Origin of the sequence: Maribacter algae (assembly GCF_047345745.1) — a bacterium.
Classification (GTDB): Bacteria; Bacteroidota; Bacteroidia; order Flavobacteriales; family Flavobacteriaceae; genus Maribacter.
Map to the genome: position 1 here is coordinate 288,357 of NZ_JBLFES010000002.1, position 115,343 is coordinate 403,699.

Below are 115,343 nucleotides of genomic sequence, written 5' to 3' on the forward strand. Positions count from 1 at the left end.
ATTATTAAATTATGACTACCAAATAAATATAATTTAAAGTTCATTGAACTCAAAAACCTTTTTTCGTGAAGTTATAAAAATGACTCGATAAATATGTAGCCAAGCGTTTATTTAAATTTGATTAAAATTCTTCAGTTTGGCGACTATAGTGGCAGCAGAAATTACTGTTTTCATTACTCCAAACATATTATCATTCATTTGCTTGTTGTACTTTACAGAATATTTAGATAACGTGTCTTACCTTTTATACACCCTTACCCAATCTATCTGCATAGTGGCCATATCAGTATAGTTAGCGGAATTTTTGTCAATAAAAAAATCACCTCCAACAGCAAGATTAAATACAATTTGTTGTTTTTTTTCAAATAACTCTGCTATAAAATTTTTGCTGTTGGCGATATAGGTGTGTATCACTTCCCCGTCAAAAACAATTTCAAGACTATCGGATTTCCAGATTAATTCATATTCATGAAAATCTGTAGTCAAGTCAATTTCCAGCTCGTGTTCCTTTTCGGTATCCGCATTATCGTTGAGCGGTTGCCCGGCTTGTGTTCCATAAAAAATATTGGATTGAAAGCGCATCGGGTCGTTGCCGCGAGCTTCTAAAATATCTATCTCTCCTTGAGTAGGCCATGGATCTGCATATGACCAAAAGGCGGGCCACATACCATCTCCTTTGGGCAATTTGATACGAGCTGCAAAACGATATTCTCTTTCCCCATCCAAATCTGATGGTCCATATTGCACTTTTCCTTCTATGCGGCTAGAAATATATTCAAAGTCTTTTGGCGTTGTATCAAAAGGATTGTTAGGACCCTGAGCGGTCTCCCTTTTTGCGGTAATGGTTAAAATACCATTTTCCAGAACAGCTTGACTCGTGTTGTATAATTGAATTTCATTGTTAAATGCACCGCCTTCCCATATGTTCCAAGCAGCTAAATCGGTATCGAATTCATCTTCAAAAACCAAGTTCCATTCTGCAGGTTCGGGTTCGGATTCGGATTCCGGTTCTTGTGGGATTTCCGCTTCCGGTTCTGGAGAGGGTGAACTGTCCTCGGAGCCTGAACATGCAACAAAAATGATAATGGTAAAAATGCACAGGAAAATAAATCTAGAATTTTTCATTGTATTTCTTAGTTTAAGAATGCAAAACAAAAAAAACCGAACGCTTAGTTATATTTCCGGTTGTTTCTACTGCGCATTGAATTTGCTTGGGCATCTCCTTTAAAATGCTCCTCAATAGGATCCCACTCCAATGTACGACCTAATTGATAAGCAATGTTAGCGATGTTTCCGATAGTTGCCGATCGGTGACCGGTCTCAACGTCACATATAGGTTGTGTTTTGTTTCTTATTGCATCAAGCCAATCTTTGTAGTGATTTTCGTTGGAATTATACAATCGAATATCCGAATCTTTTAATTTGGCCGATAAAATATTTTCTGGATTGGTTTCAAAATACTTTCTGCTTATATCCATGGTTCCTTCACTGCCAATGAAACGAACGCCCCAACCTCTTTCAAAATCCTCATGTACCATTTCTATACCATTTTCGTAAAACATACGCATTCCTCTTACGGCAGTTCTATCGGTCGGTGGAATATACCGGACAGGTCCCGTGTGATCCATTCCCAATGCCCATTGTGCTATATCGAACATATGCGCTCCCCAATCGGTAAGAAGGCCACCTCCCGTTTCTTTGAACAACCGCCAATCCGGAAAAATGGCATTACTATCCCTGGGTGAAAGTCTTTCATTGTAAGGTATAAGTGGGGCAGGGCCGCACCATGTATTCCAATCTAAATCCTCGGGAACTTCTTGGGATGCCATGTTAAAAGGTATTGCCGGATCGCCCACATTTACCAAAACTTTTGAAATCTCGCCTAGATATCCATTGCGTACCAATTCACAGGCCCGTCTAAATTTTTCCCAAGAGCGTTGCATGCTTCCTACCTGTACAATACGACCGGTCTCTTTCATGGTTTTGACCATGTCTATCCCGCCTTGGATATGCTGAGTCATCGGTTTTTCACAATATATATGTTTTCCGGCTTTCATTGCATCTACCGCCTGTATGGAGTGCCAATGATCCGGTGTGGCGATAACTACGGCATCGACATCTTTTCTGGCCAACAGTTCTTTATAATCACCGGTCGTTTCAACATCATTATAACCGGTTTGATTTCTTTGTTCGGCATAATTAACGGCCACGTGTTTTTTGAACCAATCATTCTTCGGTTTCCAAACGTCACAACCAGCTACAATTTGCGCATCGGTATTTTGGGTAAAAAATTTGGTCAGGTATACCGTTTGTTTTCCCAATCCTATAAAACCGAGATTTATCCTGTCACTTGGTGCAGTAAACCCTCTACCGAGCACATGTCTTGGAATTATGGCTATGGCACCTGTTGCCAATGTAGTTCTAGAGATAAATTTTCTTCGCGAAATTTGATTGTCGGAAATTTTGGAAGTATTGGATTTCTTCATTTAATGTGTTGTTTAATTTACTGGGAAATTTAGAAAATCATTACGTTTCTTCTTGTAACCCATGTTGTAATTGATACCACAAATGATTCAAAGGAGATAGTTTACAGTGCAAAACTCACAATATATCCATATAATAATTAAGCTCTCGAGAATATCCTGCTTTTTCAATATGTTAAGATAATTAGAATCTTTACATCGAAGATTTATAATAAATCTGTAAATTATATAGATTTACAATACTCATGGATAAAAGTGTTTTTAACACTAATGGCTATTCATTACGACAATGGTTTTCTTTCTTAATATATAGACAAAGTAAGATGTAGCTTTTTCAGTTTAATTGCAAGTATATTAGGATTGGATTTACAACGGTACAACCTATAACCATCGTTACTCATAATATGTAAAAACACGCGAAGTGTTCAGTAAAATCGTATTGCTTCCAGATTTAGTTCTTTCGGCCCAATTGTTTCTATCATTGTAGGTATATGTGTATTTTTCAAAACCCGAAAGCATTCCTGTAAACACGACACTTAGTAGGTTGTCGCGAGTGTCGTAGCTTATTTTTGCAGATGACATTGAGGTGTCACCATCATAAGCATAATTAGTAGTTTCAAAAGATGTTATTTTATTATGCGTATTGTAAACATTCCTTGTTTCGGAAATCAATGCATCCAAGGCATTGTATTTTAGTATATTGGTTTTGTTCCCTAGACTGTCATAACGATATTCCTCACGCCACTGCTGCTTGTTCTCTTTTTTGCCGTTAAAAACCCAATCCCTAGTTTGAGTTCGTTCTATTTCAAAGCCCTTATTATTATATTTTCGTTTTTCATACATCATGAACCAACCTGTTTCATCAATTGAACCCTTATCAATTTTTGTTACTCTTCTATGGTTGTCATAAGTATAAGTCTCTTGCTTTTTTAAACTATCTACTTCAAAATAAGAAAAGGTTTTCAAGAGCATGTCCTGATAGTCGAAGGTATAATGCCTTTTAATGCTTTCTGCGGAATCCAAATAAAACTTTCCGATAAAATTTCCTTTATCATTAAAAGTTTCATACCATTTTTTTCGAATATGGCCCAAACTGTCCGTTGTGGTATAATCGATCCGTTTTACTTTTCCGATGATGTTCAATCGAGCAAGGTCGTTATATTGATTTTGGAAGGTTTTTTCTTCGGATAGTGCTTCAATGCCCTTATTGTTTTTTTGATGCGTGGAATTTTTACAGCGTGTTGTATTTAGCGCGAAAAATACTAGCAGAACATATTGACCATAATAACACTTCTTCATCTATAATTGAATTATTTGAAGTTAAAAGTACCCATATTGGGACAGTTTTAGGTCTCAACCAAGTGGTTGAGACTTTGGGGACTTAGATGAAATTTAAATTCACAAAAGATAAAATTGAAAATAACTTTATAATCGTAAACTTTGACAAATGAGAACAGTAAAAAGAGTAGCAGTAGCCATAATATGTATTATCACATTACAATCGTGTGGTCAAAAAGTGGAGTATCCCACAGAGACCTTGAAAGGTTTTATGTTGGGTGGCCCGTATATAGCGAACAGTTTCAATGGCCTGTCTCAAATGTATAGTCAAATGGGGCTTACAGGCGACCCGAGTGAAGATGATATTTTGATGGCTTACAAGAAAAATTGGCCTTTTTATTTTAACACCTATAACAAATCAGGGTGTGCGGGGGCATTGAACAACTTTTGGGAAATTTCCAACAAAGACACTACTCTTGAAATGCTTGATATTTTAAAAAAAGAACCTGCTCAGTATAAGGCTTGGGATTATGCAAGGTCTGTGGATGTTGCTGCGATGGGATATTGTGCAGGCTACCTATCAAAAGAGGAGGTCAATGTTTACCTTGACGAAGTCTTGGCCAAAGTGCAGGAAGAATATCCTACATGGAAAGTTTACTTTAATGAATATAATGAAGGTCGTTTAGAATGGAACCCCGACTCGCCCGATGTTAAGGAATTTAGTAATATGGTCAAAGGGTTACAAAATGATGCAACCTCAATTTATAAGCTGATTCCATTGAACGATTAACAGAAAAGTTATTTAAATATAAGTTCGAGAACAGGAACAATTTCCTAAAACTCAAAAAAAATACCTTAATTCATTTAAAATTTGTTTTATGAACAATACTAGAAACCTATTTTTTATCACATTGATCATAGTATTTACAGCCTGTAAAAACGAAAACGGCTATCCTAAAGCCGTAGTAGATAATATCGTGAACGGTTGCAAGCGGCAAGCAAGAGGTAATGATGGAGGACTCTGCGATTGTATGGCGGAAAAAGTTCAAGAAAAATATACCTACGAGGAGTTTAAGGAAGTGGAAAATAAAATGGCTTCCGGCAAACAAGATAAGGCATTCATGGAATTTGCGGAATGGGCCAAAAACGAATGTGGTGCAGAAATAACAGGGGATTAGTTAAGTATAAAAGTTTTAGAAAAGCTATAAAAAACTGATTACCTGACCATCTGAAGCATTTATCTCTATAAAGAGTGGAAATGAAACTTTGGTATGCTGCGGATGTTTGGTTTTCCAGGCATCCGTATCATTTATCTCTATATTGTAAGTGTCAAAATGCCTTTCTATCTTATAATCCAGCAATTCGGGTGATGCTAACCGGTCGTCAAGAAACTTTATGGCAATATTTTTCAGTTCTTCATCCGTGTGAGTGATACACGAGGAAAATACGATCAACAATAGAAATAACGGTATTTTTTTCAATTTCATTCTTTTAGTGGTGTGTTTAGGGTTTTTTAATTCTGTCCTGTATTGATGTAATAAATATATTGCTTGCCTTCATCTATCCAAACTGCCTCGGAGCATAGTCCAAAATGTTCTTCTTGGCCTTTTCCATAGTAAAGAACAAGTTCTTTATCCGGTATCGCATACCATTCGGGACCATCGGGATTGTCAAAAAAGATAGCTTTATCGGCATACCAGATTTTTTCTGTGGTAATTCCGTAACCAGCTGTGGTACGGAAGGTTTTATGCTTTAAAATATCGGTAAAGGTATTTTCGGTATACGTAGCGCGTAGCCAGAAAATATAGGAATCACGTACAAATTTAGATCTGGCCTTGATGTCGTCAACTTCATTTGAGGGGTTAAAACCAAAGGAGTTTATAAATGCTTTTTCTAAATTCTCACGCCCATTTATTTCATCTACCGAAGAAAATATACAACCGGTCTGGGTGAGTATCAAGACAAGTACAAATAAAGAGTTCTTTTTCATTAGTATTTCATATTAAATCAATCCAAAAACCAGTTTAAGATTTCAGAAGAAAAAATCGTCCAAGCTAAAACATGTGCTACAAACGATATGAACAACGGTTTTATTTGAACACCATCCTTCAACCTGTACATATAAACACTTGAAACTAGTAACCAGACAAAAAAGGATAACAACCAAAGCACCAAAGTGAAATAGACCAGTGGCATATAAAAAGAATGGATGGCAACGTCCTTTGGGTCGGGATTCCCATAAATAGGTAAATATCCGACAATAACAGCGGTGTGTATATAAAACATCAGAATTGAAACCACGAATAACAAAGCGATTGTGCCAAGAATACCAATAACGGTTTTCAATTTTCGCATCACTGCTATTATTATCCTGATATCTTAATTTGAAAGTGGTCTATCATTTTGATTTTCTATTGATACATTGCATTGCAAAGTAGAAGGTCTTCTTCCTTTTCAAAAGGTCTCGTTCGCATACATCTGTTGGTGGTATAGACTGTTTTTGCGATATCCGAATGTTCCGTCAATGGTCCTCTTGATAGATACACAATAAATTCCTTACCCAATTCAAAATTGCTATAACTACACATACCATGAAAACTGCTTGTATAGACTTTGATTTTGTTGGAACTAATAGTTCCTTTATAGGTACAGGAGATTTCCAATTCTATTTGTATGAACACCTTTTCATTTAATACTCTTAAATTCATACCCTCTGCTTTGAAATATTGGGTCAGTTTATCAAATTCTTGGGCGGTCAGTAATTCATCATAGGTTTTGTAACCAATATTGGTGACAATACCTTTAGTAATTATTTCGGTCTGTTCATATGCTGTTTTGAAGTCGGTCGTAAGACATTTGCAAGCTGCTACGGGCTGTACGGCCATAATCAAAAAAAGTAATAAAGTTACCAGTATCTTCATTGTTTCATGTTTTCCTAGACCTAAGATACTAGTCAAAATGTTAGCTTAAGCCTCAACCGCTTGGTTGAGACTTAAAAGCAAGATGTTTATTTGGAAAATAGAAGTTTTAAGAGAATAGTATTACACGATTATTTAAAGCGGGTGCATTCGCCATAGTGAATTAATACCTATTTTAGAAGCTAAAATCAGACCGACTGCAATGATTAAAGTTCGCTGTTATTTGTTCTTGACTTTTTGTGTTCTATTTTGTGAATTAAAGGTTCATGCGCAACAAATTCGTACCTACGAACAATTACAACAAGATTTAAAAAGCCAAGATACCCTGGTAATTATTGACGCACTACAGGGATTAGCGGATTATTATGTAGGCGAGAATGTTGATTCTACGGAGTTCTACGCCAAAAAAGCTGCTCTTTTGATAAAGCCCGGATATGGCAGACAGGCATCTGCAAACCATAAATTATGGGGAGAAATTTACTTGCATACCAACAAATTGGACAGTGCCCAATACCATTTTGAAGGGAGTTTTGAACTGGATAGTTTAAGAAACGATTCTTCTGGCATGGCTTCCAGTCTTAATAGTCTTTCGGTGGTTTCCATATACAGGTCAGACTATCCTGTAGCCATCGAGAACTTGATAAGGGCCATTACTATATTAAAAACAATAAATAAAGAGCGCGAAGTAGGGTTTTGTCAGTACAATGTGGGTATGCTCTACGTGCGTATGAAAAATTACGAAAGGTCTGAATATTATTTAAACCAGTCATTACAAAATGCACTCAAATTTAGGGATACGGCAAAGGCCGCCACCATCTCTTCCGGATTGGTCAATGTAAATTTGAGACAAAAGGAAATCGATTCGGCGGAATTTTATCTTTCCAAAGTACATGACTTCAAAAAAGACAGTCAAAAAAATCAAGATAATTATGTGTATTTTAAAGGAGAAATCGCTTTGGAAAAAGAAGCCTTTCAGGAAGCATTATCCTATTTCGAAAAGAGTTTGAAATTAGCGATGGTATCAAAAAACAGAAGGGGTTTCGCACTGGCAATCAATAAATTGGCCTATGCCAGTCTTCGGCTTGAACGCCCCGAAAGAGCATTGCAATATTTAAACAGAACCGATTCCTTATTTAAGCCGTATTCCGATATGGAGCGTGATTCATTGTATTATGCAACTTATACCCAACTTGGCGATTCTGAAAAAGCACTACTTTACTTCAAGGAATTTCAACGCATAAAAGACAGTACCCTTGCCCTGAAGAAAGTGTACGCGGTAAATGCTATCGAGAACGCCAACAGGAATAGGGAAAGCCTTCTTGTTATTGAGCGCCAACAGGGCTTGCTCAAAGGTTATTTAGAGAGAAACAAGTTCCTATCTATTTTAATAGGTATCGGAATTTTAGTTTTCGGTTTCTTTTTGGCGCTACTTTATATTCGCAAACGCAGCGTAGATAGGGAAAAGGATTTTATTGAAAACCAATATCGCCAAGTAAGTGAGACCAATCTAGATCTAAAGAACAAATTGGAGCGTGTTTCTAAAAAGATACAGGAAAAACGTAAAGAAAGACCAAAAGGAAAATATCAAAGATCTTCCTTGTCCGATGATGAGCGCAAATCTATAATGAATACACTTCTTAGCTACATGGAGCAGGAAAAACCCTATTTGGATACCGAGTTTTCGCAGAAAGCACTTTCTGATCAATTGGATATTTCGTCGCATCATCTTTCCGAAGTACTAAACATTAATTTGGGAAAAAATTTCTATAGTTTCATTAATCTTTACCGTGTTGAGGAAGCTAAGAACATCATAGAGAACGATAGTGAAAACCTGACCATGATAGCCATTGCCTACGATTCGGGATTTAATAGCAAGGCCTCTTTTAATAGGGTATTCAAAGAGGTAACAGGTAGCACTCCTTCGGTCTACAAAGAATCAGTTGGATAATAGATTTTAAAAATTCTTCCGTAAAATTTATAATAAATGCCTAACGAACAAAAAAAACTTAGTGTGAGGACATTAAAAGCAGCTTATCACCAACAGATAGCCTTTCACAATTTTTAGGTCGATATTACACTACAACACATTATCGATACTATACTTTCAAAACTTAGATTAAATTCAAATTACGTGAAACTTATTACTGCCCCTTATAAGTTTAAAATCGATTTTGTTTTAAAGACGAAAGAATATAAAGTGGAATATCCTTTTGAAGAAATAAGGAAAATAAGTGTAAGGGTCTATATATTGCATTTTGATGAGATTATGTATTACATCAATTTGGGAAAAGAGAAAATAAGTGAAAATTCTTTACGACGGAATTCCAATACACTTGATAGATATAAAAATGGATAGTATATTCAGCGAACGATTAAAGAAAGATTTTCAAGACAATGCAGAACGTACACTAAAAAAGTTTGCCCTGGTGGTTGCGCAATTGAGGTATGAAAAACTCTGGTGTTGGCCGTGAAGGTGGTTACGAAGCTTTAAGGTTTTTTGCGGAAGCAAAGAATGTATGCATGGCATATTCAAGATAAAAGTTTAATTTTTATAAAAACATTCAGCATGTCCAAAACATTCAGCCCGATTAATTTTAAAAAATGGATTGATGATAATCGCGAGTTTTTAAAACCTCCCGTGGGCAACAAAGTGATTTACGATGCGGATTATATCGTCATGGTCGTAGGTGGGCCAAATTCCAGAAAGGATTATCATTTAAATGAAACACCGGAATTTTTCTATCAAATAGAAGGTGATATCGTTTTAAAACTAATGATTGATGGAAGTCCTGAGGATATTCATATTAAAGAAGGTGAAATTTATTATTTGCCCCCCAATATTCCACATTCGCCACAACGTGGAGCAAACACGGTAGGTTTGGTCATTGAGCAAAAGCGCAGCGAAGCCATGGAAGACGGCTTGGCTTGGTTTTGTGAGAATTGCAATAATGAATTATATAGGGAGTCTTTTAAACTAGAGGATATTGAAACGGATATGCCCGTAATTTTTGATAAATTTTATTCCAACAAGGAACTCTTGACCTGTGATAATTGCGGTACGGTCATGGAATCTCCCAAATAAATGGTATTATGAGAATTAACGGACATTCACATTTGTTGCCCTATCCAGAACAGATACCTTCTTATCTTAAGGAAAAAGAAATCTTTTGGATTGATGAGGATCGGCAACATATGCTCCAAAAAGGGTGGAGGCGTCCGGTCACCGATTCCAGTTTTTTCTTGGAGGAGAAGCTTCAATGGATGGAGCGCAACAAGATTGATCATGCCGTGGTCCTCAACCTTTCACAACTATATGGAAACGGTCTGCGTATCCGTGATATGAAATATGCCCTGCGCTTCCAAAATGATTTCAATTGTCAAGTGCAGCAAAACCATCCCACTAAATTTACTTGCGGTTTTGTGGTACATGCCGGTTTTATTGATGGTGCCTGTTGGGAAATTGAGCGTTGTGTGGAAGAACTGGGGATGCAAGTTTTGTGCTTACCTACGCATTATATGGATTCTGTTGGAACATGGCGGGGTATTTTTGATAAGGAGACCGCACCTATTTTTGAATTGGCCAACAAATACCAATTGGCTATTGAAATACATCCGTATGATGGGGAGAAATTTATTCAATTGGAGAACCAGTCCTGGCGTTTTCATTTGATATGGATGTTGGCACAATGCGCGGACGCATATCACTTTTATACCTTGGATGGGTTATATGAAAAATATCCGGATATCCGGGTCTGTTTTGCACATGGCGGACAATTGAACCATTTGAATATAGGCCGAAGAACTCAAGGTTTTGATGGCAGGCCGGACCTTTTTGAAGGTCAGACCAGGCCTAGAAAAGCTTTAGGGCACCCCAATATCTATTTTGATACACTTGTACATGATACTATTTCTTTTGAATTGATGGTGCGCCGCCAAAAAGGAACGGATCAACTCATTCTTGGTTTGGATGACCCTTATCCACTGGGAGAAATGGAAAGCGTTGCGCAATCTTCCTATCCCGGAAAATTATTGGATTTGGCCGTTGCCGAAGATATCATCACTAAGCAGCAGCATGAAGAAATCTGGGATAAAAATGTTGCTAGGTGGTTATGTGGAAATGAAACAGATAAGTTTTACAAAAGAGTGAAGCGCGTAGAATGAAATACACATTGGCATACGCACAGAAATTGGATGCTCAAGACGAGCTGAAATCCTATCGGGATAAATTTTATATGCCCCGGAAAGAAAATGGGGAAGAGCATATTTATTTATGCGGAAATTCGCTTGGGCTTCAACCTAAAACGACCAAAGAATATATAGATCAAGAGCTGGCTGATTGGGCCAAATATGGTGTTGAAGGTCACTTTCATGCCAAAAATCCTTGGCTACCATATCATGAATTCTTGACGGATAAAATGGCGAAGATAGTTGGGGCCAAACCCATTGAGGTCGTGATGATGAATACTTTGAGCGTAAACCTCCATCTATTGATGGCCACTTTTTATAGGCCTATAAAAAACCGCTATAAAATATTGATAGAGTCGGATGCATTTCCTTCTGACCGTTATGCGGTGGAATCGCAAATTCGTTTTCATGGGTATACAAACGGATTGGTGGAATTAAGACCGAGAGAAGGCGAGGAGCTCCTGAGGCATGAGGATATTGAAGCTACAATCGAAAAAGAAGGGGATGAGATTGCACTTATCCTGATCGGTTGTCCAAATTACTACACCGGGCAAGTGTTCGATATTAAAAGAATAGCGGCATTAGGTCATGCAAAAGGGTGCAGTATTGGGGTGGATCTAGCACACGGAGCGGGAAATCTAAAGCTGGAACTTCATGATTCAAATGTAGATTTCGCTGCTTGGTGTACCTATAAATATTTGAATAGCGGTCCCGGCAGTGTGGGCGGTTGTTTTATCCATGAACGGCATGCCCATGCTTTTGACTTACCAAGATTTGCAGGTTGGTGGGGGCACGACAAGGAAACCCGCTTTGGTATGCGAGACGGTTTTAACCCTATTCCCGGGGCAGAGGGTTGGCAATTGAGCAATCCTCCAATTTTATCATTGGCCGCTATCAGGGCTTCCTTGGACATCTTTGATGAAGTAGGGATGGCAGCGTTATATAAAAAATCCGTTCAACTTACTGGATATTTGGAAGATTTGCTGAATGAATTTTTAGAAAATGAGGTCACGATAATTACACCTAAAGATTCAACGGAACGGGGTTGCCAACTTTCGTTACAGCTTACCAATGGCAACGGTAAATCTATTTTTGAAGCGGTAACAAAAAGAGGCGTAATAGCAGATTGGAGGGAGCCTAATGTAATTCGTATCGCACCAACACCTTTATACAATTCCTATACGGATGTCCATACGTTTGTCATGATTTTAAAAGAAGAGCTAGAAAAATAAAATGTCCAAAAAGAAAAAGATAATTATTGTGGGAGCTGGACTTTGTGGTTCTTTATTGGCCATACGTATGGCACAAAGAGGGCATCGAGTATTGGTATACGAACGTTTGGCGGACATGCGAAAAACACCCTTGGCCGGGGGTCGTTCCATAAACCTTGCTTTATCGGACCGTGGTCTAAAGGCAATAAAAAGTGCAGGTCTTAAAGAAGAAATATTGGAAGATTGCATTGGTATGGATGGACGCATGATTCATCCTGTTGAAGGAGGGGAACGTTTTTCTAGGTACAGTGGTCGTGAAGGCGAACGTATCAATTCGGTTTCTAGAACAGGTTTGAACATAACCTTACTGGATAAGGCCGATGAGTTTGATAACGTAACCATTCATTTCGGTTTTAAATGCGAGCATGTCAATCTGGATAAGGCTATCGCCCATTTCAAGGATATAGATGGAAACACTGCTGAAGTTCACGCAGATTATATATTGGGAACGGATGGTGCCGGTTCTGCGGTTCGTAAGAGTATGATGGCAAGGACACCGGAGCTGTTATTTAATTTTTCCCAGAATTTTCTCCGTTCAGGGTACAAAGAACTAGAAATTCCACCCGCTGAGGATGGCAGTTACCGCTTGGACAAAAATGCACTTCATATTTGGCCTCGAGGAAAGTTCATGATGATTGCGTTGCCCAATCTGGACGGCAGTTTTACAGTGACCCTATTTCACCCGTACGAAGGGGAAAGTGGTTTTAATACCCTCAACACCCCAAAAAAGGTAGTGGATTTTTTCAAAAAATATTATCCGGACAGCTTACGACATTTCCCAAACTTAACAGAGGAGTATTTTAACAATCCTGTCGGCCTTTTGGGAACTATTAAATGTTATCCATGGCAGGCCTTTGGCAAAGCTTTGGTGATGGGTGATGCTGCACATGCCATAGTACCTTTTTATGGACAGGGGATGAATGCTTCCTTTGAGGATGTCCGTGTTTTTGATGAAACTTTGGAAGCGTGCAATGAGGATTTTGAAAAAGCTTTTATGATATTTCAGGAGAAACGGGTGAAAAATACCAATGCTATTGCAGATTTGGCCGTGGATAATTTTTATGAAATGAAAGATAAGGTTGCGGATGAGGTTTTTATTCGAAAACGTACCATTGAGATGAAGTTGGAACAGACTTATGCCGATTATTATTCCAAGTATTCCCTAGTGACATTTCAGGAAAATCTTCCCTATGAGGAAGCAATGATAAGAGGTAGAAAACAGGATGAACTTTTGTTGGATATTTGTTCAAGACCTAATTGGGAAGATATCGCGTTGGAAGATATTTATCAACAAGTAAAGGCAATAACCATTTAGCATATGGATAGTAAAACGATAAAAGGTAAGGCGTTGCCCTTGGGAAAGTATCCACATATTAAAAGGGTAGGGGATTACAATTTTGTGTCTGGAACCATTCTGGGCCAACACGAACTACCGTGGCTGTGAACCAACTACCTCACCCTAATTTACTTATTGAAACAAAGGCATTGGTTTATAAGCCTTTACAGTAATCGATTTTATCATTACTAAAAATTGGAAATATTGGTAATGCTTTTAAAACTTCTTCCAAATTGATATTATTTAAATTCACTGCTCTGTAAAACAAATGTGCTTGGTATATTTACCGCCTAAATTTCAATGATGTCCAAACTTCAATCAATCTTTCTAGGTTTAATTTTCATTAGCAATTTCGCGTTTGCGCAAATAGTCATTTCCGGTGATATTATTGATTCAGAAGGAACTCCACTATCGGGGGCACAAATTACTATGGAACCTTCAAATAAATTTGCGGTGTCCAGTATACAGGGCACTTTTAAAATAATGGACGTAAACCCAGGTACATATATTATTAAAGTAAATTATATTGGCTCTAAAACCCACACGGAAACAATTCAGGTTTCCGATACGGATCTATCTTTTTCTTTCGTTTTGGAAGATGACCCTTTGAATTTGGACAACGTAGTGGTGACGGGAAACTTTGAACCCCGCTTACAGTTAGAATCAAGTACGGCCATTACAACCTTAACATCAAAAGATATTCAGCAAGTATTCCCTAGGGGAACTGCAGATTTGCTACAGGCAGTGCCGGGAACTTTTGTTGACCCATCTGCGGGAGAAGTATTCACCAGAGTATATACGAGAGGTATATCGGCCTCCGCAGAGGATGATATGGGCTGGTATTACATATCGTTACAAGAAGATGGTCTTCCAGTAAGTTTAGTACAGCATTCTTATTACGGTCCGGATATTTTTCACCGAGTTGATATCACTACAAAGAAAATAGAGGCAATCCGTGGCGGGAGTGCTGCTATTACGGCTCTCAATGGGCCAGGAGGCATTTACAATTTCATATCCCAAGGACCCAGGGACACTTTTGGAGGCGAAGTGCAATTACAAGGAGGTGTACAGGGAGAGGGAAATCCCATGATTAGGATCGATGGTAATTTTGGTGGAACATTTGGAAAAAACTGGTTCTTTAATATTGGAGGACATTATCGTAAAGATGACGGTGCTAGAAATACCGATTTTACGTTCAGTAAAGGAGGTCAATTAAAATTTAACATTATCAAGACACATGAAAATGGCTTTCTCAAGTTTTATGGAAAGGTTTTGGATGATTTTACCAATCGTTATACCGGTGTGGCTGCTACCGATTGGGAGAATCCAGAGGCCGCTTTTGGTCAAGATTTTAATAGCACGGCTTTGATGATGCCCGCTTTTTCCTCAAATATTCCCGATGGTAGAAGAATTGCGGAAGGAGCTACAAATTCTTTTGACCCCTCCCAAGGAGTTCATGCGCAAGACCGTGCCTTTGGACTTGAAGTCCTACAGGATTTAGGGAACGATTGGTCGTTTAATTTTAATCTAAAACATTCAAGAAAAAATGCGAACTGGCAAACGTCCATTAGTAACGCTTTTGTCTCATTAAATAATCCTCTGGCCTATTTCATATCAGGAGCACAGTTTCCAATTGGTCAAGTTGTTTTCAATGATGCGCGTACAGGAACAGAGGTTGCAAGATTGAATAACAGCGGTATTTTAATGGGAGAATCGTTCGAATATATTGGAGATGGTAGCTTACCGAACGATGCCATTATGGGAACCGCTACTTGGCTAAAACAAAATAGGGCAGATGAATGGATGAACCAGATGACGATTCGTAAAAAAACGGATAATCACGATATTACTTTTGGTTTTGCGGGTGGGCTTTCAAAAACGTCCTCTTACACACAGAGTAATTTTGCTTATGTTACCTATGATCCAAATCCAAGATTGCTAAGGGTCACTTTGGAAAATCCGGGACAACCTGTGCTTCAACTATCAGATGAGAATGGAGTAAGCAATTATGGTGGATTATTTTTTGAGAATACAAGAGCAGACGTTGGTCAGACCGCTTTTTTTGCCAACGATCGTTGGGAGGTTCTTGAAAATTTACATCTTGATTTTGGATTTCGTTATGAAAATATTTCTCATGATGGGAGTAAAGATAGGTCAGCACCTTTACAGCAAGACGGAGGCGTAGATAGAAATCCCTTGACCGAATATGATAATGGACTTTTGGTCCCCACCGGAGTCCGTGACGAATTCGATTTCACCTATGATTATCTTTCTTATTCGGCCGCACTTAATTACAAGCTTTCAAATCAAGTTGCTGTTTTCACACGTTTTTCTTCAGGGAATAAAGCACCGGAATTAAATTACTATTTCAATAATTTTACAAATGTTCCCGTTAATGAACAAGGACAAATACAACGAATAAAACAGTTGGAGCTGGGACTAAAGTTTAGTGCGAATGAGTTTTCAGCAACGGCTACCGCTTTTTGGAGCGAGCTGAATAATATAGGTATTTTTGATTTCGCTTTTGACCAGGAAACAAACAATATATTTTATGCTCCTGTCCAATTTAATAGGTCCAGAACTATTGGTCTTGAATGGGAAAGCGCTTATGCAGCCTTACCCTGGTTAACATTCAAGTTCAACGGGGTGTTGCAAAACCCCATTGCTGAGGACTGGACAGTTTATGATACTGCAGGTTCAACAGATACTGGTGATGATAGTATTTTGGATTTCTCTGGAAACATCTTGCCCTTTAATCCTAAAATAATGTTCAATCTTGGAGCGGAATACGAGCAAAAAAGATTTAACGGATTCCTTAGATGGCAATTCATGGGAGAGCGGGAAGGAAATGTTGCCAATGCTTTTCAACTTGCGCCATATAGCGTTTTTAATGCTGGTATGGGATATCAAATAGACAAGAACTGGTCTTTGGACGTTTTGGTGACCAACCTTTTTAATTCCGATGGTTTGGCCAATTTCTTCGGGGCCAATAGTTTTGGTGCTAGTGCCAATGGTGTTACTGGCGATTTTGTACAAGAAAATCCAGACGCTAGCTTTGTGGTCGTTCCTACATTGCCAAGAGGTTCTATGCTTCGAATGAGTTATGCATTTTAAAAGTGTTTTCACAAAATATGAAGTCCTCTTTCTTTTGATATTCTAGATTTGAAATAAGTAAGAACGATTTGTCGTCCATTTTAGGACATTGAGAACCTCATTTCATTTTCAACACCCTCTAAAATATCGTATTTTTCTATGGTTATTATCAATAACGACCAACACTTTTGACCAGCACTTTAAAGAATATTGAAAAATGAATCATTTCGCACAAAGAAGAACCAATTTGATGATTACTTTTTTATTAGGGTTATGTGGATTTTTGGTACAATCCCAAAGAACAACTATAGAAGGAGAATTAAAACAATGGCATAAAGTAACCCTTAGTTTTGAAGGAGCCGAACTTTCTGAAAACGATGTGAACAACCCATTTTTAAATTATCGCTTAAATGTAACCTTCACCAATGGGAAAAAGACGTATGTGGTTCCCGGTTATTTTGCGGCAGATGGGAATGCAGCCGAGACCAGTGCCAATTCTGGCAGAATTTGGAAAGTACATTTTTCTCCCGATACTATTGGGGAATGGAAGTATTCCGTTTCTTTCAGAACAGGGAAAAATATCGCGGTCAGCGATGACCCAGATGCCGGCGTTCCGGGAAGTTTTGATGGGGCAGAAGGAAGTTTTACGGTGACCCCGTCCAATAAATTGGGAAAAGACTTTAGGGCCAAGGGCCGTTTGAGCTATGTTGGAAAGCGTTACCTCCAATTCGCTGGCTCAAAGGAATACTGGGTAAAGGGTGGCGCCGGAAGTCCTGAAAGCTTATTGGCATATTATGAATTTGACCAAACACCACCTTCCCATGAATATGCCCCGCACGCTACGGATTGGAAAGAGGGCGACCCTACATGGCAGAACGGAAAAGGAAAAAATATTATCGGTGCTTTAAATTACCTGGCCTCAAAAGGGATGGGTTCCGTTTATTTTTTAACTATGAGCGTGCAAGGAGATAGTAATGACGTTTGGCCTTGGAACAATATCAACGAGCGTTACCGTTTTGATTGTAGCAAACTGGACCAGTGGGAAATTGTTTTTGAACATATGGACAAGTTAGGATTGATGCTACATATCATGACACAAGAGACGGAAAACGAACTTTTGCTCGATATTGGTGAAACAAAAACCCAACGGAAATTATATTATAGGGAACTCATTGCCCGTTTTGCACATCATTTAGGAATCACATGGAATTTAGGTGAAGAAAATGGTTATGCAAACTGGTCCCCAAAGGCACAAAATGATGAAGACAGAAAAGCTATGGCCAAATATATAAGAACAAATGATCCTTATAAAAACCATATTGCCTTGCATACTCATTCCCAGGTAAGGCAACAGGAACCTATTTTGAATCCGCTTTTGGGATATGAATATTTAGGAGGCCCTTCCATACAATTACATCATTCCCATGGGGTGAACCATGTTACTCAAAAATGGATAAACGCATCTCAAAAAACAGGTCATCAATGGGTAGTGCCTTTGGATGAGATAGGTCCGGCAAACGTTGGGGCAAAACCAGATGCGGATGACCCTGAACACAACGAAATGCGAACAGATGTGCTTTGGGGAAACCTTATGGCAGGGGGCTTTGGTGTAGAATGGTACTTTGGGTACAAATATGCCCATATGGATTTGAATTGTGAGGATTGGCGCTCTCGAGACCTGCTTTGGGACCAGACACGATATGCTTTGGAGTTTTTCCAAAAACATTTACCTTTTGAAAAGATGAAGGCGGCCAATGGACTAACTCCTAATCCCAATGATTTTGTATTTGCCCAAAATGGAAGTATATATGCCGTTTTTTTGCCACAGGTTGAGCATACTAAATTAGATTTGACCGGGGCCAATACTACATTTTCCATAAAATGGTACAATCCTAGAACTGGTGGCATTTTGCAAAGGGGAAGTATTCGCTCCGTTATAGGTGGTAGTATGGTAGACATAGGATACCCGCCAAGCAGGGACAAAGATTGGGTAGCTTTATTGACTACTAGGCGAACGGTATCCAATTTAAAGGGACTTTCTAAAAAGAAAGGTTTGGTTTTAAATGCACTTGGGGATTTTAAAATCAACCCTTCGGGTGCACCCTCAACTTATTATAAGGATGAAAGGAATAACGCTTTGGCCATTAACGCAGCGAATAAGTCTTTGAGGGATAAATTTGCAATAGCAAAGACCATATTCTCTGGGGAGAGCGGAACATACCGATTGTCTTTAGCTACTATGACCGAGAACGATGGAGAATCTTCTTATGTTGTAAAACTGAATGGAACGGTATTGGATACTTTGGTTAATCCAGCAACTAATGACACGTTCGATGAGGTAAATCATAATTTGGGAGAATACTTTGTAGCTACCAATGACATTGTTCAAGTAGAATCGAAGGCGGTCACTAATGGCAAGATTCCTGAAAATGATGAAACTGCATGGTCTCGTGGAAGGTGGAACAAATTGATTTTTGCCCCTTCCACTCTATCCATGGAGGAAGAGATGGAAGAAGCAATTCCGTTTGAGGGAAAAGACGGAGTGATAACTGTGGAAGCAGAAAATTATCAGTACCGTTCCAGCAACGGAACGCCCAGAGATTGGTACATACGCCCTGCGAGTGTTAAAAATATGAGCGGTTTGGAAAATCATGCGGAGAATGCAAGTGGTGGAAAGTATATTGAAGCGTTGCCGGATACTAGAGTAACACATGACGATGATTTAATGGATGGGGTGAATTTTTTTCCGAAACAAGGAACAGGAGGTATTGTAGCATACAAAGTAAATATTCCTAAACCCGGCAAGTATTATGTTTGGGTACGTGCCTTTTCATCGGGGGGAGAGGATAATGGATTACATGTCGGTTTGAATGGGGATTGGCCGGAAAGTGGCGCTAGAATACAGTTATGCGAAGGTAAAAATAAATGGACATGGACTTCTGCACAGCGCGTTCCAGAAAATCATTGTGGTGTGCCACATACTATTCATCTGAATATTAAAGAAGCAGGGGAACACATTATTTCGTTTTCAATGTGTGAGGATGGTTTTGAATTGGATAAATGGGCAATGGCTCTGGATAAAAGTTATATTCCTGAATAATCTTAGACAATTTAAATTTTCAAAGGAAGTTCTTTTTTTGGCAGTCTCATATATTTTATCCTGCACAATAAGGTTCTCCAAATAGGAAGTGACATCCGTTTCAAAGTCGTTTCGTTTTTAAAGCATTCAATGAAGTGTTTTTGGGTATTAAAACACAATCTCCGGCAAAATTAATGGCTTTGTATGGGTAGTTGTGTTGTTTCTCGTCTTCACCTTAGCACGTAGAATGAATATTACCTCTTATCACTTCCACGTTCAATAGTTATTAATACATAATATTTCCTTAAAGTTTAAGATCACTTGTAAGAATTGTAAGATAATAGTGACCTTTTTAAAAATTTGGTGTCTCACTTAGTGAAAGACAAATTTAAAAGGAAGAAAATGGATTTATTATTCGTGGATATTTTACTCGGTATTTTTTTAGGATTGGCAATTACCTCTTTTTTAGTGATGGCGTATTTGATTACGCCAGTCATTTTCAATAAGAAAAAAAGATTTAAACCAGTAAAGAAAAATCAATTGATATTGCCCTGCATTAGAAGAAAATCCTCATCATAACTACTAGGTTTTCGACAAAAAACACTACTAAATCTGCCAAAACTACTTTTTATAGTAAGAATTAAAAAGCGGAATAGCTAATTCTTGAAACCCCCACGTTAAGGGCTTTTTTTGAAACATTTACCAGTTTCAATTAAAGCTCTTTTTTTATTGAAAAAATCAAAAAAATCAAAAACCTATGAATTTTTAATAAGTATTGGCTCGGAAAGTTTTTGGAACTTTGACTTGTTAAACCCCCAAAATCTTTTAACATGAGAAATACATTAAACTATCGAGCAACTCTAAGTCTTTTAATAGGCTTGTGTTACTTCTCGTTATCCGCACAGTTAGCTTCAAACTATGAAAACAAAAATCAGTTTTTAGAGGACAATTACAAGAAGCTGGAGAATTTTCAGGAATTAAAATCTTTAGGATACACCGAAAAGGAAATCTATGAAGATTTAGGCAATGCCAATTTCCTTTCCAAAAAGTATGAAATAGCCTTGTTTTGGTACGGAAAACTGGAAGCACTGTCCGAGGATGGTACTTTAAGTACCAACTACCAAAAAAGATATGATTATGCTTTGTCCAAACTAGGTGTTCAAAAATCGACCAATAAAAATGATGACGAAAATTGGACCGAACTTATCATGGAAGATTATCACATGACGAAAGCCACTCCGGTACCGCAGAAAAGAATCTCTTATAGGGATACTTTTAAACCTTTACATTTTGAAAACTCAGCTGATGGTCTCACATTGGGAAACTTGGAAGCCCTTGATGCGGGGCTTCCTAAAGGCATCACCAAAAAAAATATGAGCTACGACGCTCCGGTGGTAGTGACCAAAGACGGCCAAACGGCTTATTTTAGCAAGGCCACTTATGTAAAACCTACTACAGGGATTTTTTCAAAGAAAGAGCTGGTACATAAGATTTATAAGGCCAATAAAGTAGATGGTGAATGGAAGACCATTCAAGAATTGGCATTATGTCCAAATGACTTCTCCGCGTTGCATCCGGCTATTTCTGCAGATGGTAAGCGATTGTTCTTTGCCTCTAACATGCCCGGTACTTTTGGTGAGTATGATATTTACGTATCCAATATTAATAGAAACGGCTCTGTAGGAATCGCTAAAAACCTGGGTCAAAAAGTAAATACGACAAAGAACGATATGTATCCTAAAATTATGCAGGGCAATACCTTGGTATTTGCTTCTGAAGGACATGAAGGATATGGTGGACTAGACGTATTTATGGTAGAAGTAGCACAACGTAAAGTTGGTTTGGCCATGAATCTAGGTGGAGCGGTGAACAGTAAAAAAGATGATTTCTCCATTGAGCTGAAAGGTGAAAATGGTATAGGATATGTAGTTTCCAATAGGGGAAATAAAGGTGCCCAAACAGAAAGAGTCGCTTTTGCCTTAGGACGGAGAGATGGTTCCAAAGACAGGGATTATCGTTTATTGGAAGCTGTTAATAACGGCAGGATCAATTATTCTTCCAATATGTTCGAAGAAGATGAATAGAATTTCACATTAGATATCCCCGGATTTAATTTGAAATAGAAAAAGGCCACCCAGTTTTGGTAAACGATGAGCTAGGAATAGAAAGTCCGTTACCGATCAAAAAGCCTTTACGACAAAATTTACCCGAATCTTAAAATTTACCCAGATGAACCGCACATACACAAATATCATAAAGTTAGGTCTTAGCGTAGTTCTGTTTACAGTTCTTGGAAACGTATCCTTAAAAGCTCAAGAGACCGTCAATACGAACTTGAACTCTAGTAGCACGTACCATAATCAATTATTTTTTAATCGATATTTAATAAATCCCACATTTTCATTGGTGCGTGAGAACAAATCATATTTAAATATCCTTCACAGGAATCAATATGCCACCTTTGATGATAATAGCCAAAATTATTTCCTAGGTTTCAGTAATAAATTAAATGATAGAACGGCCGTGGGTATTGGTGTGTATAGCCAATGGTCCGGTGTGGTACAGGAATTTGGTTTCAATGCCAACTATGCTACCGCCGTAAAATTGGGAGAAAAGAGTGCCTTGACTTTTGGGACCAATGTAACTTATTTTAATCAAGGCTTGGATAAAAACCGTGTGGTTACCTCGGAAAATGATGAAGTAATCGCAGAAGCAAGAAAAGAAAGTAAAATTGCGGTACAACCTGCAGTGAATTTAACGGTAGGAAGTTTTGATTTTGGATTGTATGCACAGGATTTACTTCGCTATAACCAGACTACCAATGAGTTTTTGACCAATTTAAATATGAACAGTGTAAAGGCATCCGTGCAATACACGCATAATTTTGAGAATAGTAGAGGACTATTTGAAAATGCAAGGTTAATGCCTTTGGCACAAGTAGGTCAAAATATAGATGGCAGTATCTCTTACTTAGGCTCTCTGTTATTGGACCTGCCAAGATATGGTTGGTTGCAGACTACAGTAGATGATGAGTATGGCGTTTCTGCCGGGGTAGGCTTCAATTTAAGTGAAAGAATGTCTATCGGGTATTTAATGGAGAAAGATATTGCCAAGGAAAATGCCAATTTAGGGTGGAACCACGAGATTTCGTTGGCCTACAAATTTAAGGAAGACGATATCTCCGGTACTATTATGGCAGATGCTTCCCATGATAGCAAGGTAGACCGTATTGTACGCAACTACGAGGAGCAAATTGCCAATCTTATTGCAGAAAGGGATGGTGCCAGAAAGAAATCCAAAAGAAAGAACATAAACGTATCTGTTGAGGAGGAAAGCTCTTTGGCATACCAGAATAGAATGATTTTGGATGAATTGATCTTGCGTCAGGATTCTATAGAAGAAGCACGTACAGCAGCATTCGAACAGCGTTTTGAAACGGTAGTGAGATTGTTGAGGAATGACATTAAGAACAGTATCAAAACAAACTTGAACGATTTCAGCCAAGAAGAAAATACGGCTATGGCTGCAAATGATATGCAAAAAGACATAGATGAGGCATATGAGAACGATAGACGTATGAATTTTAAGGATTTGCCGATAAAAGTATTGGGAGAATCGGATTTGGTCGGTGTAAAGTCAGGATACTACGTAATTGCCAATGTGTATTCCAACAAGAAGTATTTGAAAGCTTTTATGGAAGACCTTAAAAAGAAAGGTGTTGATGCCAAGGAATTTTACAACAAGGAAAATGGATTGCACTATGTGTATTTGGCAGATTATGATTATAAGAACGATGCACAAACAGCATTCGTTTCGGATTTGAACGGAAAATATAGGGACGAAAAGTGGATAATGCAGGTAGATAATTCTATGGCCACGGTTTCAAACACTTTTGAAGAGGACGAATATTAAGAATAAAAAGTAATAAGTATACCGTTTATCGAGTTATAAGGGTAATGATAATTTATATGTGCGACATCGGGTTTTAGTATTTCTAATGTTTGAGTAAATTGTCGACAAGAGGAGGGGTAGTATCCGGGGGGATAACTGGGTCCCCTCCTTTTTTTGTTCATGAATGTTTTTCAACGGATATTTTGGTAAAATTCAATTTTTTTAGAATCGATGAAATGCAAAAAATCGATGAACTACAATAAAATTATGTAGTTGAACGAAAAAACCTACGTATTTATCCGATATATTTTAAAATTACTTAGTTTTGATAATGAACTATTAGAAATACCGATTGTTAACCCAAATCCCCCAAAGACATGGAACATTTCTACCTACACAATGCAACGGACAATTTAGTCGCGAACAATTTTCTAAAATCGCTCTACAATTTTAGAATACATTTTCATCAAAATATCCTCTTAACCAAAGGATAGCTTTTCAATTTTCAGAACAAGGAATTTACGATTGCTAATTTCATAACTTTTCAAATATTTTGAAAGTTTATTTGGCGGTGTATAGCAAAACCTTTGCCCAATTTTGAGATTTTGGCATCGTTTTAATCTTGCTTTTGTCTAATTGTTTTTTACTAGAATACCCAAATCTTAATATAAATTAATACTAACCCTTGTATAATAATCCCCCCCCCGGATACTACAAGAAAACCCTACTTATTATGCTTACAAATACCATGAAAATTATGGTCATTGAAAATGACCGATTGTTAGAAAGTGCCTATGAATCTTATTTTGAAAGCTTCGAGAAATATGATTTAGTCGGTTTTTATGATAAAGTTACTCCTGCACTTAAGGATGTTAAAAGATTACGCCCGGACATTGTTATTTCTGAAATTGATTTATCGGAAATGAAAGGAATTGATGCCATTAAGCCCTTAAGAAGAAAAGATTGGGGCCTAAAAATCATAATGGTCAGTGAAAACAACCGGTTTGATGTTGTCAAGAAAGCTTTCAAAAAAGGCGCAAACGGTTATTTGACAAAACCATTGAATGCGGAAAAATTACATCATGCACTTACCTGCGTAAAAGAAGAAGGAGCTACCATAAGCAACGATATCGTAAAACAGATAGTCTCTAATTTTCAACGTAAATCCTTTAAGTTTTTCTCAGAGCGGGAAAATCAGATTGCGGACTATTTATGTAAAGGTGCTACTTATAAAATGATAGCGGAAAAACTTTTTGTTACCACAAGTACAGTGAATTTCCACATTCAGAACATTTATTTAAAATTGGATGTTAATTCCAAATCGGAAGCGCTCACCAAGTTACAATCCATGTAAAATAAAACCTACTGCTATTTGGTTCAAAATGTTTAAAATTCCCCAAATCCCCCCAAGAACTTAGTAGCAGTGGTTTTTTACGAAAAGCCTTTCGAAAATTTTCGTTAATCACGAAAATATTATAAGTGATTGATTTTCAATATTTTATTTTAATATCATTTGATATTTTTTGTATCGATATCGTTTTAGGAAACCTTATTGAGCCAGAAAGTGAAGTTAAGTGAACCATTTGCTTTATTTTTAAGGGAAAGTAAATTACACCCCTAATTATAAAGTAAAACCAATGTACCATTTAGGTCTTGATATAGGAAGCTCTTCTATTAAAATTGCAATAGTAGCTATTGAAACCGGCAAAAGTATTGGCGTAATACAAGAGCCGGAAAAAGAGATGTCCATGCTCGCCGTAAATAACGGTTGGGCAGAACAGCACCCGGATGATTGGTGGAAACATATCTGCAAGGGCATTCAAAAAATACAGAAGAAATATAACATTTCTGCCGATGCCATCAAGGGCATTGGAATATCATATCAAATGCATGGATTGGTTTTGGTTGATGAAGATGGAAATGCATTGCGTGATTCCATTATTTGGTGCGATAGTCGTGCCGTTCAGATAGGAGCGGATGCTTTTGAAGCTATCGGCACCGAGAAATGCTCGGAAAACTTATTGAATTCCCCGGCAAATTTTACGGCTTCCAAATTAAAATGGGTCAAGGACAACGAACCGGAAGTCTTCAAAAAGATTCACAAATTCATGCTTCCAGGGGATTATATTGCCTATAAGTTTTCTGGTGAAATGAATACTACCGTATCAGGGCTTTCAGAAGGTATTTTTTGGGATTTCAAATCAGATGATGTTGCACAGTTTTTATTGGAACATTATGGTTTTGAAAAGTCTTTGGTACCTGAAATAGTTGATACTTTCTCCAAACAATGTTCCGTAAACAAAAAAGGGGCTTCCGAAAGTGGCTTGGCCTCGGGAACGCCTATTCTCTACCGCGCGGGAGACCAGCCGAATAATGCTTTGTCCCTGAATGTTTTCAATCCTGGTGAGATAGCGGCCACTGGTGGTACTTCTGGAGTGGTTTATGCCGTTACGGATAGTCTTTCCGTAAAAGAAAGTGCCCGTGTTAACAATTTTGCCCATGTGAATTATAGTAAAGGGGCCGCTCCTAAAATCGGGAAATTGTTGTGTATCAATGGTGCTGGAATACAATATAGATGGCTGTTGAACAATTTGGATGTTACTTCCTATAAGGAGATGAACACATTGGCTTCTAAAGTTTCCGTTGGATCGGATGGGGTAGTGGTGCTTCCTTTTGGTAATGGAGCGGAGCGGATGCTTGATAATCAAGAAATTGGAACACGTGTAGTGAATATAAACTTAAATAATCATGACAAAGCAAATTTATGCCGTGCAGCATTGGAAGGGATTGCTTTTTCCTTCGTGTATGGCATGGACATTATGAAAACGGACGGTATAAAAATCAATGTGATACGAGCGGGAGACGATAATCTGTTCCGTTCGGAAATTTTCTCGGAAACCATTGCTACGCTCATTGGGCATGATATCGAAATTTATCATACCACAGGAGCTATCGGGGCAGCTAGAGCAGCATCACTCTATAAGGGAGATTTTGAATCCTTCGGAAAAAATATTATGGAAAATGATTATGTGATGACATACAAGCCTTTAAAGGACAAAAAAGGTTATGAGAAGGCATATCAAATTTGGAAAAAAGAACTCGAACTAATTTTAAATAATAAATAATTGACAAAATGGCTTTACTAGGAGACAAGGAATATTTTAAAGGTATTGGCAAAATTAAATTTGAAGGAAAGGAATCCGATAACCCTTTGGCTTTCAAATACTATAATCCTGAGCAAATTGTTGCTGGGAAAACCATGAAAGAACATTTTAAATTTGCCATAGCGTATTGGCATACCTTCTGTGGTCAGGGAGCTGATCCATTTGGTCCGGGAACCCAAAATTTTGAATGGGACCAATCAAATGACCCAATACAAGCTGCTAAGAATAAGGCAGATGCGGCTTTTGAGTTCATTGGTAAAATGGGATTTGATTATTTCTGTTTTCATGATTTTGATTTAATTCAAGAAGGTGCTACTTTTTCGGAATCGGAAGCGAGATTGGCTACGATTACGGATTACATCAAAGAAAAAAAGAAAGAATCCGGAATCAAACTGCTTTGGGGAACGGCCAATTGTTTTTCAAATCCAAGATATATGAACGGCGCAGCCACCAATCCGGATTTTGATGTCGTGGCCAGAGCTGGCGGTCAGATTAAATTGGCTTTGGACGCTACTATGGCCTTGGATGGTGAAAACTATGTGTTTTGGGGCGGTCGCGAAGGGTATATGTCGCTCTTGAACACGGATATGGGAAGGGAATTGGACCATATGGGTCGGTTTTTGGCCATGGCGAGGGATTATGCACGCGGGCAAGGTTTTAAAGGAAATTTCTTTATTGAGCCAAAACCTATGGAACCCAGTAAGCATCAATATGATTTTGATACTGCTACGGCAATCGGATTTTTAAAGGAATACGGGTTGGAGAAAGATTTTAAGATCAATATCGAAGTAAATCATGCTACCTTGGCACAGCATACTTTTCAGCATGAAATGGCGGTTGCGGCCAAAGCGGGAATGCTGGGAAGTCTGGATGCCAACCGTGGCGATTACCAAAACGGATGGGATACAGACCAATTCCCCAATAATATTCAAGAAACGACCGAAGCCATGTTGGTCTTCTTGGAAGCAGGTGGTCTCCAAGGTGGTGGAATTAATTTTGATGCAAAAATCAGAAGGAATTCAACCGATTTGGATGATGTCTTCCATGCGCACATAGGTGGTGCAGATACTTTTGCAAGAGCCTTGTTGACCGCTGATAAAATTATAACATCTTCTGCTTACAATAGTCTTAGGGAAAAACGCTACAGTTCTTTTGATGCTGGTAAAGGAAAGGATTTTGAGGACGGTAAGTTGGCATTGACCGATTTGTACAAGATTGCAAAGGAAAATGGAGAGCTTGAACTACAGAGCGGCAAGCAGGAATTGTTTGAGAATATCATCAATCAATATATTTAAAATCATTAGGCTGTCTAAAAAACCACGTTTTACCGTTCTATTATATCGATAGAAGATGAGAGGTATTGCATTTTAGTTTGTTGACATTCGCTCTCTAAACTTTTAGGGGCGTTATTGATAATAAAATATGTTTTTTAGACAGCCTTATTATACCCAAAAATGAAGAAGATAACGCTTAAAGATATCGCTATCCATTTTGGGGTTTCTATTTCTACGGTTTCAAAGGCTGTTCATGACAGTCATGAAATTAGTAAACCGTTAAAACTAAAGATACGGCAATACGCCAAGGAGCATCGTTACAAGCCCAACAAAATGGCCGTGAACCTACTTAAAAAGAGTTCCAAAGCTCTTGGTGTGGTCGTTCCGGATATTTTAAATTATTTTTTTGTCCAAGTGCTCTATGGGATAGAGAAAGTGGCAGATGAACACGGTTATACAATTGTAACGTGCATCAGTAATGAATCCTATAAAAAGGAAACAAAAACCTTAGATCTTTTGGATGCCGGTACGGTTGATGGTTTGATAGTTTCCCTATCGGAGGAAACGCAGCGCAAGCATAAGGTTCAAGAACTACAGAGTATTATTGACAACGGTATTCCTTTGGTACTTTTTGATAGGGTCTCGGAACTAATTGATTGTGATAAGGTCGTGGTCGATGATTTTGAGGCGGGTTATAAAACGGTAAAACATTTTGTGAATATTGGTTGTAAAAACATTGCATTTGTTTCGCCCATAGGAAAATCAAGTGTTGGTAAATTACGATTGGAAGGGTATAAAAAAGGTCTTGAGGAAAGTAATTTGGAATTTGATCCCAAATTGATAATCGACTTTACCGAAAAGGATGACCTGGAACTGTTATTGTCCTTCCTTTTGAATTACAAAACGATTGATGGTATTATGGGCTTGGACGAATTGACTACCGTCAAAATACTAAATATAGTAAAAAAAAGAGGATATAATGTTCCACAAGATATTTCCATTATTGGCTTTACCAACGGGCAATTGTCCAAATATGTGTCACCGTCATTGAGCATGGTAAGTCAGCACGGTAAGTACATAGGGGAAACTGCAGCCAAAATGCTCATTGAACGTATAGAAAATCCTGGGCTAAAAACACCTTTTGAGACCAAGGTGGTAAAAACAAGTCTTCTAATAAGGGATTCCACTAAAAAAGCAATGTAATCACAATTGGATTTTAAAGTTGAATAATTCGCAACATCAATAGGATATACTTTGTCCAGTAATTATTTAGTTTGTTTTAATTTGTTGTTTAGCTATTCCATTATGTCGTTTGGTCTTTTTATGATTTAGGTATTTTATAATTGATGTATCTTGTATAGGAGAATAAAACCAATCAATTCAATTCAAATTTTCTATGCAGATAAAAGAATCTTCAGAAGTTTATGATGTAATTATTGTTGGATCCGGTGCCGGTGGTGGTATGGCCACCAAACAATTGGCAGATGCAGGTCTTAATGTGGCCGTGGTTGAGGCTGGCCCCTTTTTTGACCCTGCAGATCCCAAAACGATGACCCAGTTAAAATGGCCTTACGAATCCCCGAGAAGAGGTGCGGGCACGGACCGTGCCTTTGGAGCATGGGACATGTCCTATGGCGATTGGGAAGTAGAAGGTGAGCCTTACACACATGAAGAAGGTACCGAATTTAAATGGTGGCGTTCCAGAATGCTTGGTGGGCGCACCAATCACTGGGGGAGAATCTCATTGCGATTTGGACCGAAAGATTTTAAGGGAAAAACAAGGGATGGCCATGGTGATGATTGGCCTATTGGGTATGATGATGTAAAACCGTATTATGATAAGGTAGATAAACTAATTGGGGTTTTTGGAACCAACGAAGGTTTGGAGAATGATCCCGATGGTTTTTTTCTGCCACCTCCAAAACCAAGACTACATGAATTGTTCTATATAAATGGAGCGAAGAAATCCGGTATTCCAGTAATTCCGGGTAGGTTGTCCATGCTCACAAAACGGATCAATAATGAACGTGGAGTTTGTTTTTATTGCGGACAATGTAACAGGTCCTGCCAAGTATATGCGGATTTCTCTTCGGGGAGCTGTTTAATATTTCCGGCTCAAAAGAGTGGTGGTCAAGTACGCATCTATACCAATAGTATGGTCAGGGAAGTCACGACAGACGAAGAAGGTAAAGCTACCGGTGTTTCCTACATTAACAAATTGGATAGAAAGGAGTATAAATTAAAAGGAAAAATTGTGGTACTGGCAGCCTCGGCCTGTAGCTCCGCAAGAATTCTATTAAATTCAAAAAGCAAACAACATCCCAATGGTTTGGGCAATAGTAGTAATTTGATTGGTAAATATCTTCATGATTCCACGGGAGCCAGTGCCGCGGGATTTGTTCCCGGGCTAATGAACAGGAATGTTTCCTATAACGAGGATGGCGTAGGAGGAATGCACGTGTACTCGCCTTGGTGGGGAGATAACTCCAAGTTGGACTTTCCAAGAGGGTATCATATTGAAGTCTGGGGAGGCATGGGACAACCCAACTACGGCTTTGGATTTGACACGAATGCCTTTAATGAGTTTTTTGGACTCAAAGTAGGTGGGTATGGCGATAGTTTACGGGACGATGTTAAAAAGTACTATGGTTCCGTTGTAGGTTTTGGCGGAAGAGGCGAGGGCATTGCCCGTAAGGAAAATTATTGCGAGATTGATCCCACTACTGTTGATGATTATGGGATTCCTGTATTGAAGTTCAAGTATAAGTGGTCCGATTTGGAAGTAAAGCAGGCTAAACACATGCAGGACACTTTTGAGGAGATAATTCATAACATGGGAGGACATTATCTTGGCGAAAAGCCGGGAGCGGATAAAGATTATGGTTTGCACAAACCGGGAGAAATTATCCATGAGGTCGGAACAACAAGAATGGGGAACGACCCAAAAACGTCCGTGACCAATAAGTTTAATCAGCTACATGATGTGGACAATGTTTTTATTGTGGATGCAGGACCTTTTGTTTCACAGGCCGATAAAAATTGTACTTGGACCATTATGGCACTTTCTTGGAGAGCTTCGGACTACATTATTGAACAATTGAAACAACAAAATATCTAGAATGATGGACAGAAGAAAAAGTATACAAACCATGATTTTGGGAGCCAGCGCATCGGCTTTGGCCTTTCACGGATGTAAAACTGAAAAGAGTTCCAAAGATACAGCGTTGGAGGTAAAAACAGATGAGAAATATTTTGGCAGAACACCGGAAGAGCTGGAGCGTATTGAAAAATTGAATGCGGAGCAGCTGTTCAACGATCATGAAATGGATACCATTGCGGTTTTGAGTACGGTGATATTGCCGCCAAAAGAGCCTCATGGTGGCCCTCTTGAAGCAGAAGTTCCTGAATTTATTGAATTTATGGGCAAGGATATTCCGGAAATGCAAAATATACTTTTAGGCGGTCTAATGTGGTTGGACCATAAAAGTAATACCGAATTTGAAACTGAATTTAAATCGGCCACTTTAGAACAACAGCAGCAAATTTGTGATGAAATTTGTTGGCATGATCCTGAAATTCCCTTAGAGGAACAACCCTTGGAAATCCAATTTTTTGCTTTGATGCGGAACCTTACGGTAACGGGTTATTATACTTCCAAAGTAGGTATTGCCGATTTGGGTTATAAGGGAAACCAACCCAATGTTTGGGACGGTGTGCCCCAAGACGTTTTGGACCAACATGGAGTAGCGTACGACCCGGAATGGATTGCAAAGTGCGTAGATCAAAGCAAACGGAACGTGATTGCCGAATGGGATGAAAATGGTAATTTACTGACCTAAGCAAAAAATATCAGGGTATCATGAGGTATGAAAAAAGGAAAAGCTTTTTTTTCTATTTTTTGGTACACAGTTTTATATTTCGACTTACTGAACAGGATTATAATTTTATGTTCCTTTCACCAATTTTGCCCCCCCTTATACTTAAAATTTAATAGATTGTTGGAAAGTCTTAAAAATTAGAAGTTTCGCTTTTCTAGGTTGTTGTCTTATCTTTAGATAATACTAATAAATTAAACTAAAGCATGAGGTTCCCATCGCTATTGTTTTTTTTTGCAATAATCTTTTCAAGCTGTAAGGACAATAAAACCCAACAAATCAAGGAAAGTGAAAACAAAACGGCGATAGACGTTCCCAAAGACACTTTAGTTTCTGATACAATACCACAACAGTCTGCTAAAATAAAACTCAAGACCTTTGAAAATTTAGCAGATACTACATTTGTTCGCTTAGCGGATTATGACGATAGTTTTGCATATGATTTAAGGTATGCCACCGAGAACAACTTTCTTAAAGAAAAAGTTTATGACTGTGCTGAATGTTACACTCGGATAAAGACTGCAAAGGCTCTTATCAAAGCAAATACGGATTTTAAGAAAAAAGGGGTGCGTATAAAGTTTTTTGATTGCTACCGGCCTAATTCCGTACAATATAAGATGTGGGAGATAGTTCCTAATCCACAATATGTAGCAAACCCAAAAAAAGGATCAATTCATAATAAAGGCGGTGCCGTAGACATCACCTTGGAAACATTGGAAGGAAAAGAGCTTGATATGGGAACCGATTTTGATTTTTTCGGAAAACGTGCCTATCATGATAATTTTAATTTACCCGAACAGGTGCTAGCGAATAGAAAACTTTTGAAAGAGACCATGGAGGCCCACGGTTTTTGGTCCATCCGTACGGAATGGTGGCATTATAACCTGTCTTCCGCATCAAATGAAAAAGTAGCCAACTTTAAATGGAAATGTGATGAGGTTGATTAATATTGTAAAGATTTGCCTCGTTTTTACATCGCTAGGTTTTATGGGTTGCGCTCCAAGAACATTGATTATTTCTTTGTGGCCAGAAGGGCAAGTACCCAATCAAATTGGAACCCATACTAAAGAATATCGGGAACGGACAGATATACTGCGAATCAAAAACGTACAAGAGCCTACCATAGAGGTGTTTTTACCTGAAAAATCGATAGCCACCGGTAAAGCGGTGTTGATTTTTCCAGGAGGAGGGTACGGCATATTGGCTTACGATTGGGAAGGCACTGATATTGCAAATTTTTTAAAAACACATGGTATTGCAGGAATAGTGGTGAAATATAGACTTCCTTCGGATGAATCACATATTGAAAAATATAATGTACCACTTATAGATGCACAGCGGGCAATGAGGTTGGTACGTAGCAATGCGGATGGGTGGAATATAGATTCAGACCAAATCGGTATCATCGGATTTTCCGCAGGAGGACATTTGGCCTCGACTTTAGGAACCAAATACAATGTTAAGGTATATGATTCTATTGATGTTATAGATAATTTGAGTGCGCGTCCCGATTTTATGGCGTTAATCTATCCTGTAATCACAATGGGAGAGAAAACGCATCAGGGTTCTAAAGAAAACCTTTTGGGGAAGAATGCACCAACAACTTTAGTACATAAATTTTCAAGCCAACTTCATGTTATGGATGATACTCCTTCCGCTTTTATCGTCCATGCTATGGATGATGAAGTTGTGCCTGTAGCGAACAGTGAATTTTTTCATGGGATTCTTTCGACCCAAAGAGGAGGAAGTAAATCATCTTTGCTGCTTTACGAAAAAGGGGGACATGGTTTTAGTTTGGCAAAGGGAACGCCATATTTGGAAGAGTGGCCTCAAAAGTTTATCACTTGGATGAGTAATTTGGAAAAGGATTAAATTTTTCAAGAATTCTTACTGAATTACGAACCACTTTTCTATTTTTGCCATCCGATTATGGAATGTAGCCTTCGACTACGCTCAGGATAAACTGTACTACGGTTAATTTTGGGTAGTAAGTAAAACTATAGATAAATTGAATTGTTGATTTCCGACAATTTTCGGGGTGTAGCCCTTCGACAAGCTCAGGATAAACTGCACTACAGGGCATTCTGGGGTTTTTGAAAAACTACAAGAGATTCGTTAGGTCAACGTTTCTTTGATTATTTCGGGATGTAGCGCAGTCCGGTAGCGCACTCGGCTGGGGGTCGAGTGGTCGCAGGTTCAAATCCTGTCATCCCGACAGAAAAGGTATTTTTTAATACCATTTTGTAACTAAACAAATGAAAACCAAGGATTTATATTTTCCTTGGTTTCATTTGAATAGTTTTAATACCATATTTAGCGAGACCTATTCGGTTACCTATTACACCCTTCACTTTGTCAAAACCCCGTCTTTATTGATATACCTGTTCAAGGTTGTCGGGGAAACTGGACGAGAACCTAAAAAAAAGAATCCGCAACAGTTTGACCTGAGGCGGATTCTAGCTGACTAACTCAAAAAATTACCTTAAAGGCTTATTTCAGCTCAAGAAGTTAATGGTATTACAATCGTAGTATTTTTAAATTCATAGTATGTATATGCTGCGCGTTATTAGTTGTCCAGTTGTTTAAAATAGGTTCGTAGCCGCTTATATGCTTGGGATTTTAACGTTTTTACAGTTTGCAATCGTATGCCCATTCGTTCTGATATTGCATCGTTTTTCAACCCTTTCATGGTTCTTAAAATAACTTCCCTTTGTCTGTCGGGCAATTGACCTATGGCTTCATGTAACAATCGTGCTGTTTCTATTTCTACTTCCTTTTGTTCAACGATATGGGCATCCTCCAAGTGGATTATCATTTCCTTCTCATAAGTGTGCTTTACCCTTTCGTGCTTCAGATAATTCAAGCATTTGTTTTTGACCGTTTTATAGAGATAGGAACGCAAGACCTTTTCGTTTAAAAATTCTGCCTGCGATTGCCAGACGGACATAAAAACATCCTGTACCATATCTTCGCATGTCCCCATTACTGGGACAAATTTATTTGCAAAAACCGTTAGAGGTTTGTAATACCTTTCGAAAACCGATTTTAACGCTTGCTTCTTATTGATTATTATACTCTGTTCCGAGTTAAAGTCTTTGCCCGTAATTTTATTCAACATTGTCTTTAACTACTTGAAAACAGGCCTCTTGTTAAAACTAATAAAAGGCCGTTTTTATTTATTGCTGGGGTTTCACGGAATACGTCCCGGAAAAAGATTCCTCACCCTCTGAATAGACGGTATAGTCCAATATAATGGTCGCCGTTGTCTCGTCGTAGGTGCCCGAAGCCTCGAATTCGTCGTTCGTGTCCGTCAAACAGTCGTAACTGCTTCTTTCCGCAACTACGGTGCCGTCGGTAGCGCCCTCTGAGCTGGCGGTGAGGACTAGGATTACGCTTGGTGCACTGCTGCTTTCGCATCCAAAGGAAAGGAAATCGCCGACCAAGGTCAGGGTTCCGCATCCGGCTACGCCATTGGCCTCGGTGAGTATCAGGTCGCCTTCGAAGTCCTCTTCAAGATCTAAGCGGCCGTTCCAAACGCTCGTATCGATTTCGGAAGTACAGCCTTCGCCATCAATCACATACGGATCGGTGCCATCGGTCACTTCTACGCCATTATTGATGCCGTCGCCGTCGCAGTCCGAAGCGGACCAAAGCGTATTTTCAACGTCATATCCCGTATAGCCTTCGCTCTGAACGGGTAGACATGGGTCTGTCGCATTTTCATCAGTATTGTCGGCAACCCCGTCCCCGTCGGTATCGGAATTGTAGGGGTCCGTACCATCGAGGCTTTCATCCAAATTGGTGAGTCCATCGCCGTCGCAATCCCCAGCGCCCCATATATCGTTTACGTTATCGAATAGGGCATAGCCGGCTTGTTGCGCGGGAAGGCACGGATCCATGGGCGCCTCATCTTCGGAATCCTTGACCCCGTCGCCATCGGTATCGGTATTGTCTACCGTCCCCATGGTGATCGACACTGTGCCTGATATCGACTCTTCTCCTTCCCCAGGGACCGTAGCGTAATCTATGGTCAATACGCCGTCAGTAATGTTATAGGTGCCATTTGCTTCAACGGTTAGCGGAGTACCCTCAAGACAATTATAGTCCTGCGGATCTGCGATCAAAGTGCCTTGATTGGCATCGTCAGCGGAGGGCGTCAAAGTAAGTACGACCTCGGTTTCATCGGTACAACCTATGGTAAAGGGGTCTATTCCCTGTAAGGTGAGCACCCCGCAATCGGCGGCAACACCGGTAACCTGAATGGACTCAAAATCTTCCTGTGCCACGATGAGGTCTCCCGTAAATGCGGTAAGATCGAGTTGGTTACAGACGGCCATGACCGTGATGGTAACCGCTGCGGTCTTTTTGGTCTCGTCTTTGCTGACTTCCACTTCCGCCGTGATTTCTGGGTTCACCGAAGGGTCGAACAGACTGGCATCGGCGACCGCGATCTCGCCAGAGGTCGCATTGATGGCCAAGGCCCCGTCGGGAGATTGAGAGGTAATCGCAAAGGAGACCGCTCCTTTATTGGAACTTCCCGTAACCGTACCTACCACATCGCCGGCCTGCACGTCTGCCATTACAGTCGCGGACAGGTCGGCCGTGGTTACGGTGGTCGTTTCTTCTTCTTTGGGTGGCGGGTCATTGTTATCGTTTTTTGAGCAGGCAACCGCGACTAGCAAAAAGAGTATGCCAAAGTATTTTTCGATATTTTTCATTTTTAGTGGATTTTTCATTGTTCCGGTTTTAGTGTTATCCTAGGTTTCTATTATCGTACTTATTATTCCTTAATTTTCAATATTTTACGTTTCAGAATTCTTGCTACAAGCCCTCTACTTATCATTTTTCTCATCACTTCTCAACTTTAATTTTTCGTAATCGTCAAAATTCCACCATAAAGTTCATTGCCCTCTTGGTACAGCACGTAGTCCAGCGTAATGATTCCGCTATCGATATCATAGCTGCCAGTGGCATCAAATTCCAAAGGGGTATCGACCAAACAGTCGTAGCGTTGATTTTCGGCGGTTACCGTTCCGTTGTTTTCTCCTTCGGAGGAAGGTTGCAGCTGAAGGGTCATCATGGTCTCTTGATCGCATCCTACATCAACGGCGAAGGGGTCTAAAACGCTGACCACTAGGATGCCACATTCGTCTCCCGAACCTACGCCTTCCAACACATCAAAGCCTTCTTCAACAACGCTAAGATTACCCATCCACGGGGATAAATCTACTTGCGGACAGGCAGCACCTTCCACCACGCTAATGGTCACGTTGGATGTTTTTGAAACGTCTTCCTTCCTTACCTCTACCATCAAATTCATCTCAGGATTCGCCACCGGATCAAAAGCGGATGCATCGGCAACGATAAGTTCTCCGTAGCTTTCCCCGATAGTAAACGCACCTTGCGGGGTTTGAGATAGAATGGTGTAAGCCACCGTGCCCTTGTTCGAGGTGCCGGGAACGACGCCCACCGTATCACCCACCATTACCGTAGAAAAGGTTTCAGCGGAATAGTCTTCCGTAGAAACCACCGTGGGCTTGATCTCCTCCTCGGAGCAGGAAATTAGCGTCGCAATTAGGATACATGTTATTAAAAATGAGAGGTACTTCATCATAAGCTGTTTTTCAATCACGTGGATTCTGTTCTATTTCAGGGTTTTGTTGGATGTATTTCGAGCCGATCGGAATGGCCCAATTCTTACTATTGGCCTCCAAGGTCGCACTTACACTGCCCAAAATGTGTGTCAGTGAAATACCGTCTTCGTCAAACAGATTGTAGCGTTTGATGTCGAACATGCGGTCTGGGCCGCCCACAGTTTCCCGCCTGCGTTCTTCTTTAACAAAGTCTAACAGCTCGGCATTATCCGTAATATTGAGGGGTGTATGCGTCCCGGTTTCAAACCGATTTTCACGCAAGGCATTCAGGGCGGCGTTCGCGGCAGCGGTATTTCCTAATCGGGCATTGCATTCGGCACGAATCAGATACAAGTCAGGGGTGGTGATACCATCGGAATAAAAGAAGTTATCATTGCCCGCACCAAAATAGAATCCGTCCACATCATCGCCAAAAAACGCCCTGACTTCTATAAACCATTGCTTTCGAATGTCGTTATCTTCATAAATTTCTAAAAATTCCTCCTGCACAAAAGTGTTCTGGAAAATGTCTTTGTACCAGATAATCTGGTCATCGTTCAGTTGCAAGGGCAGCGATTTTAATTCGGGATTGAAGGAATTAAAAGGGTCATCATTGATATCCCTCAAAACACCGTATAAATCTAAAGCGAGGTCGACGTTTTCCAAAGCCTCCGCATAATTCCCTTGAAAAAGTAAAACTTTGGACAAGAGTCCGTAAGCCGCTGCCTTCGAAGGTCTGTAACTTCGGTTCAGGGGTTGAATATCTTCTAAATTCGGGATGCCTTCTGTAATGTCATCCAAAATCAGGTCATAGACTTCCTGCACCGATGCGCGGGTCAGGTCAACGTCTTCCAAAGCGATGCCTTCCCGAATAGGTACGCCTAAATCGCTACCCGCCGAGGCGGGATTGTAATGCAAACCGTAAAGGTTCACCAAATTGAAGTAGGCATAAGCCCTATGTAATTTAGCCTCTGCCACTAGTTCGGCAATCTGAGCGGTAGTTGCGTTGGTCACATCCTGTAAGCCATCCAAAATAATATTGGCGGTGTAAATCTGCTTGTAGTAGTTGTTCCAATCACCATCATCTTCCAAGGCGGAGTAAAAGGAATCTTCGAATAGATAGGCCCTTTGGGCGGAACGCGGCAGCCCGAAAGAGCCGACCAGTCCGCTAGAGATAAAATTATCATCGTTCAGATAATAGCTAATGGCGTGTTTTTCGTTAAAGCCTTGGGAGAGCGGTTGGGTAAATTCCAGTTCTGGGGGATTTACCTGATCTAATAGCGATCGGTAATCTTCCAAGGTGGTCGGAATGACCGCACCTTTGGGCTGGATATCTAAATAATTTTCCCGCGAGCAAGCCGATAAGAGTATCAGCGTTACTGCCATCAAATTCGTATATCGTATGATTTTTATACTTATTCTCATCAAAAGGATGCGTTAAGGTTCAACGTAAACGTCGGCTGTTGGCCGATAAAGAAATTTTCAGGATCTACGTTCCAACGGTTAAAATCCCAAACGGCGACATTATCTGCTTGAAGCCCTATCTGTAGGCTCTTCATAGCGAGTTTTTTGGTCAAAAATTGTGAAAAGGTGTACCGAAGGTTGATCTGGCTCAGCCGGATATGGGCGGCGGAATCATAAAATTTATCGGATTTTTTCAGGTTTTCGTAACCCACCGCGAAGGAATCGGAAAAGTTCGGAAATGCGGGAATGTCAGTGGTGTTCTCATCACCGCGTTGCTGCCAGCGGGCATTGAAATCTTCCGGTACGTTGGCGGACTGAAATCCCGATGGTACATAGGACGGAAAATAACCTCCAAAATCATCCCCGTACCAAAATACATGACCTGCTTTAAAGGTGGTCAGTACCCGCAGCGCAAAATTTCCGTAGCGAATGTCGTTTATCCACGAGCCGTAATACCTAGGCACCAAGGTTCCTTCGTTAATCAGGGCATCTACGTTGGTGATATCCGTCCTGAAATCGACGATCTCGTTGTTTTCATTTAAAAATTGGGGTGCGCCGTTACGGTCGAGTCCCGCGAAATTAAAACTGTACACGCTCTGTAGCGGATTGCCCACCACATTCGACTGTCCGTTAACAAAATCAAAAACACTGTTGTTCACCACATCTACCTGCGTCAAGGTATTGGTGTTCAGACCAAAATTGGCCGAGGTCGTAAAATTAAAGACGTCGGCGTCAACCAATTTCAAGGCGATATTCGCATCAACGCCCTCGTTGGTCAGTTTTCCGATATTCGACAAGGCACCGACAATGCCCAAAGTGGGGTTAAAACTACGGTTCGCCAACAGGTCTTCGCTATTCTTTTTGTAGTATTCAACACTTCCAGAAATACGTTCGTTAAAGAATCCGAAATCGATGCCAAGATTCAGGGTACGGGTTTTTTCCAAACGCAGTTCGGGGTTGGGTACGGTTCGTATAAAAGACGCAATATTGTTAAACGGTAAATCGCCCCTAAGAATGGCCGCCTGTAGAAAGGGACTCGTATTGCGATCGACGTTTCCATTGATGCCGTAGGTGGCACGCAACTGCAATGAGCTGATGGTCTCCGGATCAAAAAAGCCTTCGTTGCCGAGGTTCCATTTGAGTCCCACGGAGTACAGCGGAATGTTTCTGAATTTGTCGGATGCCCCAAAAAGATTAGTATCGTCGAGCCGGGTACTGGCTGAAAGGGTGTACCGCCCATCAAAAGTATAAGCGGCGTTGGCGTAATAGGATAGAAACCTGTTTTCGATAAATCCTATGGTAGAATTATCGGGAATCAGTGATTGCCTGTCCACTTCTTGAGATAAGGGTAGGGGAAACGGTGTCGTAAAATCGGGGCGGATAGATACCAAAGATTGATCATCGTAGCCATATTTCCTATCTGTATTGCTTTCAAGCACCGTTTTTCGCACCTCATAACCCGCAATGGCCGTCAGCTGATGCAGACCCTCGTTGTAAAGTGCATCGTAATTGAGCTGCGCCCGAAAAGTTTCTGCACGGCTGGTTGTGGCACCAAGATCGAGAATGCTGCCTCGGGGTATGGGGTTGGCGGTGGCGTTTAACGATTCGTCCAAAGTTGTAAAGAGATTGACTCGGTTTCTGGTGGCAAAGGTATTTTCGTTATACAGATTGCGGGCATTGTCTTGGCTCCATTCGTACTGATAGCTAAGACTTGCCGTCAGGGCTGGGATGATCTCATAGTCTAATCCCGCCTGTAGGCGGAGTTCGGTACTTTGTACATTGTTGTTAGCGTTATCGAATTCCTGTTTCGTATTGTAAGTCCACGGATAGGCGAATCCGCGATTAAGCGCCAATTGGGAAGTTTGCGCACTTGACCCCAGTACCGAGGGCACATAGTTGCCGTTGTCATCAACAAGGCGACTGTTTATCGGGATATTCGATAGAAAACCGACCACTCCCGTTCTATCGCTAAGGGGGGCGATATTATCGGAGGTTTCGTCAGGGCCGAAGTCAATGTCGGATTCCGAAAAATTGATGGAGGCTCTGGCTTTCAGTTTGTCCGTAATATCAAGCCTGTTGGTAAAGTTGATGATAAACTGATCGTCTTGATCTGCGACCGTACCCCCTTCATTCCTATTATGAGTGGCCGATGCCCTAAAATCGTGATTTTCGCTACCTCCAGAAAAAGCGAGGTTAGACTGTTGCCAGCGCGTTGGTCGAAGAATGAATTTGGCGTATTCCCTTCGTGCATCGAGATTTTCCAAGGCCGCTAATCGGGTCTGCGACTCCTCGGCCGAGATATCTCCGCGTTCTTGTAATAACAAGGTTTCGATAATGGGATTTAAAGGTGAAAAGCTGTTCAGGTCAAGTTCACCAGAAAATAGATTGCCTGTATTGAAAGCCCCACCATTCTCATAAACGGCACTTTGGTAAGCTAGCTGTGTCGCGGGAGAACCAAGGCTGCTACTAAAAATATCTAGCTTTGGGGTTACCGCAGTATTCTGGGAAACCTCGATCTGTAGTTTGTTGTTTCGGTTACCATTTTTGGTAACTATGGAAATCACACCGTTCGCCGCTCGGATACCCCAAATCGAGGCGGCAGCAGCATCCTTCAGCACAGAAATACTCTTTACCTCATTCGGATTGATGGAACTGATACTCGTTTCCACAGGAAAACCATCGATTACGATCAAGGGGGCAGTATTCTCGGGATTGATGGAACTCAGTCCGCGAATAATCAAACTTCCGTTCGCATCGGTTACCAAGCCAGGAACCTCGCTGATGATTTTAGATAGAATATTCTGTTCGATCTTGGCATCCAGTATTTCCTCATCGACCTGTGCGAAAGAACCCGTAGCCCGCTCTTTGCTGATTTTCTGATAACCTGTGGAGAGTAGCTCGACTCCCTCTAACTGCAAGGCGGAGGAAATCATCTCGATTTCGTAGAAATCTGCATCGTCTACAAGCACTTCAAAATCTAGAAAACCGAGGTAGCTGAACAATAGCGTTTCGCCCTCACGAGCGGCAATGGCAAACTCCCCATCAAAATTTGTCGCCACCCCGCGTTGCGTATCCTTAATTAATACGCTGACGCCCGCCAACGGAATACCATCTTCGTCGAAGACAATACCGTTGACTTCCCTTTGGGGTTTAGATTGGGTAAGTGTAGTTCCGTCATCTTCCTTCTGGGACTTTAGTTTTAATACCACTTGTTTATCCACAATAATAAAATCAACATCGGTACCCTTAAAGACCTTCCGCAGAACGCTTTTTAGCTGCTGCTCGTCTGCACTGATTGACACTTTTCGCGAAAGGTTTACATAATCGTTATTGTAGAGAAACCGAAAATCGGTAAGCTCCTCGATCTGGTCAAAAACGGTCTCCAAAGCCACGTTCTCCAGTTCCAGACTGATTTTTTTGCCCTGTGAATACGCGCTAGCATGCACTTGCAGCAACGACGCCAGAAACAGAAAATAGGTGATCCTCATTTTTAGGCTCGGATTAAATAGTACGTACAGGCACGCGATAGTGCCCTCCGTCAGTTTTTTCATATTTTTGAATGCTTATTAGTGGTTACCCGTAATCGCTTTTAAAAAACCGGGGGATGTTACAGCATCTTCCGGTTTGCTTTTATATTCATTTCATTCGATGGTAATCGTTTTACCTTCTATGGTATATTCAAATCCATAACTTTTACTGAAATACGACATCACCTGATCGATATTCTCATCGACGAACCGCGCCGTAAATTTTTCCTTATCCAGCGCTTTATTTTTATTGATAATGCTCACGTCGAAATGGCGTTCCAGTTTTTTTATGATTTCGGAAAAAGGCATGCTACGGAACACCAGTTCGCCCTGCATCCATTTGGTAAACTGAGATACTTTAACGGATTTTTTCTTAAAATCGCCCAGATTTTTATCGTAGGATGACTGTTCGTTGGGAAGAAGATAGAGTTCCCCATCCTCGCTGAACACTCTTACCGAACCTTCCCGCAGCGTGGTTTTGATGGAAGTGTCTTCCGAATAGGCCGATACGTTAAACTCCGTTCCCAGCACCTCGATATTCAGGTCATTCGTATTGACGATGAACTTGTGCGCGCTATCTTTTGCCACTTTAAAAAATGCCTCGCCTTCGAGAACGACCTTCCGATTGCCCTCGCTGGGAAAGCTTACCGGATAGCGCAATTGGCTGCCCGCGTTTAGGTGCACGAGCGTGCCGTCGGACAGTTCCAGTTGAAAGCGTTTTCCGAAGGGTACTTTGATGGTATTATGGATTTTAGAGCTTGTTTCTCGCCGCGTATAGCTTAGTTTTCCTTTGTTCAAAAAGCCCAAAACGGTGTTGTTTTTACCCCGAATGCTATCAACATCTTGATGGGTCAGAACTTGCTGGCTACCGTCGTCCCACTCTAATTGTATCTGCTTATCGGTCGTTTTGTTCGACGAAGCGCTGGTGGCATCAGTTTGTAAAACGGACTTGAAAAACAGTCCCAAACCAAAAAGCAAAACCGCTGCTGCGGCATATTTGAACAAGGGCTGTAATGCAAAGGTTTTTATTTGGGATGTCGCCTTGATTTTCGCCTGTATCTTCTGAAATGCCTCCTCGCTGTTGAACTCCCTATTTTGATTCTTTAGCGCGTAGTCGTTCTTGATTCTTTCCTTAAAAATGGCGGCATTTATTTCATCTTTCAACATTTCTTCCAGCCGGTTTGACTCTTCGGCCGAAAGCGTGTTTTCCAGGTACTTTTCAATTAGGATTTCGATATCGTTTCCTTGCATTTTTCGATGGAATTATCAACCCTAAGACGGTTAAAGTTTAAAAAACCCTTATCCCTTTGTTAATTTTTTTCTTTATTTGTGGATGCACCAATGCCAATTCAATTAGTACAATGGTAATTTTAAAGGGAGACGAAAAAAGGTTGATCGCCGGTTTACGGGCCGGGGATACCGATGCCTTTTCCCAAGTGTACACGTTATATTATTCGAAATTGTGCAAATACATCTACAGCCTTTCCGACAACAGCGGGCATTCTGAGGATGTGGTGCAAGATGCTTTGATGAAACTCTGGTCAAAACGCGAAAGTTTGGTCATAACCACTTCGCTGAACGCCTATCTGTACAGGGCAGTTCACAATACGTTCATGGACCGTTGTCGTAAAGAGGGGCGTAAAAATACAATGATGGACGAGCTGCGGATGCAGGCCATTCTAGAAATGGAATCATTCGAAAATTCGCTTACCGGCCATCGCTTGGAGTTGCTCAAAAGGGCTATTGACAGTCTTCCGCCCAAACGCAAGGATATTTTCATACTCCACAAACTTAAAAATTACAAATACAAAGAAATCGCCGCAATGCGGAACATCTCCGAACGCACGGTAGAAGGGCAGATTCGAAAGGCAATGATTACGCTTCGCGACCAAATGGTCAAATTGCGACTTGAAAATATTTTGCCATTGTTGTTATTGCTGTCCAGCTAATATTGAACTCGTTTAGACTTTTTTCAAAAAAATCCTCTACCACATACTACCTTTTTGCTTTTGAGTTGTTTTACTAAAAAACAACAGCGTGAAGCAGTTTTCAAAAACGGCGATATTATTACTCAAAAAGTGGTTCAGGGTACTTCCCAAAGAGGAAGATACCACGGATTTGAATCGCCTTTTTGAAACCATCGACCGAAAATCGGTAACCAATGCGATTTTCAAATTTGAGGAATTGGATTCGGATAGCGCTTGGGCATCCATAGAAAAAAAGATGGCCCACGAGAACAGTATCGATTCCAAACCTCTGCTACATCGTATCAGACCATTGCTGAAATATGCCGCTATACTTGTGGGCATCGGTTTAGGGGTCTTCTATTTTTTGGATCGAAACTCTACGCAGAATTTTAAAAGCACGGTTGACGGCACAGCACAATTAGGGGATATCATACTGAAGAGCAATGGTAGCGTTATCGCCAATCTTTCCGAAAACGATGAAAAATCCATTCAAAATAAAAATGGGAAGATTGTGGGTTTCAAACAAGGTAAACAATTCGCCTATGTGAAGGACACTACAACGGCCGATGCGCCTATCGTCGACCACGAATTGCAAGTGCCCTACGGTGAAACTTTTCGGGTGGTGCTCTCCGATGGCACTAAAGTGTACTGTGATGCCGGTACCACGCTAAAATATCCGTCGAGATTCGAAAAAGGAAAAACGCGAAAGGTGCGTTTGGTGGGTCAAGCTTATTTTGATGTAGCCAAAAGCGACACTGACCACTTTGTAGTCAGTACTGACGATACCGAAATAAAAGTATTGGGTACACAGTTCAACGTAGCGGCCTATCCGGAATATAAAAGTACACAGACTGTTTTAGTAGAAGGTTCCGTAGTGGTTAAGGCCAAGAGTACTAAAGAGGTTCTAAGAATGGTGCCTGGGCAACGAGCAAGCTTTCATGAACAATCCCATAAAATGATTTTGCAAAAAGTGAACACCTACGACCATACGGCGTGGATGTCGCAAAAACTCATTTTTAAGCGTGTGCCTTTCCAAAATATACTTAAAAGTTTGGAGCGCAGGTTTGGCGTAACCATAAATAACCCCGATGCCGAACTCGACAAGCAGTTTTTTACCGCAAAATTTCATACTGAAAGCCTTCCCGAAATATTGAACGCCTTTGCTGCAGACGCATCTTTTACCTATGAAATAAAAGCTAATACGGTACAATTGATTCCCGAAAAATAAATGAAACTCAGAAAGCTAACATATCCGATTCTTGTTGCCCTGCTTTTGCAGATGGTTTCTGGTTGTAACGACCATAAAGTGGAACCGGATCATTTCCGGATAGCGGGAAAGCTAGAGGGTATGAATAGTGGAGTCATTAGTTTGGTGGAATATTCTGGAGAAGGGGAGGAACTTATTTTAGACGCCACAACGGTAAAGCAGAACGAGTTCGTACTACACGGAAGCCTCAAAAGCCCTAAACCGGCATACCTTGTTTATGATGACACCTATGAACTGCCCCTGTTTTTGGAAGAGGGCGAAACGGTCGTAACCTTACATACCGGCGAGACCCAAGAACAGTTTCTAGAGGACAAGTACTTGCCGTTAGTACCCGAATTTCAAAACTCTGAAATCAATACCGTTTACCAAGCGTACCGAAAGCAAATGGATTCGGTCGAAAATCTAAAACGATTTGAACCGCTCAATAAGCTTTTGAATGGCTTAATGGAGTCTTTGGAGGAAAACGACACCCTGTTTGTGGCGGAATTGGAAGAAGATGTGATAACCATATCGGATGAAAAGGATGAAATAACCAGTTTGATAAGAAAGCAGTTCGCGATGCGGCATAATAGCTCGCCGATTGCACCGTATATCATGCTGTACGAAGGGAATGGCCTCAGTGAAATCGACTATACTCTTGAAGAATTGGAGCAGCTGCTCGCCAACTTTGATAAAAGCCTCTCGAACAATCCGTATTACAAGGAGTTTGAAACGCGAATCAATACCCTAAAACGATTGGGCAACGGAAAACCCGCCCCTGAATTTACTTTGCGTACTCCCGAAGGCATGTCGGTGTCTTTGGTCGATTTCAAAGGAAAATACTTGTTACTCGATTTTTGGGCGGCATGGTGCGGGCCCTGTACCGACAATTTTCCAAAAATACGCTCCCTCGAAAAACACTATGAAGCACAGGGTTTTGAAGTGCTCGGTATCTCGGACGACCCCGATGTTGATATTTGGAAAAACGCCATCGAAAAATACGACCTAACATGGTCACAAGTTATCGTAAATACGGATGCCGAACCGGGAACGTCGGTGTCCGAACTGTATAATATCGAATATCTGCCCATGTATTTTTTGTTGGACATAGACGGGAAGATTATCATGAAGGACTACGACATCACGGTGCTGGAAGAAGTACTGGAAGATTTGTTCAACGAACCGGACCCAAAAGAATAATATGCGGATTTTAAAAACATACCTGTCATTGTTCTTACTGCTTTTGGTAACCAAAATCGGTGTGGGGCAAATCGTAAAACCCGTTTCTTGGAAAACGAACGTGGAACAAATTTCCGCCACCGAGTTCGACTTGGTTGCCTCGGCGAAAATCAAACCAAAATGGCATTTGTACGCCCAACAGGTACCGGAAGACGGTCCCTTGCCTACGGCTTTCACATTTGTCGAAAGTGGCGACTACGAATTGGTCGGTACGGTCGTAGAAGGCGAAGGCAAGACGGTCTTTGATAAGGTTTTTGATATGCAGATAAAATTCTTTGAGGGCAACGCCGTCTTCAAGCAGCGAATCAAAACCAAAAGCAAAACAGCGTTCGAAGTTGCGGGCGAGGTAGAATTTATGGCCTGTGACGATAGTCGCTGTTTACCACCAAAGTATGTGGACTTGATCTTTAAAATATTTCCGAAGGAGGTTTCATCCGAAGAAAAAGCAGATGTAGCACCAAAAGAGCAGGCATCCGCTAAATCGGAACAACCCACAACAACCGAAAGGGTTCCGAAAAAGGAAGTCGTAAAGGGTGTAACAGCGGAGGACATAACATCCAAAGAAAATACAACGAAAGAAAGCATATCCGAAGAACAAAACGAATTTCAGGTAGCAAATGCGTCGGACAGCTTGGTCGAAACCGATAGTACCGAGACAGTTACGGAAACTAGTGCGGATACCCTATTTACTGAAGATAGTTCGGCAGTGCAAGAAAATATTCCACTTTCGGAAACACCGAACAAGGGACTTTGGAGCATCTTTTTTATCGCCTTCCTATCCGGTTTTGCGGCCCTGTTGACGCCCTGTGTTTTTCCCATGATTCCGTTGACTGTCAGTTTTTTTACCAAACAAAGCAAGACCAAAGCGAAAGGAATCAAAAATGCCGTGCTATACGGACTTTCCATTGTAGTCATTTACGTTCTGCTCGGCACTGCAGTTACCGCCATCTTTGGTGCCGATTCGCTAAACGCGCTGGCCACCAATGTCTGGTTCAATCTCTTGTTCTTTCTGATTTTGGTCGTTTTTGCCATCTCGTTTTTAGGGGCTTTCGAGATTACCTTGCCCAGTGCTTGGGCTAACAAAATCGATTCAAAAGCAAATAGAGGGGGACTCATGGGCATCTTTTTTATGGCACTGGCCTTGGCCATCGTTTCTTTTTCCTGTACGGGCCCCATTGTGGGAACCTTGTTGGTAGAGGCAGCCTCAAAAGGAGGTATCGCGCCTATCGTGGGCATGCTGGGTTTTTCATTGGCCATTGCGCTGCCTTTCGCCCTGTTCGCGGCCTTTCCCGGCTGGTTGAATTCCTTGCCGAAATCTGGCGGGTGGCTCAATACCGTAAAGGTCGTACTCGGATTTTTAGAACTTGCCCTGGCCTTTAAATTTTTATCGCAGGCCGATTTGGTAATGCAATGGCACCTTTTGGAACGCGAAGTGTTCTTGGCAATATGGATAGCCATCTTTGCAGTTTTGACCCTATATCTCTTTGGAAAAATACGCCTTGCGCACGACGCGGCGGCTACCCATATTTCTGTAGGACGATTGCTCCTCGGGCTATTGACCCTCACTTTTACGATTTATATGATTCCCGGACTTTGGGGCGCCCCCCTTAATCTGATCAGCGCCTTCCCGCCACCGCTGGAGTATAGCGAATCGCCTTATGGAGTGGGCAATGCAAAGTCTGGTGCAGTAGGTTCGGTAACCGCTGAAGTCCTCCCCGAAGGGGCACACCTGTTGCCCCCGCACGACATCTTGGCCTTCAACGATTACGAAAAGGGCATGGCCTACGCCCAGAAAACGAACAAGCCCGTCATGCTCGATTTCACGGGATGGGCCTGCGTCAACTGCCGTAAGATGGAGCAGCAAGTATGGCCGAAAGAGATCATCCTTTCCAAACTAAAAAACGAGGTCGTATTGATATCCCTCTATGTCGATGATAAAAGACCCTTGCCACCCGGCGGGGAAATCGAATCAAAACTACGTCCCGGAAAAAAATTGCGGTATATCGGTCAAAAATGGAGCGAGTTCCAGACCCTTAAGTACAAAACCAACACCCAGCCCTTTTACGTATTGGAAGACCATAACGGAAAGCCGCTGAACGCCCCTGTGGCCTACACACCCAATAGCGAAACCTACGATGAGTGGCTATCGGAAGGCATACAACGATTTAAGAACAGTAAAAACAAGAAATGACCATAAAAAAAATAGCCTTCCTGGCAAGCTGCCTTTTGTTTAGTTTGTTGCTCAAAGCACAGATTACGACTACCATTCCGTTACCAGAAAAGGTTCGCCACGGAAAACTCGAAAACGGCATGACCTATTTTATCATGCACAATGAAGAGCCCAAAAACCGAGTGAGTTTTTATTTTGCGCAGCGCGTAGGTGCTATATTGGAGGAGGATGATGAAGACGGACTGGCCCATTTCTTGGAGCACATGGCCTTTAACGGGTCTGAAAACTTCCCTGGCAGAAGTGTGGATCAGTATTTGGAATCAAAAGGATTAATCTTCGGGCGCGATTTCAACGCATACACCGATGTTGACGAAACCCTTTACAATATTGACAACGTGCCCGTAAAGGATGCCGAGCTCATCGATAAAAGTCTGTTGATTCTGCACGATTGGTCAGGTTCTTTAAGCCTTATCGGAAAGGATATAGACGAAGAACGCGGGGTCATCGAAGAAGAATGGCGCAGTTCAAGAAATGCGCAAATGCGGATGTACGAAAAAACCATGCCCGTAATGTTCGCCGGTTCAAAATATGCGGAACGCGATATCATCGGCGATCAAAAATTCATACAGACTTTTGATCACGAATCGCTACGTAACTATTATAAAAAATGGTACAGACCCGATTTACAGGCGGTTATTGTCGTTGGCGATATCGATGTCGACCAGATGGAAGAGAAAATCAAAAAGCAGTTCTCGAAAATTCTTTTGGTTGAAAATGCTATAGAAAGACCCTATTACGACATCCCGGATAATAAAGAAATCGGATATGTACTCGCTACGGATAAAGATGCGGCTACGATACAAGTAAATTGGTTATTTAAAAGGGATAGCGAAAAAGTTAAGAACGAGGCCTATTTACGCACTTCACTCGTTGAGCGCCTTTTTGGTACGATGATGGCCAATCGGTACACCGAAATTATCCAAGATCCAGAATCTTCGGCCATTGCCATTGCTGCGGATGTTACCGACCTGGCACTTTCCACCAAAATTCAGTACATCGGCATCAGCCCAAAACCAGATAAAGTTAACGAGGCGATAAAAACGGCCTACACGGAAATAGAAAGAGTGCGCCAACACGGCTTTTTACCCAGTGAATTCGAAAGGGCGAAGTCCGAATTACTTGCAGAAAAGGAACTGGCCGTAGAAGAGGAAAAAAGAAAGGAAAACGGCGATTGGAGCTACGATATCGCCCGTTATTATTTTGATGCTTCGCCCTTGATTCCTGCTTCTGAGGATTTGAAACTGCATCAAAAACTGGTCAGCGAAATCGATTTAAAAGAGGTAGAGGACTTAACGGAGCGTTACAATGAAATTTCGAATAGCATCGTTACGATAAACGGGCCCCAAGATGACGATATCAAATATCCGACAAAGGAGGAGTTTACCACCTTGATCGATGAGGTCAAAAAGCGAAAAATAGCCGCTTATGAGGATGTTATCAGCGATCGCCCCCTTATCAGCGAAGAACTGACGGAAAAACCCATCAAAAAAACCTTTACGCTCGACAAGATCGAAGATGCCAAAGGTTTCGAACTTGCCAACGGGGCCAAAGTCATTATGATGCCCTCAAAGAAAAAAAGCAATAATGTCGTTTTACAGGCGATGAGCTTTGGCGGACTTTCAAAACTACGTACCAAGAACCTAAAATCCGCCTACTTTATCGACCAGTTGATGGCAATATCGGGTCTCGGCGATTTTAACAGGGTCGCGCTAGAAAAGAAAACCGCGGGAAAGACTGCGGAAGTCTATATGAGCCTGAACGATTATACCGAGATGGTCGAAGGCAAATCGTCGTTCAAAGATCTTGAGTTGATGTTACAATTGGTCTATTTACATTTTGAGCGGCCTAATTTCGACAAAGCCCTTTTCAACGCCCAGAAACCAGTGCTGCGGGATTATGTGGAGCGATTGCGGAAAAATGAGGATATGATTTTCTACGATTCGATAAACAAGAAAACCTTCGACAACCACCCAAGAGTACAGCCTTTGGTCGCTGAGGATGTAGACCTTTTGGATACCAAGGTTTTGGAGCAGATCTACAAACAGCGCTTTTCAGATGCCGACGATTTCGTTTTCGTAATAACAGGAAATTTCGACCACAACAAAGTACTACCCCTTTTACAGAAATATATTGGCAATATCAAGTCCCTTCCGACTACCGAACTATGGGCGGATAACAATATGCGTCCGAAGCAGGGAGAAAGTGCTGCAAAATTCTCGAAGGCTATGGAAAATCCGCAGTCGAGCATATTTTACAGTAAGACTTTCACGGCACCTTATTCCCTTGAAAACAGGTTGATGGCAAAGATTTTGCAAGCCGTTCTCGACACCCGATATGTCGATACGGTTCGGGAAGAGCAGGGCGGCAGTTACGGCGTTTCGGTCACTGCCGATATGGAAAGAATACCCGAAGAGCGTTTGAGTATCGACATACAGTTTAATTGTAATCCGGCAAAAAGCGACGAACTGCTACAGGTCGTAAAAAATGAATTGGAAAATTTGGTGTCAAAAGGTCCGAAACCCGAATACGTGGAAAAGGCCAAAAAGAACCTAATTAACGACAGGGAAGTGCAAGTAAATGACGATGACTTTTGGCGGCAGCAGATTTTTGATGTCCTTCTATATGAAGACCGCTATGTATCTTTAGAAGAATTTAAAAAAGCGGTAAATAATATTTCGGCAAAAAAATTGCATCGCTTTGTAAAAGAGGCTTTTCCGGAAGCAAGTAGCATTGAAGTAGTAATGAATCCTAAAATTAAATAAATATCAATAAACATGAATAATATGAAAAAAGTAGCTTTTATACTGTTGGCCCTGTTGCTAAATCTGAACACGATTTATGCCCAAGAAGAACTGGTCATCGACCAAAACACGGAGTTTCGCGATGAGGCCGGTAATAAAGTTTCGTTTTCCGATGCAATGGAAAAATATGATTCCGGCGATTGGATGTTAGACCCCATAGACGACGATAACGGAAAATTTTTATATGTCGAGCTAAGAAAAGCGACCGAAGAGGAAAAAGCAATGCTCGCCGAAGGAGGATTTGATGATGACTCAGGCAACGAATTCATTGGTAAGGCCAGTCCGAAATTCAGTTTTACTGATTCCAATGGAAAAGCGATCAGTTCTGAAAACACGATAGGCAAAGTAGTGGTGCTCAACTTTTGGTTCGCCACCTGCAAGCCCTGTATCGATGAAGTTCCGGAGCTTAACGAGGTATATTCAAAATATAAAGACAACCCCGAAGTGGTCTTTGCCGCCATTACCTTTGAGAAAAAGGATAAGATCGATCCCTTCATCAAAAAGTACGGATTTCAATATCCCACCGTGGCCGAGGCCGAAAAGGTATGCAATGATTTTGGGGTGGAAGGCTATCCGACCAATATCGTCATCGACAAATCGGGAACCGTTTTCGACTACACCAGTGGCGGGTTCGCAGCGATTGGCAAGCAAATAGAAAGCTCCATAAAAAAGGCTTTGACCGGCCAAAAGGCCAACAGCGGTTTTGATCTTGAAGGGCAACTGCTGACCAATGGCTACGCAAAAATCCCCTTAAAAAAGTTGATTTCCGGTCACTTGAGTTTCGAGGGTAAAATCAACGGAATCGATGGTCGTTTTATCTTGGATACCGGAGCAGGGGCCACGGTCATCGAAGCGAAAAATCAGAAAAAGTTTAATATGAAATCCGAAGGCGCAGGCGAATCGGCCAGCGGCGCCGGTGGTGGTGATCTGGAACTGCGCACCTCGTCAAGCAATTCCTTTGAAATCGCAGATACTGCCTTGGAAGATCAAACCCTGTATTTGATGGATTTAGATCACGTGAATGTAGCCTTCGCCGATTATGGTATCGAAGCCGTAGACGGGGTATTGGGCGCCGATATTCTCGAAGGTAAAAGTGCCGTCATCGATTATGAGAGTATGGCATTATACCTTAAAAAATAGATTCCAACATTTAGAATCATCAATATTGTCATGATGTTGTACAGTATGGGCAAAAAAAGATAGTTTTTTTGATTCAAAAAAAACAGCAGTATATTTTAACTTAAAAATCATGAAAAGATAATACAAGGAAATAATGCATTTAGCTTTAAAGCAGAACGCCAAGATTGCATCCTCGATACTTGCTTTTAACAATATGTATTTTAGATATGAAAAATTGAGTTAGATTGAACAGATTATCGAATCTTAAATTGCTGCTTTTTGAGAACTTATGTAATAAGATATCATTTATACTGTTTTGGTATACTTTTTAGTTTTAAAGGTACGAAAGTGTTGAAACGCCTTGCAATTAGGCATACACTACCAATTATAATCTTTCTCCAATTTAAATAGTATTGGATTTCGTGCAAATGTTCTTAAAGTATAACTTCTATAAAGAGGCATAACACCTTAAACCTGACCAATATCATAGTTTAACGGGACTTTGCTGACTAATTTGTGTACTCTAAATATCTAGATTATGCAACCAAAAAAGAATCCCAAAGCCGATTTAAATAGAGATAGCGGTCTTTTCTTTGTAATCGGACTAACGATAGTCCTCTTCGTAACTTGGAGGGCATTAGAATACAAGAGTTATGATACAACCCTCGAAGAAACGGTAATTGCTCATATTGAAGTGCCGGATTTAGAGGAAGCACCTATAACTGAACGACTAACTGCCCCTCCGCCACCGCCACCAGCAGCAGCTACCGTGATCGAGGTCGTAGAGGATACCGATGAGATTGAGGAAACTGTCATACTGAGTACGGAAACAGACCAAGAGGCTGAAATAGAAGCACCTGTAATTGAAGTTTCCGATATTATTGTAGAGGAGTACGAAGAAGAGGTCACGGTGCCTTTTGCAGTGATTGAAGATATTCCAGTTTTTCCAGGTTGCGAAAAGGGTTCCAATGAAGAAAAACGCGCTTGTTTTCAAGCTAAGATTCAAGAGCACATCAAAAAAAACTTTAACTATCCACCAATCGCTTTGGAAATGGGGATTCAGGGGAAAGTGTATGTCCAGTTCATGATAGATACCAAAGGTAGGATTGCTAATATCAGAACAAGAGGACCTGATAAACTTCTTGAAAAAGAAGCGCAACGCATTATAGCTTTGTTACCGCAGATGACTCCGGGAAGACAGCGAGGTAGGGCTGTTAAGGTTCCATATAGTATTCCTGTCAATTTTAAATTGATGATGTAACCAAAGTCCAAAACTCCTAATGTGTGGGTAGCAATCCTTATTATCCTTTATATTCTTCTGTCCTTATCCATTGTATTGAGCATTTTGCTGCATGGTGCCAGGCCAACTAAAAATTTGGCTTGGCTCTTGGCCATATTTACGATACCTGTAGGTGGAATGTTGTTGTATCTTTTATTGGGTAGAAATAGAAGAAAAAATAAATTAATAGCACTTAAGAAGTGGATTTTTCCTTCCAATGATTCGGCAAATATTCAAACGGAATGTGTGGTTACGGAGTATCCAAGATTGACTCACCTTATTTATAAAAACTCTGGGTTTCCCCCTACATCCTTCAATAATCTGGTCTTTTTAAAGGGGGGCAAAGATACTTTTGAATCTATATTCGAAGCACTGAATAAGGCCCAATATCAAATACATATCCAGTACTATATTTTTGAAGAGGGTGTCTTGGCTGAGCAATTATTGTTGTTGTTTCAGAGAAAAATAGCTCAAGGAGTCCAGATAAGAATGATTTATGATGGGGTCGGTAGTTTTTCTTTGAGTAAATCATATCTTAAAAGATTATTGGCCATTGGTGTAGTGGTGTATCCGTTTCTACCTTTTAAACTAGGCCGTTTTTTTCGTTCCCTAAACTATAGAAATCATCGTAAAATTATAGTAATTGATAGTATGGTCGCATTTACTGGGGGAATTAATGTTTCGGATAAATATCTAAAGGGAGACCCTGATTTGGGAAATTGGCATGACGCGCACTTGAAAATTGAAGGAACTGCAGCAAGACATTTAGATTATGTTTTTGCTACGGATTGGTGTCTAGTAAGCAAAAAAACAATAAAACCGCTTGCTTTGCCCAAAACATTAAGCTCTTACGGTTACAATACGCGCGTACAGATTGCCCATGGTGGGCCGGACGATGATTTTCCAGTCTTGGAACAAGTATATTTTACCATTATAAATGAGGCCAAAAATTACCTATATATTACTAATCCGTACATCATTCCAGGTCCGACTATCCTTCAGGCGTTACAGACCGCAGCCATTAGTGGGGTAGATGTAAGGTTGATGATTTCCGAAAAAACGGACAGCAGAATTGTGGGATGGTGTGTGCAATCCTATTTTGAATCACTTCTTAAATCTGGCGTTAGGATATATTTATTTCCTGATGGTTTTTTGCATAGCAAGATTATGGTCAGTGATGATGCTATTGCCACTATTGGAACCGCCAATCTGGATAACAGGAGTTTTGAACAGAATTATGAGGTCAATGCCCTTATTTACGATGCCCCTTTTGCAGAGTTTCTCAGGGATGATTTTTTAAAGGATTGCAATATTAGTAGGCTATTGTCCTATCAAGAACATTTGGATAGGCCATGGGGACATAAATTAAAGGAGGGTTTTGGTAAAGTCTTCAGTCCTGTCTTATAGAATTAATGTTTCATAGCCCAACTCATTTTTGCATGTTTTGCCCTCTTCAAATTCATTTAAATTTTGAATGGTTATTTGAGCAATGTTTTCCAGAGCCTCTTCTGTTACAAATGCTTGGTGCGGTGTTAGCAAAACGTTGGGAAAGGACAACAACTTTTTAAGCTGCCCGTCTTTTATTCCTATACCTGAATTGTCTTTAAAGAAAATCCCTTTTTCTTTTTCGTACACATCTGCACCATAGGCCCCGATCCGTTTTTCTTCCAGCGCTTGCAATAATGCCTTATGCTCAACGATAGCTCCCCTAGAAGTATTGATAAGAATGGTATTTTTCTTCATCCATCCCAGCCGTTTTTTGTTGATAAGTTGGTGGTTCTCATAAGATAAGGGAATGTGCAACGTGATAATATCCGATTTCCTGCAGACCGCTTCCAAACTGGCATATGTTACATTGGAGAGCTCTACCAAATTTATATTTGGTTCAAGGTCGCATGCAAGGATTTTACAACCAAAACCGTTCATTATTTTAACCATCACAGCACCAATATTACCAGTTCCTATAATTCCGACCGTTTTCCCATAGAGGTTTTGCCCCATTAAGTCATCCAAAAGAAAATTGTATTGGTGTACCTGCCTGTCCGCCAAAATCAATTTCCTGTTTAAAGCCAAAAGAAGCCCTACCGCATGTTCTGCTATGGCATGGGATGAATAATTGGGCGCATTGGCCACCTTTAGCCCCAATGCATAAGCGGGCTTGATATGAATATTGTTGAATCCTGTTGACCGGATTACGATGAACCTTACCCCAAAATCCCATAATTTTTCCAAAACGATGCCACTGGCATCATCCCCGGAAAAAATAGAGATTGCCTTATATCCTAAAGCCTGAAAGGCCGTTTCGCTATCCAAGGCATCTTTAGTATAGGTGATGGAATGTCTATCATCATTGGCTTTCCGAATAAACGGGATTTCGAACTTTTTGGCACTATAAACCAGTAATTTCATTCTTCTCGGTATTGTGAAAAATCAAGTCTTGCTCTTCCATGGCCAGTACGATAAGTTTTATATAATCGTTGACCGTTTTTTCGAAATTTTTCGGATCCATGATATCAATTCCGGCCCTCCAAATGGTTTGGCGTTCCTTCCCGACACAAATGCAATACAATGCCGTTTCTGCGTGAAACACGGTGAAGGTTTCATAATAGTCGTCTTCATAATAAATGCCCTGATGCTGTATGTAATCATCTCTGAACATCCCATAATTCTTTTCAAGCTCGGATATTCTTCTACGGAGGGTTTTTCTATCTTCCGAACCAATAATTTTTGTAAACAGAATAGCATCAAAATCCTTGTCCAATAATTGTTGCTCTACTTCTGAAAGCTCTTTTTCCGATTGTTTGGATGAGGTAAATTGAACATCAAAAAGATCAAGACTTCTAACAGCTTCAACGTTACGTTTTTCAAACTCCCTTTTAAGTTTGCTCTCAAAAGCGTCCCTAACTTCCTCATTTTCGGTCATCCCGACCACAAGTACTTTATACGCGTGGAACAAAACGGTGTCGGGATCTTTCCAATTGCTGACCAATTGGATGGATGAGCATCCTGAAAAAAAGAACAACACCAATAGGAAGAGAATATGTTTATGCATCATCTAAAGTTTAGCAGTAAGTTTATATTCAGGATTACCAATTGCCATCCTTTTACTGTCTTTTAATAAGTCCGTTAAAGTCAAGAAGCCTTCTTGCTTTATTCTTTTAAAGTCCAATACGTGGTTCTCAACATTGTTGAATAACTCTTTGTGTTTCTTTCTATATGCTTTTTCCATATCTAGTTGGTCTACCTTATCCGTTAGAAGCTCTAACCGGTTCATATGACTTTGTATCTTTTTTAAAAGCGACATCACAATTTGTTGGTTTTTTTGAATAGCGATTCTAAAGTCATCCAGTTTCTTAAATTTTTTCCTGTCCAATGATTTTGTGGCAAAAGAGGTAATAAGTTTGTCCAAGAACTTTTGCTCATCCCTAATAAAGGACAGTTCTGAAAACCATTCTTTGGAATGTTCGTGCATTTCTCCGGCGTCAAACCATTCCTTGTATCTATATAGGTTCATTCTTTCAGGATTATAATGTTGTTTTTAAATCGGCGAACGATCTAATTGGATCGTCCGCCGATTTCACGATCTTAAACCACTTCAATCTTTCTCTTTGATTTTTCTAGGGCATCCTCTTTTTTAAGAAGATGAAGTTTTAATATCCCATTTTTGTAGGTTGCTTTTACATCCTTGCTATCATCGACCGTTTTAGGAAGCTGCAATGACCTTCTGAAAGAACGATAATTAAATTCTTTCCGAGTATAATCATCGTCTTTTTCTTCTTCTTCCTCGCTTTTCTGGGCAGATACTTCAAGTACATCGTCCTTCATGGTAATTTCAAAGTCCTTTTTGTTGAATCCCGGTGATGCCAGTTCAATTTCAAAATCGTCTTCATGTTCCTTTACGTTCATGGCCGGCATTGATTTTTCAAGATTAAAAAAGTCATCATCAAAAAAAGAATCACGGTCAAAAAAATCACTCAAACTGTTATTGAATGGAAATCTATTCTTGTTAAATTTAATTAGTGACATAATGTAAAATTTTAGGGTTAATACTTTTTATACATCCTAAAAGTAAGTTGAAGCATAAGGATTTAAAATGACCAAAATCAGTTTCCAGCTGTTTTTTTAGGAATTTTATACGGGCCTTCGTTTTTTTAAAATAACACCTGCGTAATTGAATATTTCGGATTTAAGATTTCTAAATCCAGAAATATAATCTACCGTTTTAGCTTTAAGGACATCATGTTTCGTGTAATACTGTAAATCACAACTCTTATCGGTACACTCCATCATACCTCCTAAATTATTTTCATGTTTAGAAATAGCTTTCTGTAATTCTGTTTTTTGTTTTTTCATCTTTTTCAACCGATGTTGATAATCCTGTAAACGCTCAAAAAGGTTTGGTGTATTGGGCTGAAAAACATAGGAATTTAAAAGATGGTCAATAAACTTAATTTCGTCCTTTATAAAAGATAGGTTAGATTTCCAACTTTGTAGTTCAAAATGTAATTCTTCTATTTTTTTACTCTGAACCTCTGGTGAGTAAGCTTCTTTCATGATTTATTGGATTAGGGTTACGTGTCTATTTTTGAATAGATAATAGACCAAACGAAATATAGCTCCTAAGCGGAAAAATTAAAATGATATTTATCAGGTTTATGACCGATAAAAATCATGGGCAAGAATTTTTAATCTTATTGATGGAATCATCATTTACCCGATCATGATTCAAAAAAATGTAATTTTTCGATGGATAACTTTTACTGGCTCTCCAGTGGGCTTTAGAATTACGGTTGTATCCTTTTTTATGGAGATTGCTTTTTAAGTCTTACTTCAACTTCAGGAATTTTTAACAATTGTAGGGTGGTAGAAGCTAATTTTACGGCATTCATGGTCTGCGCCACGGCCAATTCAATACTTTCATAAAGTTGATGTTTAGTGGCACGTCTCTTTTTGTAATCCGTAATATATCTTAAGTTTAACCCTATCCAATTGTCCGTTAGTTCAACTGCTATCGTGGGTTCTATGGTAGCATTTTCAACATAATAGCGTTGTACCATTTCTTCCCATTTTGCAAGTGAGTTCTTGGCGTATTCGGATAGTTGTTCATTGGCGGTCTTTAGGACTATATCTTTTGCCAGCTCTACGTTAGAATCATAAGTAATGAATATGTTGAGTTCGTCCCAAACAAAAGGGAAGTCCATGGAATAGTTTTTAATGGGGCCTTTAAAAACAAAAGCATTGCTTATTTTGACTATTCTGCCCGAATAATTGTCGCTGCTTACCCATTCGCCCATCTCCATAATGGTCGTGTAAATACTGTCAATATCGATAACATCTCCCTTTATACCATTAATTTCGATACGGTCGCCTGGCTTGTAGACCCTAACAAAAAAGATATAGAACGATCCGGCAACACTTAATATCAATTCTTGCAAGGTAAATGTAAGTCCGGCAGTAAAGAGGCCTATAATTATGGTATAGTCTTTTATATCATCTAAGGTAAATGAGACTACAATCAATAGGATAATTAAAATATATCCTATAATTTCTATGCCTTTCTGGGCTTTATAACGTATAGTAGCATTGTCTATGCGTTGTTTTAAAAGCTTTCTTAAAAAACCTATGATCAATAGAATAATTACCAACCAAATTAGGACAGAAAAAATTTTGAAGATTATAGGTCTGTTGAAAAAATCAAAGAGCTCCTGCATTCAATTTTTGTTTTTGAAAGCATCACGGACCATCGCTTTGACTTGATTATTGGTCATACTATCCGCTTTCACCACTTTTTTTATTTTGGCCGCTAATTGTGGATATGATCGTTCCAATTCTTTTCTTAATTTTTCATTTGTTTGAGCTGGTCCGAAGAGTACCAATGCCTCTGCATCCATTACCTTTTCGGCAATGGTGTAAAAAAACTTTTTAAGCTGAAGTTTTTCGCGCTCCAAATATTTACTATCCTGAACTACATCTTGGGGACCTCCTTTAAATTTTGTGCCCGAGCCTCCCTTAGGATTAAAAAATTCCAGATTTGACGGAACAGTTTCAAAATATTCCTTGTCTTCTTTCAAAGTTATAATATGGGCTTTTTCCTTATCGAGCCATATGCCTATTTTTTTCTTCATCTTGTAATTTTTGAACGTAAAAATGACTGTTTAGGAGTTGTCTTTTAACACTAAAATTGGAATTTCACTATCATAACCAATTTCTTTTAACAGCGGATTGGACAGGATACTGCTGAAAAAACGGTGTTTTCTATTGAGAAAAGCGATCATATCACTACCACGGCTTTGAATGAACGTTTCTATTCCCTGCGCCACTTTTACTTTTGTAAGCGTGTGAAAACTATGCGCTATTCCTTCCATCATTTCTTCAAGCAATGCCTTGTTATTTTCCTGTCCCGTGCTTAGTTCGGTCTGCTCAATGTGGAGTACCCTAATATTGGAGCCGTGTAATCGGGCAATTTCAAACATATAGTTTAATTCCTTTCTTCGGAACACGGTTTTGTAATCCGTTGGGAATACGATTTCCTTTGGAGCGGAAAAACTAAAACCGGCAGGTACCGCAATAACGGGAGACTGGGTAACCTTTTCCATGATACCAACGGTATTCGTTCCCAGAATGGCATTAGAGGAATCCGTTATGCCTTTAGTTCCCATTATGATGATATCAATATCCTTCGCCTTCAAAACTTCCTCTACGGCAACCAGGAGTGAGTTGAAAGTACAAACGGTATGAAAGGTGTGTTTTTCGTTTTCGGGGTGTAAACGCAATACTTCCATTAAGCGTTCCATTCCTTTTTGAGATTCTCTTTTTGCGGTTTCGTAGAACTTTTCTCCCGGTTCCGCTACCATTAAACTGTCCAAGGAATAGCCCGAGGCTTGGAAGGCATTCAGAAAATAAAAATCGCAGGTTACATTTTTGTAAAGGCTTAGCGCATATCTAATGGCATTGAGTGCGTTTTTTGAATAATCCGTAGGTAATAATACTCTTTTGTTCATGATTTTATTTTAGGTGATGTCCTAAAAGTATTATCCCTCGTCATGTTATGAAATGATAATTGTCATTCTTGGGCAGGTAGTATCAATAAAGGTATCTCCGTATAGAAACTAAGGTCGAGTACAACGGGTTCCCTAAAGAGGAGATCTAGGAAATAATGTGGATAATAGTACATGACAAGAAGATTTATACCAATATCCTTGGCGAATTTGGCAACCGTTTTTGCTTTTGATTTTTTGAATGGAACAGTATGAAACTTTAAGCAGATATCCTCAAAAAATTTTTCCAGGGCTAATTTGTTTTTTTCTTGGGACGTATTAATACCATCATCCTTGGAAACGTGAAGAATATGCAGTGCGGAATCATGGCGTTTCGCAATAGATTTTACTATTTTCAAGGTTTCATTGTGCAAAGTGTGTTTAAAGCTGGTAATGTAGCCCATCTGTGAAATTGCACTGTAATTCATTTGCTTGGGAATGCATAATAACGGGCATCTAGGATTATTTTTGACCATTTGAATGGTATTGCCGCCAAAGAAAATATCCATTGCTCCCGTTCTTCCTTTTGTGCCCATTACAATAAGGTCTATCGTCTTTTTGCCTAAATACTCTTTTACAGCATTCTCTAACGTATCATTTTTGGGAACTGTTACAAATTCATGAAGTGGATTCTTGTCCGTATCCGCCATAATCTTATGGTAAGTTTCCCTAAGACACTCTGCGGTCCGATTACTTAGAAATTCTTGAAGCCCCTTTGTTGTTGCGCTGGTCCTGTATTCCTCCTTAAAATGTGATTGCCGGTCGTAAGCATGCAAAATATGAAATGTACATTTTTGATCTTGGTACAGTTGCGTTGCATAAAATAGTGCGTTGTACGCATCGTATGAAAAATCGGTCGGGACTAAAACATTCATTATGATCATTATTTAAAGTGTGGAATTACCATGAATGGGATTTTAATATGAAAACCTATTTTTTTGATGATAGGTTCAATGAACAAACGTTCAACAAATGTGTGCTTGTTCTGTACCATGACCAGTAAGTTCATTTTGTGTTTTAATTGAAAATTATTAATGGCCTGTATCACTTCTTGATTGGGCAAATTATGGAACAAATGGGCCGTATCCTTTAAGACTTCATCCAACTTTGCCTTATTTTCCAGCTGTTTTTCAGATAGGTCGTATCCATAGGAAACATGTAAGACCTCGATGCTGGAAATATGTTTTTTTGCAATTTTCAGTAGTAGTTCCAAAGGTTCCTTTTTAAATGCTACCTCATAATCCGTAGGGAAAAGAATCTCTTTGGGTACTTCATACTTAAAATTGGGAGGTATTGCAATGACAGGACATTTTGCCTTTTTAATGACATGTACCGTATTGGTTCCAAATAAAATTTCTTGAGCGCCCGTAGCTCCTTTGGTACCCATGACAATAACATCTATATTTTCTTTTTCTACTTTTTCTGTAACCTCGCCTACCAGTGTATTTAAGCAGGCAAAAGCCGTAAAAGTATGTTTGCTGTTTTTGTACTGCGTCTCCAAACGGGTTTGCAGTTTTTCTAAGTCTTTGACTGCATTTTCCCGATTCACATCGCCTAGACCAATTTGACCTGGACTACCTATCAAGTATTCGGAGTGGTAGATCGGGGGCATATAGGTATGCAATAAGTAAAACGTACAATCAAAGTCCTTAAAAGTGAGCAAAGCATATGTAATGGCCTCAAACGAATGTTCGGAAAAGTCAGTTGGAAGTAGTATACGTAACATGGCTTTTATTTTAAGTGAATACCCAAAACTACTTTTAAGGGGAATGACAAACCATGATATTGGTCAGTTTTAGGGAGTATTAAAGCTTGTATATATTGTAAAATCGATGTAGATACAGATTGAATTTACGGTAAACAAATACAACATGCTTTCGAAAATCATGTATTGACAAACAGAACTGCTCGAACAATAAAACTTGGGTATTCAAGGGTTATCCTTAGTTAAGATGTTTTCCCAGGCCAATGCAGCCGGTCCCAAAACTGCTTCAGTGCGGGTTGATTTTGATAGTAAAACTTTTACTTTCCCCTTGTATGCATTGAAAAGTGCACTTTCCATGTAATTTTTCAGGGGTTTCAGAAAAAGATCGCCAGCTTGGCTTAAACCGCCCGTTAAGATAAAAGCTTCAGGTTCTAAATGTGCCACCGTATCCGCCATTTTGCCTCCCAGAATTTTAGCCGTTCTTTTGAAAGCCTCCAGGGCTATTCCGTCTTTTTGATGAGCTGCTTCCGATATGTCTTTTCCAGTGAGGTCTTTAAAGCTATATGAACGTAAAATGGATGCCGAATTGCTATTGGACAGTAATTCAAAAACAGTACGTTTCATTCCGGTAACGGACACATAGGTCTCCAGGCAGCCTTTGAGTCCACAGTTACATTGCCTACCCTCGGGAAATACATTTACATGCCCCAATTCACCTGCCATACCATATTGACCATAAATTAATTTTCCCTCGTTGATAATGCCACTACCTAGACCAGTACCCAAAGTAAGTACCACAATATTTTGCATTCCTTTGCCCACACCAAATCGTAACGCTCCCAAAGCGGCCGCGTTGGCATCATTGGTCATATAAACGGGGTAGTTCAACATCTCTTGAACTACTTTTTTAAGGGGAATGGTTTGTCCCCAGTTAAAATTTGGGGGATTTTCCATTGTCCCTGTTTTATAATTTGCATTTGGCGCTCCTATACCAATAGCACTTACGATATTTTCGCTATTGATATTTGAAATAAGGCGAAATATCTCTGTATGAAATAGTTCTTTGAATATTTCGAAGGGTTCATTGGCACCGGTCTTGAATATACGGCTAGCTATGATTTGACCTTTGGGGTCAACAAGTCCCAACTTTGTAAATGTTCCGCCAATATCTATGGCAAGTACAATTTTGTTCAAATTAACACCCATACGGATTTCCTTTATGGTCAAAACAAAATTGGGGAAGTTTTTTAGTTGTAGAACTGACCAATATCATTTCATGGGGGAAATAGAACTATTATTTTTAAAAAAAGCAACGACAATGAAAACCTTGGCGACCTTAAAAAATTTTACTTCTATAGAGGGCAAGGACAGGATTGTCAGGAACCTGAACCGTATTTTGGATATTGTTGTTTTAGATGTCAATGCAAAGAACGGCACAATTACTTTTTTGTATTCCAGTAAGTTAGCTTTGGAAAAGGCTAAAAAAGAATTGAGCTGTATCGGTTTTCCCATACAGCATATGAAATTTCAATCTACAAAAAAAGACCAGGCTAAAATAAAGAGTGCATTATAGTAAAGTTTTGGTATTTCACTATTCCGGTAGATGCATTACCAATAAAGGAACTTTTGTTTTAAAGGCCATGTTTTTTACAACTGGTTCATGCGTTAACTTTTCAATGAAGCTGTGCCAGTAATCAATGATGGCTACCATTCCAATATTTTCATTTTGCACGATTATCCTTTCAATTTCCTTAGAGACCTTATCCCTTTTTTCAATTTCCATGATTTCAAACGGTACTTGACGTAATCTTTTTGCGATTACCTTCTTGGCTGTTTCTTTAGGATTTTTTTGATTATCCGTATCCAAGAGATGTAGCACCAGAATTTTGGAGTCCCAAAGTTTTGATAGCACCAGCATGGGATGCAGTTCATATTTATCATAGACATGTTCAAAGCCAGTGGCAAAAAGAATTTCATTCGGAACATTTATATTGTAATCTGCGGGCACGGCAACAATAGGGCAGAAATCTATTTTTCGAATGACCCTAACCGTATTACTGCCCATGAATACACTTTTGAGCCCACTTGCGCCCTGTGTTCCCATAAAAATATAATAGATATTATAATCCAGAACTGACTTACCTATTGCGTTCAGCAAAGAATCTGCAACGGAGATGGTCTTAAAAATATGTTTCGGATTATCGTTTTCCTTCCTCAAGGCCGTAAGCACTTCTGCCAAACCTTTTTCCGATGCTGCTCTGGTAATTTTGAACAATCTCGTCTCGCGAACCTTGTTCCGTTTGCTTTCCAGGTTGGAAGCTCCAGTTTGAAAAGCGTTTATAATATAGAACGTACATTCTTCTTTTTCAAATAGGTAGATAGCATATCGCAAAGCATTATAAGCATTTTCCGAAAAATCCGTAGGTACTAATATTTTTAACATAGTCGTATTTTTTTATTCTGGTAATAGGAAAAGTGGAACCTCTGTATGAAATCCTATTTTTTTTACAACAGGTTCTTCTATCAATCTTTCCAAAAAAGTGTGTTGGTAGTGCACCATGCATATCATATCCGCTAATTTTTCCTCTGTGAATTTGGTTATCGCATTGGCCACAGTAGTATGGATAGGTACCTTGTAAAACGAATGTCTAATAGACCCTAATCGCTGTTTTATGATTTTTTTGTTCGATAATTGTTTTTCCGAAAGCTTGAATTCTTGGGCTACATGAAAAATTAGTACTTGTGACCGCCAAGCTTCTGCAAGGGAAACCAAAGGATTTAACTGTCCTTTTGAATAAAAATTAACATATTCCGTTGGGAACACGATTTTTCGTAACGCTTGAAAATTGAATTTTCGTGGAACAATTAAAATAGGACAACTCCAAATCTTTTTAAGCACTTTTACGGTATTACTTCCTAAAAACACCTGCCTGTTTCCGGTAGCACCTTTGGTTCCCATAACAATCAAATCCAAATCGTATTTTGGAACTAACTCGCTCACTGTAGAGGCCAAATCCCCGCGTTTGGCAAGGGTAGAGAATTTATGTGGGGAATTGTCACAAACCTTAGCGATCATTTGTAAGGTTTCTTCCAATTTATTTGTTACGTCCTTACGCATGGCATCATATACCATTCCCGTTCTAACCGTATTTTGGCGATTGGAAATGTTACGGTTGTCAGGCTCGTAGGCATGTAACAGTATAAAATGGCATGACCTGTTTTGCTCTAATTTTAATGCCGTAAAAATAGCATTTAGTGCATAGTCCGAGAAGTCAGTGGGTATCAGTATTTGTTTCATCAGTGTGTCGTTATGTATTTCTAAGTATTGACAATTTTTTATTATCTAGGTAAGTTTTGCATCACTAGAAATGGAATTTCAGTGGTCAATCCAATTTCATCAATGGTGGAACGGTATAACAAATCTTCCAAAAAGGAGTGTCTGGAGTTGACCATTACCAGAAAATCAATATTTTTCAACCTTATATATTCTTCTATGGCCTCTTTCTTGTTTTTTGTGGTCACGCGGTCAAAAGTGAGATAAGCGTTTGGCAAATGATCCTTTAAAAAACGTTGATTGTCCAATTGCCTATGCCTTAAATCCTCAAAATCCGAAATGTACAAGCAGTAAATTTCAGATTTATATTCACCGCATATACCATTCAATAATTTTAGTTCCCGACGTTTGTACGGAAGCATATAATCTGTTGGGAACAGTATTTTTTTAGGCTGATGAAACCCGGCCTCATGCGGAATTGCCAACACGGGGCATTGTACATACTTGAATACTTGCACGGTATGGCTACCAAAAGTTATTTTTTTATCATTGGTTTTTCCTTTGGTACCCATAATGACCAGATCAATATTGATTTCGTTCACAAAATCGTTTACGGAATCCACCAAAGAATCAAAGGAGTCTACACATTCATAAGTATGTTTTGGATTTGGAGGTACACCGGTTATCTGTTCTAACAACTTGTCCAACTTTATTTTGGTCTCTTTTTTTATCCTTTTCTTTTCTGCATCAATGTCAATTTTCGTATTCGACTTAAAAGGGCCGTAAACTTCGTCCGCGTAGGCATGGAGAAAATAAAATTGGGCCCGTTCACATTTAAAGAGGTTTATTGCATAGCGTATGGCATGCATGGCATTGTCCGAGAAGTCAGTAGGTATTAATATCGTTCGCATGGGTTCTATTTTGTTCAAAAATAGAATCGATACATATGGTAAACTATGATATTGGTCAGTTGCAACACTGTAATTCCCCTCTCTTTTTACTCATGAATGACAAAAAACGGGACCGTGGTGTGAAAGCTAACTTTCTCTACGAGCGAGTCAAAAAGGATTTGTTGTAAAAAGTTTAAATTTTTGGCGACCATGATAATAAGATCAATATCCCTGCTCTCCACAAAACATTGTATAGCGGCGTTAACGCTTTTATTTGTGATGGTATGAAAGCTGTTATTCTTTGGGAAGGTTTCGCTGAGGTAATCAAAAAGATATTCTTGATTCTTTTCTTGCACCTCGGTCAAATGTTTGTCCTTTTTAGAAACGTTCATCACGCGAATATTACCACCTCCAAGATTTAATATTTCGCTCATGGCCACCAAGATTTTATGGGAATAAAAAATATTGTAATCTGTTGGGAACGCCACCTCTTTGGCATCTGAAAATCGTACGCCCTTGGGAATGATCAACGTGTTACATTTCACCTTGGTCAATACATCGCCCGTATTGCTCCCTATGATTCTTTTTCGGAGGCCCGTAGCACCTTTTGTACCCATGACAATGAGTTCTATTTTCTTCTCCGTTATATTCTTTTTAATGGTTTCCAGAAAAAAGCCATGCTGATGAATACCAAAATAGTGGTGCTTTGTATTTGAAAACTTTGATTCTATTTTCTGTAAAAGTTCATTTAATTGTTTTTTGGAGGGAATAATAAGCTTTTCTGTTTCTACCTCTTCATCGCCCTCAATAAATACCGGGCTTACCGGATAATTTATGAAATCGCTTACATGTAGGAGGTAAAAATTGCATTTGGTTTGTTTGAAGAGTTGTTGGGCGTATTTTAGAGCGTTCCAAGCGTTCTTCGAAAAGTCGGTCGGGATTAGTATATTCTTCGTCATAATAAAACACTATCGGTACAAATGTAAAAGCCCGGATAGGTTTAAAATATGATATTTATCATTCAGAGAGTTGGTTTGCAGGGGTTATGATAGGTTAATTAACGTGTTGTAGGGCGTCTAATTTTAAAATTCTGATGTTTCTACCTTCAATTGCTATCAACCCCTCTTTTTTAAAACTGGAGAGCGTTCTAATAAAGCTTTCCGTAGCTATACCGGCTACACTGGCCAGATCACTTCTGGAAATACGAATGGGCTCTTCCCTTTTTTTGTTCAATATTTCCGAGAACTGGAGAAGGGTCTGCGCCGTCTTTTTTCTAACTGAGCTGTATGCCATCTGCAAGAGTTGCTCTTTAATATCCGTTATGTTCTTGGTCAATAGCTCCATCAATTCCAAAGAAATATTTTGATTCTCGTTTAGAATGTTTTTCAGCTCTGATTTGGATATCCCCGCTACTTCAGTAGCTTCGACCGCGGTAGCTGTTTCTTGATGAGGAATATTTTCCATGAAAGAAGTAAAGCCCAAAAAGTCATCGGCACGATAAAGTCCCGTAATCAGTTCTTTGCCATCTTCGTCCATTTTGTAACATTTGACCACTCCCTTGAGCAATAAATAAATGGAATTTGAGCGTACGCCTTCGTGAAAAATCTGCTCGTCTTTTTCAAAATATTCAATTTTACCGTTGTCATCAAAAAAATTCTTCAGCTCATGGAGCGTGCGCATTTGTTTTTCCGAAGTTTCAAAATGTACAGGTTGGCCAGAATTTGATTTGGAAAGTAGCTGGGCCTTGGCCAATCTACTTTCCAATGCGCTTAGCAGTTCTTGTTCTTCAAAAGGTTTGGTCAGATAATCATCTGCCCCCAAATCCATTCCTTTTCTGATTTCCGAACGTTCTGTTTTGGCCGATAGAAAAATGAAAGGAATATGCCTTGTATTCTCCGTCATGGACAGTTCTTGTAGCACACCGTAACCATCTAATTCCGGCATCATGATATCACATACAATGATGTCCGGTATACATTCAATTGCACGTTCAACACCCATTTTCCCATGGGCCGCCTTGACTACACGATACCCGGAAAGCTCCAATATTTCAGCGGTATTTTCCCGTAAGGAAAAATCATCTTCTATAAGGAGTACCTTTTTCATTGTTTTGCCTTTCATGAGTTAAGGGGGACTTTTATCCTAAATTCCGTACCCATATTTTCTTTACTGGTGAATGTGATGTCTCCACCTAAATTTTCCAAATGACGTTTCGCTATGTTCAAGCCAATACCGGTACCCTGGCTCAACAGTGCATTACCGGCCCTGTAATACCGTTCGAATATGAATTTTTGTTCCTCCGCCGGAATTCCAATACCTTCATCAATAATACTCAAAGTAAGACATTCCTTGTTTTTACTTACTTGAATATCAATTTTGGTGTTTTCGGGAGAATATTTAATGGCATTGTGTACAAGATTGGAGAGGGCCAACTCCAGTATTTTTTCATCAAAATATAGTGTGATTTCATCAATATCCTGAGGATAGGATATTTGCTGTCCCTCTTTTAAAAGCATATTGGAATCATAGACCACTTCATTAATTACTTTACTTAACGGGAAGGTAGTATGCTTATAATTTATTTTGCCGGACTCCAACCTTTCTACGGAGAGAAAATCATTGAGTATATTATCCAAATACTTTACCTTATTCTTAATAGTATTCAAATGCTTGTCCCTATTTTCTTGCTGTTCCGTTCGGGTATATTTGGATAAAAGGGTAGTGGAGGTCAAAATGCTGCTCAATGGTGTTTTAAACTCATGTGAAACCAAGGAGAGAAATTTTGTTTTCAGTTCTCCAAGTTCTTTTTCCGCAGCGAGGGCCTCTTCTAATTGTTCCGTACGTTCGGCTACGGTTTTTTCTAGATTTTCGGTATAGGCCTTACGTTCCGTAATGTCCAGGATTATGGCTACAAAAACTTTTCTATTGCCAATGTTCGAGAGTTGTAAGTGCACTTCTACGGGGTAGAAAGAACCATTTTTTCGCTGGTGCATGGTTTCAAAATCTAGTTTTGGTTTCTTTCCTTGGGCAAGCGGAGCTACTAATTTTCTAAGTGTAGTTTCCTTAAAATCAGGTTTGATGTCCATAGGGGTCATCTCCCGTAATTCTTCCAGGTTGTACCCAATATTAAGTTGGGCACCGTGGTTTACGTTGATGAACTTGAACGTGGTAGCATCGAACACATAGATTTCGTTTAAGGATTCGTTAAAGATTTGGAACCAATGGCTTACTTCTTCTTCTGCCTTTTTTCGCTCGGTAATATCGGTCATCAAGGCCATGATATACCTATTACCGTATAGCTGAAATGGATTTAAGCCAACTTCTACCGGAAATTGACCGCCGTTCTTTTTTGCTCCGCTAAGGTTACGGCCACGGCCCATTTGCCGTTTTTGACTACCTACTAAAAAGCTTTCAAAATGCCCTGTATGTGATGTGTGGTGCTGTTTTGGAATAAGACTGTGCAAAGGTAAGCCCACCATTTCCTCATCTTGATACCCGAACATTTTATTGGCAGATCCATTGGCTGCTACGATTATTTGTTTCGCATTAACAACAATAATGCCCTCAGAAACCGCTTCTGAAAGTAGTTTAAAGATATTGCTGTTTTTTTCGAAAACTTTCATATGATTAAAGATAAGCTATTAACTGATTTTCGTCATTGTTAGAATCAGATCCTCCACATAATTTGGCTGTATAAAAATTAGAAATAATGAAAGCATCTTACTCAAATGCCATAAGGAACGTATTTTATCAAAAGATAGGCTATCTGTTTTTTGCCGTTGCCGCGGCGGACGGTTCCGTTCATACCAAAGAAGTTGATAAGCTAAAAACGATTGTTCGCGAAAAGTGGTTGCCATTGGATGGGATTGAGGACGAATACGGTACGGATGCTGCTTTTCAGATTGAAACTGTTTTTGACTGGCTTTTGGAAAATGAAAAAACCGGCTCCGAGTCGTTTATGATATTTGCTAATTTTTATGAGGAACATAAGGCCATTTTTACGGATAAAATCAAAAAACTGATTATGGAAACCTCGGGGAGCATTGCTAGTTCTTTTTCTGGAAAAAATAAATCCGAACTGATGATGCTCGGGAAACTACAATTGCTTTTTTATCCAAAATAAGGCACATAGTTAATTCAAAATCAATGACTTGTTAGCTTCTGCTTTCTTTTGTTCAATTGGTGTTCCAATTCTTTGATCGTAGCAACTACCGCTTTTTCAAAATTAGAGGACTTTGCAGTAGCGAATAATCTTGGTCCGGGAAGACTGAGTTGAATTTCGCAGATTTGGTTTTCTTCTAAGGAAGTGTTTTCCAATTTCAGAAATACTTCTGCCCTTAGGATCCAATTGAATTTTTTCTCAAGTTTTTCTAATTTTTTAGCGATGATTTTGCTCAAGGAACCACTTATTGGCATGTGCAGGTATTGTATGTTTATTGTCATATTATAAAGAATTGATTACTTTTTCCAGTTTATGGCCCACATCCTCGGCTACATGTAATATTTTCATGTTAATGACGGATTGCATAGAGGCCATTGGATTGATTGCGGCAACTTCTACCGTGTTCGCTTCTTTTTCTTGAACGATAACATTGCAGGGCAATAACGTTCCTATTTTGTCTTCTGCCTGTAGGGCTTTATAGGCAAATTCTGGACTACAGGCACCGAGAATCTTATAGTTGTGAAAATCTACATCCAATTTCTTCTTCATCGTAGATTTTATATCAATTTCAGTGATGATACCAAAGCCTTGTTCATGCAAAGCGGCAATTGTTTTTTCAATGGCCTCTTCAAAACCAATATCCTTTATTTTTTTCTCAAAATAATACTTCATTCCATTTTGTTTACTCGTTATAATAAAGAAACAGGTACACCTGTACTTAGGATACCTGTTTCCACTAAAGAGACCAAGTTTGTAGTACACCTAAAGAATCATCCCCACGATCCGTTAAAGGATAGTCGTACATGAGCTTGGCTCTTTTGATATATGGTGCTTTTGTAACGCAAGGCTTGTCAAAATTTGAGAGGGACTAAAATGTTCGGACATCCTAGTCCTTTGTGGTATAACCCGATTTAAATAGCCCCACTTGTAATCAGCTTATTTAACTGCCTCCGAAAAGGTCGGCAAATATTTCAATCAGGATTTTCCAGCGAATACCAGACCAACTATACGTTCAAATTTTGATAGCCTAATAGTTTTCAAAGAACACTATATATAATCATGGCTAAAATATAAGTTGTCCAATACATAGAAAATGATATTTATCATCAATTGCGTGGTTATCGGCTATAATCAGTAATTAAAATGCAATCCCGGTGTTCTATGATCACAAGTAATCGATATCAAGGTTATATTAAACGTAAACCTGATTAAAACTAAGTAAAGGAATATTAATGTTCGATTCTATTTTTTTAGTAAGGTCTTTATGAAAAAGCTTGTTCAAAAATCCTTTTTCTTCGCGTTCCAAGAGGACTAATAAATCAGCTTTTTTTGAACTGATATAGCTTCTTATACCATCATAAACAGTGTCATCGGATGTAATATCGAAAATAATGTGGTCATAGGTTACTTTTTGTCGCAGCATTTCTTTAAACCATTCCATTTGGTCATTTGCGTCACGTTCGCCTTCAGTAGCTATGTGTACAATGTTTAAGCTGGCATTGGAAGGTTCTGCAATTTTGACGAGACTACGAATCGCATAAATATCATCTTCCTCGAAGTCCGTCGCATATACAATGGTTTCCAGACGCTTAAAACGATGTGAATTTGGCACTGTCAAAAGAGGACATCTGACCTTTTCAAACAATGCTTTGGCAATACTCCCGGAAAATATACCGCGTGCCGTGTGCTCGTCTTTCATGCCTATAAGTAAAAGTTCCGGGGATAGTTCCCGCGTTTTGGATAAAATCCCATCGCTAACAGAGCTGTTCTCGACCACCTCGAATATAACTTTTGTGTTCAGCTTGCTATCTTTTAGATGTTTTGAAGCATATTCTTCCAAAAGAGTTAGCTGCTCATCATGGGCATGTGCGCTTAGATGTTTACGTGGTCTGATGGTAGAAACCTGGATAGGGGGTATTTGATATATATGTAATAAGGTGAGATTCAATTTTAAATGCCCACATAATTCATGGGCATAATGTAAGGTGTCCGTATCGTGTGTTGAGCAGTCCGTGGCATATAGGATTGTTTTCATGGAATTTCTTTTGATAAGAGTTCCATTAAAAATAGTGTCATCTTAAGCGCCTAGAAATGATAATTGTCATATCATAGCGGAATTATGAAATGTATTTTTATTCTTTAAATGAATAGCAACAATAATACACTATGCCAAGACCAAAGACTAAAAAAGAATTGTTGGCACTGAGCAATGAAAATTATAAAAAGCTCATAGCTTTTATAAACGGACTTCCTAAAGAAAAAAGAAACACGGAATTTCCGTCCCAATTTCTAAATAGGAATATTAGGGATGTTCTGGCCCATTTGCATCATTGGCACATTTTGGTATTATCATGGTACAACCAAGGAAAGGAAGGCAAAAAACCGGAAATGCCCGCACCGGGATATACATGGCGTACCGTTCCCGAATTGAATATTGAAATCAACCGTAACTACAAGAATATTCCTATTGAAGAAGTCTTTACGCGGTTGGAAGCATCTTTTAAAGAAATCCGACAACTTATAGCAAACCATACGGAAAAGGAGCTTTTTGAGAAACAAAGATATTCTTGGACGGGAACCACTTCTCTTGCATCTTATCTTATATCCGCAACGTCCAGCCATTACGAGTGGGCCTTAAAACTGATTAAAAAAGGTATAAAATGAAAACAATTTTAAAAATACAGAACCTCAAGTGTGAAGGTTGCGGGAACACTATCCGTAAGAAATTGAACAAGCTTCCTTATGTAGAGGACCTTAATGTTATGATAGAAGATGGTATTGTCAGCTTTAATACGGTTTCACACAACGAAACGGAGCGTATAGCGTTAGAACTTTCGGAAATGGGGTACCCCGTAAGCGATGAAAAAAACAGCTTAGGTAAAAAGGCCAAATCGTTCGTAAGTTGTGCCATTGGTAGAATCAGCAGCTAAAGCAATGTATTATTCTTTAAACCGATCAAGTTTTCTTTTGAGAATGGCAACTTCTTCTTGCAGACCGGTTACTTTTTCCAAAAGATGATGAATTGCATGTAACCCTTGCGGATTGATATCCAATTCACGGTGCAATCGTATCATTTTTTCGATTTTTGGCAACTCCTCAATTGGAACCATTGGGTCATTGTCCGTTGATTCTATCTGAACGATTTCAAACTCCTGTAATTGTCGTATAAAGGATAGCTCAATATTGTACTGGTCACAACACTTCTGTATTCGTATGTAAGTAGTCTTTTCCATAAGTGTGTTATTTTAAATTGGTTTCTTCCAATTTCTGAAATAGCCTGCGTTGCTCTTCCGTAAGTTTTGTTGGTATTTTAATTTGATAGGTTACGAACAGGTCCCCTGAAACACCTTCTTTCTTATATTTTGGAAAACCTTTGCCCTTTAACCTAACTTGAGTGCCATTTTGCGTCTCCGGTTTTATATTCAGCTTTACTTTTCCGTCCAAGGTAGCTATCGTTATGGAACCACCCAGAATTGCTTTGGTCAACGGGACTTCAACTGTTTTGTACAGATTGGCCCCCTCTCTTTTAAAATCGGTATTGTTCATTAGCGAAAAGGTAATGAACAAATCCCCTTTGGGGCCTCCGTTAACCCCTTCACCGCCGTAGCCTTTTATCTTAATGGTCTGGCCATCTTCTATACCGGCGGGAATGGTTATGCGAATATTCTTTCCGTTGATCGTGAGCGTTCTTTTATGTGTTACGGCTACATCGGTTAGATTTAAGCGTAGTTCAGCGTTAAAATCCTGACCTCTGAATTTTACCTGCCGTTCTTGCCTTCCAAAACCGGCCCCACCGAACATTGATTCAAAGAAATCTGAAAAATCGCTCTCCTGCCCCCCGGTATAAGTGTATTGCCTGGAGCCTCCCCCGGACCGTCTTTCCGCTTTGGCTTTCTCAAACTCTTCCGCATGCTGCCAGTCCTTGCCGTACTGGTCATATTTTTTACGTTTTTCTGGGTCGCTCAGTACCTCGTTCGCCTCATTTATCTGTTTAAATTTCTTTTCGGCTTCCTTATCATTGGGGTTTAGGTCCGGATGATATTTGCGCGCTAGTTTGCGATAGGCCGATTTTACCTCTTTCTCCGAAGCCTTTTTAGTAAGTCCCAGCACTTTATAATAATCGATGAATTCCATAAAAAAATCAATCTATTTTATAATCCGTAATCGTACAGTTAAAATACTCAAAATCCCCCTCTTTCAAGTTCCAAATCGCTTTCATTTTTGACGGTATAAGCATTCCCGCCATCCATCTATATTCTTCAGCCATCCCTGTAAAGCTTTCCAGGCTTTCCCCCATATACCGTTTTGTCCTGAACCGGTTTGGCAATCCTTCGTCATTAAAATAAAAAATTCCCTCTACTTTTGTTTTGTTCACATGAGTAACGGCTTTTAAAGAGCCATCGGGCAGGACTTCCCAAGAAATATTATTACTCAATAATCCCACAGGATAAACTAACAGTTCTCCCAAACAGCGGGACAAAGCACTCTCGTCCGTCTTTTTTCCAATGCTTCGGGCAATGGTCATCAGGCCGAACAAGCTAACTTTTACTTCCCCCTCTCCATTACTACTTTTGTCCCGTATGAAAAAAGGAAATGCCTTGGCACTCCAAATAAAATTTGGGGAATTTGCGGTCATATATTGTGTTGCGGTAAAGTTGATCCATTTTTTTCCTTGGCCCGTTCTTATACGCCCGCTTTGCTTAAAAGCTACATGACAATCCTTGCAGGCACCCAATATCCCTATTTTAAGCAAGTAGGTCCTTAAGGCTTTCGGCAAGCCATGAAGGTCTTTTTTAGTTATAGGGAATTCTTTTTTTCCAGAAGCATTGAATATTTGATGTACTTCTTTTTCCACTGTGCGATAAAATTGATAGTGCCCATAGTAAAGGACCAATGGCAGAACAACTAAAATAAATATTCCTGTAATCAGTAACATAAGTTATTTTTAATTTAGGTTTTCTTCATTAAAAATTGTTTTCGCACTGACTTTTTTGGGCCAGTCTCTTTTTGGTCTGGACGTATCCAATTTTAAATAGTTCATCGGCATATTTGGAATTAAAAAGAGGATATGCACATAAATCCTTTGGATAAATGACCAAATCACAACCTGAAAACTTTTCCATGGATTTAGCATTCATTCGCAAGTGTAAAGCCCTATTGATCACATCATAGGAATGTTTGAAATCGGTAATCTTCATTGTAGTTACAGGGCTTACATAAACACCGTATAATTGGGAACAACTCTTAATCGGCCCTACCGGAAAATTATCCAGAATACCGCCATCTGCATAAAAACCATCACCAATGGCAACCGGAGAAAAAACCCCGGGAAAAGATGCTGAAGCTAGAAGAGCATCCACGATAGTCCCAGAATCAAAAACCTTTATTTTTCCTGAAAGTAAATCTGTAGTGGTTATAAACAACTTTCTATGAAGTTCCTCAAAACTATTTTTAGGAAAATAGGAAAGCAAAAAACTACGGAACGTGTCCGTATCTACCCATCCCGGTTTTTTTCTTGCGTATCTGCCAAGTTCAAAAATTTTCACTTTTTTAAAAAATGTAAGCATATCCTCTGGAGTATAATTAGCAGCGTACAAAGCACCTGCCAATGCACCAGCGCTACTACCGGATATGTGGTTTGGAAAAATATCAGCTTCTTCAAAAGCCTTTATGGCCCCTGCATGGGCTATTCCCCTATAACCACCACCAGATAATATTAGACCAATAGATGTTGCTCCCATAATTATTATATGTTAAATAGTATTGTTAGCACTCCGATCCCCACCAATAAGAACAGGACAAAACGTTTGAACTGTTCTTGCGTAATCCTGTCCAACATCTTTTTGCCCAAATAGGTTCCTAGAATACTCACGCCGATTAAAATTGGAATCAGATAGAGGTCATTTTTGTGTACATAACCGTTATAGGTGTAAATGACGCTTCGGCTAAAATCAATACCCAAATCTATGATTGCAGAGGTGGCTATAAATTTTTCTTTTTTAAGGTTGAATGCCGTCATGGTAGCACCTCTTATAGCGCCCCCAGTGCCTAACAACCCTGCAAAAAGTCCGGACAATGCCCCGCCGATAAAGGCATTTTTTTTGGTCGCATTAACCTTCAAAGTTTTGTTGATGATAAAAAGTAGGCCGAACACCACAAGGAATATCCCTAATATTAAGGTCAAGTACTTTGGATCGGCATATTTGCTCAAAAAAGCTCCAAGTGACACAAATAGTACGGCCGGAATACCTAGATAGAACATTAAATATTTATCGAACCCTTTTCTAAAAAAGCCTATTTTGGTAATGTTACTGGATAAATGGAATAAGGCAGTAATGCCCAATACCGTTTGGAACTCCATAAAATAGCTTGCCATAGGAACAAAAAAGACCGAAGAGCCAAAACCACCGACCGTTCCCAAAATTTCCGCTATAATGGACAGGATGATGAACAGGGGTAAGTAGCGACTCAGCATAGGGTATTTTATTCCAAAGCTAATCGCAAGTAGTTGGTTGAAAAATGATAAATGTCAACCTTGAATCTTTAGAACATCTTATATAGCCAAAAAACTTTTTCCTTGTTCAATATCGCTCACTAAATCTTTGACTTTGGTTTCTTCTAGCTTCTTGGAAAACTCTTTTTTAGTATTTCCCATTAAATTATGTAAAGGGCAAGGATGTTCTTCATTGCATTTATGAGGGCTTAAAATACAGGTGTTTAGGCGATGTTCACCATCTATCACATTAATAATATCAATCAGACGAACTTCACGGTTTTCTTCTGTAAGATAAAATCCTCCTTTTGGTCCCCGGGTAGAGGATATTAATTTATGACGTACCAATTCCTGCAGTAATTTGGACAGATATGCTTGTGGAACTCCAGTATTCTTGCTCAAATCTTTTGCCAAAATCTTTTTCTCCTCCGTAGAGTTAACGGCTAAATAGAGTACTCCGATCAAAGCATATTTAGAAGAATTAGAAATCATAAAATGACTTTTTGTCAAAAATAAACATCGCACCACTTATCACCAATTAAAGATTTAAAGACTTTTTTATCCTGAATATGATATTTGTCATATTTAATACAGTAATCGGCATTTACATTTGACATGTTAATTCGCAAACAACAATAAAAAATGAAAATAGTTACTAGAAGTCTTACAATTATTTTTTCCATGCTATTGATGAGCTGTGGTGGAAAAGAAAAAAAGAAAAAGGAGGAATTCAACGTAGATCGAACAAAAGCAACTGAAAAACCAGTGGAAACAACATCAGCAACTGATACAACTCCCGCATCGACTCGTGTGGACTTATCCAACAAAGGTGTTGGACCTATTACCTCTATAACCCTTGATCCTGAAATTGATGAGGCACTGGCCAAAAAAGGAGAGGAAGTCTATAATCAAATGTGTCTTGCCTGTCATCGAGTTGGCAAGAAATTTATCGGCCCAGCTCCTGATGGTATTCTAGCAAGAAGAAGTCCTGAATGGGTGATGAACATGATTCTAAATCCTGAAGGAATGGTTAAAAACGATCCCCTTGCCAAAGATTTATTACAAGAGTTCAACGGGGCGCCGATGGCCAATCAAGGATTAACCGAAGAACAAGCCCGAAGTGTATTGGAATTTTTTAGAACCTTAAAATAATTATTATGAAAACAACCAATTTGAACCTAGTGTTTGGTTCATTTTTAATGCTATTCTTAGTCATTAACTGTAAAAATGAATCCAAAACCGAGAACGATACTGCACCTGTTACGACTTCAACGGCAGCAGATACTGAAAAAAAAGGCCAAGCTTTTATTGAAGATGATGGTTCAACCCCTAATGTTTTACAAATAGCCATTGGTTCACCGGACCATACCACTCTAGTTGTGGCAGTACAAGCGGCAAACTTGGAAAATGCTTTGGTAAATGCCGGGCCTTTAATGGTTTTTGCTCCTACGAACGCTGCTTTTGACGCTTTGCCAGAAGGTACGGTTGAAGATTTGTTAAAGCCTGAGAATAAGAACGCTTTGGCCAATATTCTCAAACACCACGTTACCGCAGGAAATTATTCCAAGGATTTTTTGAAAAAGTTTAAAAAATTAGGACAAGCTAATGATCAAAATACAACAGTCGAGGTAAAAGGCGACGATGTGTATATAGGCGGGGCTAAAATATTGGGAAGTGTAAAAGCAGGGAATGGGATTGTGCACGTGGTAGATAAAGTTATTCTACCGCCTTCAGAATAAATAAAACAATCTAAATAATCACTTAATATAGAAAAAATGAAAAAGTATAGTCTTTACGCTTTAATGCTGTTGGGTTTTAGTGCCCTTCTAAGTAGTTGCGGTAACCAAGGTGATGGTTCTTCCAATGGCGCCCTTTCTTCCAGTGCCGCAGAAAAAGCTTACGTAGCACCGGGAGAACACGATGAATATTATGCATTTATGTCTGGCGGATATAGTGGTAACATAACCGTTTATGGTTTACCGTCCGGTAGAATGTTCAAGGAAATTCCCGTTTTTTCCCAATTTCCGACTTCGGGATATGGATATTCAGAAGAAACTAAACCCATGTTAAACACTTCTTTCGGATTCGTTCCTTGGGACGATGCCCATCACCCTGATATTTCGCAGACCAATGGAGAATTGGATGGCAGATGGATTTTCATAAATGGAAACAATACACCCAGGATTGCCCGTGTGAGCTTGGAAACTTTTGAAACAGAAGAAATTATCGAATTGCCCAATAGCGCGGGAAACCACAGTTCTTCATTCATTACCGAAAATACGGAATATGTAGTTGCCGGAACACGTTTTTCTGTCCCTGTTCCGCAGAAAGATATGCCCATTAATGAGTACAAAGGGAATTTTAAAGGGGCATTATCGTTCATAAGTATCGCTCCGGAAAATGGTAGATTAAATTTGGATTTTCAGCTCATTATGCCAGGGTTTAATTATGATCTTTCGCACCCCGGTCGTGGTAAATCTCACGGATGGTTTTTCTTTACCACTTACAATACCGAAGAAGCCAATACGCTCCAAGAGGTCAATTCTTCACAAAATGATAAGGATTTCATCGCTGCCGTCAACTGGAAAAAGGTTGAGGAATATGTAAAAAATGGTGGAGGCATGAAAATGCCTGTGGAATATGCACATAATGTTTATGATGAACATACGCATATGGCAACGTCTACCATGAAAAAAGAAGTGCTTACGGTAAATCCGTTAGATGTTCCCGGTGCGGTTTACTTTTTGCCCACTCCAAAATCACCACACGGTTGTGACGTAGATCCAACAGGACAATATATTATTGGAAACGGAAAGCTTTCTGCCGATTTGACCATACATTCCTTTGACAATATGATTACCGCTATTGAAAACGAAAAGTTTGATGGGGAAGCATACGGAATTCCGATCTTAAAATTTGAGGATGTACTGGCAGGAACGGTAAAAAGTGGCGGATTAGGTCCCCTTCATACTGAGTTTGACGGAAAAGGAAATGCTTACACGACTTTCTTTATCTCATCTGAAGTAGTAAAATGGAAATTGGGTACTTGGGAAGTATTGGATAGGCAACCCACTTTTTACTCTGTAGGTCACCTTATGATTCCAGGCGGAAATTCTGCAAAACCTTTTGGGAAATATGTAGTGGCCATGAACAAGATTACCAAGGACAGGTATCTACCAACAGGACCGGAGATGGAACACTCGGCCCAGATTTATGATATCTCAGGTGATAAAATGGAGTTGATCCATGATTTTCCAACACATGGAGAACCGCATTACGCAGCGGGTTGTCCTGCTGATTTATTGGCTCCAAAATCCAAAAAAATCTACAGGTTGGATGAGAACGAGCATCCTTACGCGGTAAAAACTCCAGATCAAGCTAGGGTAGAACGCAATGGAAACGATGTGCACATATATATGTCTACCATCAGAAGCCACTTTACACCTGATAATATAGAAGGGATCAAGGTTGGTGATAGGGTCTATTTCCATATCACGAACCACGAACAGGACTTTGATGTACCACATGGCTTTGCCATGATAGGTCAAAATACTTCAGAACTGTTGATTATGCCCGGGCAAACAAAAACATCCCTTTGGGAGCCTAAAAAAGTTGGCGTGTGGCCATTTTATTGTACGGATTTTTGCTCTGCGTTACATCAAGAGATGCAAGGTTATGTTAGGGTTTCACCGGCAAGTTCCAATCTGCCCATCAGTTATACACTGGGCGAATAAGAATTCCAAGACTCATTTTTTTAAACAAAGGCGGGTAGCGTTGTAAGTTACCTACCCGCTTTTTTAAAACAATTTGTCTTAAAAAATAGATTCCTGCCAGAGTTTATCCTGAACGAAGCTGAAGGGCAGGAATGACAAAAACTAAATATTTATGAAGAAAGCAGGTCTTATAATGATCATAGGCCCATTGTTCCTACTAGGATTGTACTTCTTTCCACTATGGAACATTATGTTGGGAGCACCTCAATATCCGGAACCTCTAGGTATGAATATTCATATTGATGGTATTCGTGATGTCAGCGAATTTGATTTGCAAAATATAGATGGGCTCAATCATTATATTGGTATGCGAAAGCTACCCAAACCCGAAGAAATGTGGGAGTTCGGCACTTTTCCATTAGTGATTGGCGGCATGGTAACATTGGGAGTATTTATTGGATTACTCGGATTTTTAAATAAAGTAAGCTACAAATGGTTTATAGGTTGGTTTGTATCCATGAGTATCTTAGGTGTTTTGGGCATGTACGACTTTAACGCATGGATGGTAGATTATGGTACCAATCTTGACCCTAATGCAATTATGAAACTAGAAAATCCCGATGGTACTCCTATGAGCTACAAACCACCACTTTTTGGGCACGCTAAAATGTTGAATTTTGATGTTACTTCATTACCGGCAATGGGAGCTTGGTTCATGTTTATAGGGATGATGTTGACAATTGTTGCTTCTTTCATTGGATGGAAGAATAGGACTTCAACAGAAATGAAAAAATCTACTAAAATAGCAGCCTCATGAAAAAAAATCTAGGGTTTTTAATGGTTTTGTTGCTATCAACGGCATGTACCAACACTCCTAAATCTATTGTGTACGGTTCCGATGGATGCCATTTTTGTAGCATGACCATTGTGGACAAGCAGCACGCCGCACAGTTCATGACCAAAAAGGGAAGGACTTATTCTTTTGATGCATCGGAATGTATGCTGAATCATCTAAAGGAAATTGACGCGTCAACTATAGCACAGCTTTTAGTGAATGATTATAACGCTCCAGGAGAAACTATTGATGCAACCAAAGCGACCTATTTGATCAGTAAAAATATCCCAAGTCCCATGGGTGAATTTTTAACTGCTTTCGCAACAGCTGAAGAAGCAAAATATGCACAAGAAGGAAGTCAAGGAGAGCTTTTAACATGGAATGAGTTAGTACAAAGATTTAATAGATAAAAAATGTACGAGGAAAGTAACCAAATTAGGAATCAAAAATATGATAAACTGCAAGTTGAAATTGTAGTTGAAACCGACACTTTTGATATATTGACAATTAGTCTTGAAAAGAATGCTATTTTTCCGGAACACAGTTCTCCTTCAGATGCACAGCTAATTGTTCTTGAGGGAGATATTATATTTCACATTGATAATGAGCCCCACCATTTAACGGCATATCAGCATTTCAACTTTCCAAAACACACCGAACATTGGGTAAAAGCCAATGAAAACTCCAAATTTTTAATCATTCGTTAATGAGGTACTTTTCTTGCTCCCTTATGGTTCTATTGTTCTTCAAGGTAACCTCTATTCAGGCCGAAACCATTACCATATGCTTGGATTGCGAGTTGAAGTTGATTTCCGAAGGCATAAAAATGGCTAATGAGTATGATACGCTGCTCATAAAAAAAGGGACGTATAAGGAGTTTAATATTTTAGTGGATAAGCCCATGACCTTACTTGGGGAGAATTATCCCGTTATCGATGGGGAAGACCAGGGTGAAATCATCCGTATTGTTTCCGATAATGTAACAATCGATGGGTTGTTTATAATCAATGTAGGTACAAGTTATACTTCGGATTATGCTGCAATTCGAGTTGTGAAAAGTGAAAACTATTTAATTCAAAATGTCGTTCTTGAAAAACTGTTTTTCGGAATTTATTTAGAAAAATCGAACAACGGCAAAGTATATCACAACAAAATCATCGGTGATGCAAAAGACGAGTACAATTCCGGAAACGGTATACAATTGTGGTACTCCCATAATGTTGAGATAGACCGAAATATAGTTCAAGGTGTGCGTGATGGCATATATCTGGAGTTTTCCGATAATGTGACCATCAACAACAATAATAGTACCGATAATTTAAGATATGGTCTGCATTTCATGTTTTCAAACGATGATGTCTACACGAACAATGTTTTTGAAAATAACGGAGCAGGGGTAGCCGTCATGTTTTCCAAACGAATAAAAATGATTGGGAATACCTTTCGTAAAAACTGGGGAACCGCCGCTTTCGGAATGCTCCTTAAAGAAATCAATGATGCTGAAATTAGTAACAATACATTTGAGGAAAACACCATAGGAATAAACATTGAAGGCTCTAATCGAATCAATTATTCGAACAACAATTTTATCAAAAACGGATGGGCGGTAAAAGTCCTAGGTGCTTGTTATACCAATACATTTACCGAGAATAACTTCCTATACAATTCCTTTGATATTTCATACAATAGTAAGCTCAATGATAATGTGTTCAATCAAAATTATTGGAGCGATTACACCGGCTATGATTTGGACAAAAATGGAGTAGGGGATGTACCCTATCGACCAGTGAAATTGTTTTCCTATATCGTAAATAAGACCCCGGAAACCATTGTATTACTTCGTAGTCTGTTTATGGATATCATTGATTTTTCCGAAAAAGTATCTCCGGTCTTTACTCCTGATAATCTCTTGGATGCAAACCCTTTAATGAAAAAAGTGGGCAGTGAGCAGTTATAGTAGACAGTAAAAGAATTAATAGTAATAGAAGTAAAGTAAAAGAACATGTTTAAAAATATTACAGAAAGTAAAAGCTCCTCCCCTTATTTTCAAGGGGAGGTGGTTTTCCACTTTACTGTGGAAAAGCGGAGGGGTAAACCTAGGAACACGAATATTGAAATTGAAAAGTAGTGAAGATGATACAAGTACAGAACCTTTATAAAAAATTCGGCAAGAATGAAGTGCTTAAAGGAGTCGACCTAAACATAAAGGAAGGCGGAATTTTCGCTGTGTTGGGTCCCAATGGCTCTGGAAAGACAACTCTGATTAAGAGCATTTTAGGCATGGTAATACCCAACAAAGGTTCAATCGCTGTTTCAGACATATCTATCAATAAGAATTGGAGATATCGTAAAGATATCAACTACCTACCGCAGATAGCCAACTTCCCAGGGAACTTAAAAGTTCGGGAATTAATTCGCATGATAAAAGACCTGCGCCAAATGCCTAGTCAAGAAGAAAAATTGATTGAATTATTTAAACTAGAGCCGTTTTTAGATAAAAAACTTTCCACACTTTCCGGAGGTACAAAACAGAAAGTTAACCTTGTTCTCGCATTCATGTTCGATTGCCCCTTACTGGTTTTAGATGAGCCCACAACAGGATTAGACCCTGCATCTTTAATTCGTCTTAAAGAATTGATACAAAAGGAAAAGGAAAACGGAAAGACAATACTGATTACCTCGCATATCATGCAGTTTGTAGCTGAGGTGGCAGAAGAAATCATTTACCTACTAGAGGGCAAGATTTATTTTAAGGGTAGTATTGAACAATTGAAAACAAAAACCAATCAAACCGATTTGGAACATGCCATAGCGGCCATATCGACCATACCAACCGATGCTTAAAATACTAAAATATAGTTTTTACGACCTGATTCGTAGCCGATGGAGCTATGTATATTTTTTGTTCTATCTCATTCTGGGGTTTGTGCTGCTATTCTTGAATAATGATATATCAAAAGCAGTAATCACTTTAATGAACATTATCATTGTTTTAGTGCCATTGATAGGGACCATTTTCGGAGTCATGTACTATTACAGCTCCAAAGAGTTTACCGAGCTTTTATTGGCACAACCTATGAAGCGTTCTTCTATATTTTTAGGTCAATATTTGGGTGTGGCAAGCTCTTTGGCCATGAGTCTGATTTTAGGATTGGGAATTCCTTTTGTCCTCTACGGACTGTTTAAGAGCGACGCCATTTTTGATTTTACCCTGCTTTTGGTGACGGGCGCTTTCTTGACCATGATTTTTACCGCATTGTCTTATAACATTGCCCTCAGCAATGAAAATAAAATCAAAGGGTTCGGTTATGCAGTCTTACTTTGGCTATTTCTAGCAGTCATTTACGATGGACTGTTTTTGATGTCCCTTATCATTTTTAAAGAATATCCGTTGGATAGTTTTTCGCTGGCTGCGACCATGTTCAACCCCATAGATTTGTCGCGTACACTCATCCTTTTAAAACTGGATATTTCTGCGCTTCTAGGATATACCGGAGCCGTATTCAAACAGTTTTTTGGAACGAATCAAGGGTTAATCATATCAATGCTAATGTTGATATTATGGACCGTACTTCCGATATGGAGATTAGTCTTTAAGTCAATGAAAAAGGATTTTTGATTTGTTATCCAAGATAATGGCTTATTGTTTTTACACTTGAAATTATCAATTTAAACCTGATATAAACATTTTTATCATTTTTCAACTAATAGAATTCTCCGACGCTCTACGTTGGTTGTAGCGTGAAGAATTTAGACCTTAAAAATACGATTGCCGATTCTTCAATATTGATCAACGAAAAGAGTACTCGTGATATAGTTAAGCTATGTTGTATCGTAATTAAAGATATTACCGATAAGTATTATTTAAAAAAAATAGGTATAGCCCTTTTTGAAATCTTTTTGACCTAGGCTTGTTAAATAGGGGTATAACATAGATAAAAGTTGAAATGAGGCATGTTTGATGGTTTCATCACTATTTTTAACGTTCTTATAAAGGGCCGAGGCATATATCCAAGTGTTGCTATAATTGATCATTCTTTCGATAAGGAGTAAATATTCATCGGCAAATGATGGTTCCTTTAATATTGCTTGATCTATTAAACAATCAAACACAAAGTGATACCCATTGATTCTTTCCGTCTTTACCGCTTCAAAATGCTTTTCTATTTTTTTGTTTGATTTAAGAAGATGATAAAGATCTGTCCAAAAAAAACGATAATCGATCATCTCTTGCATACTCGTTTCTATATTTAATCGGATATACTGTAAAGAGATTTTTTGATGGTCCAACTCTTCGATTCTATTGTCAAAAACTTCGACCATCTGAAAATAAAGCGCCTCTAGTATATCTACCCTTTTCTTAAAATGATAATTTAGATTCCCCGAGCTCATATTTAATTCTGAAGCAATCATCCTGATTGTCACCTGACCATACCCATAATCATTGAACATATTTTTGGACGTATCGAGAATTTTTTGTCTGGTACTCTTCATTAGTAAACTTGTCCTAATCGAAATATTATTAGTAAATTTGTCCTAAATTACTAAAAATGAACTCACTTTTTAAATCTGAATTGGGTAAAGAAGAAATTCTAGACCTGTACGACGAAAAACTAAAGGAATTGGACATAGAATATAAATCATTTTATGTGAAAACTTCATTTGGGAAAACACATATCATTACTACTGGTGATGTATCAAATCCGCCGCTCGTTTTGGTTCATGGTTCCAATGCATGTGCGCCAATAGCTTTGGAATGTTATCCAAATCTCAGTTCTACGTATCAAGTATTTTGTATTGATGTTCTCGCACAGCCTAACAAAAGTGAAGGTACTAGGCTTAATATGAAAGATGACTCTTATAGTAAATGGATGAATGAGGTAATCTCAGGACTAAGGATAAACAATGTAGTTATTGCCGGCTTCTCCTTCGGAGGTCTTATTATATTGAAAACACTGGCACATAATCCAGAGCGAATTAAAGAAGCATTTTTAGCTTCTCCGGCCTATATTGTGAATGGGAATCCACTTAAAGCATTGTTCAAAGTATTCATCCCAATAAAACTATATATGAATACTCGTAAAATCAAATATGTCGAAAAATTTTTAGCAACAATTTTTACAGAAAAAGACGAGTTTGCCGTAAAATTTCTCTCTAAAGCATTTCTATATTTCAATATGGACTTTACGTCTGTTCCTGTTATAAGCGAAAAAGAAGCGAAAAAAATTAAAACCCCAATTACACTTATCGGCGCTAAAAATGATGTATTGTTCCCTGGAACTAGAATGATTAAGAGAGCCAAGAAATTACTGCCGTTTTTAAAGCAAGTACATTTACTCGAAGAATCCAAACATGTGCAAAACGAAGAAGGGAATTTGATTGTAGAGAAATTGATTTTAAAATCAAAAATATCATAAAACCCTTTACATATAATTACTAATCGTTTAAAGATAAACATGAAATAATAGGTTGATGAAGAAAATCATTATTTCAATCTTGTATACTAATGCTCTCTCATACATAAAAATATTGGAATTTTTGTCAAAAATCGGAATGGACAATTATCAAATCATCAAGAACACGAATGATACAACAACTATATTGATAAACGGTTTATATAAGATTCTTAATGCTTAAAATCAAATCATATCATTCTGAAATATAGTCTTGTGTGACCATTATTAATCTACGGAAACTACCTTGTATATTTAATATAGTCCAAATGTATTTTATCCTAAATTTCTAAGAGTATCAATCTCTTTGAATTACCCATTAAAACACATGTTACATTAAATTAACCTGATAAGAACAAATAGGTAACATCATTATGGTTTTGGACATTTGTTCTATTGATTAGAACATTTGTTTGACTAATTGAACTGACTTATCCCAATATTTGTTAAACTAAACTTAAAATAGAGAACAATTATGAATTTAAATTTTCTAACCAAACTAAAATCGTCTATTGTATTGCTGTTTTTGGTATTCGGTTTTAATGGTGCCTTGGCGCAACAACAGAAAGTAAATGGTACTGTTTCTGATGAAGATGCGCCACTTCCTGGTGTAAGTGTTGTGGTCAAGGGAACTTCCAATGGTACGGTCACAGATTTTGATGGCAATTATACCGTTGAAGCCCAAAAAAGTGATGTTTTGGTTTTTAGTTACATCGGTTTTGTAACAAAAGAAATTACGGTAGGGGATAAGCTTACATTAAATATTACATTACAAGAAGATGTTTCTGCTCTTGATGAAGTAGTAGTTATTGGTTATGGAACAGCGCAACGTAAAGATATTACCGGTTCTATAGTTTCGGTAAAAGGTGAAGCGTTAAATCAAATTAAACCCGTTACGTTTGAAGGAGGTTTGGCCGCTAGAGCCTCAGGGGTACAAGTAGTTCAGTCGGAAGGTGGTCCGGGTGCAGGTTTTAAAATCAGGGTACGTGGTGGCACTTCTATAAATGCTAGTAATGATCCGCTTTATGTTATCGATGGTTTTGCCATTAATGGAGACCCTCAAGGCACCGCAACGGGAATTGGAAACTCTTCTACCAGTCCACTGGCATCTATTGATCCAAATACAATCGAATCAATAGAAGTTTTAAAAGATGCCTCGGCAACCGCTATTTATGGTTCTAGAGGTGCAAATGGTGTTATTTTGATCACAACAAAAAAAGGTAGAAAGGGCAGGGCGTCCCTAACTTTTGATAATTTTACGGGTTTGGCTATGTTGGTACGCCCTTTGGATTTATTAACCGGCCAAGAATATGTGGATTACTGGAACGAATATTTTCCGTGGACCCCTACAGATCCCACAAATCAGTTTTCTAGGTCTTTCAGGGATGGTTTCGGTAATGACCTTGACCTCAATGATCCTAGGGTAGTATTAACAAATTGGCAAGACGATGTTTCTAGAGCAGCCTTGACCAATAGTTATAGTCTATCTGCTTCTGGTGGTACAGAAAAAACATCTTACTCTGGTTCGTTTTCTTATTTAGATCAAGAAGGTACCATTAAATCTACCAAGTTCGAACGCTATAACGGTAATCTAAGAATAGATCAAAATGTGAATGATTGGTTAAGAGCTGGGGTTAATGTAAATATTGGTTTTACAAAGACTGGCGGCGTAGTAACCGCAGCTACGGAAAACGCGAACGGCCGTTCTGGCCTTCTTACCAATGCTACATTATTTAGTCCTGTTCAAGGTATAACGAGATTTGCCGATGCTACCTATGATGAAAATGGAAGATTGCTTACGTTGAGAGATGGTGATGTGGTAAACCCAATTTCTCAGATACAGGGCAATATCAACAAACGTAGCCAGTTTCAATCTTTTGGAGGGGCTTATGTGGAATTTAATATAACTGATAATTTAAAGTTCAGAAGTGCTATAAATGCAAGGGTATCGGCAGCTAAAGGACAGGCTTATTTCTCGGAAAGATTCGGTTGGGGTCAAACGGCTAACGGTAGAGCTTTTGTATCCAACAACTTTGGGACTGGTTTAATTACCAATCAGACTTTAAGCTATAACAAAACTTTCGATGATCATAGATTAAATGTGATTGCCGTTTATGAAGAACAGCAAAATACGTTTGAATTCAACAATTCGGCAGCAACCGGATTTGATCTGCCAGGAGTCAACCTGGATAATCTTGGATCGGCAACGACTACACTTCCAAATCAATCAGGCTTCGATAAGAATACTTTAAAATCGTATTTGGGTCGCGTACAATATGATTATAAAGGACGGTATACCTTAAATGCAAGTGCACGGTATGACGGTTCTTCAAGATTTGCAGAAGGTAGAAAATATGGCTTTTTCCCAGCAATCGGTGTAGCATGGAATATTGCTAATGAGAACTTTTTGAAAGGAAATAAAATAGTCAACAATCTGAGGTTTAAGGCGAGCTATGGTGAAACAGGAAACACGCAGATAGGATCGTACCGATCATTTGCTCAAGCTGGAGTGGCCAGTACTATTTTGAACGGAAATCAGATTGTAACAGGTGCAGCAATCACACAACTGGCCAACGAAAATCTTACCTGGGAAACTACAGAGGCCATAGATATCGGCGCAAGTATTGGTCTATTTGATAATAGAATTTCCATGGAAATCGATTATTATGAAAAAGAGACTACAGATCTTCTTCTTGAAGTGCCTTTACCCTCTACTTCTGGTTTTAAGACAGTATTTAAAAATCTAGGTGCCATTTCCAATAAAGGATGGGAGTTTGCACTAAATACTGTGAATGTCAACACTGAAAATTTCACTTGGGATTCTAACTTCAATATCAGTTTTAATAGGAATGAAGTACTCGATTTAGGTGGTGCGGAACAGTTCTTTGTCCAAGCAATAGGTGATAATCAAATTCAAAATGACTATGTAGTACGAGTAGGGGAATCTCTTGGATCTATTATTGGAATAGAACGAGATGGTATTTATGAATTTAGTGATTTTGTAGATTTTGATGGGCTTTCGGATGCGCAAGCTGTTCAAAAAATCAAGGATGATGCTGCTGCGGCCAACTTGCCTTTCTATGATGTATTTTACACTTTAAGAGATGATGTGGTAATTTCCTCAGGGCAACCTGACCGTTCCAGATACAGGCCTGGGCTCCCAAAATTAGTAGACCAAAACGGGGATGGGATAGTGAATACAGATGATCGTACTATAATTGGGAATACGCTTCCTAAACATTTTGGAGGTTTTACCAATAATTTCAAATACAAAAATCTAGACCTTTCTATTTTGACTCAATGGAGTTATGGTAATGATATTTACAATAAAAACAGGGTTAGAGGTTTGACCACAGAAATACCATTTTTCAATAAATACGGAATAGTTGCCGATAGGTGGTCGCCAGACAACATCAATACTGATAATATATCTATTTGGGGATACGGAGATGCCGGAATTAGTGGTAATGCCTATAATGATTATGTTGAAGATGGTTCATACTTACGTATAAGTAATATTACCCTTGGATATACAGTGCCACGAGATATAACTTCCAAGTATGGTATAAACAATTTCCGTATTTATGGAGCTATCGATAATGTGTTTATTTGGACCGATTATAGCGGTTTTGATCCTGATGTTAGTGTAGGCAACAATCAACTGACTTCTGGCCTTGATTCAGATGCATATCCTAGGGCTAGAACGTTTAGATTAGGCCTATCTGTGAATTTATAAAAACTGTATATTTATGATTGCTAATAATTTAAACAAAAAAAAATGAAAAAGAAGTATTTTAAATTTTTCGGACTTTTTGCATTGACTGCACTATTTTTGGTCGGCTGTGATGACGACGTTCTCGTAGAGAATCCAAGTAATTTTTTAACTCCTGATGCCTTACTTGTTGACAGAAAAGGTGCTGAGACTTATTTAATTGGAGCTTATGATGCGGTACAGCCCATAGTAAGTTCTGGCGGGCAACGCCAAGGGGTTGGAGGTCTTGATGGCTGGGCCATCCACTGGGGTACCGTAGGTGCGGATGAGGTAGTATTACCACCATGGGCTGGAGATAGAAAATTGATTTATCAGCATCAACTTACCCCTTCAGTAAATACCATTCGTAACATATGGGAAAATCTCTATGTTTCTTTGAACCGTGTAAATAGCGTGGTTGATAGAATAAGTGCTATGGATGAGGAAGCTATTGACGCGGAAGATAGAAATAAGTTTGTTGCAGAGGCTAAAGTGTTAAGAACAATGATAAACTTTAGTTTAGTATCGGCGTGGGAAAATGTACCATTATTAAAGAATGAGACTACGAATTTGGATGAACTTGAATTACCGCAGTCTTCCCCGGAAGAAGTATATGCCTTTATGATTGAAGATTTAAGATCCGCGGCAGAAAACCTACCCGCTGAACAAGGAGGAGGAAGGGTGACCAAAGGTTTTGCTCAAGCGTTATTAGGTAAAATTTACCTCCAAATGACGGGTTTCCCATTAAACCAAACAGACAAATTTGCTGATGCGGAAATGATTTTAAGAGAGGTAATGAACAGTGGTGTATATGATTTGGTAGAAAATTACCCAGATGTTTTTGCGCTAAATAATGAACAGAACAATGAAATGGTCTTTTCCATAGGGATGGATGGCCCCGGTAAAGGAGAAGGTGGTCTGCTAAGTACATTTTACGGCCCTAATGGAAGTGTAAACAATGGTGGAGGCTGGGGAACATGTTTCATCAATCACACTTTTGCCGACACTTATGAAGAAGAAGATATTCGTTTCTTGAACAATATAGCCAGGCATAATGCAAACGATTGGACACCAGAAGAAGGTTTGAACAATCCTGCTGCACGTACCGTAGGTAAAAATGTTTGGAGAGGTTGGAAATGGCATGCCGAAAAGCCTAACCAATATCCTAACGATACCCCTTTTGACAATCCATATATTCGCTATGCCGATGTTTTATTAATGTATGCCGAAGCGTTGAACGGTCAGGGAAAACTTGACCAAGCTTCTATCGATTTAACGGTGAATCGTCTGCGTTCGCGAGCAAGACTGGCGGATAGTGCGGTTCCTCCAATGATTGTTGGTTCACAAAACGAGATGAAAGAAGAAATTTTAAGTGAGAGACGTAAAGAGCTTTGTTTGGAGGGTTGGAGAAGGAACGATTTAATTCGCGCCGGAGATTATAAAGAGCGTATCTCAGGATTTACGCAAGGCGGCCCAAATGCGGGTGACCCGGGACCTGAGTTTCAGGATTTTGAAATTAGATGGCCAATTCCTAACTCGGAATTAGAAATAAATCCAAATCTTGTTCAAAACCCCGGGTATTAATTCAATATAATCCTAACCAAATATTAAACAATGAGAAATAGAATATTGAAATATATTAAACATCCTGTATTGGGAGGGCTTATACTAACAGTAATGGGTATTTCCTGTTCAAGGGAGTATAGCGTTTCTGAAGGAATTAAGCCAGTAGAATTTAAAGCTACTGCCAGTACCCAATTGATTACGGTTGGGGAAACGGTAACCTTTATTGATTCTTCCTTGGCGGTTGCCTCAAGAAGGTGGTTGGTAGCTAGGGATACCATAGATGATATTGTTACCTCTGACCAAGAAACATTTGAGGTTACATACAACACCCCATCGCCAAAAGCTGGGAATGGGGATTTTCTAGGATTACCGGTAAATCTTCAAGTTACATTTGAAGATGGTAGGGTAGAAGATAATGTTTTTGGTGTAACGGTTTATCCGCGTATTTCTCTAGACTTTGAAACGAACCTGGAGACCGCAATCGTAGGAAGTACTATTAATTTCACAAATCTTTCTACGGATTTTGAGTCCGAATTTGAAGAGGCTCAAGAGTTGGATGAGTTTCAATGGGAATTTCCCGGAGGTTCACCATCTTCTAGCATGGAAGCAAATCCTTCGGTAATCTATACCACTGCTGGTACTTATGACGTAATCATAAGGGCACGTCGCCAAGGACCGGAGGATGAAGCGGTCTTAACCAGAATAGGTGCTATTACAATCGTTAATGAATTGGATTTGGTTCCGGATTTCACTGCTGATGTGACCGAAATAAGTGCAGAACAGTCCGTAACGTTTACCGACGCGACAACTGGTGGCGCAGATGATTATTTATGGACATTTGCCGGAGGTACACCGGAAACTTCAACGGAGCAAAACCCAGCCGTATTATATACGAGTGGTGGTTTTTATGATGTTACTTTACAGGTTACCCGAGATGCCGATGGTACAGTAGAAACCATCACCAAAAGTGGTTTTATAAATGTAGATTCTCCATTTTGTAACACACCTGAAAATTTGGTGGGTTGTGGTAATAATGATGGTGAAGGTAATAATTTAGTGGATTGGAACGCTCAATTAGAGCCTGGTAAAGGTGATCCAAGAGATAGAAATGATAATCTTTCTATCTCAACTGAGCAGGCCTTTGCTGGTACGGGTAGTATCAAATACTCATATTCTGAGCCTGGTGCCGCGGCATTTACAGGAATACTAATAGATTACAGTGGTAAATTGGTAGATGTTACGGAGCAAGGCGCGTATCAAGTATCCATGCAACATTATGGAACTGTTACCGGAGGAGTAGAGTATGTATTCCTTTTTGGTGTGGTAAATTCCGAAACGGGTGAATATATTAATAATTTTGAAGGTCGTTTTCCTGCTGATACTTGGAATAGCGTTTCAAAGGAATTTAATCTACCTCCGGGAAAATATTATATCAGAACACAATTGTTCAATCCTGGTTTTAACCCTACACAATCAATAGATTTATATATGGATGATTTAACGATTGTACAAAATTAATAATTCTTAAAACCATCAAAAAGCCTATTCGTTTACCCGAATAGGCTTTTCATTTTTTAGCAATTCACAAAATGTCCATCCAGATTGTAGATAATGCATATTATGACGATATGCTTTAACTAACTTAATAAGCTAAAGCTTATGGTATCATTAATATTTAAATTATTTTCTTATGAGAACCCCAATTCGAAATTTATTTTTTTCCATATTTATCTTAGCACTTTTCTCATGCGTTGGGAGTAAAATTGGCGAGGAAGTTCCTGAGGATACGGTCAACCCTACCATAAACTGTCTAGAAACGATCAATTTGACCATTGATGCTTTTGCGAGTGAAGTTGTGGTAGACTATGAAGCTCCGAAAGGAAGTGATAATCTTGAAGGAGCAACTACCGGGCAGATTGCCGGGTTGTCATCAGGCTCTTCATTTCCCGTTGGGACTACTACGAACACGTTTGAAGTGAGAGACGCCGCAGGTAATAAGGCAACATGTAGTTTTGACGTTGTCGTTACACGCGGTGAGCCCTCATCGGATTTACCTTATTTTGTTGGCGATAACCCTACCACTGGTGGAAAAAAATGGGTCAAGGTAGATGATATGTCCGATGAATTCAACAATGATACTTTTGATGATGAAAAATGGCATAGGAATACCGCAACGGATGGTTTTGGTTGGATAGGAAGACCGCCGGGACTATTTGAAAGTGAAAACGTTACTGTAAGTGATGGTAACCTTAATGTTACGACAGTAAAATTTGATAGTCCAAAAATGGTAAATGGCAATACGTTCACCCATGGCGGTGCTATAGTACGTTCAAAAAAAACAGGAAATGCAGGTATGTATTATGAGTGTCGCATGAAAGCGAATAAAACGGTTATGTCCTCTACTTTTTGGTTATCCATGAAACAAAATTGTACTACTGGACCCATTAGAAAACTGGAATTGGACATACAGGAATGTGTAGGCCGTACGCACGACGATACCGCCGTATGGGCCAAAAATTGGGACCAGATTTTTCACTCCAATACCTTTAGGCACAATAGGGATTGCGATACTGAGGTGAACGAAACCCAGCAGATAAGTGGCAAGACCGATTTGTCCGAAAAAAACTATGACCGTTTCTTCGTGTACGGCTGTTGGTGGAAATCGCCTACTGAAATTTTATTCTATATCGATGGCGAATATGCCTATTCTATTACACCTCCTACCGATTTTGATATTGACGGGCATATTACTATGGCAATCGAAACCTATGACTGGAATCCCATAGATCTCTCTGGCAGCATATTTGAAACAGGTAGTTTTGATGACCTAACTACCAAATATGATTGGGTAAGAACTTGGCGATTGGAAGATGAGTAGGAAATCGATATTTTACGTTCATTAAAATTTTCAAGAATAATAGAGCCTATTAGTTCGTTCAAATAGGCTTTATATTTTTTACCAGTTTAGAAAATAATTATCTTTAAATTCTTCCTTTATAAACAATATAGTTCCCATTGATAAAAAATATATTCAAAATATCATTTTTATTGCTTTTTTTAACAGGATGTAAACCTGATTCTACAGAAAAGATGTCAATACAAACTGCAAAAAGTGAACGTGTTGAATCCCAACTTTTCGAGCTTATTGATAGTGGTAAAAGTAATGTTAGCTTTAACAATCATATAGAAGAAAACTTTCAAAACTTCTTCGCCATCTTCAATTATGTTTATAACGGAGCTGGTGTAGCCGTAGGTGATATCAATAATGATGGCCTTTCCGATATTTATTTCGTTGGGAACGAAGTGTCCAATAAGCTCTATCTGAATAAAGGAGATTTTGTGTTCGAGGACATTACCGAATCTGCAGACGTATCCGGCGGCAAAGGGTGGCACAATGGGGTGGTCATGGCCGATATCAATGGAGATGGTTGGCAAGATATCTATGTTTGCAGAGGGGGGAATAATGATAATGATAAGGACAGAACGAATCTACTTTTTATAAATCAAGGGATTTCGGCAGCATCGGGGAAGGTAACTTTTAAAGAGCAAGCAGCGGAGTATGGGCTAAACGATAATGGATACTCCCTAATGGCTTCTTTTTTTGATATGGACAATGACAATGATTTGGACATGTACCTTACCAATAGACCAAATGCCTTTTTTTTGGGATATGAACAGGTGCTCCAAGGTAAAGAAAAAGAAGACGACCTTTTTCGTGATAAATTGTATTTGAACACAAATGGAAAATTCAAGGAAGTCGGCCTGGAATCAGGTATAAAAAACAATTTTGGGTACGGACTGGGTATTGCCACTTCCGACATCAATAGTGACGGCCTCACCGATGTTATGGTATCCAACGACTATCTGGAGCGTGATTATCTATATGTAAACAAGGGAAAGGGAAAATTTCGGGATGAACTCACGCAACATTTCAACCATATCCCTTTTTATTCCATGGGCATAGATGTTGTTGATTTTAATAACGATGGTTTTGAAGACATCATACAGTTGGAAATGTTGCCCGAGGACTATGAACGTTCTAAAACTACTATGGCCGCTATGAACACGCAATTGTTCAAGGACATGACGACAAATGGCTTTTATTATCAGTACATGCATAATCAGCTACAGCTAAACCGAGGCAATGGTTTTTTTAGCGATATAGCAGCCTATTCCGGAGTGTCAGAAACCGATTGGAGTTGGGCGTGTCTTGGTAGCGATTTTGATAATGACGGGTATCGAGACCTTTTTATCACCAATGGTTTTAAAAGGGATATTTGGGATAAAGATGCCAATGCAAAGTTCAATCACTACATGCAAAGTAGCCAATCAAGAGGTAGGACAAATGAACAAAAAGCGCAGTACATCATCAATTTATTTAAAGAGAATAAAATTCCTAATTATATCTATAAAAATAAGGGTGACCTCACATTTGTTAAAAAAACAGTGGAATGGGGCATGCACCAAGAAAGCTTTTCTAATGGGGCCGCGACCGCAGATTTTGATAATGACGGGGATTTGGATGTAGTAGTGAACAATATTGACGGAGAGGCCTTTGTTTACAGGAATACCGCTGAGAAGTTGAATAACAACCATCTGAAAATAAAACTCGTGGGACCACCCAATAATCGTACTGGTCTAGGCGCAAAGGTTACTATTATGTATAACGGGCAGCTACAGTATCACGAGTTTAAAACCGTTAGGGGCTACTTATCCTCAGTAGAGCCAACGGTACATTTTGGTCTTGGAAAAACGCAAGTAATAGATGAGATAAAAGTGCTTTGGAACGATGGTAATGTGAGTATTTTAAACAACGTACAAGCCAATCAGATGGTTTCTGTAATGTATAGCGAAGCGAAGCGAAACAAAGAAAAGAATACCGTAGACCAAACAATTTTCAAGGAAATTACAAAATCCGCTTTTGGCAATCCGTTTATGCATAAGGATATTGCTTACAATGATTTTAAGGATCAAATATTACTTCCCCATAAGCTGTCACAAAATGGCCCTGCCATTGCCGTAGCGGACGTTAATAATGACGGGCAAGAAGATTTTTACGTTGGTGGTGCTGCAGGACAACAGGGAATGATTTATCTTCAGAACAGCGGAAGGTTCATGAAGAAAAGTCAATCCAATTTTAAAAATGATGCAGTGCATGAGGATGTGGCTGCTGTTTTTCTGGACGTTGATGCTGATGAAGACCTCGATTTATATGTGGTAAGTGGCAGTAACGAATTTGATGAAGGTTCCTTGGCACTTCAAGACCGTTTATACCTAAACGATGGTCAAGGAAATTTCAATAAGTCCAATGGCCTGCCTGAAATACTTCAAAGTGGTTCCTGTGTGGTACCCTTGGATTTTGATTCAGATGGCGACTTGGACCTTTTTATAGGCGGAAGATTGGTGCCCAAAAAATATCCTAATGCGCCTAAGAGTTTTCTTCTGGAAAATAATAATGGAGTATATTCCGATATTACGAAAAAAATAGCTCCCGGGCTTTCTGAGGTCGGAATGGTAACATCGGCAGTTTGGTCTGATATTGATGGTGATGCATCCAACGAATTGATTGTAGTAGGGGAGTGGATGCCCATATCCATTTTTAAAAAAGAGAATAGTGTTTTCAAAAATGTTACCGCTGAGTACGGCCTTACCGAAACCACTGGCTGGTGGAATCAAATAATCGCGAACGATATTGATGACGATGGTGATACCGACTTTATTGTGGGAAATTTGGGACTTAATTACAAATTTTCAGCTAGTGTAGAAAAACCTTTTTATGTATATGCGGATGATTTTGACGGAAACGGCACTAATGATATTTTCTTGGCCAAGAAGTATAAAGGCAGACAGGTACCGATACGTGGCTGGCAATGTACTTCCGAACAGATGCCGGACATTGGTAAAAAATTCCGTTCCTATACAGAGTTTTCAAAAGCGGACATACAACAGGTGGTCGGTGAAAATGTTGAGCAAGGCGTAACCTACAAAGCTCAAGAATTTGCAAGCGTGGTCTTGATCAATGACAATGGTAGGCTTATTATGAAAAGGCTTCCTATAGAGGCCCAGTTTTCCACGATCAATGGTATCGTCGTTGATGATTTTAATAAAGATGGTATCAAGGATATTGTTATAGCGGGGAATAAATTTGAGGTCGAAATAGAGACTACAAGAGCCGATGCCTCTATAGGTTTAGTTCTTTTGGGGACGGTATCAGATAATTATAAGGTCTTGACCTATATTGAAAGTGGTTTTTTTGTACCATACAATGTAAAAAACTTAGAAAAAATAAAACTGAATTCAGGTAGAAATGCAATTCTGACTGCAATCAATGATGATGAAATAAAGCTTTTTGCAGAACAATAGTAAGAAGATTATCATAACAATGAATCATGTCGGCATGTACCCAGCATTATATGAGATCGGCTTTAGAAAAACAAGAATTTAAAATGGTCCGAAATATTAAAATAGCGTTACTGCTGATAGTATGTATCGCGATGGGGCAATTAATGGCTCAGGATGCTACAAAAACAGCGGAGTATTTTACGGATTCCTTAAATTTTGCAAATACTCCGCAACGAAAGACCAATGAGCTGCCATTGTCGCATCAAGATGACACTTCATGGATTCTTAGAACTGCAATTTCCGATGAGTTTGAGGAGGGTACCCTTAATCGTGAAAAATGGTACGATACCAATCCTACTTGGCTTGGTAGGAAACCGTCAATGTTGCATAAAGATAATGTAGCGCTAAAGAACGGTGAATTAATTCTATCCATTAATAATGCAGAATCGCCAAATTATCCTCAAGGCTATACGCATAACATAGGTTGGGTAGTGAGTAAAGAATCTGTTACCTATGGTTATTTTGAAATGAAGGCCAAACTGATGGATGCACCTTGGGTTAGCTGTTTTTGGCTATACAACTGGTGGTATACGGATAACTGGCGAACGGAAATCGATATTTGTGAGAACAACCCTGGTGTTGTGGAAAATAGACACACACTCACGTCCAACCTGCACGTTTTTTCCGCACCTCCGGATAAGGGTGACGTCACGGAACTCAAATCTTTCGGACAAAATTATTATATCCCTTTTGAATTGCAGAAAGAATACCATGTATGGGGATTGGAATGGAATAAACACGTTATACGCTGGTATCTTGATGGTATTTTGTTTCGCGAATCTGAAAATGTATATTGGCACCAGAACCTGCATATAAATCTCAATAGTGAATCTAATAAATGGCTGTATGCTTTCCCAGATGATGAGCGTCTAGACACTACTTATAACATTGATTATATACGTGTATGGAAAAAGGATACCGATTAATATTTAAAAGTTATCTTCACATTTGTTAAAACGATGTAGGAGACCCACTTGAATCCAACTTCGTTATTTTAGAGCAGTTTTTGGAATTTCAAATTGTTTCGCGGTTAAAGACATGCTATCAAGATAGGATTAACGTGTTTCTTAACATAGTAAAACAGTACGTAAACCTTCAAAACCCTTCTTGAGCGATGCGTGGTGCAGCTTTAATGATTAACGTGAGTTCTACTGAACAATTAGTATTGAATTGATTTTCATTTTTTTATGATTAACTGTCAGGTCGAGCGCAGTCGAGACCTCCTTTAAGCGTATATTTTAAAGACTTTTCGACTGCGCTCGAAGTGACGATGCTCATATCTGTTAATATTCCGGATACAAACCCCGAGGTTTAATATCTAACTCATGTTAATTATCGTAGGTGGTGAGGGAAACTACCTTTTCAAGGTGAAATGTCCCTTGTAGTCCGGCGCATTCACGCGAACCACTTTATACCAATAATCGGAAGGTGGGAGTAGTTTGCCCGCGAATGTTCCATTCCATCCCTTATTGTTTAAGGGGTTCAATTGAGCTAATAGCGTACCAAATTTATCAAATATATATACCTCCGAATCGGGTATAAAAGTGAGTGAGCTTATGTCCCAAATATCGTTTACCCCATCATTGTTGGGCGTAAAAAACTTTGGCAAACCAAAAATTGAAAATTGTTTCGTTAAAATGGTACACCTATTGCTATCAGTGATATAGGCGGTATAGATGCCAGGCAGAAGATTGTTGAATGTATTTGATTCCTGAAAAGTAAATCCATCAATGGAAAATAAAAACGATTCATTTCCAACCATACGTATGGTTGCCATATCTTCACTTGTTTCAATTTCAGAAATTCGCCATAATGGTTGTGCAACTACCTCAAAAGATTTGGTCAGGGAACATCCACTTTCAAATGAAACTGTTACCGAATAGTTTCCTAAATCTTGGAGCTCTATTGATGAGGAAGTCGCACCGTTAGTCCATAAATATGATACGCCGCTATCTTGGTAAGCGTTTACTTCAACCGTTCCGTTTTCGCACAGATAAACACTATCTTCAATGGCGATAGGGTCTACTTTTTCTAAAATTATATCAAACGAGCCTGTAGTATAACAGTTTTGGGATTCAGTGTTATCCACGCGTACAAAGATGGTTTCCAAATTGGTACTTGGTTTGAAAAGAAAGGAAAGTGGATTTCTATTTGTTTCTGCATCCACTAGACTTGCATGGTACGAGACCGAGAAAATCGATGCATCTTGAGCACCTAAAATTGCAGGGGTCTGTTCATTTAAAAACAGTTCTACTTCAGAAATGTTGGCATAGCATAGTTGGATCTCCTCAATGGTATCGATCAATGGCAATTCATATATTTCAACCTCTTTTACAAATCTGACAGTACGGCCATCGTTAAAAGTTACATTGGCATTTACTTCATATAAGCCAAAATCGGGATAGCTATGGGATGGCCTTAATTCAGTGGAAAAATTATTGGTATTGGAACTAGGGTCCCCAAAATTCCAAGAAATAGATTGAATATCCAGGTTCGTATTTATACTAAAAGTGGTAGCTTGATTTAGGCAATTAGTATTGATCTGTATATCCGATGTAAATGAAGATTGGATGAAAGAAGGTAAACCTTCCTTTGATATTCCCCCACCCAATACAACCGCTTCAGAGTTATAGTTACACAATAGACCTGGCAGGTGAGGGTTGGCGATAACGCCCAAATAATCGCTTTCCGGTTTCGCCCTATATATTTTTCCGTCGATGCCTAGCTGCAATGATCCCCTAAAGAAATCATCTATAGCAATGATTTCTTTGGAATTGTTGATGCCTTGATTTGCCGTACGGTATTGGAGCAAATAGGTCTCGTCATCGTTAGCGCTATAAGTAGTTAAGTATAAGAATTTACTATCTTGTGAGAATTCCACCCCATAGGGAAAGAAATTATCGCCGCCATTAATCCTTTGCTCAAGGTCTACGCTGCCCGTGTTTGAATCAAAACGGTATAAATAAGCAGATTCATCACTGTAATTGGCCGTGGCGATGTAATTACCGTTGGGAGAAATTTTAAGGGATCCACGACCGTCACGTATAAAACCGGGAAATCCGGATTTGATTGCAGGCTTTATGGAACCATCCTCAGCAAGTTCAAACGCATGAAACGTTTTGTCATTGGTCATAGTGACCAACCAAAATGAATTCCGGGTAGGATGTACTATTGCCGAGAGCTTTTCCGTAGTATTTGACAATAGTTGAATATTCTTTTTATTGGCCACCACATCCCCATGGCCGTTGTCAAGATCCATGTCTACCACCGAATAGTTAAGGCCATCTTTGGTATCGATATTATCGGATTTTCCCACCGTGAATATAAAATACAGACGATGATCCGAAGGATGGGGAACGATTACGGCCGATTGTGTGCTGGTATCGGAGCCTTTTAAGTTATCTCCATTTGGCATACGATAATGTGCCCTATTGTAAACATTTACACCATCCGAGTAAAAAAGCAGGTTACCATTTTTATCGGAAACGGAGGAGCACCCTTCATCGGTCACCAACACTCCATCAGATAAAGTAAAGGGTAAAGCTGTAGTGCCATCCCCAAAATTAATTCCAGCATTTTGGCCAAAATACCAGTTGGTCCCTTCTAGTTGGGCATTACCCATAAAAAAAACAAAGAAGACAAGAAAATACGTACTAAGACGTAATAATTCGAGTTGTTTTTTCATAGCACTTAAATATACGCTATTTTAAACTGTTACTTTAATCGCAATTCTTAATTTTTTGACTTTTAGCCATACCTGAATAATGAAAAAAATGACCTTTATTGAAAAATTGCATTACATCAAGAAATACTTCTACAGGGCCCTTTTTTACAACTGAATCCACCATTTGGAAAATAGTTGTCAGTTGGAGTTTTTTCTAATGCAGAAACTATGCAGAAAGAGATATAACATCCAAAATTTTATTCTCGATATCTTTATTTTAAATCGATATATCAAAAAAACCTTTGAATTGAATTGATTATTGTCAAAATAGAGAACTAGTTTCTACAAGATAGAAAAATGATAAAGTCGGAAATGTATAATTGAATATCTGATTTGGTCAATATTTTTCTATTCGAAAAAGTTACCTTTATAAATATGTTAATTGCTAAGTATTTATGGCTATAATTAGAAGTATTTGTGGCCTTTTGGGCTTTGTATTTATTGCATCATGTGGAGGTCCTGATTTACCGCAAGAGGTACAAGTAGCTTATGAATCGTTGCCCAAGGAAATTGATTTTAATATTCATATAAAGCCTATACTTTCTGACAAGTGTTTTATATGTCATGGCCCCGATCAAGCAAAGGTAAAAGCTGGTTTACAACTGCACACACCGGAATTGGCATTTGCGGAACTTCCTAATACGCCCGGTAAATTTGCCATAGTTCCCGGAAATTTGAAAAAAAGTGAAACAATTCACCGGATTCTTACGGATGACCCGAATATTGTAATGCCAGAACCAAGCTCCCATCTTTCCTTGACCGAAAATGAGAAGGCGTTATTGGTGAAATGGATAGAGGAGGGTGCGGAATATAAAGATCATTGGGCATTTCTCCCACCAAAACAGCAAACCCCTCCAAAAATCAAACTAAAGGATAAAGTATCAAATTCAATCGATAATTTCATACTGGCAAAGTTGGAGAAGGAAGGTTTGGAACCCAGCCCAATCGCTGAAAAGGAGATTTTGCTCAGGAGGGTCAGTTTTGATTTGACCGGACTACCACCGACCTCTAAGGAAATAGATGCTTTTTTGAGTGATAGCTCCCCGAATGCATATGAAAAACAAGTTGATCGGTTGTTGGCCTCTCCGCATTATGGAGAACAGATGACCTTGGATTGGATGGACCTCTCCCGATATGCGGATACCCACGGATATACTGTAGACCGGTATCGTGATGTCTCTGTTTGGAGAGATTGGGTCATAGCGTCTTTCAATCAAAATATGCCTTATGACAAATTTTTAAGAATGCAGTTGGCAGGCGATATGATGCCCAATGCGTCAAAAGAACAAATTTTAGCGACTACTTTTAATCGTTTGCATCCTCAAAATCTTGAAGGAGGAATCATTGATGAGGAGTTTAGATCGGAATATGTTTCGGATAGGGTGAATGTTGTTAGCGAAGCTTTTATGGGGCTTACCATGGCCTGTGCCAAATGTCATGACCACAAATACGATCCTATATCGCAGAAAAATTATTTTGAAATGTACAGCTTCTTCAATAATGTGAACGAATCTGGACAAATACCATGGGACTGGTCCATGCCGGTACCCAATATGATGCTCCCCACTGAGGAAGAGGAGAAATTCCTGACGTATGTTCAAGGATTAATTGATGAAAAAGAAGAACATATTACGCAGCTTGTCAAGTCGGAAAGTATTGAAGCCACAAAATGGATAGCATCCGAAGGCTATAAGAAAATCGATAAAAAATCCATACCTAGTAATTTAATTGCTAAAATCGATTTCAATAACGGAACCATCAATAATACCATAGCCCCTTTTCACAAAGGGGAAATGAAGCAACAGTTTTCTAAAGATCAAAAAACAGTTTTCACCAAAGGGCATACGGGAAAGGGACTTTCATTTGATGGCGATACTTGGTTGGATATGGGTAAATTAGGTGTGTTTCGCCGTAACGAACCTTTCAGTATAGGCATACAGGTATATTTGCCCAGTGACTTGGAAAACGGAGTGGTCTTTCACAAACAAAACTCTACCCAACTCCATAGTTATCGCGGTTACCATTTAAGCGTAAAAGAGAATAAAATTGAAGTTTTGTTGGCTCACGTATGGCCGGACAACGCTATAGTAGAACGTACGCTGACCGATGTGCCCAAGGAAAAATGGGTTCAGCTGACTATGACGTATGATGGTTCCAGTAAGGCTGATGGCTTAAAAGTCTATATTGATGGAAAAGAGGAAGAGACCCATGTAATTAATGATAATTTATATAAGGACATCATTTTTGATAACTATGAGGATTATATTTACGATAAACCTATTGAACCGGGGTTACAAATAGGTGCCATATGGAGAGGTAAAGGTATAGGGGGCGGAAAGGCAGATGACATTTTAGTGTTCGATAAGGAACTTACTCCTTTGGAAGTTGCACAGATTTCCAAACCAATACTTTTAGACCCTATTTTGGCTAAGTCAAAAGATGAGCTTTCCAAAAAGGAAAGAGAGTATTTAATAGATTACTTTTTAACTACTAGATCTAGGGAATATCAAAAATCCTTGGTAGAACTCGGGAAAACAAGGGAAATTTATGTAGACAGTGTAGAAAAGGTCAAGGAGATTATGGTGATGAAAGAAATGGAAAAGCCCAGGGAAACGTACATACTGGAGCGAGGCCAGTATGATGTTTACGGAGAACGGGTTTACCCCAATACACCTGAGCGTATTTTTTCCTATCCTGATAGTCTTCCCAAAAATCGCTTGGGACTGGCACAATGGGTAACGAGCAAAAAGAATCCACTGACCGCTAGAGTTGCGGTCAATAGGTATTGGAAGAATATGTTTGGCATAGGCCTTGTTCGCACGGTAGAGGATTTTGGCAATCAGGGCGAACTACCAAGTCACCCTGCATTGTTGGATTGGCTGGCCATAAAATTTATGGAGTCCGGATGGGATGTGAAAGCACTTCATAAGTTAATGGTAATGTCCAATACCTATCGGCAATCTTCAAAAGCGAGTGCAAAACTTTTGGAAATAGACGGGAAAAACAGAATGTTGGCGCGTGGACCATCAAAACGGTTGACAGGAGAAATGCTGAGAAACAATGTTCTGGTCGCATCTGGGCTAATGAACTCGACTATCGGTGGACCTAGCGTAAAACCGTATCAACCTGAAGGACTTTGGAAAATAAATGGTTCTAGTTACGAACAGGATAAAGGCGAAAAACTATATAGGAAAAGTATGTACACCATTTGGAAACGTACTGTCCCAAACCCCACTATCGCAACTTTTGATGCTCCGGAGCGTTCCTTGTGTACGGTTCGCAGGCAAGAGACCAACACACCGTTACAAGCTTTGGTGCTGTTGAACGATCCAACCTATATCGAGGCATCTCGCGTATTGGGCAACAGTATGCTGCAGTATTCCGACCCCAAAGAAGGGATATCGATGGTCTTTAAAAAACTTACGGGAAGAAAAATATACTCCAATGAGCTTAAGCTTCTGGCAGAATTACAACAAGTAGAATATAATAAATTCGATAAGAACAAAACGAAGACACTAGGGTGGCTTAATACCGGTGAATTTAAAATAGATAATGGGGTAGATGGTGCCCTGATTGCCGCCAATGCCGTGGTTGCGAGTACGATAATGAATTCAGATGTTGTCATCATGAAACGATAGTGTTTAGCATGAAAAGAATTAATAATTGAATATTTAAGATTATGTTACTTTCCTAAAGTAAGATTTATTGATAGTAATAATCCTAAAATTAGGTGTTGTTAACACCTAATGAACTAGATAATAAAGAAAAATATGTGCCATATTCATAAAACGCTGAAATCTACCAATCATGATCTTCAACAGGTTGAAAGACAATGGGATCGGCGTAATTTTCTGACCAAGTCATCTTTGGGTATAGGGGCGTTGGCTTTTAGTTCCCTTTTAAACGCGGACAAGGCTTGGGGTGCTGTCAAAAATGGCAAATTAGATGCCGCCAATGCCGGTGCCCTTCTAGATTCTTACAATAAAAACAGACATGGTTTGCCACACCATCTGCCAAAAGCCAAACGTATCGTATATCTGTTTCAAAGTGGTGGACCCTCTCAATTGGATATTTTTGATTACAAACCAGGCCTTAAGAAGATGTTTGGAAAAGATTTGCCACCATCTGTTAGAAAAGGGCAGCGGTTAACGGGCATGAGTGCAGAACAAACAGTATTCCCCATAGCACCATCCATTATGGATTTTAAGCAGTACGGCGAGTCTAGAGCATGGGTGAGCGAACTTATGCCGCATACCGCAGAAATTGTTGATGACTTATGTTTTATAAAATCGATGCAGACCGATGCAATAAACCACGATCCGGCAATCACATTTTTACAGACTGGAAACCAATTGCCCGGTCGTCCTTCAATTGGAGCGTGGTTGAGTTATGGGTTAGGCTCGGACAATGATAACCTGCCTACGTTTATAACATTGATCACAAAAAATATGGGAGGTCAACCGTTATATTCCCGTCTGTGGGGAAATGGTTTTTTACCTACGGAACATCAAGGAGTTCAATTCCGTTCCGGGAAAGATCCCGTACTTTATTTAAGTGACCCAGAAAACTATGACGGGAACGACCGTCGCAATATGTTGGATTATCTGGGTAAACTGAACAACATGCAGCATGATACTTATGGTGACCCGGAAATCAATGCCCGTATGACACAATATGAAATGGCTTTCCGTATGCAGACCTCTGTACCCGAAGTCACGGATATTTCAGATGAGCCGGATTATATTTTTGATATGTACGGAGAAGAGAGTAGAGACCCGGGTACTTATGCTGCTAATTGCCTGATGGCTAGAAAATTATTGGAAAAGGACGTTAAATTCGTTCAACTGTACCATCAAGGTTGGGATCAACACATTGCCTGCCCCGGTGGTGTTGCAAATCAGTGTAGAATGACCGACAGGGCCAATGCAGCACTGATCAAAGATTTGAAGCAGCGTGGCATGTTGGAAGATACCTTGGTTATTTGGGGAGGGGAATTTGGCCGTACCGTATATTCTCAAGGACAATTGACTCATAAGAACTACGGTCGGGACCACCATCCCAAGGCATTCACAATGTGGATGGCCGGAGCAGGTGTAAAACCTGGATTTACCTATGGGGAAACAGATGACTTTAGTTATAATGTGGTCAAAGATCCTGTACATGTACATGACTTTCATGCTACCCTATTACATTTATTTGGAATAGACCACGAGCGATTAACCTATAAGCATCAAGGAAGACGTTTTAGACTTACGGACGTACATGGGCATATAGTCAAGGATTTACTCGCTTAATAGAAAAATCACTGTATATAATAATGTTCATCGCTACAGGAAAAACTATTGGAATACTTGTGGAAATATTTTAATCAACAAGTATATTATTGTTGAGTTAAACTAAAGGAATCTACTAGAATAGTATCATCCCCTTTGTTGTTTATAGTCACATAAATAACGGAGTTATCTCCGGAGTTGAATGTAACACTTGTCTCTTGCCAATCTTCTGCCGCATTAATGTTTTTACTCTCCCCTTCAAATATTCCAAAGCTCACGGATGAGTTATTGTTAGTTTTAAAATTGCCCTTTAGTAAATATTCTGTGTTTTTGGTTACATCGATTTTTTGAATCAATGCGGCATCGTTTCCTAACCGAACCGCATAGGTCTCCCCTTGATTGTCATTAAAATCTGTATTAATGGCAATATTACCTTTCCAATACCAATTTCCTAGATTTGGGTCATCAAATGAGCCATTGGAAATCAATCCACCGTCATAAGCATCGGTAGGCTTGTAAGTGTGTACATAATCGATAAGGTATTCGTTTTTGTCACCGTTGGCCAATTCTGCATCAGTTGCCCTTATCTGTGGATTGCCGTTTGAAGGAAAAGAACGCCAAGCATGATCTTCAATATCTATGATCATGTTCATCTCCCTATCCAGTCCCAAATTTTCAGGGTCTTCTATGCCACTCTTTCTGAGCTGGCGCACCAGTTCGCCATCGTAGTAGAAATCGAGCGTGAAAGCATCTTTCCAATACACTCCAAAACGATGCCAATCATCTCGCCATGGTTCTTCGTTGGCCGATACGGTATGGTGCTTTTGGTCGTTTAAATCTTGTAGTATTTCATTGCTATCGCCTCTAACAAATACGTGGTAATTGGTAGAAGCTCGTGCAGCAAACCATTCTTGGCCTTCCCTGTCACCACCATACACTTCTAAAACATCTATTTCCCTCTTATCGTCGGAACTCAAAAACCAAAAATTGGAAGACAATACTTGATTGGCCACTTTGGCCCTTACTTCAGAATAAATTGGATATATTATTTTTTCTTTTGCAGTGATGACCCCACAGTATACTTTTTCGGTTTCTGCTTTTCGAGAAGATTGTATTACCAAATTACCGTCTACGACATCGGAATTGTTACTCGTCCACTCAGTAAGACCGGGACCTAGCCATGCATTAAAATAGGTGTCGTTCCATTTGGACACAAATTCTCCATTATCTTTCCCGGAGTAGTTAAAATCATCCGAATGTGAATCTACAAAACCCCAATCAATTCCTAATGGAGGATGCCCTATGTTATTAGAGATTCTAAGACTGCCTAACGAAAAACCTTCGGTAGGATCGGTATTGGCAATTGGATTTTCCTTCATTTCCTCTTGCTGTTCTTCATCTACGTCCATCTCTTTAGAGGAGGAACAATTCGAAAATACCAACAATAATAATACTAATGTATATACGCTCATCTTTTTCATTTTAGCAATTTTTTAATCCTTAAAATAACTTTCTTTTTCCAATGAAAAACACTTATGTATAAAGGCGATTGGCATGGATAGCCTTTCGCCTTTACAGTTAACTAACAAACTAACTCAAACTATTCTCCAGAAAATGGAAATAGAATTTTTCTTTATATAATGCTAGTTTATTTTCAGTACCATTTTTAATTTAACTACCTACCGTCATCTACGATTCTAACTTCAACTTGATCTATGAAAACCCTTGAATTACTACTTGAATTACCGTTTACTATTCTAATTAGGGAACGGATATCTCCTCCAGGAGCTATAGATCTAGTACCCGAAATTTTCACCCACTGTCCAACGGGTAATGTGCTCAAATCGACTCCAGTTGAAAAATCGGCAAAATCCAAAAGAAAATAAGTCAAGTTGGTTCCCGGCTCGGTACTTTCCACATATACCCATAAGGATAAGATATATTGAGCTGGTGCATCTACAGGTAACGCAAAAGGACCATTCTCTATAATATTAGTTCCAATGCCAAAATTGTTCGTTACAGTCGATAAATCTGTGCCCGTAGTCTCAAACAAGAAGCTAGTACTACCATCAAAACTTTGTTCCGTACTAAATAATATTTCCGGACTATTTTCTGGTGTTGGCCAGAAAAAGCCTCCGCCTGCCCATTTAGTAGCATCCTCAAAACCTGAAGCATTAATGGTGGCCATTAAATTTTCTCCTGTAGGAAAAACATTGGAATTCAAGAACAATGAAATATCTTCACCTGATTGGCTGGTCAATACCCGAGAGGTAAAAGATAGACTAACGTTATCCATTAAAATAGATGGGATACTGGAAGATAAGGACAATAATAGATTATTAGGATTATCGGGGTCTATAGAAATGCCTGTTATCGTAATATTATCAAAAGTATTTTTAGAATCTATATCCGTAATTTCATCGGTTACGATGGCCAATTCAAAATCTGCGGCACTGATTACCGAAATATCGCCTATGGGCTCTTCGTAACCCACGGTAATCTGGTTTCCGTCTGCCGATAATTTTATGGCGTCCTTGCCATTTCCTCTGTTAGGAGTTAACCCGTCCACGACCAGAATAGGGACTTGAACAGTATTCGTAGAACGTAAAGGATATGTTCTGGTGACCGTTAGGGTTATTATTTCCCCGGTACTATCAAGGTCCGTTGGGGTATCAAAAATCACATTAAAATTTTGGTCCACAATATTGGTAGTTATGGCACTTGCCCGACCAGACGAAGTTTCAATAAACCCTCTCCCGAAATCCCACTCCAATAGTAATTGACCATCTCCGTTTATATCGGTGGACGATAAGCCCATGGCCGCAGCACTCAATGCCTGGACATTGGTCGGTACGTTTAGGGTGGCAACGCTCGGAGCGATGATGCCTGCCGTGACCTGATTTCTGACCTGAATTTGTGTTTGAACTCTGTTGATGTCTCCATTGGTGAGCGTTTCCGTGAGTATGATAGGAAAACCTCTTGACTCTATACCAACGGAAGGATTGTTCGCCCTGCTAAAGCTCCGGGTTATCGGCCCCAAATCTGTTATGGTCTCATTGGCCAATCCGGTATCGTTCGCTTCCGGTTGGGGAATGGTCCAAACACGTTCCGCTACCTCGCTATCCGGGGTAGTGGAGGAAAATGTGACCTCACTTCCTACAAAAGCCGAAAATACAGCATCTAGCCCTGAATCATCGTTGGGATCTACGGATTGAATGTCCGGCGTTACTACGTTTATAAAAAATAGTTCACTCTCAGGAACAATAGTCTTATCCAAAGTTTTGTCACAACTGCCCAAGATAATGACCATTGCAAGAAAACGACCTATATGAATTATTTGTTTTTTCATGCTATATTTTTTTAGAAACAACCAGCGCCACCGTTTCCGTAAAGGCAATTCTGTTGTAAATTTGGATTTAAAATAATTTCTTCTTGAGGTATTGGCCAATGGGTGTGCCGATCTAAGCTAAATGCGGCCTTAACGGGTAATTGATTACCGGTACCTTGACTTACGGAATTTAAATGCAGTCCCTCTATCGCATCATCCAGTTTGCCTGTTCTGATTAAATCGTCTTTACGTTTTCCTTCATAGCATAATTCCTTGCCTCTTTCTAAAACAATTGCATCCAACATCTCTTCTTGGCTTAGGCCTTCAGGGAGTAAGTAGTCATCCAAATCTGTAGCTTCCAGATTATTTTCAACTGCGGCTGTGAGTATACTTTGTGGAGTTCCCGGTTGTGTTTCGGTAGGTGAATTATACTCGATTGTTTCCATAGGCGTAGCATTGGGGTTGACGAACTCAGGTATACTTTTGAGTATTCGAGGTTTGATAGATCGCTCGATTATTTGGTTTACCAAGGTTCTGGCTTCCGCCGTTCTTCCCAAGGCATTCAGGGCTTCCGCTTTCATTAGGATAACATCTGCATAACGTAAGAACGGATAGTCAATAGTCCCATCACCTGCATTGTTAGGATTTGGTATAGGCTTTATATATTTATAAGGGCTCCAAATTGTCCAATCTATATTTAAGGCGTTGTACATATCCAATTCCGTAGCGGAATCTTCTCCCCTTGCCATCCTTGCTAAAGTCAACGGACTAAAACGAACAATGTTCCTGGTATATCGTACATCCGATACAAAATTATCGGGACCCAACAAACGAACTTCAGGTCTGAAATTTTGATTTTCGATTGCAAAAAATTCTGGATTCGGTGCAGGTAAAAGATTATCTGCGGACAGCGTTGCCCCGGTTCCGTCAGGATCAACTAGACCGTCTTTTCTCAAATACTCAAACGCAAAATCTATATTGGCCCTATAGGCTCCAAATGCACCTCCGTCTTTGTTGTCACCCAGTCCCAAGAAATCCCCGAAATCCCCTCCAACACCGTTATTAGGACCGTCATAGCCTACAGCGAATATGACTTCATCATTACCTTCATTAGAAAAGATATCACCATAATTGGGTTCCAGGGCAAAAATACCTGCATCAATGACCGCACTCAGCTCTCTCTCCGCCATCGCAAAGCGCTGATCAACACTTACTGCATTCCCACTGGCATCTATACCACCTTCTACACCACCAAACTCTTTGGTAGTGGTCATTTGCAGATATACTTTTCCGAGCAAGGCTTGTGCGGCCTCTTTTGAAGCGATATCGGCACTGGCTCCCGCTCTGGTAGAACCGTTCGCTATAGCAAATTGCAGGTCTTCAATGATCTGTAGATATACTTCTTCGGCTGTTGAATTGGGTAAATTGGCATCTTCTCTCACTGTGGTCAACGTAATATCCGTATTTACTACCAACGGAATATTCCCCCATATCTTGACCATATCAAAATACAACATTCCCCTTAGAAATAAGGCCTCGGCAATTGCTGGGTTCTTTTCTTTCGGGGTGCCCTCAAAACTATCGATTTGACCTAAGAAAGTATTGATCTGCTTGACCGCAGTATAGAACTCCGACCACGTTTGCCCTATCAACAAACTACCTGCGGTATAGTTGTAGCCGTAAAGTGGATTGTAATTTACAGGGAACAGTGTACCACTATGTGTATCTACCCCTACATCTGACCATGTTCCAAGAAGGCCACCTTGCCGATAAAGAGCGGCAGAACGCAATGAGGCATAAATACTGGGTAGACGACTTTGCAACAATTCGTCCAAAGTTCCAAAAGAAGCGGTTGTTGTATTGTTTTCTGTAGTTTCCTCTTCACAACTACCAATGGTAAGTCCTAAAAAGAGGCCTATTAAACAGATTATAATTTTGTTTTTATGTATCATGGTAATTTTTTTAAAATGTTGCTCTAATTCCAAACCTAAATGTGATCGCTTTTGGATAAGCATCAAAATCAACACCGGTGGTCAACGCCCCGGGAGAGACGCTTACATCTGGATCGTAGCCCGAATAATTGGTCCAAACGTGTAAGTTGTCCGCAGCGGTATAAAAACGCAATTGTGCTAAACCTAGCCGATCAACCACATTATCCGGTAAATTGTACCCTAGGGTTATGTTCTGCAAACGTAGGAATGATCCATCTTCTACAAAATCGGAAACGGTACCGAACCCCTCTTCCCTGACACGACCCCTAAGGCTATGAATATCAGTATCGGTGTTGTTGGGTGTCCAACGCTCTCTGGCCACACCATATTTGTTCAAAAATTGATTTGTACTAAAACCGACAAAATTGTTTTTATTATATATATCGTTACCATATTTCCAGTTCATGGCTATGGATAGATCCCAAGATTTGTACCTGAAGGAATTTGTCATTCCGCCAAAATGATGTGGGTTGGTATCCCCGATAATGGTTAGATCACCTTCATCTATGATACCATCACCGTTACGATCTCTTAATTTTTGTTGACCAGGTCTGTTCGTATTTGGGTTTCCGCTTCTGGGAACACCTTCTTTTAGAGTGAATGTATTTCCATTAAAATCCCCACCAAAAGGCCTCAAGGAGCCATCAGGATTGTTCCGGTATAAGGCTATGGCTTCAGCATCTGACAGACCATCGAATTCCACAAAATCGGAAAACTGGTAAACACCATCGCTTTCAAAACCGTAAATAGAGCCTAAAGGTTCGCCTTCCCTCACTATAAAATCATTGGAAACACTTCTGCCCACCGCTGATGTTATGGTAAACTCTTCTTGAACTCCTCCTAATGAAACCACTTCGTTCTCGACATAACTTATATTAAAATCCGTGTTCCATTTAAAATTCGGGGTGTTGACGTTTACACTACTGACCGAAACCTCAAAGCCTTTATTTTGAACCTCTCCCACGTTTTCAAGAATAAAAGAGAAACCGGACTGACTGGCCGTTGGTCTCTCCAATAAGAGATCTTTGGTATCTTTCTGAAACCAATCTACACCAATATTCAGCCTATTGTTAAAAAGCCCTATTTCACCACCTATATCATATTGGGTCGTAGTTTCCCAGGTAAGATCGGGATTGGAAACCCTTGACAAAAAGAAGCCGTTTGCCCTACTGCCATTTCTTACGGCTGCGGCATTTATTGCGCTAAAGCCATTTCTGAACTCAAAAAACCGTGAACTTTGAAACGCGAGTTGCGATTGAAAAACCCCTATCTTATCGTTTCCGGATTGACCGATACTTCCTTTAAATCTTAGATTGCTTAAAAAACTGACATCTTTTAAGAACGATTCTTCCGAGGCGTTCCACGTAAAGCCCGCCGAGGGAAAGAACCCCCAT

Annotated in this window: 99 protein-coding genes and 1 tRNA gene (1 of these 100 only partly in view); 55 read left to right on the forward strand and 45 right to left on the reverse strand. The window is 39.4% G+C overall.

The window, feature by feature from the left end:
* Positions 1 to 237: 237 nt before the first annotated feature.
* The 3 genes from ACKWBX_RS08405 to ACKWBX_RS08415 all read right to left on the reverse strand — a co-directional run bounded on the left by ACKWBX_RS08405 (position 238) and on the right by ACKWBX_RS08415 (position 3,782).
* A complete protein-coding gene (locus ACKWBX_RS08405) occupies positions 238 to 1,125 on the reverse strand; it encodes a glycoside hydrolase family 16 protein (protein ID WP_413968226.1) in 888 nt (295 codons plus the stop codon).
* 44 nt (positions 1,126 to 1,169) lie between these two features.
* The gene (locus ACKWBX_RS08410) at positions 1,170 to 2,486 is read right to left on the reverse strand and encodes a Gfo/Idh/MocA family protein (protein ID WP_413968227.1); all 1,317 of its coding nucleotides are present in this window, start codon (positions 2,484 to 2,486) and stop codon (positions 1,170 to 1,172) included.
* A 390-nt stretch (positions 2,487 to 2,876) separates the two neighbouring features.
* A complete protein-coding gene (locus tag ACKWBX_RS08415) occupies positions 2,877 to 3,782 on the reverse strand; it encodes a hypothetical protein (protein WP_413968228.1) in 906 nt (301 codons plus the stop codon).
* Positions 3,783 to 3,930: 148 nt separating this feature from the next.
* On the opposite strand from ACKWBX_RS08415, the gene ACKWBX_RS08420 reads away from it, so the two are divergent.
* The gene (locus ACKWBX_RS08420; RefSeq protein ID WP_413968229.1) at positions 3,931 to 4,551 is read left to right on the forward strand and encodes a DUF1266 domain-containing protein; all 621 of its coding nucleotides are present in this window, start codon (positions 3,931 to 3,933) and stop codon (positions 4,549 to 4,551) included.
* A gap of 88 nt (positions 4,552 to 4,639) precedes the next feature.
* Positions 4,640 to 4,939, forward strand: a complete 300-nt coding sequence (locus ACKWBX_RS08425; protein WP_413968230.1) for a hypothetical protein — start codon at positions 4,640 to 4,642, stop codon at positions 4,937 to 4,939.
* A 24-nt stretch (positions 4,940 to 4,963) separates the two neighbouring features.
* Here the strand turns inward: ACKWBX_RS08425 and ACKWBX_RS08430 are convergent, their stop codons facing one another.
* From ACKWBX_RS08430 to ACKWBX_RS08445, 4 genes are read right to left on the reverse strand one after another with little or no spacing between them, the layout of a single operon-like run.
* The gene (locus tag ACKWBX_RS08430) at positions 4,964 to 5,248 is read right to left on the reverse strand and encodes a hypothetical protein (RefSeq protein ID WP_413968231.1); all 285 of its coding nucleotides are present in this window, start codon (positions 5,246 to 5,248) and stop codon (positions 4,964 to 4,966) included.
* Positions 5,249 to 5,274: 26 nt separating this feature from the next.
* Positions 5,275 to 5,751, reverse strand: coding sequence for a hypothetical protein (locus ACKWBX_RS08435; RefSeq protein WP_413968232.1), 477 nt, complete (start codon positions 5,749 to 5,751; stop codon positions 5,275 to 5,277).
* A 17-nt stretch (positions 5,752 to 5,768) separates the two neighbouring features.
* Positions 5,769 to 6,116 carry a hypothetical protein gene (locus tag ACKWBX_RS08440; protein ID WP_413968233.1) on the reverse strand — a complete coding sequence of 116 codons (348 nt, stop codon included), beginning with the start codon at positions 6,114 to 6,116 and terminating at the stop codon, positions 5,769 to 5,771.
* A 56-nt stretch (positions 6,117 to 6,172) separates the two neighbouring features.
* Positions 6,173 to 6,682 carry a hypothetical protein gene (locus ACKWBX_RS08445; protein ID WP_413968234.1) on the reverse strand — a complete coding sequence of 170 codons (510 nt, stop codon included), beginning with the start codon at positions 6,680 to 6,682 and terminating at the stop codon, positions 6,173 to 6,175.
* A 199-nt stretch (positions 6,683 to 6,881) separates the two neighbouring features.
* Between ACKWBX_RS08445 and ACKWBX_RS08450 the strand changes: the two genes are divergently transcribed.
* The 22 genes from ACKWBX_RS08450 (at position 6,882) to ACKWBX_RS08555 (ending at position 34,315) form a co-directional block, all read left to right on the forward strand.
* Positions 6,882 to 8,627 carry a helix-turn-helix domain-containing protein gene (locus tag ACKWBX_RS08450; RefSeq protein WP_413968235.1) on the forward strand — a complete coding sequence of 582 codons (1,746 nt, stop codon included), beginning with the start codon at positions 6,882 to 6,884 and terminating at the stop codon, positions 8,625 to 8,627.
* 183 nt (positions 8,628 to 8,810) lie between these two features.
* Positions 8,811 to 9,035, forward strand: a complete 225-nt coding sequence (locus ACKWBX_RS08455) for a hypothetical protein (RefSeq protein ID WP_413968236.1) — start codon at positions 8,811 to 8,813, stop codon at positions 9,033 to 9,035.
* A 210-nt stretch (positions 9,036 to 9,245) separates the two neighbouring features.
* Positions 9,246 to 9,761 (forward strand): 3-hydroxyanthranilate 3,4-dioxygenase, encoded by a 516-nt coding sequence (locus ACKWBX_RS08460; RefSeq protein ID WP_413968237.1) that lies wholly within the window; start codon positions 9,246 to 9,248, stop codon positions 9,759 to 9,761.
* Between the two features lie 8 nt (positions 9,762 to 9,769).
* Entirely contained in the window at positions 9,770 to 10,840 is a 1,071-nt protein-coding gene (locus ACKWBX_RS08465; protein WP_413968238.1) for an amidohydrolase family protein, read from the forward strand.
* Positions 10,837 to 12,096 (forward strand): kynureninase, encoded by a 1,260-nt coding sequence (gene kynU, locus ACKWBX_RS08470; protein WP_413968239.1) that lies wholly within the window; start codon positions 10,837 to 10,839, stop codon positions 12,094 to 12,096. The genes ACKWBX_RS08465 and kynU overlap by 4 nt, the downstream gene beginning before the upstream one ends.
* 1 nt (position 12,097) lies before the next feature.
* Positions 12,098 to 13,450 carry an FAD-dependent oxidoreductase gene (locus ACKWBX_RS08475; RefSeq protein ID WP_413968240.1) on the forward strand — a complete coding sequence of 451 codons (1,353 nt, stop codon included), beginning with the start codon at positions 12,098 to 12,100 and terminating at the stop codon, positions 13,448 to 13,450.
* Positions 13,451 to 13,453: 3 nt separating this feature from the next.
* Entirely contained in the window at positions 13,454 to 13,579 is a 126-nt protein-coding gene (locus ACKWBX_RS08480; protein ID WP_413968241.1) for a hypothetical protein, read from the forward strand.
* A gap of 195 nt (positions 13,580 to 13,774) precedes the next feature.
* Entirely contained in the window at positions 13,775 to 16,585 is a 2,811-nt protein-coding gene (locus ACKWBX_RS08485; protein WP_413968242.1) for a TonB-dependent receptor, read from the forward strand.
* A gap of 196 nt (positions 16,586 to 16,781) precedes the next feature.
* Positions 16,782 to 19,664: a DUF5060 domain-containing protein gene (locus tag ACKWBX_RS08490; RefSeq protein ID WP_413968243.1), complete on the forward strand. Its 2,883-nt coding sequence runs from the start codon at positions 16,782 to 16,784 to the stop codon at positions 19,662 to 19,664.
* A gap of 381 nt (positions 19,665 to 20,045) precedes the next feature.
* Positions 20,046 to 20,222 carry a hypothetical protein gene (locus tag ACKWBX_RS08495; protein WP_413968244.1) on the forward strand — a complete coding sequence of 59 codons (177 nt, stop codon included), beginning with the start codon at positions 20,046 to 20,048 and terminating at the stop codon, positions 20,220 to 20,222.
* 251 nt (positions 20,223 to 20,473) lie between these two features.
* Positions 20,474 to 21,727, forward strand: coding sequence for a TolB family protein (locus ACKWBX_RS08500; protein ID WP_413968245.1), 1,254 nt, complete (start codon positions 20,474 to 20,476; stop codon positions 21,725 to 21,727).
* A gap of 145 nt (positions 21,728 to 21,872) precedes the next feature.
* On the forward strand, positions 21,873 to 23,555 hold the full coding sequence (locus ACKWBX_RS08505; RefSeq protein ID WP_413968246.1) for a PorP/SprF family type IX secretion system membrane protein: 1,683 nt from the start codon (positions 21,873 to 21,875) through the stop codon (positions 23,553 to 23,555).
* A 712-nt stretch (positions 23,556 to 24,267) separates the two neighbouring features.
* On the forward strand, positions 24,268 to 24,888 hold the full coding sequence (locus ACKWBX_RS08510) for a response regulator transcription factor (RefSeq protein ID WP_413968247.1): 621 nt from the start codon (positions 24,268 to 24,270) through the stop codon (positions 24,886 to 24,888).
* 283 nt (positions 24,889 to 25,171) lie between these two features.
* Positions 25,172 to 26,659 carry a xylulokinase gene (locus ACKWBX_RS08515; RefSeq protein ID WP_413968248.1) on the forward strand — a complete coding sequence of 496 codons (1,488 nt, stop codon included), beginning with the start codon at positions 25,172 to 25,174 and terminating at the stop codon, positions 26,657 to 26,659.
* Positions 26,660 to 26,667: 8 nt separating this feature from the next.
* Positions 26,668 to 27,993 carry a xylose isomerase gene (xylA, locus tag ACKWBX_RS08520; RefSeq protein ID WP_413968249.1) on the forward strand — a complete coding sequence of 442 codons (1,326 nt, stop codon included), beginning with the start codon at positions 26,668 to 26,670 and terminating at the stop codon, positions 27,991 to 27,993.
* A gap of 159 nt (positions 27,994 to 28,152) precedes the next feature.
* Positions 28,153 to 29,175 carry a LacI family DNA-binding transcriptional regulator gene (locus ACKWBX_RS08525; protein ID WP_413968250.1) on the forward strand — a complete coding sequence of 341 codons (1,023 nt, stop codon included), beginning with the start codon at positions 28,153 to 28,155 and terminating at the stop codon, positions 29,173 to 29,175.
* Between the two features lie 193 nt (positions 29,176 to 29,368).
* Positions 29,369 to 31,090: a GMC family oxidoreductase gene (locus ACKWBX_RS08530; RefSeq protein WP_413968251.1), complete on the forward strand. Its 1,722-nt coding sequence runs from the start codon at positions 29,369 to 29,371 to the stop codon at positions 31,088 to 31,090.
* 4 nt (positions 31,091 to 31,094) lie between these two features.
* Positions 31,095 to 31,811 (forward strand): gluconate 2-dehydrogenase subunit 3 family protein, encoded by a 717-nt coding sequence (locus ACKWBX_RS08535; RefSeq protein WP_413968869.1) that lies wholly within the window; start codon positions 31,095 to 31,097, stop codon positions 31,809 to 31,811.
* A gap of 242 nt (positions 31,812 to 32,053) precedes the next feature.
* Complete coding sequence (locus ACKWBX_RS08540; RefSeq protein WP_413968252.1) at positions 32,054 to 32,794, forward strand: M15 family metallopeptidase; 741 nt, start codon at positions 32,054 to 32,056, stop codon at positions 32,792 to 32,794.
* Positions 32,781 to 33,719 (forward strand): alpha/beta hydrolase, encoded by a 939-nt coding sequence (locus ACKWBX_RS08545; RefSeq protein WP_413968253.1) that lies wholly within the window; start codon positions 32,781 to 32,783, stop codon positions 33,717 to 33,719. Before ACKWBX_RS08540 ends, ACKWBX_RS08545 begins: the two co-directional genes overlap by 14 nt.
* A gap of 269 nt (positions 33,720 to 33,988) precedes the next feature.
* Positions 33,989 to 34,062: transfer RNA gene (locus ACKWBX_RS08550), tRNA-Pro, on the forward strand.
* Between the two features lie 40 nt (positions 34,063 to 34,102).
* A complete protein-coding gene (locus ACKWBX_RS08555; RefSeq protein WP_413968254.1) occupies positions 34,103 to 34,315 on the forward strand; it encodes a hypothetical protein in 213 nt (70 codons plus the stop codon).
* 98 nt (positions 34,316 to 34,413) lie between these two features.
* Here the strand turns inward: ACKWBX_RS08555 and ACKWBX_RS08560 are convergent, their stop codons facing one another.
* Both ACKWBX_RS08560 and ACKWBX_RS08565 read right to left on the reverse strand, forming a co-directional pair.
* A complete protein-coding gene (locus ACKWBX_RS08560; RefSeq protein ID WP_413968255.1) occupies positions 34,414 to 34,965 on the reverse strand; it encodes a sigma-70 family RNA polymerase sigma factor in 552 nt (183 codons plus the stop codon).
* Between the two features lie 58 nt (positions 34,966 to 35,023).
* The gene (locus ACKWBX_RS08565) at positions 35,024 to 36,238 is read right to left on the reverse strand and encodes a hypothetical protein (RefSeq protein WP_413968256.1); all 1,215 of its coding nucleotides are present in this window, start codon (positions 36,236 to 36,238) and stop codon (positions 35,024 to 35,026) included.
* Between the two features lie 136 nt (positions 36,239 to 36,374).
* Here ACKWBX_RS08565 and ACKWBX_RS08570 point away from each other — a divergent pair, with 136 nt between their 5' ends.
* Positions 36,375 to 36,608 carry a hypothetical protein gene (locus tag ACKWBX_RS08570; protein ID WP_413968257.1) on the forward strand — a complete coding sequence of 78 codons (234 nt, stop codon included), beginning with the start codon at positions 36,375 to 36,377 and terminating at the stop codon, positions 36,606 to 36,608.
* A gap of 103 nt (positions 36,609 to 36,711) precedes the next feature.
* Here the strand turns inward: ACKWBX_RS08570 and ACKWBX_RS08575 are convergent, their stop codons facing one another.
* The 4 genes from ACKWBX_RS08575 to ACKWBX_RS08590 form a co-directional block, all read right to left on the reverse strand.
* Positions 36,712 to 37,461 (reverse strand): cadherin repeat domain-containing protein, encoded by a 750-nt coding sequence (locus ACKWBX_RS08575; protein WP_413968258.1) that lies wholly within the window; start codon positions 37,459 to 37,461, stop codon positions 36,712 to 36,714.
* A 10-nt stretch (positions 37,462 to 37,471) separates the two neighbouring features.
* Positions 37,472 to 38,905, reverse strand: coding sequence for a RagB/SusD family nutrient uptake outer membrane protein (locus ACKWBX_RS08580; protein ID WP_413968259.1), 1,434 nt, complete (start codon positions 38,903 to 38,905; stop codon positions 37,472 to 37,474).
* Positions 38,905 to 42,495, reverse strand: a complete 3,591-nt coding sequence (locus tag ACKWBX_RS08585; protein WP_413968260.1) for a SusC/RagA family TonB-linked outer membrane protein — start codon at positions 42,493 to 42,495, stop codon at positions 38,905 to 38,907. Before ACKWBX_RS08585 ends, ACKWBX_RS08580 begins: the two co-directional genes overlap by 1 nt.
* A gap of 90 nt (positions 42,496 to 42,585) precedes the next feature.
* Positions 42,586 to 43,722: a FecR family protein gene (locus ACKWBX_RS08590; RefSeq protein ID WP_413968261.1), complete on the reverse strand. Its 1,137-nt coding sequence runs from the start codon at positions 43,720 to 43,722 to the stop codon at positions 42,586 to 42,588.
* Between the two features lie 110 nt (positions 43,723 to 43,832).
* On the opposite strand from ACKWBX_RS08590, the gene ACKWBX_RS08595 reads away from it, so the two are divergent.
* From ACKWBX_RS08595 to cls, 8 genes are all read left to right on the forward strand, one after another.
* Positions 43,833 to 44,420, forward strand: coding sequence for an RNA polymerase sigma-70 factor (locus tag ACKWBX_RS08595; protein ID WP_413968262.1), 588 nt, complete (start codon positions 43,833 to 43,835; stop codon positions 44,418 to 44,420).
* An 88-nt stretch (positions 44,421 to 44,508) separates the two neighbouring features.
* Positions 44,509 to 45,666 (forward strand): FecR family protein, encoded by a 1,158-nt coding sequence (locus ACKWBX_RS08600; RefSeq protein ID WP_413968263.1) that lies wholly within the window; start codon positions 44,509 to 44,511, stop codon positions 45,664 to 45,666.
* On the forward strand, positions 45,667 to 46,884 hold the full coding sequence (locus tag ACKWBX_RS08605) for a redoxin domain-containing protein (protein ID WP_413968264.1): 1,218 nt from the start codon (positions 45,667 to 45,669) through the stop codon (positions 46,882 to 46,884).
* 1 nt (position 46,885) lies between these two features.
* Complete coding sequence (locus ACKWBX_RS08610) at positions 46,886 to 49,114, forward strand: protein-disulfide reductase DsbD family protein (protein WP_413968265.1); 2,229 nt, start codon at positions 46,886 to 46,888, stop codon at positions 49,112 to 49,114.
* Complete coding sequence (locus ACKWBX_RS08615) at positions 49,111 to 51,915, forward strand: M16 family metallopeptidase (protein ID WP_413968266.1); 2,805 nt, start codon at positions 49,111 to 49,113, stop codon at positions 51,913 to 51,915. The genes ACKWBX_RS08610 and ACKWBX_RS08615 overlap by 4 nt, the downstream gene beginning before the upstream one ends.
* A 21-nt stretch (positions 51,916 to 51,936) precedes the next feature.
* A complete protein-coding gene (locus tag ACKWBX_RS08620; protein ID WP_413968267.1) occupies positions 51,937 to 53,094 on the forward strand; it encodes a redoxin domain-containing protein in 1,158 nt (385 codons plus the stop codon).
* 517 nt (positions 53,095 to 53,611) lie between these two features.
* Positions 53,612 to 54,334: an energy transducer TonB gene (locus tag ACKWBX_RS08625; RefSeq protein WP_413968268.1), complete on the forward strand. Its 723-nt coding sequence runs from the start codon at positions 53,612 to 53,614 to the stop codon at positions 54,332 to 54,334.
* Between the two features lie 21 nt (positions 54,335 to 54,355).
* Positions 54,356 to 55,759 carry a cardiolipin synthase gene (cls, locus tag ACKWBX_RS08630; RefSeq protein ID WP_413968269.1) on the forward strand — a complete coding sequence of 468 codons (1,404 nt, stop codon included), beginning with the start codon at positions 54,356 to 54,358 and terminating at the stop codon, positions 55,757 to 55,759.
* Here the strand turns inward: cls and ACKWBX_RS08635 are convergent.
* From ACKWBX_RS08635 to ACKWBX_RS08685, 11 genes are all read right to left on the reverse strand, one after another.
* Complete coding sequence (locus ACKWBX_RS08635) at positions 55,754 to 56,761, reverse strand: 2-hydroxyacid dehydrogenase (protein WP_413968270.1); 1,008 nt, start codon at positions 56,759 to 56,761, stop codon at positions 55,754 to 55,756. The two genes, cls and ACKWBX_RS08635, sit on opposite strands and share 6 nt — an antisense overlap.
* Positions 56,742 to 57,404, reverse strand: a complete 663-nt coding sequence (locus ACKWBX_RS08640; protein WP_413968271.1) for a hypothetical protein — start codon at positions 57,402 to 57,404, stop codon at positions 56,742 to 56,744. Before ACKWBX_RS08640 ends, ACKWBX_RS08635 begins: the two co-directional genes overlap by 20 nt.
* Before the next feature lie 3 nt (positions 57,405 to 57,407).
* The gene (locus ACKWBX_RS08645) at positions 57,408 to 57,866 is read right to left on the reverse strand and encodes a hypothetical protein (RefSeq protein WP_413968272.1); all 459 of its coding nucleotides are present in this window, start codon (positions 57,864 to 57,866) and stop codon (positions 57,408 to 57,410) included.
* A 71-nt stretch (positions 57,867 to 57,937) separates the two neighbouring features.
* Positions 57,938 to 58,378 carry an Hsp20/alpha crystallin family protein gene (locus tag ACKWBX_RS08650; protein WP_413968273.1) on the reverse strand — a complete coding sequence of 147 codons (441 nt, stop codon included), beginning with the start codon at positions 58,376 to 58,378 and terminating at the stop codon, positions 57,938 to 57,940.
* A 105-nt stretch (positions 58,379 to 58,483) separates the two neighbouring features.
* Positions 58,484 to 58,906: a hypothetical protein gene (locus ACKWBX_RS08655; protein WP_413968274.1), complete on the reverse strand. Its 423-nt coding sequence runs from the start codon at positions 58,904 to 58,906 to the stop codon at positions 58,484 to 58,486.
* Between the two features lie 248 nt (positions 58,907 to 59,154).
* Positions 59,155 to 60,063 (reverse strand): mechanosensitive ion channel family protein, encoded by a 909-nt coding sequence (locus ACKWBX_RS08660; protein ID WP_413968275.1) that lies wholly within the window; start codon positions 60,061 to 60,063, stop codon positions 59,155 to 59,157.
* A complete protein-coding gene (locus ACKWBX_RS08665) occupies positions 60,064 to 60,477 on the reverse strand; it encodes a hypothetical protein (protein WP_413968276.1) in 414 nt (137 codons plus the stop codon).
* 30 nt (positions 60,478 to 60,507) lie between these two features.
* Positions 60,508 to 61,353 (reverse strand): universal stress protein, encoded by an 846-nt coding sequence (locus tag ACKWBX_RS08670; protein ID WP_413968277.1) that lies wholly within the window; start codon positions 61,351 to 61,353, stop codon positions 60,508 to 60,510.
* Positions 61,354 to 61,415: 62 nt separating this feature from the next.
* Complete coding sequence (locus tag ACKWBX_RS08675; protein WP_413968278.1) at positions 61,416 to 62,264, reverse strand: universal stress protein; 849 nt, start codon at positions 62,262 to 62,264, stop codon at positions 61,416 to 61,418.
* Between the two features lie 8 nt (positions 62,265 to 62,272).
* Complete coding sequence (locus ACKWBX_RS08680) at positions 62,273 to 63,115, reverse strand: universal stress protein (RefSeq protein WP_413968279.1); 843 nt, start codon at positions 63,113 to 63,115, stop codon at positions 62,273 to 62,275.
* Positions 63,116 to 63,319: 204 nt separating this feature from the next.
* Positions 63,320 to 64,300 (reverse strand): ROK family protein, encoded by a 981-nt coding sequence (locus tag ACKWBX_RS08685; RefSeq protein WP_413968280.1) that lies wholly within the window; start codon positions 64,298 to 64,300, stop codon positions 63,320 to 63,322.
* Between the two features lie 112 nt (positions 64,301 to 64,412).
* Between ACKWBX_RS08685 and ACKWBX_RS08690 the strand changes: the two genes are divergently transcribed.
* Entirely contained in the window at positions 64,413 to 64,667 is a 255-nt protein-coding gene (locus ACKWBX_RS08690) for a hypothetical protein (protein ID WP_413968281.1), read from the forward strand.
* A gap of 18 nt (positions 64,668 to 64,685) precedes the next feature.
* On the opposite strand, the gene ACKWBX_RS08695 is transcribed toward ACKWBX_RS08690, so the two are convergent.
* From ACKWBX_RS08695 to ACKWBX_RS08720, 6 genes are all read right to left on the reverse strand, one after another.
* Positions 64,686 to 65,537, reverse strand: coding sequence for a universal stress protein (locus ACKWBX_RS08695; RefSeq protein ID WP_413968282.1), 852 nt, complete (start codon positions 65,535 to 65,537; stop codon positions 64,686 to 64,688).
* Positions 65,538 to 65,549: 12 nt separating this feature from the next.
* Positions 65,550 to 66,392 carry a universal stress protein gene (locus tag ACKWBX_RS08700; RefSeq protein WP_413968283.1) on the reverse strand — a complete coding sequence of 281 codons (843 nt, stop codon included), beginning with the start codon at positions 66,390 to 66,392 and terminating at the stop codon, positions 65,550 to 65,552.
* A 41-nt stretch (positions 66,393 to 66,433) separates the two neighbouring features.
* Positions 66,434 to 67,279, reverse strand: a complete 846-nt coding sequence (locus ACKWBX_RS08705; RefSeq protein ID WP_413968284.1) for a universal stress protein — start codon at positions 67,277 to 67,279, stop codon at positions 66,434 to 66,436.
* A gap of 86 nt (positions 67,280 to 67,365) precedes the next feature.
* Positions 67,366 to 68,217, reverse strand: coding sequence for a universal stress protein (locus ACKWBX_RS08710; RefSeq protein ID WP_413968285.1), 852 nt, complete (start codon positions 68,215 to 68,217; stop codon positions 67,366 to 67,368).
* Positions 68,218 to 68,311: 94 nt separating this feature from the next.
* The gene (locus tag ACKWBX_RS08715) at positions 68,312 to 69,364 is read right to left on the reverse strand and encodes a response regulator (protein ID WP_413968286.1); all 1,053 of its coding nucleotides are present in this window, start codon (positions 69,362 to 69,364) and stop codon (positions 68,312 to 68,314) included.
* Positions 69,365 to 69,375: 11 nt separating this feature from the next.
* A complete protein-coding gene (locus ACKWBX_RS08720) occupies positions 69,376 to 70,881 on the reverse strand; it encodes a sensor histidine kinase (protein ID WP_413968287.1) in 1,506 nt (501 codons plus the stop codon).
* Positions 70,882 to 70,967: 86 nt separating this feature from the next.
* Between ACKWBX_RS08720 and ACKWBX_RS08725 the strand changes: the two genes are divergently transcribed.
* Positions 70,968 to 71,381: a hypothetical protein gene (locus tag ACKWBX_RS08725; protein WP_413968288.1), complete on the forward strand. Its 414-nt coding sequence runs from the start codon at positions 70,968 to 70,970 to the stop codon at positions 71,379 to 71,381.
* A 20-nt stretch (positions 71,382 to 71,401) separates the two neighbouring features.
* Here ACKWBX_RS08725 and hpf read toward each other — a convergent pair whose 3' ends face one another.
* From hpf to ACKWBX_RS08740, 3 genes are all read right to left on the reverse strand, one after another.
* Positions 71,402 to 71,701 (reverse strand): ribosome hibernation-promoting factor, HPF/YfiA family, encoded by a 300-nt coding sequence (hpf, locus tag ACKWBX_RS08730; protein ID WP_413968289.1) that lies wholly within the window; start codon positions 71,699 to 71,701, stop codon positions 71,402 to 71,404.
* A gap of 1 nt (position 71,702) precedes the next feature.
* Positions 71,703 to 72,092, reverse strand: coding sequence for a DUF302 domain-containing protein (locus tag ACKWBX_RS08735; protein WP_413968290.1), 390 nt, complete (start codon positions 72,090 to 72,092; stop codon positions 71,703 to 71,705).
* 520 nt (positions 72,093 to 72,612) lie between these two features.
* A complete protein-coding gene (locus ACKWBX_RS08740) occupies positions 72,613 to 73,455 on the reverse strand; it encodes a universal stress protein (protein ID WP_413968291.1) in 843 nt (280 codons plus the stop codon).
* Between the two features lie 131 nt (positions 73,456 to 73,586).
* On the opposite strand from ACKWBX_RS08740, the gene ACKWBX_RS08745 reads away from it, so the two are divergent.
* A complete protein-coding gene (locus ACKWBX_RS08745; protein ID WP_413968292.1) occupies positions 73,587 to 74,084 on the forward strand; it encodes a ClbS/DfsB family four-helix bundle protein in 498 nt (165 codons plus the stop codon).
* On the forward strand, positions 74,081 to 74,350 hold the full coding sequence (locus tag ACKWBX_RS08750) for a heavy-metal-associated domain-containing protein (RefSeq protein ID WP_413968293.1): 270 nt from the start codon (positions 74,081 to 74,083) through the stop codon (positions 74,348 to 74,350). The genes ACKWBX_RS08745 and ACKWBX_RS08750 overlap by 4 nt, the downstream gene beginning before the upstream one ends.
* 9 nt (positions 74,351 to 74,359) lie before the next feature.
* Here the strand turns inward: ACKWBX_RS08750 and ACKWBX_RS08755 are convergent, their stop codons facing one another.
* The 6 genes from ACKWBX_RS08755 to ACKWBX_RS08780 form a co-directional block, all read right to left on the reverse strand.
* The gene (locus ACKWBX_RS08755) at positions 74,360 to 74,653 is read right to left on the reverse strand and encodes a chaperone modulator CbpM (RefSeq protein ID WP_413968294.1); all 294 of its coding nucleotides are present in this window, start codon (positions 74,651 to 74,653) and stop codon (positions 74,360 to 74,362) included.
* A 7-nt stretch (positions 74,654 to 74,660) separates the two neighbouring features.
* Positions 74,661 to 75,554: a DnaJ C-terminal domain-containing protein gene (locus ACKWBX_RS08760; RefSeq protein WP_413968295.1), complete on the reverse strand. Its 894-nt coding sequence runs from the start codon at positions 75,552 to 75,554 to the stop codon at positions 74,661 to 74,663.
* Positions 75,555 to 75,561: 7 nt separating this feature from the next.
* A complete protein-coding gene (locus ACKWBX_RS08765) occupies positions 75,562 to 76,356 on the reverse strand; it encodes a DUF6544 family protein (RefSeq protein WP_413968296.1) in 795 nt (264 codons plus the stop codon).
* A 28-nt stretch (positions 76,357 to 76,384) separates the two neighbouring features.
* On the reverse strand, positions 76,385 to 77,161 hold the full coding sequence (locus tag ACKWBX_RS08770) for a patatin-like phospholipase family protein (RefSeq protein WP_413968297.1): 777 nt from the start codon (positions 77,159 to 77,161) through the stop codon (positions 76,385 to 76,387).
* Between the two features lie 5 nt (positions 77,162 to 77,166).
* A complete protein-coding gene (locus ACKWBX_RS08775) occupies positions 77,167 to 77,895 on the reverse strand; it encodes a sulfite exporter TauE/SafE family protein (protein ID WP_413968298.1) in 729 nt (242 codons plus the stop codon).
* Positions 77,896 to 77,973: 78 nt separating this feature from the next.
* Positions 77,974 to 78,405: an RrF2 family transcriptional regulator gene (locus ACKWBX_RS08780; protein ID WP_413968299.1), complete on the reverse strand. Its 432-nt coding sequence runs from the start codon at positions 78,403 to 78,405 to the stop codon at positions 77,974 to 77,976.
* A gap of 150 nt (positions 78,406 to 78,555) precedes the next feature.
* Here ACKWBX_RS08780 and ACKWBX_RS08785 point away from each other — a divergent pair, with 150 nt between their 5' ends.
* The 9 genes from ACKWBX_RS08785 (at position 78,556) to ACKWBX_RS08825 (ending at position 86,080) form a co-directional block, all read left to right on the forward strand.
* Complete coding sequence (locus tag ACKWBX_RS08785) at positions 78,556 to 79,065, forward strand: c-type cytochrome (protein WP_413968300.1); 510 nt, start codon at positions 78,556 to 78,558, stop codon at positions 79,063 to 79,065.
* A 5-nt stretch (positions 79,066 to 79,070) separates the two neighbouring features.
* A complete protein-coding gene (locus ACKWBX_RS08790) occupies positions 79,071 to 79,652 on the forward strand; it encodes a fasciclin domain-containing protein (protein ID WP_413968301.1) in 582 nt (193 codons plus the stop codon).
* Positions 79,653 to 79,688: 36 nt separating this feature from the next.
* Complete coding sequence (gene nosZ, locus ACKWBX_RS08795) at positions 79,689 to 81,647, forward strand: Sec-dependent nitrous-oxide reductase (RefSeq protein ID WP_413968302.1); 1,959 nt, start codon at positions 79,689 to 79,691, stop codon at positions 81,645 to 81,647.
* Positions 81,648 to 81,798: 151 nt separating this feature from the next.
* The gene (locus tag ACKWBX_RS08800) at positions 81,799 to 82,443 is read left to right on the forward strand and encodes a hypothetical protein (protein WP_413968303.1); all 645 of its coding nucleotides are present in this window, start codon (positions 81,799 to 81,801) and stop codon (positions 82,441 to 82,443) included.
* A complete protein-coding gene (locus tag ACKWBX_RS08805; protein ID WP_413968304.1) occupies positions 82,440 to 82,871 on the forward strand; it encodes a nitrous oxide reductase accessory protein NosL in 432 nt (143 codons plus the stop codon). Before ACKWBX_RS08800 ends, ACKWBX_RS08805 begins: the two co-directional genes overlap by 4 nt.
* Before the next feature lie 3 nt (positions 82,872 to 82,874).
* On the forward strand, positions 82,875 to 83,168 hold the full coding sequence (locus ACKWBX_RS08810; protein WP_413968305.1) for a cupin domain-containing protein: 294 nt from the start codon (positions 82,875 to 82,877) through the stop codon (positions 83,166 to 83,168).
* A complete protein-coding gene (locus tag ACKWBX_RS08815; RefSeq protein WP_413968306.1) occupies positions 83,168 to 84,418 on the forward strand; it encodes a nitrous oxide reductase family maturation protein NosD in 1,251 nt (416 codons plus the stop codon). The genes ACKWBX_RS08810 and ACKWBX_RS08815 overlap by 1 nt, the downstream gene beginning before the upstream one ends.
* 176 nt (positions 84,419 to 84,594) lie before the next feature.
* Positions 84,595 to 85,305: an ABC transporter ATP-binding protein gene (locus tag ACKWBX_RS08820; RefSeq protein ID WP_413968307.1), complete on the forward strand. Its 711-nt coding sequence runs from the start codon at positions 84,595 to 84,597 to the stop codon at positions 85,303 to 85,305.
* Positions 85,298 to 86,080 (forward strand): ABC transporter permease, encoded by a 783-nt coding sequence (locus tag ACKWBX_RS08825; RefSeq protein ID WP_413968308.1) that lies wholly within the window; start codon positions 85,298 to 85,300, stop codon positions 86,078 to 86,080. Before ACKWBX_RS08820 ends, ACKWBX_RS08825 begins: the two co-directional genes overlap by 8 nt.
* Before the next feature lie 245 nt (positions 86,081 to 86,325).
* Here the strand turns inward: ACKWBX_RS08825 and ACKWBX_RS08830 are convergent, their stop codons facing one another.
* A complete protein-coding gene (locus tag ACKWBX_RS08830) occupies positions 86,326 to 86,955 on the reverse strand; it encodes a TetR/AcrR family transcriptional regulator (RefSeq protein WP_413968309.1) in 630 nt (209 codons plus the stop codon).
* A gap of 80 nt (positions 86,956 to 87,035) precedes the next feature.
* Here ACKWBX_RS08830 and ACKWBX_RS08835 point away from each other — a divergent pair, with 80 nt between their 5' ends.
* The 7 genes from ACKWBX_RS08835 to ACKWBX_RS08865 all read left to right on the forward strand — a co-directional run bounded on the left by ACKWBX_RS08835 (position 87,036) and on the right by ACKWBX_RS08865 (position 100,559).
* Positions 87,036 to 87,878, forward strand: a complete 843-nt coding sequence (locus ACKWBX_RS08835; protein ID WP_413968310.1) for an alpha/beta fold hydrolase — start codon at positions 87,036 to 87,038, stop codon at positions 87,876 to 87,878.
* A 511-nt stretch (positions 87,879 to 88,389) separates the two neighbouring features.
* Positions 88,390 to 91,650, forward strand: coding sequence for a SusC/RagA family TonB-linked outer membrane protein (locus ACKWBX_RS08840; RefSeq protein ID WP_413968311.1), 3,261 nt, complete (start codon positions 88,390 to 88,392; stop codon positions 91,648 to 91,650).
* A gap of 42 nt (positions 91,651 to 91,692) precedes the next feature.
* Positions 91,693 to 93,249 (forward strand): RagB/SusD family nutrient uptake outer membrane protein, encoded by a 1,557-nt coding sequence (locus tag ACKWBX_RS08845; protein ID WP_413968312.1) that lies wholly within the window; start codon positions 91,693 to 91,695, stop codon positions 93,247 to 93,249.
* 30 nt (positions 93,250 to 93,279) lie between these two features.
* Entirely contained in the window at positions 93,280 to 94,749 is a 1,470-nt protein-coding gene (locus ACKWBX_RS08850) for a PKD domain-containing protein (RefSeq protein ID WP_413968313.1), read from the forward strand.
* A 172-nt stretch (positions 94,750 to 94,921) separates the two neighbouring features.
* Entirely contained in the window at positions 94,922 to 96,109 is a 1,188-nt protein-coding gene (locus ACKWBX_RS08855) for an HYR domain-containing protein (protein WP_413968314.1), read from the forward strand.
* Positions 96,110 to 96,321: 212 nt separating this feature from the next.
* Entirely contained in the window at positions 96,322 to 99,594 is a 3,273-nt protein-coding gene (locus ACKWBX_RS08860; protein WP_413968315.1) for a VCBS repeat-containing protein, read from the forward strand.
* A gap of 26 nt (positions 99,595 to 99,620) precedes the next feature.
* Entirely contained in the window at positions 99,621 to 100,559 is a 939-nt protein-coding gene (locus tag ACKWBX_RS08865) for a family 16 glycosylhydrolase (protein WP_413968316.1), read from the forward strand.
* A gap of 428 nt (positions 100,560 to 100,987) precedes the next feature.
* Here the strand turns inward: ACKWBX_RS08865 and ACKWBX_RS08870 are convergent, their stop codons facing one another.
* On the reverse strand, positions 100,988 to 103,318 hold the full coding sequence (locus ACKWBX_RS08870) for a T9SS type B sorting domain-containing protein (protein ID WP_413968317.1): 2,331 nt from the start codon (positions 103,316 to 103,318) through the stop codon (positions 100,988 to 100,990).
* Positions 103,319 to 103,752: 434 nt separating this feature from the next.
* Here ACKWBX_RS08870 and ACKWBX_RS08875 point away from each other — a divergent pair, with 434 nt between their 5' ends.
* Positions 103,753 to 106,995 carry a DUF1553 domain-containing protein gene (locus ACKWBX_RS08875; RefSeq protein WP_413968318.1) on the forward strand — a complete coding sequence of 1,081 codons (3,243 nt, stop codon included), beginning with the start codon at positions 103,753 to 103,755 and terminating at the stop codon, positions 106,993 to 106,995.
* A gap of 132 nt (positions 106,996 to 107,127) precedes the next feature.
* Complete coding sequence (locus tag ACKWBX_RS08880) at positions 107,128 to 108,651, forward strand: DUF1501 domain-containing protein (protein WP_413968319.1); 1,524 nt, start codon at positions 107,128 to 107,130, stop codon at positions 108,649 to 108,651.
* An 86-nt stretch (positions 108,652 to 108,737) separates the two neighbouring features.
* Here ACKWBX_RS08880 and ACKWBX_RS08885 read toward each other — a convergent pair whose 3' ends face one another.
* The 4 genes from ACKWBX_RS08885 to ACKWBX_RS08900 all read right to left on the reverse strand — a co-directional run.
* Positions 108,738 to 110,111, reverse strand: a complete 1,374-nt coding sequence (locus ACKWBX_RS08885) for a LamG domain-containing protein (RefSeq protein WP_413968320.1) — start codon at positions 110,109 to 110,111, stop codon at positions 108,738 to 108,740.
* A 194-nt stretch (positions 110,112 to 110,305) separates the two neighbouring features.
* The gene (locus ACKWBX_RS08890) at positions 110,306 to 111,979 is read right to left on the reverse strand and encodes a hypothetical protein (protein WP_413968321.1); all 1,674 of its coding nucleotides are present in this window, start codon (positions 111,977 to 111,979) and stop codon (positions 110,306 to 110,308) included.
* An 11-nt stretch (positions 111,980 to 111,990) separates the two neighbouring features.
* The gene (locus ACKWBX_RS08895; protein ID WP_413968322.1) at positions 111,991 to 113,910 is read right to left on the reverse strand and encodes a RagB/SusD family nutrient uptake outer membrane protein; all 1,920 of its coding nucleotides are present in this window, start codon (positions 113,908 to 113,910) and stop codon (positions 111,991 to 111,993) included.
* A 10-nt stretch (positions 113,911 to 113,920) separates the two neighbouring features.
* Positions 113,921 to 115,343 carry the final stretch of a SusC/RagA family TonB-linked outer membrane protein gene (locus ACKWBX_RS08900; protein WP_413968323.1) on the reverse strand. The gene runs 1,943 nt beyond the window's last position, so 1,423 of the gene's 3,366 nt are visible here — the last part of the coding sequence; its start codon lies off the right edge, out of view; it ends in the stop codon at positions 113,921 to 113,923.

What these genes read in the sequence shown, in the direction of transcription:
- ACKWBX_RS08405 (WP_413968226.1), bottom strand. Translation starts at nt 1,125, where the DNA reads ATGAAAAATTCTAGATTTATTTTCCTGTGCATTTTTACCATTATCATT.
- ACKWBX_RS08410 (WP_413968227.1), bottom strand. Translation starts at nt 2,486, where the DNA reads ATGAAGAAATCCAATACTTCCAAAATTTCCGACAATCAAATTTCGCGA.
- ACKWBX_RS08415 (WP_413968228.1), bottom strand. Translation starts at nt 3,782, where the DNA reads ATGAAGAAGTGTTATTATGGTCAATATGTTCTGCTAGTATTTTTCGCG.
- ACKWBX_RS08420 (WP_413968229.1), top strand. Translation starts at nt 3,931, where the DNA reads ATGAGAACAGTAAAAAGAGTAGCAGTAGCCATAATATGTATTATCACA.
- ACKWBX_RS08425 (WP_413968230.1), top strand. Translation starts at nt 4,640, where the DNA reads ATGAACAATACTAGAAACCTATTTTTTATCACATTGATCATAGTATTT.
- ACKWBX_RS08430 (WP_413968231.1), bottom strand. Translation starts at nt 5,248, where the DNA reads ATGAAATTGAAAAAAATACCGTTATTTCTATTGTTGATCGTATTTTCC.
- ACKWBX_RS08435 (WP_413968232.1), bottom strand. Translation starts at nt 5,751, where the DNA reads ATGAAAAAGAACTCTTTATTTGTACTTGTCTTGATACTCACCCAGACC.
- ACKWBX_RS08440 (WP_413968233.1), bottom strand. Translation starts at nt 6,116, where the DNA reads ATGCGAAAATTGAAAACCGTTATTGGTATTCTTGGCACAATCGCTTTG.
- ACKWBX_RS08445 (WP_413968234.1), bottom strand. Translation starts at nt 6,682, where the DNA reads ATGAAGATACTGGTAACTTTATTACTTTTTTTGATTATGGCCGTACAG.
- ACKWBX_RS08450 (WP_413968235.1), top strand. Translation starts at nt 6,882, where the DNA reads ATGATTAAAGTTCGCTGTTATTTGTTCTTGACTTTTTGTGTTCTATTT.
- ACKWBX_RS08460 (WP_413968237.1), top strand. Translation starts at nt 9,246, where the DNA reads ATGTCCAAAACATTCAGCCCGATTAATTTTAAAAAATGGATTGATGAT.
- ACKWBX_RS08465 (WP_413968238.1), top strand. Translation starts at nt 9,770, where the DNA reads ATGAGAATTAACGGACATTCACATTTGTTGCCCTATCCAGAACAGATA.
- kynU (WP_413968239.1), top strand. Translation starts at nt 10,837, where the DNA reads ATGAAATACACATTGGCATACGCACAGAAATTGGATGCTCAAGACGAG.
- ACKWBX_RS08475 (WP_413968240.1), top strand. Translation starts at nt 12,098, where the DNA reads ATGTCCAAAAAGAAAAAGATAATTATTGTGGGAGCTGGACTTTGTGGT.
- ACKWBX_RS08480 (WP_413968241.1), top strand. Translation starts at nt 13,454, where the DNA reads ATGGATAGTAAAACGATAAAAGGTAAGGCGTTGCCCTTGGGAAAGTAT.
- ACKWBX_RS08485 (WP_413968242.1), top strand. Translation starts at nt 13,775, where the DNA reads ATGTCCAAACTTCAATCAATCTTTCTAGGTTTAATTTTCATTAGCAAT.
- ACKWBX_RS08490 (WP_413968243.1), top strand. Translation starts at nt 16,782, where the DNA reads ATGAATCATTTCGCACAAAGAAGAACCAATTTGATGATTACTTTTTTA.
- ACKWBX_RS08495 (WP_413968244.1), top strand. Translation starts at nt 20,046, where the DNA reads ATGGATTTATTATTCGTGGATATTTTACTCGGTATTTTTTTAGGATTG.
- ACKWBX_RS08500 (WP_413968245.1), top strand. Translation starts at nt 20,474, where the DNA reads ATGAGAAATACATTAAACTATCGAGCAACTCTAAGTCTTTTAATAGGC.
- ACKWBX_RS08505 (WP_413968246.1), top strand. Translation starts at nt 21,873, where the DNA reads ATGAACCGCACATACACAAATATCATAAAGTTAGGTCTTAGCGTAGTT.
- ACKWBX_RS08510 (WP_413968247.1), top strand. Translation starts at nt 24,268, where the DNA reads ATGCTTACAAATACCATGAAAATTATGGTCATTGAAAATGACCGATTG.
- ACKWBX_RS08515 (WP_413968248.1), top strand. Translation starts at nt 25,172, where the DNA reads ATGTACCATTTAGGTCTTGATATAGGAAGCTCTTCTATTAAAATTGCA.
- xylA (WP_413968249.1), top strand. Translation starts at nt 26,668, where the DNA reads ATGGCTTTACTAGGAGACAAGGAATATTTTAAAGGTATTGGCAAAATT.
- ACKWBX_RS08525 (WP_413968250.1), top strand. Translation starts at nt 28,153, where the DNA reads ATGAAGAAGATAACGCTTAAAGATATCGCTATCCATTTTGGGGTTTCT.
- ACKWBX_RS08530 (WP_413968251.1), top strand. Translation starts at nt 29,369, where the DNA reads ATGCAGATAAAAGAATCTTCAGAAGTTTATGATGTAATTATTGTTGGA.
- ACKWBX_RS08535 (WP_413968869.1), top strand. Translation starts at nt 31,095, where the DNA reads ATGGACAGAAGAAAAAGTATACAAACCATGATTTTGGGAGCCAGCGCA.
- ACKWBX_RS08540 (WP_413968252.1), top strand. Translation starts at nt 32,054, where the DNA reads ATGAGGTTCCCATCGCTATTGTTTTTTTTTGCAATAATCTTTTCAAGC.
- ACKWBX_RS08545 (WP_413968253.1), top strand. Translation starts at nt 32,781, where the DNA reads ATGAGGTTGATTAATATTGTAAAGATTTGCCTCGTTTTTACATCGCTA.
- ACKWBX_RS08555 (WP_413968254.1), top strand. Translation starts at nt 34,103, where the DNA reads ATGAAAACCAAGGATTTATATTTTCCTTGGTTTCATTTGAATAGTTTT.
- ACKWBX_RS08560 (WP_413968255.1), bottom strand. Translation starts at nt 34,965, where the DNA reads ATGTTGAATAAAATTACGGGCAAAGACTTTAACTCGGAACAGAGTATA.
- ACKWBX_RS08575 (WP_413968258.1), bottom strand. Translation starts at nt 37,461, where the DNA reads ATGATGAAGTACCTCTCATTTTTAATAACATGTATCCTAATTGCGACG.
- ACKWBX_RS08580 (WP_413968259.1), bottom strand. Translation starts at nt 38,905, where the DNA reads ATGAGAATAAGTATAAAAATCATACGATATACGAATTTGATGGCAGTA.
- ACKWBX_RS08585 (WP_413968260.1), bottom strand. Translation starts at nt 42,495, where the DNA reads ATGAAAAAACTGACGGAGGGCACTATCGCGTGCCTGTACGTACTATTT.
- ACKWBX_RS08590 (WP_413968261.1), bottom strand. Translation starts at nt 43,722, where the DNA reads ATGCAAGGAAACGATATCGAAATCCTAATTGAAAAGTACCTGGAAAAC.
- ACKWBX_RS08595 (WP_413968262.1), top strand. Translation starts at nt 43,833, where the DNA reads ATGGTAATTTTAAAGGGAGACGAAAAAAGGTTGATCGCCGGTTTACGG.
- ACKWBX_RS08605 (WP_413968264.1), top strand. Translation starts at nt 45,667, where the DNA reads ATGAAACTCAGAAAGCTAACATATCCGATTCTTGTTGCCCTGCTTTTG.
- ACKWBX_RS08610 (WP_413968265.1), top strand. Translation starts at nt 46,886, where the DNA reads ATGCGGATTTTAAAAACATACCTGTCATTGTTCTTACTGCTTTTGGTA.
- ACKWBX_RS08615 (WP_413968266.1), top strand. Translation starts at nt 49,111, where the DNA reads ATGACCATAAAAAAAATAGCCTTCCTGGCAAGCTGCCTTTTGTTTAGT.
- ACKWBX_RS08620 (WP_413968267.1), top strand. Translation starts at nt 51,937, where the DNA reads ATGAAAAAAGTAGCTTTTATACTGTTGGCCCTGTTGCTAAATCTGAAC.
- ACKWBX_RS08625 (WP_413968268.1), top strand. Translation starts at nt 53,612, where the DNA reads ATGCAACCAAAAAAGAATCCCAAAGCCGATTTAAATAGAGATAGCGGT.
- ACKWBX_RS08635 (WP_413968270.1), bottom strand. Translation starts at nt 56,761, where the DNA reads ATGAAATTACTGGTTTATAGTGCCAAAAAGTTCGAAATCCCGTTTATT.
- ACKWBX_RS08640 (WP_413968271.1), bottom strand. Translation starts at nt 57,404, where the DNA reads ATGCATAAACATATTCTCTTCCTATTGGTGTTGTTCTTTTTTTCAGGA.
- ACKWBX_RS08645 (WP_413968272.1), bottom strand. Translation starts at nt 57,866, where the DNA reads ATGAACCTATATAGATACAAGGAATGGTTTGACGCCGGAGAAATGCAC.
- ACKWBX_RS08650 (WP_413968273.1), bottom strand. Translation starts at nt 58,378, where the DNA reads ATGTCACTAATTAAATTTAACAAGAATAGATTTCCATTCAATAACAGT.
- ACKWBX_RS08655 (WP_413968274.1), bottom strand. Translation starts at nt 58,906, where the DNA reads ATGAAAGAAGCTTACTCACCAGAGGTTCAGAGTAAAAAAATAGAAGAA.
- ACKWBX_RS08660 (WP_413968275.1), bottom strand. Translation starts at nt 60,063, where the DNA reads ATGCAGGAGCTCTTTGATTTTTTCAACAGACCTATAATCTTCAAAATT.
- ACKWBX_RS08665 (WP_413968276.1), bottom strand. Translation starts at nt 60,477, where the DNA reads ATGAAGAAAAAAATAGGCATATGGCTCGATAAGGAAAAAGCCCATATT.
- ACKWBX_RS08670 (WP_413968277.1), bottom strand. Translation starts at nt 61,353, where the DNA reads ATGAACAAAAGAGTATTATTACCTACGGATTATTCAAAAAACGCACTC.
- ACKWBX_RS08675 (WP_413968278.1), bottom strand. Translation starts at nt 62,264, where the DNA reads ATGAATGTTTTAGTCCCGACCGATTTTTCATACGATGCGTACAACGCA.
- ACKWBX_RS08680 (WP_413968279.1), bottom strand. Translation starts at nt 63,115, where the DNA reads ATGTTACGTATACTACTTCCAACTGACTTTTCCGAACATTCGTTTGAG.
- ACKWBX_RS08685 (WP_413968280.1), bottom strand. Translation starts at nt 64,300, where the DNA reads ATGGGTGTTAATTTGAACAAAATTGTACTTGCCATAGATATTGGCGGA.
- ACKWBX_RS08690 (WP_413968281.1), top strand. Translation starts at nt 64,413, where the DNA reads ATGAAAACCTTGGCGACCTTAAAAAATTTTACTTCTATAGAGGGCAAG.
- ACKWBX_RS08695 (WP_413968282.1), bottom strand. Translation starts at nt 65,537, where the DNA reads ATGTTAAAAATATTAGTACCTACGGATTTTTCGGAAAATGCTTATAAT.
- ACKWBX_RS08700 (WP_413968283.1), bottom strand. Translation starts at nt 66,392, where the DNA reads ATGAAACAAATACTGATACCCACTGACTTCTCGGACTATGCACTAAAT.
- ACKWBX_RS08705 (WP_413968284.1), bottom strand. Translation starts at nt 67,279, where the DNA reads ATGCGAACGATATTAATACCTACTGACTTCTCGGACAATGCCATGCAT.
- ACKWBX_RS08710 (WP_413968285.1), bottom strand. Translation starts at nt 68,217, where the DNA reads ATGACGAAGAATATACTAATCCCGACCGACTTTTCGAAGAACGCTTGG.
- ACKWBX_RS08715 (WP_413968286.1), bottom strand. Translation starts at nt 69,364, where the DNA reads ATGAAAAAGGTACTCCTTATAGAAGATGATTTTTCCTTACGGGAAAAT.
- ACKWBX_RS08720 (WP_413968287.1), bottom strand. Translation starts at nt 70,881, where the DNA reads ATGAAAGTTTTCGAAAAAAACAGCAATATCTTTAAACTACTTTCAGAA.
- ACKWBX_RS08725 (WP_413968288.1), top strand. Translation starts at nt 70,968, where the DNA reads ATGAAAGCATCTTACTCAAATGCCATAAGGAACGTATTTTATCAAAAG.
- hpf (WP_413968289.1), bottom strand. Translation starts at nt 71,701, where the DNA reads ATGACAATAAACATACAATACCTGCACATGCCAATAAGTGGTTCCTTG.
- ACKWBX_RS08735 (WP_413968290.1), bottom strand. Translation starts at nt 72,092, where the DNA reads ATGAAGTATTATTTTGAGAAAAAAATAAAGGATATTGGTTTTGAAGAG.
- ACKWBX_RS08740 (WP_413968291.1), bottom strand. Translation starts at nt 73,455, where the DNA reads ATGAAAACAATCCTATATGCCACGGACTGCTCAACACACGATACGGAC.
- ACKWBX_RS08745 (WP_413968292.1), top strand. Translation starts at nt 73,587, where the DNA reads ATGCCAAGACCAAAGACTAAAAAAGAATTGTTGGCACTGAGCAATGAA.
- ACKWBX_RS08750 (WP_413968293.1), top strand. Translation starts at nt 74,081, where the DNA reads ATGAAAACAATTTTAAAAATACAGAACCTCAAGTGTGAAGGTTGCGGG.
- ACKWBX_RS08755 (WP_413968294.1), bottom strand. Translation starts at nt 74,653, where the DNA reads ATGGAAAAGACTACTTACATACGAATACAGAAGTGTTGTGACCAGTAC.
- ACKWBX_RS08760 (WP_413968295.1), bottom strand. Translation starts at nt 75,554, where the DNA reads ATGGAATTCATCGATTATTATAAAGTGCTGGGACTTACTAAAAAGGCT.
- ACKWBX_RS08765 (WP_413968296.1), bottom strand. Translation starts at nt 76,356, where the DNA reads ATGTTACTGATTACAGGAATATTTATTTTAGTTGTTCTGCCATTGGTC.
- ACKWBX_RS08770 (WP_413968297.1), bottom strand. Translation starts at nt 77,161, where the DNA reads ATGGGAGCAACATCTATTGGTCTAATATTATCTGGTGGTGGTTATAGG.
- ACKWBX_RS08775 (WP_413968298.1), bottom strand. Translation starts at nt 77,895, where the DNA reads ATGCTGAGTCGCTACTTACCCCTGTTCATCATCCTGTCCATTATAGCG.
- ACKWBX_RS08780 (WP_413968299.1), bottom strand. Translation starts at nt 78,405, where the DNA reads ATGATTTCTAATTCTTCTAAATATGCTTTGATCGGAGTACTCTATTTA.
- ACKWBX_RS08785 (WP_413968300.1), top strand. Translation starts at nt 78,556, where the DNA reads ATGAAAATAGTTACTAGAAGTCTTACAATTATTTTTTCCATGCTATTG.
- ACKWBX_RS08790 (WP_413968301.1), top strand. Translation starts at nt 79,071, where the DNA reads ATGAAAACAACCAATTTGAACCTAGTGTTTGGTTCATTTTTAATGCTA.
- nosZ (WP_413968302.1), top strand. Translation starts at nt 79,689, where the DNA reads ATGAAAAAGTATAGTCTTTACGCTTTAATGCTGTTGGGTTTTAGTGCC.
- ACKWBX_RS08800 (WP_413968303.1), top strand. Translation starts at nt 81,799, where the DNA reads ATGAAGAAAGCAGGTCTTATAATGATCATAGGCCCATTGTTCCTACTA.
- ACKWBX_RS08805 (WP_413968304.1), top strand. Translation starts at nt 82,440, where the DNA reads ATGAAAAAAAATCTAGGGTTTTTAATGGTTTTGTTGCTATCAACGGCA.
- ACKWBX_RS08810 (WP_413968305.1), top strand. Translation starts at nt 82,875, where the DNA reads ATGTACGAGGAAAGTAACCAAATTAGGAATCAAAAATATGATAAACTG.
- ACKWBX_RS08815 (WP_413968306.1), top strand. Translation starts at nt 83,168, where the DNA reads ATGAGGTACTTTTCTTGCTCCCTTATGGTTCTATTGTTCTTCAAGGTA.
- ACKWBX_RS08820 (WP_413968307.1), top strand. Translation starts at nt 84,595, where the DNA reads ATGATACAAGTACAGAACCTTTATAAAAAATTCGGCAAGAATGAAGTG.
- ACKWBX_RS08825 (WP_413968308.1), top strand. Translation starts at nt 85,298, where the DNA reads ATGCTTAAAATACTAAAATATAGTTTTTACGACCTGATTCGTAGCCGA.
- ACKWBX_RS08830 (WP_413968309.1), bottom strand. Translation starts at nt 86,955, where the DNA reads ATGAAGAGTACCAGACAAAAAATTCTCGATACGTCCAAAAATATGTTC.
- ACKWBX_RS08840 (WP_413968311.1), top strand. Translation starts at nt 88,390, where the DNA reads ATGAATTTAAATTTTCTAACCAAACTAAAATCGTCTATTGTATTGCTG.
- ACKWBX_RS08845 (WP_413968312.1), top strand. Translation starts at nt 91,693, where the DNA reads ATGAAAAAGAAGTATTTTAAATTTTTCGGACTTTTTGCATTGACTGCA.
- ACKWBX_RS08850 (WP_413968313.1), top strand. Translation starts at nt 93,280, where the DNA reads ATGAGAAATAGAATATTGAAATATATTAAACATCCTGTATTGGGAGGG.
- ACKWBX_RS08855 (WP_413968314.1), top strand. Translation starts at nt 94,922, where the DNA reads ATGAGAACCCCAATTCGAAATTTATTTTTTTCCATATTTATCTTAGCA.
- ACKWBX_RS08860 (WP_413968315.1), top strand. Translation starts at nt 96,322, where the DNA reads ATGTCAATACAAACTGCAAAAAGTGAACGTGTTGAATCCCAACTTTTC.
- ACKWBX_RS08865 (WP_413968316.1), top strand. Translation starts at nt 99,621, where the DNA reads ATGTCGGCATGTACCCAGCATTATATGAGATCGGCTTTAGAAAAACAA.
- ACKWBX_RS08870 (WP_413968317.1), bottom strand. Translation starts at nt 103,318, where the DNA reads ATGAAAAAACAACTCGAATTATTACGTCTTAGTACGTATTTTCTTGTC.
- ACKWBX_RS08875 (WP_413968318.1), top strand. Translation starts at nt 103,753, where the DNA reads ATGGCTATAATTAGAAGTATTTGTGGCCTTTTGGGCTTTGTATTTATT.
- ACKWBX_RS08880 (WP_413968319.1), top strand. Translation starts at nt 107,128, where the DNA reads ATGTGCCATATTCATAAAACGCTGAAATCTACCAATCATGATCTTCAA.
- ACKWBX_RS08885 (WP_413968320.1), bottom strand. Translation starts at nt 110,111, where the DNA reads ATGAAAAAGATGAGCGTATATACATTAGTATTATTATTGTTGGTATTT.
- ACKWBX_RS08890 (WP_413968321.1), bottom strand. Translation starts at nt 111,979, where the DNA reads ATGAAAAAACAAATAATTCATATAGGTCGTTTTCTTGCAATGGTCATT.
- ACKWBX_RS08895 (WP_413968322.1), bottom strand. Translation starts at nt 113,910, where the DNA reads ATGATACATAAAAACAAAATTATAATCTGTTTAATAGGCCTCTTTTTA.